The following is a 115,343-nucleotide window of genomic DNA, read 5'->3' on the forward strand; positions in this document are numbered from 1 at the left end:
CACATCCATCAACTTAAGATTCATTTTTATATAAAAGTTAAGGTTTTCTAAGTGGTTTTTCATTCCCTTTTACAGATATTTTAAAAATACGCATACCAAATAAACCCGGGGGTGGGTTTATTTTTTTAACTATGCTACCAGATGAGTCGCAGTGGTATAATTGTAAACAACACCCAAAATATCAAAGACTGTTTTTTTCTCATATCTGTGGGATTTTCGTCCGTTTCGCTGTAGGAGGTTAAACAGACGAAGGAGCACCTTTGATAATTTCGGGGTGTTTTTTTGTAATGCTTGATAAAACAGTAAAAAGTGGTCTTTAATCATGTACATTGCTTTATATTCGCTTAATTCTTTTTGCTTCTTACGCAACAAGAGTTCTCTCATTTTAAACATAGTAGAAGAACACAGGAGAATACCGATTAATTGCCCGTATAAATGACATTCTAATCGTTCTTGTTTAATAGATTTACAACGGTGGATTTGAAACCAAGATTTCCATACTTTAAATAACAGCTGTCGGGTAAAAGACTGGCGCGGTATCAGTGTGACCCGTTTCCAGCCTCTCCCCATAAGAACTGCTCGTGAGGTTTTCCCTCAAGCAGCTCACCCCATAAACTTCATCAAAAGGGTTATGAGACCTATCAAATGGCAGACACTTTCATCGGAAACTCTCTGCACTTTTCAGGGGAAGGACTTTCCAGTCCCAGTAAAGCCCCAGTACACCATAGAGATATTCGTTACTCCATCTCTGCCATCCGATGCTACGCTTTCGTCGTCGTTTCCTTCTCGTTAACAGTGTGCGAATTTTCATCTCCGTATAATCACGTACTTCACTGAAGGCTTGACTAGAGTTCCCAACCCGGAAGTAGTTCACCCATCCAGTCAGTACGGCATTGATTTGTTTTATTAAGTCTTGTGCTGGCTTCGCTCCTGCGTTTTGAATGAGTTCGCGAATTTTTGCTTTCACTGTCGTGCGAGCTTTCTTCTTCGGGATCATGAAAACGAAGAATCCATTCTTATTTCGGTTCGGTATTCGTCTCAGGNAGTTCGCGAATTTTTGCTTTCACTGTCGTGCGAGCTTTCTTCTTCGGGATCATGAAAACGAAGAATCCATTCTTATTTCGGTTCGGTATTCGTCTCAGGTCAAATCCTAAAAATCCGAAGGATTCTCCTTTTAGGACATTCACCATCTGAGTCTTCTCCAGATTCAGTTCAACTCCCAAAGGCTTTAACTGTTCCCACAGTCGTCGTAATGYCAGTTCAGCCCATCCACTTTTACTGGAGTGTCCGCTTACAGCGATAACTATATCGTCGGCAAAACGGTGATAGTTTACAGCTTCGTAATTGCCCTCAGCTGTTTTGCGTCGAATAGCATCAAATGTCCAATCCACTTCATTGAGGTAAATGTTCGCGGCTAGTGGAGAAAATGGCCCCCCTTGCGGGACACCGATCTTTCCTGTTGCCTTAATTACCTGTTTTACAAGATGCATAACCTGTGGGTCTTGGACACGTTTCGCGATTTTCTTCAATAATATGTTGTGTCGGATTGTATCAAAGTAGCGTGACAAATCAACATCAATTATTATGGTCATACGGCGCAATATACTGCGTCGTACTTCTGCCAATGCCTGATGTGGAGAGCGTTTCGGCCGAAACCCATACGAGTTTGGACAGAAATCAGCTTCAAAAATTGCTTCTAATATGAGTTTTAGCGCTCCTTGTACTACACGATCTCGTATACACGGAATTTGCAGAGTTCGCATTTTGCCGTTTGCCTTTGGGATTTCTACTTTTCGATTGGCTTGTGGTCGGTATATTCCAGCTTGCAATTCCTCTTGAATACCCGTTAAGAATGGGATAACTCCTTCTAGTTCTATATCAGCAAAACTTTTTCCATCAATGCCTGGAGCACCGTTGTTTTTCCTCGCCTGTTGATATGCTTCGTGAAGGGTTGTCATTTTGGTAATGTGGGTAAATAGCCCCCAAAACCGGTGCGTAGGTTCAGACTTCGCCTTTCGATAGATTCGTTGCCTTAGTTCCTGCAAAGTGATGGGTGTTTTTGTCATGGCACCCTTGCCTCCTTTAGTCATACGAAATGTTTACAGGTTCGGACYCTTTCCTCCCCGCGCGTTTTGCTGCACGCAGATCTCTGGTACTACGATCCGTTCCGCCACCCTGACACCTACCGTTCTCACTTCCCGATCGCGGTTATAGAGACGGTCTCCTCGATGAGGTTTCTTCATCGGGTGTCGAGGGCTTCTCCAGTTTCCACATTATCTTTCTCTCCATGTCGCCGCTGATACCCCGCCGGTGAGAACTGCCGTTCCAGACTCGTTTCGGTCAGTTCTTGTTGCTTTCGCACGTTATCGACCGTCTCAGCCACCGGAATTGCGTGTAACGAGGCTACATCTACGTTCACTGTACGTTACAACCTGGAGATTTGCCCACATGCCTTTTGCATGTGATGTCAGAGGGCTTCGCCATGTCGCTTTCACTTCATGGCGCCTCTCAGGCTACGGGAGTGGAGTCTATTCTCCCGATTGGACTTTCACCAACTAGATAATGTGTCCTTATCTGGACACGCCRATTTGCCAWCGTAAGGAGTAAAAATCGTATACTTGTTCCTTTGGTAGATATTCCAAAGGAATATTTGTAATATAAAAGTTAATTGCACTAAGCCGCTTACTGCGTTCTTTATAGGTAATTTGCTTCTTATGTTCTTTAGATGCTAAATCCTTTTGTCTACGTTTCATTTGCGTTTCAGTTAATTTATACAGAATGAGTCTTGCAGGAAGCTTTTGATACATTCCAATATAAATCTCAGGAATTTCATATGTTTCACCTGACTGTAATTGGTCAATAAATTGCTCCATATCTAATTGGATGTACTCAGAATGCTTTTTTATTGTTCCATTTTGAAAGTATTCAGGTTCTTTATTCTTCTGATATATACGTGTATTGAGTTTTAATCTTGAAATAAAATAAGCATTACACTCTTCTATAGTATGTAAGTCTTTTAAGTCGAAGTATCCTAAATCACGTATACATACATCGTTGGGTTGAAGGGACGTTAAACAAGTAGAACCATATGTTTTGACTTAACCAAATACATAAGGCCACTAAATCTTGTGCGCGGTATTTACTTTTTCGTTTAACAAATCCTACATTTCTAGCTAATTGCTCTAAAGCATCAGGTGACATATATCGTTGCAACTCTTTAGAAAACAATTCTAGTTCATCAAAAATTGATAAGTTCATATCAAAAACGCCATCCTTTCCTATGATTCTACAAAAAGAATAGCGTATTCTTTCATTTGATGGAAAGTTTGATTTGTTTTTTGACAGACTTTACAAGGAGAGAAGTCTGTCAAAAAACAAATCAAGTTAATCAATCAACTCTTCGGTCTTACCGCATAGTAATAGATTCCGTTAGGAATACACTGATATTTCGAATCTACATATTATTTGCACCAGAACCCATATTACCATTATGATCTTAATACCATTATTATTTGGTTCCGTCCTCGGTCCCAAACCCTTATTGTAGAAAGAAAACCACCGGTATTAGACCGGTGGTTCTGACTTAGAAAGCAAAGCAAGTACAACCAATACCCCATTTAGTTCCATCTTTTCCTATTACGGTATGAGTGTGTTGATGGAGAGGGTTACTGCAACTATGTAACTTGTGATCATGGGCATCGTGAGAAAGTATATTGTGGGCTAGGTTAGCGCCACCATAACCATAAACTCCCGTCGGTGCCCAATCAGGTGATGCTGGCGGCAATTCAGGTGATAAATTTTTAAATTCATCATTTCCATAAACAACCTGCCCACCCATAATGGTGAGTAATGATTCAAGGTCTTTGATTTCTTCTTCTGGCACAGTAAAGTAGTCAGAAGACAATACAGCAATATCAGCAAACTGACCTACTGCAAGGGTTCCCTTTTTACCTTCATCACCAGAGAACCACGCACTTCCTTTGGAATATAGTTCCAGGGCTACTTTTCTGTCAAGTTTATTCTTTTCATCGTATATCGAAAGACCACCAATGGTTTTTCCGGCAACCATCCAGTAAAGAGCAACCCAAGGGTTATAGCTGGAAACCCTGGTTGCATCGCTACCGGCGCCAACAGGTATATCCAGGTCTAGCATACGATAAATCGGAGGAGTACGCTTTGCAGCTTCCTTTCCGTATAAATCAACAAAGTATTCACCTTGGAAAGCCATGCGGTCTTGGATGGCAATACCGCCATTTAAAGCCTTAACACGTTCCATACTACGATCTGAGATTGTTTCTGCATGGTCAAACCACCAGCGTAGACCATTAAAAGGAATTTCTCTGTTGACTTCCTCAAAAACATTTAAGAAACGTGTTATTGACTCGTCATAAGTTGCATGTAAACGGAATGGCCAACGGTTTTCCACCAATAGAGAAATTACTTTCTTTAAGTCAGCTTCCATCACCGTAGCTAGTTCGGGCCGCGGCATTTGAAATTTTTCAAAATCGGCTGCCGAGAATACTAACATTTCTCCGGCACCATTCATTTTATACTTATCATTTCCTTGACCCGGAGAAACAATTTTTGCCCATGAAGCAAAGTCTTCATATTCATGATTTGGATTTTGCGTAAATAGATTATACGCAATACGCAAAGTTAATTGATCCTTCTCGGCTAAATGTTCAACAACTTTGTAATCATCAGGATAATTTTGGAATCCACCACCTGCATCAATGGCACTTGTGATACCTAATCTATTTAATTCGCGCATAAAATGGCGAGTCGAGTTAATCTGGTCGTCAAAATTAAGTACTGGAGCTCTCCCCAAACTTGAATAAAGAATAGAAGCGTTAGGATTAGCAATTAAAAGACCCGTTGGATTACCTCGTTTATCCCGCTCAATTAAACAGCCCGGAGGGTCTGGGGTATCTTTTGTGTATCCCAGTGCACGCAGCCCTGCACGATTTACAAGTGCTCTATCGTAAAGATGTAGCACAAAGACAGGTGTGTCTTCAGAAACAGCATTAATCTCTTCCAAAGTTGGCATCCTTCGCTCTTTAAATTGAAATTCAGACCAACCTCCAACTACTCTTACCCACTGAGGAGCAGGTGTACGTCTTGCCTGCTCTCTAAGCATTTCCAGAGCAATAGCAAGTGATGGCACACCTTCCCAGCGCAATTCCATATTATAATGAAGACCGCCACGAATAACGTGTATATGAGAGTCATTCAGGCCTGGAATAGCTCTCTTTCTTTTAAGGTCTATTTTTTTTGTTTTTTCTGTGGCACTATCAAGAAGCTCATCTCCGCCTACTGCAGTGACTAAACCATTAGTTATGGCGATAGCCGATACCTCAGGTTGAGATGGGTCAAGGGTAGTGATTTTTCCGTTATATAAGATCATATCCGGTAAATTCATGTTCACACCTCGTCTACTTCCTATTATTTTGTAACCATGGATGAAATATTTTACCGAAAATCGGCATGACTACCCATGATAGCAAGGACACTATACATACAGAAACAAAAAAAGCTGACATAATAGGATTCATATTTTTTATAATTGGTCCTATCACTTTAGGAACCAACATGCTAAGAGGCCATACACCAAGAACAGTAACAATAGACATTTTCCATTTTGGCGGTGGAACTGGCGTTTTCGGAGTAACAAACCAATAAGCCAAACTGCTTTCAGTTTTGTAAGTTGGATTAGTAGCTTGAAATTGTTCTGCCTGTTTTAACAAATCTTGACGAATATCTGATTCTTGCCAAGCACGTAGATACTCATACGTATCGAAGCGAAAAATAACAGTATACTCTCTGGATCCGTTATTGGGGACTATTAGATTTACGCCTAAATGCCCTGGGAATTTAGTAGCGGCAGCTTCAATTTCACGTCTCCATGTTTCAAACTGTTTTTCACTACCTTCTTGAATTTTCCATGTAACAATCGTTGTTACTGGATCGCTAGCATCCATCGTGTTCCCAGTATGAGATTCTCCGACAGTCACTCTTTCTTGTTTCATATTTTCCTGCTTGGAAGCGCGCCATGTACCATAGTATATGCGTATTCCACGCCTTGACCATAAGCGCCAGTGTGTTCTTTTACAATTTCCATAACAGTATCATAAGTTTCTTTGCGTGCCCAGTCACGTTGGTATTCAAGTAAAACTTGAATTGCTGTCACTGGAATTGCCCCGGCTTGTTCTACACGACGCATAGCAGCGTTATGTGCTGTCAAACTAGTACCACCTGAAGCATCATCAACTGCATAAACTTCATAGCCAGCTTTAATTGCTTCAAGCACAGGGAATGCAAGGCAAACTTCAGTCCAAAGTGCGGCAAATATCAATTTCTTTCTACCTGTTGCTTTAATTGCCTCAACAAATTTTAAATCTTCCCAAGAGTTCATTGAACTACGTTCTATAATTTCATGGTTTGGGAATATGTCAAGAATTTGTGGCCAAAAGTAACCAGAAAAGCTACGTGTTTCAACTGTAGTAAGAATAGTAGGTACATTAAAAGCTTTTGCTGATTTAGCAAGTAGTGTAACATTATTAATTAATGTTTGTCTGTCAATGCTTGCAACTCCAAAGGTCATTTGAGGCTGAAAATCGATCAAAATTAATGCACTGTTCTCTGGAGTTAACAATTCTAAATTACTCATAATAAAACACTCCTTTTTTATTATTTCAAATGATTTATTCTGAAATGATTATTTTTTCTGTTAATTTAAATTTAATCAGCGCTAAATTTATACTATCCACTTTTTTAAAGTGATTTATAGCTATTTCTTAGGAATTAATTTATGCATTTTGTTTACTAAGATCTCGCTGAGCTCCCATATAACTTCCAATTATATTTTGATAACCTGGAAGATTACTAGCAAGCAAATTGCCAAAACCTTCAACATCGTTGCGCCAATCGCGTTGTAATTCGCACGCTACGCTAAACCAGTTCATAAGTTGCACGCCACCATGTGCCATACGCGTATTGGCAGCATCTGCAACTTGTTTACTGAAAGTTCCTGAAGCATCAGTAACAGCAAATACTTCATACCCAGCTTTAATAGCGGAAAGTGCTGGGAAAGCAACGCAAACATCCGTAACTACTCCCGCGATGATAAGTTGTTTTTTTCCTGTTTCTTCAATTGCTTTTACAAAATCATCATTATCCCATGCGTTAATTTGTCCAGGTCGAGCTATTTTGGGTGCGTGAGGAAAGAGATCGACCAATTCTTGCATTAAAGGTCCGTTAGGTCCGTGTTCAAAGCTTGTTGTTAAAATAACTGGTAAATCAAAAAACTTAGCAGTGTGAGCAAGAGCTAAAACATTGTTCTTGAATTCATCAACACCATAGTCACGTACTAGTCCGGACATAAGGCCAGTTTGATGGTCCACTAAAAGAACGACAGCATCATCTTTGTTAATACGAGAATAGAGATTGGACATTATGTATTCCTCCTAAAAATTAAGTAATCGAAGAAAGTTTAAACAGTGGAATAGTATCGTAAATTTCTTCGTTTGTTACGATCAATTTATGATTAAACTGATCGTTAATATTAATTTATCCATAAACTTAGGACACGTCAATTATTTTCTAAAAAATCAGAAGAGTTATATCAGACTGATTTTTCAAAACCCTTAATCTTCTTTTATTAATCTAAAATAGGATTTTTATCTATGAACAAAGGTAGATTATTTATCTCGATTCAATGAAATTGATAGGATTCATCCGGCCCTGTTAATGATTGAGCAATGATTCGATTATAAGAGTTTTTTCGTAAACTACCACAAATAAGACCTATAGTCTTAGTCATATATTTTCTTGTTTTTTATAAAAATAACCAATTATACCATGGCACACCAAATTAGTAGAAGTAGTTTTATAATTAACTTTCAGACTATTTGATTTAATGAAGGGTTTACTATAAAAGGCCGAGGATGTAAGAATCTCTCATTAGTTTTCTTATTATTAGCTCGAGTTTTCCGAGTTATGACAAGTGGTCTATATCTATATTATTTTCTCTTCCAATTAATATATATTTTTAGCATACTATTGACTAGAAGGAGGGAGCACAGAAATGGAAGAAAAGAAAGTGACGTGGTTAGAACTCTTTTATGATTTGTTATTTGTGGCAGCAGTGACGGCTGCGACTCATGTTTTACTTCATGTTGAAGATGGGCAAATCCATGCAGAGTATTTAGTAAAGTTTGTCTTAATTTTTATTCCGATTTGGTGGGCGTGGGTAGGGCAAACCATCTTTGTTAACCGATTTGGAAAAGATTTATTTCATCAACGAATCTTTTTGATCTTGCAAATGTTTTTTGTCCTAATAATGACATCAAGCTTATCAGCTGATTTTGATCCTTATTATCTTTCTTTTTTAATTGGCTATATTGGCTTAAGGGCCGTGACTGCAATTCAATATCTTGTTGTCCAGCGTATAGAAGAGGGGGCTCGGAAAAAAGCAGCACTCTTTTTAGGAAGGTATTTTTGGATCGGAATCGTTATTTCATTATTATCTGTCTTTTTTGATTCTTGGATACGATATGTTACGTTGTATTTGGGAATTCTTATCGATATTATTGTCCCACCGCTTGGAAGAAAGTGTTTAGAAAAGGTTCCCACAAATACAGCTCATTTGTTAGAGAGATTTGGTCTATTTTCCATTATTCTCTTTGGGGAAGCTCTTATAAGCACTCTTGTGGTTATTCAACCTAAACAAGGAAATTGGAATTCAATAAGCTTTGCGATTATTTCGTTTATCCTCATTATTTCAATGTGGTGGCAATATTTCGATAACATGGAGAAGAAACTCGACAAGTCTAGACAAACTTCCGGTCAAATTATTATTTACGGTCATCTGTTTATTTTAATGTCTTTGAGTATGGTTGCAGCATGTATTAGACTATTGTTTTTACAAGAGGTCTATTATTCTTTTATTCTATATTTTGTTTTTGGTTCTGTATTGCTCTATTTCCTGTCAACCACAATTGTTTTTCATCAATACAGGTTTGAACAACACCGTTTGAAAATTTATCATCTATGTTTGTTTTTAGGGATTTTAGCAGTCCTTTTTGTTATTAATTTGATTGTAGTAGTACCAAATATTGTGATAATAGGACAATTAACTCTATTTTTCATCACCTATGCTAAATTAACAACTACTTGAAATCTCCCACTTTCACTTCGTATAGAAGAGGGGGATTCCTAAGTAAATAGTTCTATTGAACTCTAATTTATTAAGCTATCTCCACAGTCCTTGCGATTAGAAGCCTTATCGTTTCATTCTTTAAATTGATACTTGCGTTAATATCCTTATCATGGTGTGTACGACAAGAAGGACAGTCCCATTTACGTATATTTATATTTTTAATGACTTTGTTTTGATATTTAGAGTAATTATCAATTTTTAAACTGATGTATATGGGAGACCACTCAATATACATCAGTTTAAAAAAATTAAATATTTTATTTATCAAATCAATTTAATTTGCATCCGTATAGGATGCAGTGGGGGTTCTAAATCTTTGTTTGAATGTTAATCACTTCAAACGTATTCCTTCAAATGCGTTTATTACCAAGTCATGTACATAGGAATCGTTCAACTTTTCACCGGTTACTAGCAATCGATAGAAAATTGGTCCGTAAATGAGATCAATACTCAATTCAATATTGAGGTTTTCTTTCAATTCTCCTCTTTTAATCCCATTCTTCAGGAGTTGCTTTGCCTGCAGTCGACGTGGCTGGAAATATCTAGTGCGATATTCCTCTGCTAGTTTTGAATCAAATTGCCCTTCACCAACTAACTCAGTAATAATAGTCCCTTCCCGACTTAACAAAAACCTAGCTAAACTTGTGGCGTGAATTAAGATATCATTCAATGCTGAACCTGTGTCAGGTACTGGCAATCTGGCTGCGGCAGCAGAAAGAAACCCATCCATTACCACAGCAGCCTTATTTGGCCACCATTTATAAATCGTAGCTTTGCTAACTTTAGCACGATCTGCAATTTTATCGACTGTGACTGCTTTAAAGCCATTTTCCAGTAATAAATCATAGGATGCAGAAAGGATAGCTTTTTGAGTTTCAATATTACGTGGTCGACCTCTTTTACCTTGCACATTAATCATTCCTTTCAAGAACATAAACTATACGTTTAGTATACTTAATATGATCAAAAAATAAAATAGCCTATTTACAAAACTGAACGTTTAGTATATATTTTATGTAATTAATGAACTGAACGTTTAGTTTATTAGTTACCTACCTATTGTCTTGTAATGGCTATAGCTAGGTTTCAAAATTCAAAAAATTCATTATTAAAAATATCTAGAAAAGGGGAATGAAAAAGTGGCAAAATTGGACCTTTTAAAAGAAGAACGGAAAGTGGTTCAGGCTCAATTTAGTACAATGAACAATGGTATCGCAGTAGTTCTTGACAGGGCGATTCAGTAATTTTGAAATAAAAGTATGGGAGGAAATAGATATGTCTAATTTTAAAAATAAAGCAATTAATAAGGAGATTTCATCGGGTTTAATCATTCTTTTAGCAACTGCATGTGGTATCATTGTGGCTAATCTTTATTATGCCCAGCCTTTAATTGGGGTAATTAGTAATGTAATTGGGCTTTCTAATAGTAGTGCTGGATTAATTGTAACGCTAACTCAGATTGGATATGTTGTTGGCTTACTATTTCTTGTACCTTTGGGAGATATTGTTGAGAATAGAAAATTAATAATTATATTGTTATTTCTAAGTGCAGTTGCTCTAACTGCCATGGTTTTTGTAAAGAACGCAATCTTGTTGTTAGTAGCTTCATTCTTTATCGGACTGGGATCGGTCGCAGCGCAAGTGCTCGTACCTCTTGTATCATATCTTTCATCGGAAAATGCACGCGGTCGCGTAGTTGGCAATGTTATGAGTGGTCTGTTATTAGGTATTATGCTTGCACGTCCGATATCTAGTCTAGTAGCCGATATCTGGGGCTGGAATGCAATATTTGCTTTATCTGCAACTGTAATTGTTGTCTTGGCGTTAGTATTATCGAAAGTACTCCCTACTAGGAAACCAACAGCAAAAACAAATTATACCGCCTTACTTAGTTCAATGTGGCAACTACTACGAACTACTCCACTTTTACGTCGTCGCGCAATTTATCATGCTTGTGTATTTGGAACTTTCAGCTTATTCTGGACTACTGTTCCATTATTATTGTCAAGTCCTACTTTTCATTTTTCTCAAACCGCTATAGCATTATATGCACTTGTCGGAATTACAGGTGCAATAGCCGCTCCAATAGGTGGTCGTCTAGCCGATCTTGGCTGGACACGGCCCGCCACTGGGATAGCTCTCACTGTTGTTATTATTTCTTTATTACTACCACTTTTTATTCAAAGTAGCTCGCCCTTTGGAATAGCTGTTTTAGTAATTGCTGCAATTCTGTTGGACATGGGAGTATCTGCAAACCTTGTGCTTAGCCAACGTTTAATTTTCTCGTTGAGTCCAGAAATTCGTAGTCGATTAAACGGGCTATTTATGGCTATTTTCTTTTTAGGAGGTGCTGTTGGATCCTTTATTGGAGGATGGTCATATGCCTTAGGTGGATGGAATCTAGCATTATGGATAGGAATCGCTTTTCCGACCATAGCCTTGCTTTATTTTGCTACAGAGAAATAGTTCAATAATTAAATTTTAGTAGCCAGGATTCTGACTGCCTATTCAGTGGTATATTTGAGCTTTAAAGATTATTTGTGAATTGTATTGAGTTTTAGTGTTAGAACCAAATTTTTATTCTCTATTGCTGTAAGATGACAAGACTCACCATGAAGAATGTGTCTAAATTCTAATAAAAAAGAGCTTGTGTCAAAACACAAACTCTTTTGAAATAGAAATAACGCAATTGAGATATCTATATATTAACAATTGGTTTCTTACAATTCCATACTTCACATGTTGAGAAATAATAAATTTGTAGTTTAATAAAACTTAAATGAATTATTGACGTAATATTTAGACTATAATATAATTAATCTCGAATTCGAGATGATTTACAAAAAATTGGTAAAGATGAGAATTTATCTTTAAAGTTGTTTACATCCAATTTCCAATCGATTGAATTGAGAACAAGCTCTTTGTATGTATACAGCAGGAAATACATGATTCTCTACAGAAAAAGAAATACAAGGTCAAATCAAAAATAGACAACAGATTTATCCATACTTTCTGCTAATTACTTCCGAGTCTCGGGTTAATAAATCAAGCGTATCGAGTCTATATTGACAGTAGTTGGTGGAAAGATGGTCTATATTGGGGGGAGAAGAATGGCAAAAATTACTGTAGGAACCGAAAATCAAGCACCAATTGAGTTATATTATGAGGATCATGGTATAGGAAAACCAGTTGTACTAATTCATGGTTGGCCGTTAAGTGGTCGATCTTGGGAATACCAAGTTCCCGCTCTTGTTGAGGCTGGATACAGAGTCATAACATATGATCGTCGAGGCTTTGGAAAGTCATCTCAGCCGTGGGAAGGATATGAATATGATACTTTTACTTCTGATTTACATCAACTATTAGAACATTTAGATCTTCAAAATGTCACGCTTGTTGGTTTTTCTATGGGTGGAGGTGAGGTAGCTCGATACATTAGTACGTATGGAACAGACCGTATTGAAAAGGCTATTTTTGCTGGAGCAGTTCCTCCTTATTTATACAAATCAGCAGATCATCCTGATGGGGTATTTGATGATGCAGCAATTGAAGAATTCAAAAGTGGCGTGATAAATGACCGCCTTGCATTTCTTGACGAATTTACTAAGGGATTTTTCGCGGCTGGTAATCGAACAGATTTAGTTAGTGAGCCATTTCGTTTATATAATCGGGATATTGCAGCCAGTGCATCGCCTAAAGGAACGCTTGATTGTATTACCGCCTTTAGTAAGACAGATTTTAGAAAAGACTTGAAGAAGTTTAATATACCTACTCTTATTATTCACGGTGACTCTGATGCAACTGTACCTTTTGAATTAAGTGGAAAACGTACATATGATTCCATTCCTGGTAGTAAACTCGCTTTAATACAGGGTGGTCCTCATGGATTAAACGCAACTCATGCAAAAGAATTTAATGAAGCATTATTAACATTTTTAAAAGACTAATCTTTGAGGAACTACCGGAGGCGGTTCAACAGCAATATCAAGAATAATAACACGAATTTATCGATTAGGGGTTTTCCAAAAGAGTAGCGCTATACTTAATCTTTGGGAAAACCTTCTTTACAGAGGGTTTATTAGGTCTCTTAGGGGTATCGCCACACATCCATCAACTTAAGGATTTAGACTATTCTTGAAGTTAAAAGCACGTTACTATTCTCTTATGTTAATGAGAAAGGGTGACGTGCTTTTATGAATATGCATCAAACACAAGAGCTGTCTTTATTTGCCGAAGAGTTATATCGATATATGTCTCCCGCTACACTTAATCAATTAGCTATAAAAGCAGGCGGAATGAAACGAAAACGTAAGTGCCATGGGCACCATTTTTTATCTTTGTGTGTATGGTTAAATCAGCAAATCGCTACTACCTCTCTTATTCAACTTTGTAGTCAATTAGAAACTTCAACAGGAATTTTATTAAGTCCTGAGGGACTTAATCGACGGTTTAACTCTGCTTCTGTAGCCTTCTTTCAAACTGTATTTACTACACTTCTACAAGCTAAAATTGGAGGGCTAACTAAGATTTCCCATTCTCTTTCTGATTACTTTGATCGTATTCGTATCCTTGATTCTACAACCTTTCAAGTTCCAAATCGATTCGCAGCTACTTATCCTGGTGCCGGAGGATGTAGTCATAAAGCTGGTGTGAAAATTCAATTAGAGTATGACTTGTTGAGTGGAGAGTTTTCTGATGTGAAAATTGAGCCAGGAAAAAGAAGTGATCAGGCATATGGGGCGACTCGAATAGGCATGACACAAAAGAATGAACTATATATTCGTGACTTAGGATATTTTCGTTTACAAGACTTTAAGTCTATCCAAGATAAGGAAGGGTATTATTTATCACGTCTTAAATTACCAACTAAAATATATAGAAAAGAATTCGAAACAGTGGTATTTAAAACAAAACCTGCTCAATTGAGACCGGTATATATACAAATCCATTTGGAAGACATCATGAAACAATTACAACCTGGCCAAGTGTATGAATTACATGATGTATATGTAGGGAGCAAAGACAAACTACCTACTCGCATTGTGATTTATAGATGTACAGAGGAGCAAAAACAGAAGCGCCTACGTGATCGAGCCATTCGCGAAAAGAAAAAAGGGATTACATATACAGAGCGTACGAAACTTTTACAAGGAATTACGGTATATATGACAAACATTCCTACGGAATGGGTACCAAAAGAGAAAATCTATGATTTATATTCACTGCAATGGCAAATTGAGCTGTTATTTAAAATATGGAAATCCTGGTTTCAAATTCATCGTTGTAAATCTATTAAACAAGAGCGATTAGAATGCCATCTTTATGGACAACTCATTAGTATCCTATTATGTTCTTCTACTATGTTTAAAATGAGAGAACTCCTGTTACGTAAGAAACAGAAAGAGCTAAGTGAATATAAAGCGATGTACATAATTAAAGATTATTTCTTACTTTTTCATCAAGCATTACAGAAAAACACCCAAGAATTATCAAAGATTCTCCTTCGTCTGTTTAACCTCCTACAGCGAAACGGACGAAAATCTCACAGATATGAGAAAAAAACAGTCTTTGATATTTTGGGTGTTGTGTATGAGTATACCACTTCTGCTCATCAGGTAGCATAGCGAAAAATTTGAAACCCGTCAGGGTTTATTTGATGTGCCTACTTTTATGATATCTATAAAAGATAATAAAAGACTACGTGAAAAGGCCACATTTTGTATAAAATTATACCTTAAGTTGATGGATGTGGGGTATCGCCACATTGCCATCAACTTAAGAAATTAAATGTTCCCCAAAACGAAAAAAATGAACTAAATTCTCATGGACACCTATGAAAAGATGAAATTTTCGTTTTGGGGGCACTTCAAAATGTTAGCTTGATGGGCATGGGATTCCCCCCTCTTTCTTCTTTTAAAACAAGTGAATGTTTTCCTTCTTACACGCTTCACGTAAATCATCAGGCCATACAGACGATTGAACTTCACCAATATGCGCTTTACGTAAGAAGTACATGCACATTCTTGATTGCCCAATACCACCACCAAGTGTAAGTGGAAGTACGTCTTCTAAAATACCTTTATGGAAATCGTAATCACGTTTGAAATCTTCACCAGTTTTAGTTAACTGCTCATCAAGCGATTTACTATCCACACGAATTCCCATTGATGATAATTCAAATGAGGATTGCAGTACTGGATGCCAGAATAAAATATCTCCATTTAATTTCCAATCATCGTAGTCAGCGGCGCGTCCATCATGTTTTTCACCAGAGCGAAGCGCATCACCAATTCCGATAATAAAGACTGCACCGTGCTCTTTCGCAATCGCATGCTCACGATCTTTCGGTGTTAACTCTGGGTATTTATCTTCTAACTCTTGGGATGTAATAAATACGATATCTTCTGGTAAATATTTCCCAAGAAACGGATACTTTTCAAACAAATGATCTTCTAAATCTTTGAATATTCCATAAATTGTTCGTACTGTTTCTTGTAAGTAATCTACAGTACGCCATTCTTTTTGAACAATTTTTTCCCAATCCCATTGGTCAACGTAAATCGAATGCGTTGCATCAAGTTCCTCATCACGGCGAATCGCGTTCATGTTTGTATATAAACCTTCACCAGCTTCATAGCCATATTCATGTAGTGCAAATCGTTTCCATTTCGCTAGTGAATGAACAATTTCTAACTCTTCTCCTGAATGAAGCATATCAAATTCAATTGGACGTTCTACACCGTTTAAGTGATCGTTTAAACCTGATTTTTTCGTTACGAATAATGGTGCAGATACGCGGAATAGCTCAAGACGTTTTGCTAATTGATCTTCAAAAAACGTTTTAACTTCCTTAATTGCAATTTGTGTCTCTCTTACTGTCATTAATGATTGATACATGTTGATTCCCCCTAAAATGTTTGGATGTAGTGGAAAGAAGCCAACAAAAAAAGCCCTTCTTTCCCAAAAAAACTGGGACGAAAGGCTTTGGTTCCGCGGTACCACCCAAATTAGCAACAGAAGTTGCTCACTTATTCAGTACGGAGATTAGAGAGATCTCGATACTGTTCTTCTTGTAACGGCGAAGTTTCCGGCTAAGCCTACTTTTCCCTAAAGGATTTCGGTTAGCGACTCCAGGAGGTTCTTCATAACAGGCTTCGTATCAGGCTCACACCGTCCCTGACTCGCTTTGACTACATCCTACTACTACTCGTCCTTTCACAGTCGTTTTGTTGTCACATCTCTGAAACATTTTATTAATGATTATTCTATACAAAAAAATCAGAAAGTCAACAAAAAGTTTTAAAATATTTTTCAATTCTTTATTTTACGTCTTTATTGATTGTTCATATTAATTCAAAAAACTTATGAGACCTATCACTTCTTTTGTTGCTTCAATCCTAGAAATGATTCGCCAATGGTAACCATCATGTATAGGATAAGAAGTGTGATCGTCCGAAAAACAGAGTCCATTGTATTTCTCACATTTCAACTTCCTTTTCTACACCTTTTTATTTGTCATATGTAGTAATATTCTACAAGGTGGATGAGTCTATACAAGCTCTGTTACTGAAACTTCGTTTAAAGCATAAGAATACCCTTAATCTCTTCCTCCGTAATCGAAGAAAGGCTCCCCTGCCCTGGCTCAATAATTTCTGCAATTAGATTCTTCTTTTTCTCCTGAAGCTCATGCATTTTTTCTTCAATTGTACCATGTGCTACTAACTTAATAACTTGTACAGTGTTCTTTTGTCCCATTCGATACGCACGGTCTGCCGCTTGCTGTTCGGCCGCAGGATTCCACCATAAATCATAGAGTATAACCGTATCTGCTCCCGTTAAATTAAGTCCAGTACCACCTGCTTTTAAAGAGATGAGGAACAAGTCTCCTTCTCCTTCATTAAATCGATTGCATAACTCTACTCGCTCAAATGCTGGAGTATTCCCATCTAAATAAAAATAAGGTACAGCTTGACGGTTCAACTCACGTCCTATAATTGAAAGCATCTTCGTAAATTGCGAAAATATAAGAATTCTCTTACCCGTACTCCTGCACTCCTCTACAATTTCCAATAGCTGTTCAAATTTAGCTGAACTTCCTTTGTAGTCATCGACAAACAAACCTGGGTGACAACAAATTTGACGAAGTCTGGTCAAACCAGCAAGGATTCTAATCCGATTTTTATGCAATGTATCTTTGTTTAAATGCTTTAATGTTTCTTGCCTCAACTTGGCTAAATAAGCTGCATATAATTTTTTTTGTTCTGGAAGTAGTTCTGAAGACTGTAAGTGCTCAATCTTCTCTGGCAATTCTTTTAGTACATCTTCTTTCAAACGACGTAATATAAACGGTTTCACCCGTCTTGCAATATTTTCACGCCTCAAGTCTCCAAATTCTTTTCTTCCGGGTAACAACTCAGGAAATACTACGTGAAAAATGGACCAGAGTTCTCCTAAAGAATTTTCTACAGGCGTTCCCGTGAGTGCAAAACGATACTCCGCTTGAATGGTTTTAACGGCTTTTGCTGTTTGCGTCGTACTGTTTTTAAACGCTTGCGCCTCATCAAGAAATAGCGTATGAAATGGTTGTGCATATAATTTTACATCTCTTCGCAATAAAGGGTATGAAGTAATAATCACGTCAAATTTTGTAACATCCTTTAAAATTTTCCGGCGCTCTACTTGATTTCCATCAACAATGGTCGCACGTAAACTTGGAGCAAATTTCTTCAACTCGCTTAACCAGTTATAGACTAATGAGGAAGGAGATACAACTAATACAGGTAGCTTTTGCTCTCGAATTTCAGGTAAGACAGAAGCAATAAAAGCTATGCTTTGCAGTGTTTTTCCGAGTCCCATATCATCTGCTAAAATACCACCAAAACGATAATATGCGAGTGTCTTCATCCACTCAAATCCATATTTTTGATAATCTCGAAGTACTGTTATCAAGCTATTTGGCACAGTAAATTGTAGGTTTTTAGGATTTTGAATGTTCTCTATCAACTCTTGAACTGATTGATCTACGCTCAGAACATTTCCTTCCTGAAGTGCCCCCATCCATTTCACACTGCGAATTAGTGGTACACTCACTTCCTCACCTTGTAATATTTCTTTTCGAATACTCGATTCCTTTATAAACTGATTAACCTCATTAAATTCTTTACTTTCCAGCGATAACAATGAACCGTTTGCTAATCGATAATATTTACGCTTTTCTTCAATTGATGCCAGTACATTCTTAATATCTGATTCAGGAATTCCTTTCATATCAAAACGGAATGATAACCAATCCATTCGCTCTTTTCTCTCTACTCTTATGAAAGGTACACTATTTCCTCTATGAATACGTAACTTTACTGCAGTGGTCGCATAAATCTCGGTCAAACTCTTCAACTTCGGAACAACATGATATAAGAAATTATATTCCGCATCCTCATTATGCATAAAATAACCGCCCTCAGTCTTAGCAAAGGCACTCTCATTCATAATTTCTAAAATTTCTTGTTCTTTTTTCTCATCCCGATTAAGAACAGAAGGTTGCCCCTCCTCTTCTAACGGATTGATTACAACATTTCCATATTGGAATTCTAGCCCTGCCAGTAAGCGATTCTTAACCCGATCTAAAAATAACTTTGCTTTAAGAGGTGTTTTTTCAATCTGCTCTGATACAACCTCATCCATTCGAACATTTCCAAGTTTCATTAAACCTGGTACTACCTTTTCTACAAAGTGCTCCATTTTCTCAAGTGGAATATGAAATTGATTACTTTCTGAATTACGCATCATTCTCTTTAATTCAACAAGTCGATTACAATCCTCAACATTTAAAGGATATAACCGTCCTCTAAAAAGAGCATAACCATATGTATCCATTATCTGAACTTGATGTAAACCATCAATATGAAGTGTATATCCTCCATTTTCACCTTTATTGAACTCAAAGTTTATTGGTAACAACTCTTTCGAAATATGTATGCCATGAAATAATTCCCCACTACTTTCAACCGTTACAAAGGAAGTAGCTGAAAGCAATGAAAGCATCTGTTCCCATGAAGCAGGTGGAATTAAAATCATACTTTCATCTTGTTCGGGTCCCATTTGTAACGATTCTAAATACATTTTTTCATTACGATAGATTTGAATCAGTTGCTGAATGACAGCATCTGTTTCTTGTTGAAAGCTATACATGTCCGGCGTATAGGTAAAGTCACTTGAACACACGAAAGGCTCTCTTTGTTCTACTCTATTAAGAAAATCTCTAATTTTATATACAGGGTATAACTTCTCAAGCTTCACCTGCACTCCAATCAATGCCCCCTCATTTTTTGAAGCAACTGGAATACAAATAAATTCCACATCAAGTATTTTCCGTGTATCAAATCGATGCTGCTTACTTTTAGGTCGCAGCGGTTTTTCATCGAATAAATCTAACATTCCATTCGCTAATTGAATATCTCTAGACATACTATTTATTGCATCCTTTTTTGAATTAGAATCATTAGACTTTAATGATTGTCCAGTGTGTTGAAAGTTATTGATATATAATAATACAGCTGCGATATGTTGGCAGTATGAATTAAAAGAAGCTAACGAAGGACAACTGCACTTAGCAACAATATCACCATTATCAGCATTTTCTATTGTGATATGAAAATCTTCATTCCCTTTCACCGTCGCACCACAAATATTTCTCTCAACATCATAATTAGTAATATTAACTTTATTTGTTCTATAATAAGCCTCACCTCTTTTATACGAGGTTTCTCCACATAACTGTTTAATCATTGTTTTATTTAATGTAAAACTCATTATTTTGACCCTTCCCTAAAAATAGAAATTTACCATTTCAGAAGTTATATTTAAAAAACAGTAGAACAGAACCATTTCTACTGTTTCTGTTCTACTATGGAATATCTACTCTTATACAACATTTTACATGTATACACATCAATATCAAATAACAATTATTTTTTTAAAGTTATTTTTCTTTAGGTGAAGAAAAGTAATATTGAACAGTCTAAACAAAAAAAGATTGCGTCCTGACAACGCAATCTTTTTCTTATATGAGTTCTCCAACTCCTTTAATTGCTTCATACCCAAAATACATTCCAAACCCAACTAAAACAATTCCAGCAAAAATAGAAATCCATTTCATAATACGCTTATTTACAAATCTTCTTCCAAAATGAATAGAAGTTGCCATGAATAAATCCCAAATCATAATTCCAACAAATATTGTAATGCTGTATAATAACGCTTGTTCTTTGCCTACTGTACTAATTGCACTTGTCAAAACGGCTCCATAAATACCAATCCAAAATACGATATTAAGTGGATTAGAGATTGCAATAAGAAATCCTGAAACAAATGATTTCATTGGATGCTCTCTTTCTCCATTCTCTTTGTTCTCTACCTGCTTAGAAGCATCTTTTATACTTTCATAACCAAGATATAAAAGTGTAAAGAAACCAAATATCCAAATGATCAATTTCGCAACAGGTGTTGTTAAGTAGACAGAAACACCAAAGTAAATTAAGAGCATCATAATAACATCCGCTGACATTGCCCCTACTCCAACAAGCCAAGCACTTAAAAATCCATTCTTCATTCCTTTATTAATTTGAGCAACATTAATTGGTCCAACAGGTGCCGATAGAGAAATTCCAAGCAACAAATAACTAAAAATTGTGCCTATCATTTTTCATTTCACATCCTTACATATGTACTCAACAGCAATTTTTACAATTAATTATACTCTTTTTCCATTAATAAATAAACAAAAATTCAGAATTCAAACAAAAAAGAAGATGCCTGTTCTAAGCATCTCCTATTCCATCTCCATCAACCGTTTCGCCTCAAAATATAACACTTGAATAAACTTCTTTGTATTAATTCTCGTATGTCCGGGCGTTGCTAGTTCTTCCTTCGTCATTTCCGTCATACGCTTACGAACAACGGTAAAATCAAAAAATTTCGGAGCGTAACTTTCAAACTTAGGGTTCGAGAAATCAGTTAAACCAAGAGAGGCTAAATGATTTAATGATTGATAAATTGCTCGGCGTACCCTTTGTTCCGAAGCTTTTCTTTCTTTATCAATTTCTACTTCCAACGCACTTTCTCCTAATTTTTTTACTGTAATATGGTGAAAAATATCTTTCAGCGCTGGAAAACCGTATTCAAACGTTTTTTCCTTTTCTTGTCCAAATAAATATTCGAGCATACTAAGTAAATCTTTACTTCCATTCTCTCCAGCAATGCCAAGTTCTGATAATAAATAGCGCCCTGAATCCGTTATTTTTTTCTCTTCTTGTACTGGCTCGTTTCGCACTTGTGGTTGCTCCCATTGAAAGACGTTATTCAAAGATTTTTGAATATCTTGTATGGATCGTTCTAATCGAATACGCTCCATCACTTTCCGTACAACAGATACAACCTCGATTTTGTTTAATGGTTTTGTAATATAATATTCAACCCCAAGTGTATAAGCTTCCCCAATTAGTTGTTTAGACTCTACTTGAGAAATCATAATTACTTTTCCTGTAAACGAAGGCGCGATATGGCGAACAGTTTCAATTCCATCTCGGATTGGCATTAATAAATCAATAAATAAAATATCTACCTTTTTAAAATTTAGCTGATCCACCTCTATGAAAGCACCATCTTCCGCTTCTCCTACTACTTCCCCAAGATCACCATCTTCAATAATTTGTGAAAGCATAGAGCGGAATACCTCATCATCATCTACGATATAATAAAACACCTTACTCCCCCTCTCGCGTTAGGCTAAACTCTGGTAAACAAACAATAAACTTGCATCCGTTGCTGCTCTCCCTGCCTTGTAGATTTACTTCTCCCCCAAGTTCTGTAACCATCTCTTTTATATAGGAAAGGCCAATTCCAGTTGACGGTGTCCCTGTTTGATCATACTTTGACGTAAATCCTGGTTTAAATACAAGCTCTTGATATTTTGATGAAATACCAGGTCCATCATCTACTACTTCAAACATCACATTTCTTTCTCGTTTATATACCTTTATGCTAATCGTACCAGTGCTCTCAATCGCTTCAACAGCATTTGCAACTAAATTATTTAAAATCGACAATACAGTATAAACATGATATTGCCTATGCTCACCTTCTATAATGTTCGAAAATTTTATCTCTTTTCCTAATAGCTGTGCATATTTCTCATTAATCCTTACAATCATTTCTGCTAATTCATGACCTTCTATATACTCAGAAAGATTTTTATCTAAAAGAAGCTTTGACAACCCAGCAAAAATTCTTTGATTATCTTTTTTTATTTCGTGTACTTCCCCAGCAATTTTCAGCGCTTTTTTACTATGTATTTCTATGCTACTTGCATCCTTACTAGCTTGTAAATTTCGGTATAATTGATATGCTTCTTGTGTAATTAATTCTGCATTTTGAAGTGTCTTTTTTAAATGAACAGATTCCACATATAAAGTAGAAAGATGCATCAACATTTTTTCATTTTCTTTGCGAACCTGTGATTCTTTTAATTTCGTTTCATATAAAATCATCATATTCAAAAATCCAAGCGCAAAAAAACTTCGAAAAACAGCTATAATAATCAATTTATTTATTTCAGAAATAGTAATCGTTGTACCAAGTACTAAAACATGATAAAAAGCAAGTTCTGACATACTTGATATAATTTCAATCGTAATCCCAAGACACCCTATTATGAATGGTTTCTGATGAAATTTATTTACTCTACATAATGAAAAAAGACTTCCATAAACAAAATAATAAAAGAAGACAGGATACCGTAAATAAAAAGAATCTATTATATGAAAAGACCCTTGTAACGTCCAATCAAGACCCACCCGAAATCCTACTACAGATAATCCAACAAGTATACCGGCTACTGCCGATGGTATTTTCCGTAAAAACAATAGTAAAAAGAAAAAAATCGGTGTCCCAAAGCTAACACGGAATGTATCATTAAACGGGTGAAAATTCAGTTCCCCAGCAATTGGAACAACCACCATTAAAATAATTAAAAGGGACATATCTTTCTTCCACAATTGATTCCAATTCAAAGATGCCACTTCCTATTTATGAAATATGTTTATTCAAAAATCGAACAAGGAAAGCCCGCTTATCATATAAACGGGCTTTCTTTCTATATTCTTGCCTTTTCCACTGCTTTTATTTGACGATATACAGGTTGCCACATTGCCTCTTGAACAGCTTTCTTGATATCGTTATCACTTAGCTCCTCACGAGCGACTCCTTCAGCAACTGCAACTTTTGCTACTTCAATAGCAACCACCTCAGAAATATTACGCAGTTCTTCGACTTCAGGAAGGATAGGTGCTCCTGGCTGACTTGTATCTACCATGCTTGCTACCGCTTCTGCAGCCGCTGCAAACATACCATCTGTCATTACACTCGCTCGAACAACAATTGTTCCAAGACCAAGTCCCGGGAAGATAAGTGCATTATTTGATTGTCCAATTACATACGTTACACCATTATAAGTAACTGGTTCAAATGGACTTCCTGTTGCTACTAACGCTCGTCCCTCTGTCCAATGTATTAAATCTACTGGCTTCGCTTCTGCAAGTGGTGTCGGGTTAGACATTGGTAAAATAATCGGTCTATCTACATGAGAAGCCATGTCTTTAATGATCTCTTCTGTAAAGGCACCAGCTACCGTTGATGTACCAATTAAAATTGTCGGTCTTACATGTTTCACAACTTCTGCAAGTCCAATTATTTCATTTCCCTTCCACGCTTGCACTTCTAACTCTTTACGTGCGTATGGAACTTGGAAATCAAGAAGATCTGTCATATTATCTGTCAATAAACCATATCGATCAATGCACCAGAAGCGCTCATTTGCTGCTTCTTCTGACAACCCTTCGCAAACCATTGCATCTCGCACTTGATCCGCAATCCCAATTCCAGCTGTTCCAGCACCAAATACAACAACTCGGTGTTCACATAAAGGCACTCCAGAAGCTTTCACTGCTGATAGTACAGCAGCAAGTGAAACAGCACCTGTTCCTTGAATATCATCATTAAATGTACATACATGATCACGATATTTATCTAAAATTTTGCGTGCATTTCGTGAACTAAAGTCTTCCCAATGTAATAAAGCTTTCGGAAACTTGTTACATACAGCTTTTACAAATGTATCGATAAATGTATCATAAGCTTCACCAGTTATACGAGAATGACGGTTTCCGATGTAAAACGGATTATTTAATAAATCCTCTCGGTTCGTCCCTACATCTAAAATAACAGGTAGTACACGGCTAGGATCGATTCCAACTGCTGCCGTATAAACAGCCAGTTTTCCGATAGCGATATTAATACCACCAACGCCCCAGTCACCAATTCCTAATATTCCTTCACCATCTGTTACAACGACTAAATCAATGTTTTCTGCTGTTGCGCCAATATTAGAAAACGCTTCCTCAATACCAGAAGGATCATTAATTGATAAGTAAACTCCGCGTGGTTTACGGTACTCATGACTATACCTTTGAATTGCTACACCAACAGTTGGCGTGTACACAATCGGAAGCATCTCTCGTAAATGATCTGTTAGTAAGCGATAAAATAAAACTTCATTTCGATCATGTAATGCGGTTAAGTATACATTCTTTAATAGATCATCTGGCTGCGAACAAAATTGTTCATAAGCGCGGCGTGCTTGTTCATCTAATGTTAATACCGCTGGCGGTAATAAACCTTTTAATCCTAGTTCTTCTCTTTCTTCTTTCGTGAAAGCAACACCTTTATTTAAAAGGGGTGTTGCTAATACTTCTACTCCTCTTAATGTTGTTTCTAATGCGCCATTAGAGGAAACTGTAAATTTACTCATACCATCCCTACCTTTATTTATATATGCCATTTCTATATTGTAAACAAAAAAGAGGGGAATGTCCCCTCCTCTTTTAATTTTTCTTTAAAAGAGTTGCTCCCGCAATCCCCGGATGTGTCATTTCATATGGATCTAAAATTAAATCTAATTCTTCTTGTGATAATACACCATTTTTCACACAAAGCTCACGAACAGATTGTCCAGTTGCAATTGCTTCTTTCGCAACGCGAGCAGCTGCTTCATAACCAATATGAGGATTCACGGCTGTAATAACCCCTACGCTTTTCTCAACATACTCTTTCAAGCGCCCTTCATTTGCTTCAATTCCTTTCAGACAATTATCTGTAAAGGCACGGAAACCGTTATTCATAATGCTAATTGATTGAAGTAAGTTGAAGACAAGTACTGGTTCCATAACATTCAATTCTAATTGACCAGCTTCTGAAGCAAGACAAATCGTATGATCGTTACCAATTACTTGGAATGCAATTTGATTAATCACTTCTGGCATAACAGGGTTTACTTTTCCTGGCATAATAGATGAACCCGGTTGACGAGCTGGTAACATAATTTCCGCTAATCCAACACGTGGACCTGATGCCATTAAGCGAAGATCATTTGCAATCTTAGACATATTCATCATACATACTTTCAGCGCTGCTGATACTTCAGTATATGCATCTGTATTTTGCGTTGCATCCACTAAATCTTCCGCTCCAACAAGAGGTAGCTCACTAATGGAAGCTAAATGCTTAACTACTGCTTCAATATACTCTGGATCTGCATTTAATCCTGTACCAACCGCTGTCGCCCCCATGTTCACTTCATATAAATGTTGACGAGATTGCTGAATTCTTTTTATATCGCGCTCAAGCACACGAGCATACGCTTTAAATTCTTGGCCAAGGCGAATTGGTACAGCATCTTGTAAATGCGTGCGTCCCATTTTAATCACATGATCAAATTGCTTTGCTTTTAATTCAAACACATCCTGCATATAACCCATCGTTTGTAATAACTCTTCTAAAGCATTTAATGTCGCAATATGAATCGCTGTTGGGAATGCATCATTTGTTGATTGCGCCATATTCACATGGCTATTTGGACTAATATAGTGATAGTCTCCCTTTTCCATCTCTAATAATTCAAGGGCACGATTGGCAATGACTTCATTTGCATTCATGTTCATGGAAGTTCCTGCGCCACCTTGAATTGGATCGACGATAAAATGCTCGTGCCATTTTCCTTCAAGAATTTCTTGTGCAGCTTCTGCAATCGCACCGCCTTTTTTCAATTCCAATCTTCCTACATCTGTATTCGCAAGTGCAGCTGCTTTTTTAACAATCGCAAACGCTTTAATTAAACCTTCATGAATTTTATATCCCGTAATCGGAAAGTTCTCTACAGCACGCATTGTTTGAACTCCGTAATAAGCATGCATTGGTACTTCTTTTTCACCTAAAAAGTCTTTTTCAATTCGTACATTTTTTGTAATCTCCGTTAATGTTGCCATTATGACTCACTCCTCATCTATTTCTTATGCTGCTTCTGTTTGTTTGACTGTTTCTACATATTGTTTTGCTTTCTCATGATCAAATTCGCCTTCCCATTTGGACATAACAATGGCTGCTAATGCATTTCCTAACACATTGACAGACGAGCGAATCATATCTAAAATGCGGTCAATACCAGCAATTAGCGCAATACCTTCTAACGGCAATCCCATTGAACCTAATGTTGCAAGTACAACAACAAATGAAGCTCCTGGAACCCCTGCCATCCCTTTGGACGTTAGCATAAGAACGAATAGTAACGTAATCTGCTGCGTTAATGGCATGTGGACACCGTACATTTGCGCAACAAATAATGCCGCTAAAGCTTGATAAATAGCTGATCCTGTTAAGTTAAATGTATAACCTGTCGGAATAACAAAAGAGGCAACTGCCTTTGGACAACCGAACTCTTCCATCTTTTTCATTATATTTGGTAAAACAGCCTCTGAACTTGCTGTCGTGAATGAAAGTATAAGTTCTTCTTTTAAAATTTTCATTAATGTGAAAATATTTACCCCTACCATTCGCGCATTAATACCTAATACAATAACAACGAATAGTATAACAGTTACATACACAGCTAGCACTAGTTTTCCTAAAGGAAGTAGTGTCGCCACACCAAATTTTGCAACCGTAACCGCAATCAATGCAAATACGCCGAATGGTGCAAATTTCATAACTTGATTCGTGACCCAAAACATCGCTTCGAGTACACCTTCAAAGAAATTAAACACAGGCTTTCCTTTTTCACCAATTGCCGCAATCCCTAAACCGAATAACACAGAGAAGAATATAATTGGTAATAAGTCTCCTTGCGCGATTGATTCAAACACATTTTTTGGTACAATATGAACAATTGTTTCTGCAAATCCTGTTTTCTGCGTTGCATCAGCCGTCTGCTTGTATGATGAAATATCACTTTGTTTTAAGTTATTCATATCAACGCCTGTACCTGGGTGGAACACGTTAGCTGCAATTAATCCCATCAAAATCGCAATTGTTGTGATAATTTCAAAATAAAGAATTGTCTTGCCACCTAATTTTCCAAGCTTCTTCATATCACCTACACCAGCTACTGCAACAATCAATGCTGAAATAACAATCGGTACTACAATCATTTTAATTAAATGAATAAATATATCCCCAATTGGTGTGATATAAGAAATCGCTGTTTTATTGCCATAAAAGATTGCCCCTACTACAATCCCTAAAACAAGTGCGACAAAAATCTGTGTTGCCAATCCGAACTTTTTCATATCTTTCTCATCCCCTTCATGCGAACGCTTTCAATTCGTATTTATAAAAGCTTATTCACATGATATAAACGAACCTACAAAATCAGACAAAAACCTACAGGTTCGTCACAAAAGATTCGAACTTTTTTCTTAAAATGTTCATTGACACGTTCAATAGATACAGAATTAAAAATAACAATGGTAAATAATCATATTATTTTGTATAATCTAAAAGATACGTTTATTTGGAACGAATTGAAACGAAAAGGAGTGGATGTTATGAAGTATCTCACAAAAGATTTCATTATATCTGTTTCTTTTCTATTTCATTTTCTCAGCAAGGAGCAAAGGCATTCGCCTCTGCTCCTTTTTTATTGTCACCTATATAGGGGGGATTTTCATGAAACCATACAAGCGCGTTTTAATTAAATTAAGTGGAGGCGCACTTGCTGATCAAGAGGGAAACAGCTTTGGCTCCAAACGCTTAGAACATATCGCAACTGAGATTTTATCAATTGTTAATTTAGGTATTGAAGTTTCTCTAGTCGTTGGCGGAGGTAACATTTTCAGAGGTAATTTAGCTGAAGAATGGGGAATTGATCGCGTTGAAGCGGACAATATTGGGACTTTAGGTACAATTATAAATAGCTTGATGCTACGTGGTGTACTAACGAGTAAAACAGATAAAGAAGTGCGCGTCATGACATCTATCCCCTTTACAGCAGTGGCAGAAACCTATATCCGTTTACGGGCTGTGCACCATTTAGAAAAAGGGTATATCGTCATTTTTGGCGGTGGAAATGGGCAACCGTTCGTTACAACGGATTATCCAAGTGTACAACGAGCAATCGAAATGAATAGCGATGCCATCTTAGTCGCAAAGCAAGGCGTAGATGGCGTCTTTACAAGCGATCCAAAACGGAATAAAGCAGCAAAAATGTATCGACAGCTAAATTATAACGATGTCGTTCGGCACAATATACAAGTAATGGACCAGTCAGCATTACTACTTGCTCGTGACTACCATCTGCCAGCACATGTCTTTAACTTTGATGAACCTGGAGTTATGAAAAAAATATGTTTAGGGGAACATGTTGGAACATTAATTAATCATGAATTAACTGAACTGGTAGAAGAAAAATGACTTTTTCTTGAATAGAACAACTGCATGAATGACCTAAAACAGGTGCGGTACTTTTCCGCACCTTACACTTTCTAAAAAAGTAGGATCATAACAACCTAAATTCCTATTATTTTCCTCAATTCATGAAATGTACTTCAATAACCTTTATTAACATCAATGCTAAAATCAAAAATTTTTAAATACCACTATCGGCACTTCAATATTATTATTAATGAAAACTGCATCTGCATATTCCTTTGGTGCATGCTCTTCCATATACATATGGCAAGCTGCATGATATCGTTGTAAAAACATTTCCTCTGCCTTCTCTTTATTCCCAAAAGCTTTTGCTTCTCGATTTGCACCACGTTCTCTTGCGATTTCAAAATCCGTTTCTACAAATATTTTATAATCAAATAAATGTTGCAACTCTTTTTTCAATAAAAAAGTTCCATCAATTATAAATACCATATCTTTTGAAGCAAGTATGGGGTTCGATTCCATACACATATCCGTTTCTAAATCATGCGATTTCGTCTCATATCGCATACCACCATCCGGTCCTAGCGGAATCAATAACCTCTCCACAAATGCTTTATAATCATGAGCATCTTCATAATATCCTTTGGCTGACTCCTTCCCTTGTGAATATCTAACTATCCTTGGATTGTGAAAATTATCTATACTCGTCCGGACGATCTTTCTTCCCTGTAACTGCATTTCTTTTTGTAACTCATTTGCAAATGTTGTTTTCCCCGAAGCTGTTATGCCACTAACAGCGACTCTTAACGGACGGTCTAGTTTAAACCTGAACATGCGCTCTATAATCTCATGAATAGCACTTTGACGATTCAATTCAATCCCTCCTCCAACCATCTTTATTTATCCTTTAAAGAATGCTTTAACGGCCAAACACGTTTCCGAATGTGAAATTTCATAGGTCTTCTTCTTTATATGGCTTTAACCCTTACACTAATACTCCAAATGACATTATTACTTTCAACACATCAACAATAGTTGATCATACCTAGATTGAAGGTGTGATTTTCGTTATTATTCAAGGTGCTAGAACAAAAGTCAGAATGTTATTTATTTTATGTTAAAATAAACATTGAAATTATTAAGGTGCTTATTCAAGAAAAAGAAGACTTATTAAATACAGCATATTAAGAATGTAATAAGTTTTATCTTCTTAATAATTTTATGAAAAAGTGGTAGGAGGAGATATGCAAAATGGATTTACATATTACGAAAGAGTTAAATAGAGATGATAAAAACTACATTAATAATCAGCTTTATAAATATAATTTAAAGCATTTCCCAGTAGATTTAAGAGGGCGATACCAAGAAATCAACTTATTTCTTAAAGATGGACACAGCAAGGTTCGCGGGGGAATATTAGGTGAAATTTGCTGGAATTGGTTAGAGATTCATACTTTTATGATTGATGAAGACATACGTAAACTGGGATATGGAACTAAACTCTTATTAGAAATAGAAAAAATAGCTTTAGAGCAGCATTGTGACTTCATAAAAGTAGATACTTTAAGTTTCCAAGCATTAGATTTCTATAAAAAGCACGGTTATCAAGAGTTTGGTGTCTTGGGTAATGTCGGCAGAGATTATCAGCATTACTACTTAAAAAAAGATTTATAGATTGTTTCATTTTGGAAAGCTTTAATTGAAAACACCCTACACTAAAAATAAAAACGCTCAGCGTTTATTCTCTGAGCGTTTTTGAATGCTACTTACATCATACTCGCATTCCTTTTCATTTTATTATCACTATTCCTATAAATAGTAATTAAGCAGCCACGCTATCTTTTCTTTACACTTCTCCACAAATGATAAATTATTAAAGAATGATAAAGTCATTTCTTTTGAATCTTTAAAATCCTGCTCTAACGCTTGATTCATTTGTTGAATCATCGGACCACCATCTATATAGAAATCCATCTCGTCATTAATATGAAAACTACGCGAAGTGAAATTTGTTGTACCAATTACAGTTGTTTCATTGTCGATTACCATTGCTTTCCCATGGAACATTCCCTTTTTATAACCATATACAACGATTCCATTCTCAATAGACTGACGAATATAAGGATAAGCGGCTTCTTTTATAAGTGGAATATCCGGTTTGAAGGACCAAAGTATTTTAACAAAAACGCCACGCTTCCTCGCCTGAATTAAAGTATTCATAAGCTCCTTATCCCTTGGTATAAAATACGGCGATGCAATCACAATAGAATGTTTTGCTTGTTTTATTAATTCCATATACTTCGTAACAACTCTATGACCATTATAACTAGACATAGTATGTAACGTTTTTCCTTTGACATTAGATTGAGCTGTTCTCATAATTTCTTCTGAAGTATCTCGTTTCCAATCTAACGCAAACTGCTCTTCTAAATCCGTTACCCCTTCTCCTTGCAAGCGCACATGATAATCTCGCCAATACCCAAAACGCTTATCTTTCCCTAAGTACTCATTCCCGATATTAAAGCCACCACTATATCCTATTTTCCCATCTATCGTTGTAATACGGCGGTGATTACGATGATGTAGCGAATAGAAAAAGAATGGGAATTCAGGCTTTCTACTATACGTAAAATGAACGCCACTTGCTTGTAATTCCTTCTTAAGCTTTCTTTGGAATGATAAATCATTGATCCAGTCGACCGATAAATATACTTGAACTCCCTTCTCTGCTTTTTCTTTCAACAAGTTTAAAAATGAGTGACTGCTTTCATCATCAGAAATAATATAGAAAAAAGTAAAAATAGAATGTTTCGCCTCTTTTATATCAGAAAATAGCTGCTTATATAACGATTTACCTTCCACATATAATTGGAAGTCACTATAATGTGGATCATATTCTTTCAGTTGATTTTTTTCTGCCTCTATTTTCCTTCCTAGTGTTACGTCAATATGCATCCAACTAACAAGGAAAATTAATATGCTAATGATAATAGAAATGACACGTAATATCTTTTTCACCATTTTGTTTTCCTTCCGCACAAAATAATTGTCTCCAAGTAGTATTTCAATAGAGGCTATATTTTATGAACAATCATACAAAAAAAGGATGCAGCACCATACCGCATCCCTCCCTATTAAATAAAATTCCTCGCTTCATTATTACGTCCAAACTTGTAAATTGCAATTAAGAAGAAGGCTATCGCAAAGGCGAATAAGATTAAAATATTTAAATACAAATCAGAAAATGGCGCCCCTTTTCCATTGTCTTTCACTTGCACTTTCACCATCTTGTTAAGCACATGAATATCTATTGCAATGACGGTGGCATCAGCATACTTCATTGCGTTCGTTAATGTCTCCGTAACATTTTCACCAATAACCTTCCATTGGATTGGAGAAATCGCATCTAAATTCCCTTTATACACAAAAGGTATTTTTATATCATGTTTGCTCGCAAACTCATCTATGAATAATTTCATACGGTGAATTCCAATCTGCTCAGTTGGTGGTTTCATATTCTTTAGGGTAAGCCTAATACTTTCAATTCCATCTTTAGAAATATGAATCGCATTTTGGAGTAACTCCGTAGCTTTTTTTTTATCAATTTCCATTAACCTTTTCGCTGCTTCCATCTGAATAAGCGCTCCTGTCATAGAATGACCGATCTTATCGTGGATTTCTTGCGATAATCGATTTCTCTCTTCTAACTTAAATGTGTATTCAGATTGCCTTATGTATTCTTTATTTTCATTCAAGCTTTTTGTGAGCCTTTGTATATCTTTTCGCATCTGGTCGTTTTGCATTTCAAATTTCAATAATCTTTCTGTATATAACTTTGACATCATAAAGACCAGAAAACTAAATGTAGTAATTAACCCATATGTCATTTGAACACTTTCATCAATAAACATAATAGGCAGAGTCATAATGAAAAAGAGCAACCATTTTTCATCAACGTAATAAGATATGATTTCATATAAGTTCACAGGTAAAAATAAAATTAACAACGGATGAATCTGTCCTGTAAAAAGAATTGTGATGACAATCGATATACCTATTAGTATCCTCTTGTAAACATTTTTTTTTAGAATAGAAATTGTCACGTTTACACAAAGATACAAAAGTAACGCAAATATAACCCATGGTAAATTTGTAACATTCGAGTGAATGTAACTGAACACAATATACATGAAAATAATTAATTTACTCAATATCAGCCAAAACTCCATATAATTAGTCCACTTTTCCTGTTAAATAATAAATCGCAATTTGCGTACGGTGCTCAAGTCCTGTTTTACCAAGAATCGACGTAATATAGTTCGCAATCGTCCCTTCTGAAATGAAAAGCTGTTTTGAAATTTCTTTATTAGAAAACCCCTTTGCAATTAGAGCAATAATACTAAGTTCTCTTTCTGTGAAAAGAGTCTTATCTATTTTTGACTCCCCTTCTTTACTTTCTACTAAATTAGATTTAATTTTATCAAGCACCACATCTTGCATAACAGTCTGTCCGTTATACACTCCTTTTATTGCATCACGAATGCGCTCCGGGTCATTATTTTTTAATAAATAACCTTTCGCTCCATTTTTCACCGCTTCTAGAATATACTCATCATCAGCAAATGTCGTTAATATAAGCGGCTTTGTTTTTGTCTCTTCACAAATTAATTTTGTCGCTTCCACACCATTCATATTTGGCATACGAACATCTAAAAGTGCAATATCCACATCATATTTTTTGCAATAATCTAGCGCCTCTTTCCCATCACTTACCGTTTCTAACACTTCAAATTCTTCGTATGTACTTAAAATAATCTTCATGCCTTCTCTAATAAAAGAGTTATCATCAGCTATTACTATTTTTATTTTCATGCTTGTTAGTATAGGAGTTCCTCTACTAACATTCACATCCTTTCTCCATTTAACATTTCCCTATTGCTCATTATATACTTCTCTAAGTTATTTTTTTACACTTTTTTGAAGTAGTATGTTCTCTCAAAATATATTATTCTTTTTTTAAATACGTGTAGGGTAACGAAGTATTTTATACGTCTATAAAATAGAATGCATCAAAAGGAGGGGGAGAAGATTGAAGAGAAACAATTAATTGAGAAGGCACAGCAAGGAAATGAACATGCTTTTCGCATTCTCGTTGAAACATACCGCCATTATATTTTCCAAGTTATTTTTTCTATTTTGAGACATCAAGAAGATGCACAAGATATCTCACAAGAAGTGTTTGTGAAAATTTATGCCTCTCTCCCTAATTATCAATTTCGTGGATTCAAAACATGGATAGCGCGGATTGCTACTAATTACGCCATTGATTATAAGAGAAAGAAAGTAAGAGAAAAAGAAGAAGTCTCCTTATCGAAAGAAACACAGGAAAACATCAAATCCTCTCATAATATCGAGGCGTTGTTACTGACGAAAGAGCAAAAATTATTGGTTGGTCAAAAACTGAGAGAACTTCCAGAAAACTATCGTGATGTCGTCCTTGCACACTACCTAGAGGAAAAAAGTTATCAGGAAATTGCTACTCAGCAACATACTGAAGTCAAAACAATTGAAATGAAGCTTTACCGGGCAAGAAAATGGATCAAAAAACATTGGAAGGAGGAAGATTTTTTATGACGCACTTTTCAAAAAAAGTTTGGCGCAATTACACTTTAGATCTTCTATCAGATACAGAGCGTGAATCAGTTGAACAACATCTCTATGAATGTGACCATTGTTTAACACTTTATATGGAAATCATTGAAGAACAAAATGAAAATCTTCCAATGATGAATGAGGATTCATTTACAGATACGGTCATGAAGCAAATCACCTTCGAAAAAGTCGAATCTGAAGAACTAACCAGTAAAAAGCAACCAAACCGAATAAAAAGCACACTCATTCATTACATAATTGCGACTGCAGCTACGGTGATTTTTATGGCAAGTGGTTTGTTCCATTATCTTTTTTCGATGACTTCAAGTTTTGAGCATTCTTCCAAGCAGAGTGAAATGTCAATTTCAAAACAAATCTTAGAAAAAAACATATATAATTCAAAAAAAATGGATTCAAAAACAAACGGAGGTTTAAAACGTGAATAAAAACCCATTTTTAGCATTAGTTTTAGGGTTAATCCCTGGCCTTGGTCATTTATATTTAAATCGAATTGGCCGTTTTATAATATATGGTGGGGGCTCCTTATTAGCACTCTGTGCAAGCGCAGGCCTTGCCCTTGCTTCTGGGGATCATAGTCTTATTTTCCCAGGCATATTTTTATCAACAATTCTATGGATTATAAATATGATTGATCTCATTATTTCTATTATGAAACAATCGTGGAAAAGAGAGAAAGAGCAGAATCAAGAAGCCACACGAGAAAGCGAACGATTTTATATCATTCTCTTATCCATCATCCCTGGTCTTGGCCATTTTCAATTAGGTCTTATGCAGCGTGGACTTACATTGTTAATTGCTTTTACAGGGCTTGGTAGCATGATTATATTCGTTACACTCCTAACGTCTCGAGAGAGCTTTCTTATTTTTCTCGCTACCTTACCTGTTCTTTGGATTTACAACTTCTTTGATGTCGTCCAGCAACTACAGAAAAAAGAACGCGGTGAAACATTAATAGATCGTACTATTTTTGAAGACTTTGAAGAACACCGTGAACAAGGAAAAAAAAGCAAAACATTCGCTTCTATTTTAGCTATGTTTCCTGGAGCTGGTCATATGTATTTAGGCTTACAGCGCCGTGGCCTTCAGCTGATGGCTTCTTTTTTACTCTCTATTTATATGCTCGACTTACTAAGACTCTCCGCTTTCTTATTTTTAGTACCGATTATTTGGTTTTATAGCTTTTTTGATATATTACAACAAACGTCGAAATACGGAAAAGAAGAATTGCAAGATACACCAATTATCGATTATTTTATCAATCATCAAAAATGGCTTGGTATTGGATTAGTAGGATTAGGATGCTATTACTTATTGGACCACACATTACTTCCTATTTTTGACGATTATTTTGCTACTATATTCAATATTCATCTTAGCGATTTATACTATCGTTATTTCCAAACATCTATCGTTGCCCTTCTTTTAATTGGCGGGGGCTTTAAATTATTGTTAGGAAGCAAAGGGGAAAAAGGAGAGGCTAAAGAATGAGAAAATGGCGCGTAGGAACAATATCAATGGGCGTTTCAATCATTACCTTAGGTTGTTGTTTATTATTCTCAATTATAAAAGGAATACAAGTATTCGATAGCTTGACAGCTTGGTGGCCAATTATTTTCATCATACTTGGTATCGAGATTTTACTGTATGTTTCATTTTCAAAAAAAGAACAACCTATTATTAAATATGATATATTCAGCATTTTCTTTATCGGTGTATTAGGTACAATCGGAATCGCATTATACTTCTTACTATCAACTGGATTATTAGAGGAGATTCGTTATTCAATTGGGGCGAATGAACAAACGAATGATATTCCAGAAGTACAGCATAACATTCCAGATTTCATAAAGAAAATTGTTGTCGATACGAGTAATACCCCTCTTACAGTTGAAGGTGGTAATTCTGATAAAGTTCATCTATTTGGAATGTATCAGATGACAATGAAAGAAAATGAAAAAAACAAACTGAAACAAGAAGACTTCATTTCAATCAAGATGGTTGGTGAAACAATGTATGTGACGTTAAAACCACTACCTGTTACACATAAATTCTTTGCCACGCAATCACGAATGACAGCAACACTTGTCCTTCCGCAAAATAAAAATGTAGAAATCCGAGGATCAGAAAGCGAACTTTCTCTTTATCCAGGACAATTACAAAACAATTGGTCTGTCCAAGGAAAATCAAGCGTCGCTGTCCACCTTGTAAAAGATAGCGACATAACACTATTAGCAGTAACAAATCAAAAAGATTCCCACGGAAATATCCCATGGGAACATGTAGAAGAATTAAGGAAAAAGGAGAACGATCCTTCAGAAGAAAATCCAGATATAAACAAGCAGGAAGAATGGTATAAAAATACACTTAAGCTTGGTAATGGAACTCATCATTTATATATCCAAAAGACTTATAGTCTGGATGTTAACGTTCAGGAAAATTAAAACCTATAACCAAAAACCCTTCACCTGTAGTGTGAAAGGTTTTTGGTTTGTTTTTCATAATAAAAAATAATTCTTATTACTATATCGTCACTTCAAGCACTATACTCGCCAATGAATACCTATTTCTTCAAAAGATGCCCAGCTCTCCGCTAACGCTTCCTCATCATTGAATTCCATCATTTGAACCTCTTCTGCCATTAAAATAATCACATCTAAAGGTCACGCTCTCTTACGTTTTAAAATAGAGTTGAGTAACTTCATTTGCACATTTGACATTTCATATTCTTCTTGCCATTCATTTATAGCCACTTCAATGTCCATTGCTTGTCTCTCTATAAGAAATCCCCCTTGCTAACTGTTCTACCTTCAGCTTATATCACGGCCTTAATTCCCTCTAACACTAACCCAATCATAAATCCACAAACAGCACCGTTCACACGAATCCACTGTAAATCTTTGCCCACGTTATTTTCAATCATCTCAATTAAGGTTTTGTCATCTAGCTTATCAAGATTTTCTTGTACAAGCTTTCCAATTTTAGAATGATTGTTTTCAACAAGGTTTACAATTTGTTTTTGCAACCACTCTTCCATGTTTTCAACTGCTGCTGGATCTTCTTTTACTTTGTTCATTTGCGTTGTTAAGAACGGAAGAAGATACCTATCTGCAAACTCTTCATTTTTAACAAAAGCTACCGCTCTTCCCTGTGCTTGTCCTAACAATTCTTTTATTTTCTCCGTAGCATCCCAATCTGCAATCCAGCGTTCTTTCCAATTCTCTAATTCCTGTAATACCGCTTCGTTTTCCTTAACATTGATAAGTTCTTGGCGAATTTTCATTAATACAAGTTGTCTCGTACTATTATCAGGATCCTGTAAACTACTAATATTACTAATCACAAACTTCTGTAAAATACCTCCAATTTTCTCTTCATCAACAATATTCATGAAAGATTTAAGCGTAAACTGCAAGAATCCATCCACTTTTATATTTTCCATCGCTTTCATACCTAAACTTCCTAGCTGATAACGTGCTTCATCTTGAGCCGTCCACTCTTTCGCTTTAACCAACATATAATCAAGTGTTTTTTCATCGTATTCTTGCACCACTAATTGATCAATAAGCACTTGCAGTATATTTCCTGTATGAATGGTATGCAAATATGTTTTTAACTCTTTTTCAATTACAGTAGCTAACTTTTCGGTATTAATTTGAAGAATTGCTTTTTCAGCAATTGTAACAATCCCTTTTTTCACAGCATCAGATTGCAGCTCTCTTTCCGCAATCTGTAATACCATTTGTGCTAACTTCATTTCCTTCACTTTATTTGTTATACTTTCTTTCGTCAGCCACTCATTTTCCAGGGTTGAAACAAGACCTTTTGTAATCCGCTTCCTGTTTTTTGGCAATAATGCTGTATGCGGAATCGGAATTCCCATCGGATGGCGAAATAGTGCTGTAACTGCAAACCAATCGGCGAGCCCCCCAACTAAACCAGCTTCAAATCCACCTTGTATAATCTCTCCTGCTATTGTTCCTTGAAACGGGATTGTTGCGGCAAATCCTACTCCCATCACTCCAAGGGAAATACCCGCTAAATATTTTGACTGTAGTGACATTGTATATACACATCCTCTTATTTATGTAAAATGAAACTTTCTATTGTATAACAAACTTATTAAGCTCATATCGCCTAATTCTTACTTTCAAAAAAACCTATACCTATACTATAATGAACCACGTAAAAAATAACAAAGAAATTCATAATAAAAACGAGAGGCATATCCCCCTCTCGTTTTACTACTTTATCTCGCATGAACGATTAGTAAAAACCAATACGAATTAAAGTTTCACTATGATATTTCCAAAAATTCAGCAATTGGTCCGAGTACAAGTACTGGCAAGAATGTTAGTGCACCTACTATAAATATAGTACCTAGTAAAATCCCGCCAAATAACCGACCATCTGTTTTGAAGGTTCCTATAGTTTCAGGTACAACCTTTTTCCTTTTGAGTCCAACTGCGACGGCCAGCATCGTAATAACACCTAAATATCTACCAATATACATAACGATTCCCGTTGAAATATTCCAAAAAGGTGTATTATCCCTTAAACCTTCGAATCCAGATCCGTTATTGACAGCAGACGATGTGTATTCATATATAACTTGTGTTAAACCATGAAAACCAGGATTAGAAATTGCCTCCGTCCCTAGATTGGTAGAAAATGCAATTGCTGCAGCTCCAAGAATCAGTACTGGCTGAGCCACAATCGTAATCGCTATTAACTTCATTTCTTTCCCTTCTAATTTTTTGTTAAGAAACTCCGGTGTTCGCCCTACCATTAGGCCGGCTAAAAACACGGCAAACATCGCATACATAATGACATTTATAAACCCAAGTCCAATTCCTCCGAACACGGTACCTAAAAGCATGTTTACAAGTGGGACCATCCCACCGATTGGTGTTAATGTATCATGTGTTGTATTTACACCACCCGTTCCAGAAGCACTTGTAACAGTTGCATATAAAGCAGAAGATATGACGCCAAGGCGCATTTCTTTCCCTTCCATATTCCCTTGTGAACTTTCTATCCCTAATTGATTTAACAACGGGTTCCCCTTCAATTCAGATATAGCAAGCATACAAAATCCTACAATAAACAGAATGAGCATTGATACGAAAAACATTTTACCTTGTTTTCGGTTGCCAACCATTCTTCCGTATGCAAATGGAAAAGCCATTGGAATTAACATTTGTAGCATCATCTGTAACACATTACTAATCATATTGGGATTTTCAAAAGGATGAGCAGAAACTGTTCCGAAAAAGCCTCCCCCATTGTCACCAAGTTCCTTAATAGAAAGTAAAGAGGCTACTGGCCCACGAGGAATTCCTTGCATTGTTCCTTCCAATGTTTTCACAACAATTGTTGAATCCAATGTTTGCGGTGTTCCTAAGGCCACGAATATCAACGATGTCGCAAATGAAATTGGTAATAATATCCGTGTAATAGATTGTACAAAATCTACAAAGAAATTCCCTATTTTTTTTCCTGCTAATGCACGAATGAACGTAATTCCTATTGCTAATGAAGTTGCAGGTGCCGCAAACATCATAAATGTCACACCCACCATTTGAGAGAAATATGATAAACTACTTTCTCCCCCATAGTGTTGTAAATTAGCATTTGTCATAAATGTGATTGCTGTGTGAAATGCTAATGTTGGTTCCAATCCTAAGAAATGATTAGGATTTAATGGAAGAACCCCTTGTAATCGAAATATAGAATATACAACCAAGATAAAGAAACAATTTGTGATGATTAAACAAAGCATATATTGTTTCCAGCTTTGGCTGTGCCCTTTAATCCCAGCAACTTTAAATATGATTTTTTCCAGTGAACCAAATACCTTTTGAAATGCTTCCTTACACTGAAAAGCGTTGTATATATAGTCTCCCATCGGTTTTGCAACAATTACGAACAGACAAATTGTAATTAGACTTGTAAGCCAGTTCATCCTCTTTCCCCTCTCTATCCTATTACACGCAAAAATAAAACGTTAATATTTACCATCAAGAGAATAAAAAGAAAACACCAGGTTGCACCTAGTGTTTTTTTACACACACAAGTCCCCCCTCTCAAAACGCTGACGAGGTTAGCTGTCGGATTCGGACCTTGAGAGTAGCCCTACCTATAAAAGGATTCACCCCTAGTGGCAATGCACAAATTTGGTTCCCCCGCTCCTAAATGGATTAAGCGATTTTATTTGGCTGAAAAATCTAAATTGAGCTATTCTGACTGTTAATATACTCCTCTAAATGATAGTTGTAAAGAGAACTAAAGCAAAAAGATGAAATATTCACGCAATCTATAAAGAAACTAAAAAAGCAATGCATGAACAAACGCTCGTGCATTGCTTTTTTTATTTTTTCGGAAACAATAAAATCCCTGTACTAATTACAACAAAAGTGAGTAATTGCTGTACGGATAATCCAAATAACAATGGAATCTGTTCACTTATAAGTGAAATAAAAATATGAGAAATTCCTTCTATAATTAAAAAATAGCTAATATATTTTCTAGTTCCAAGCCTCGTATTTTCTTTCCATAACCATCCTGTTATGCAGAGCACAATTATAATTTCATACATAAATATAGGATGGTACAAAAATTTCGATTCATATATTTTTATACCCCACGGCACCGTTGTCCTCATACCAACGTGCTGATGAAACAAAAAATAGAAAATGATGATACTTGCGATTCCAAGAGGAAGTACATCTAGTAAAACAGAAAGTGAAAAATGAGTCGTTTTACTTTTCCATATCATATACCCACTTGCGATGAAACACCCAATTATAAGGTGCTTGATACTCCCTACTGCTAGTAATGCTTGCCATGGTGATTGAACAGCCCAACCTGGATTCAAAATTGCCGGCGCGAATTTCCACGTTAGTATGATGATAAAAAATCCATTTGTTACGGCATCCATCATTTTTTCATATGGTATGTTGTGTTTTCTCAGCTTTAATTTCATGAACATGAATCCAAGTAAACATCCTAATATTGGAGAAACCAGCTGTACTTTCACCATCCATTCCATCATCATTACGGGGAACTCCTTTACTTCTCAATTAATTGTTTAAATTTCTTTTCTAGTTGATCTGGAGACAATACTCCACGTGCTTGATCTACAATAATCCCATCTTTATCAACAAAAAACGTTGTTGGTAGTGAAACTATTTTATAATCAAGTCCAGCCACTCCATCCATATCTAATAAAACAGGAAACTTAAAGCCGAAGCGATCTGCAAATACCTTTGCTTCTTGTACTGGATCACCAATTGTTGCATTCACTGCAAAAATTTCAAGATTTTCTTTATATTGATCGTAAAGACGTACTAAGTCCGGCGCTTCCATCTCACATGGTCCACACCATGATGCCCAAAAGTTAATAATATATGGTTTTCCTTTTGCATCATTTAACGAATAAAGCTTTCCATCCAATCCTTTTAGTGTGATTTTCGGCGCTTTAAATCCCACTTGAGGTAATACTTCTTTTTCTTGTAGCGTAGCTTGTTTTGCTTTCCGCTCTTTTTCTTCTTTTTTTGTATTATAAAAGTTAACACCTGCCCATATAAGTGCACCGGCAAGTATAATAGCGATTAATTTTTTCACCTTTTTTCCTCCTAATTTCAAAATCCTGTAAACCCATCAAATAAGCGAATAAAAAATGCTGTAATTTTCGTCATTTGATTTGTATAAAGTAAAATCCCTGTCAACATCATCATTCCACCGCCAATTTTCATCATGACATTGGCATATGTAACAATCCATTTCACTTTCCCAATAAAAAATGCCATCACAAAAAATGGAACTGCAAAACCAAGTGTATAGGCGGTTATATAAAGAAGCGCTCCCTCAGGATTTGTCGCGCCAAGCATTAATACCGTAGAAAATATCGGACCAACGCACGGTGTCCATCCAGCTGCATACGTCATACCAACAAAAATAGAGCGGACATATCCAGTTGATTTACTTCTATACTGCATTTTTTTCTCTGACATGAGCCATTTCGGTTGAATGATTCCTGTCATAAATAAACCCATTAAGATAATAAAAATCCCACCAATTTGTTGAATTAGCCTTTGATTCGATGAAAATGTTATCCCAATCCAACTTACAGATAAGCCTAATGCATAAAATATAATAGAAAACCCAATCATGAAAAAAAAAGTGTGCATGATTGCCGATTTTTGCATCATACCGCGATTTTCTTTTAAATCTTGAATCGAGACACCTGTAATATAAGATAAATAAGATGGATATAGCGGCAAAGAACATGGTGATACAAATGAAAGAATCCCTGCTCCTACTACAAGCCATATCGTTAAATCTGCTGCGTTCATTATATCCCTCCTGTAACACACTACATTTAGTAGTGTTTAAGATTAAAAAAAGAGGCTATATGCACTCTCCAATAATAAGTACAAATGAAACAAGGAATAGCCCCATAGTTATATAGACCGAATTTGTATGCAACGGTATATTTAGCTTTACAGATGATGGACTTACAACTTGTTCTATTCGTAAATTAATTGCTATTTTTGCAAAAGACGCTGTTATAAACGGATTAGATGCTGTTTTTATTTTAATTAATTTTAATAATGCACTGCCTAGTTCAAATGAGGATTTCATTTGGTTCATCGCATATTTGTCCGCCAATAGTTCTTGATATGTGTGATAACGATGTAACATCCCTTTCAATATCGGAACATACATCATCCCTTCTGCCAACAACGTAAAGAGAAATAATTTCAATGGATCTCGACTCTTTTGATGATACTCCTCATGCAGTACAATCGCATCGATCTCTTCTTCGGTAAACGATTGAAACACCCCTTCTGAAATTACTATTTTGGGATGAAACAATCCAATTGTAAATGCTGTAACTTCTAATGAAGGTAACAGATACAATTGTTTTTCTTTTCGAGTGATACCAACTAGGTTCCGCTTTAATTTTTGGCTATAATAAAACTGCTTCCACATTCTTTTGCAAACAATAAATAAAGTAAATAGCAATAGCCCACCCATTACAATGCGAACCATAGATAGTTCCCCCATATGCTTTTGCAACTCAAACAGACAAAACTGTGATAGAAAAAATACTTTATTCTCAAAAAGGAATGGATATGTAACGTAGTACACTAACATCCCGAAAAAAAGAACGCTAATCATACTCGCCAACAACACAACTTTGCGTATTTGCCATTTCATCATACTAGTCCTCTTTTTTCAGCTGACTTAATTTTTCTTCTAGCTTTTTTATTAAAGACGGATCAGCTTGATCTAACTCATCTAGCATATGGTTTACGACAAGCTCTCCAAACTCTCCCATCAATTCCTGTGTCATTTTCTTTGTTTGATTGGATAAAAACTCTTCTTTCGTTTGTACAGCACGATACATGCCGCTTCTTTTTACCATTTGTTTTTGCAAGTGTCCTTTTTCTACTAATCTGTTCATGACAGTCATTACTGTATTGAAATTTACAGGAGATGCTTCACTTAACTTTTGCTGTACTTCTTTAATTGTAATACCCGGAGCATTCCAGACACTTTCCATAATCTTCGCTTCAAGTGGTCCAAAGAAGTGATTTAATCCTTGCTCATTTAACTTATAGTTTTGAGTAATCATACTATGTCTCCTTTCACACTACAAATTGTAGTACAAAATAAAAGAAAGGTCAAATATGAATAAGTGATACAATCATATTTAGCCTACAGAAAAATTGTCTTTCACTTGTGAATAATCCCATTCTACAATTTCAGATTTTTGCGGATCGATTACACTCTCAAATTGGTTCCAAAGGTTTTTTATATCCTCTTCACCATAGATGAGCCTTATACTTTCCTTGTACACTTCTTCATTTTCATACCAATGCATTTCAATCCACTTTGATTCATCTTCATTATTCTTTAAATATACAGAACAAATAAAAATATACTTCTGATATATTTCACGTGCTTTTTCTTGAATCTCAAGATACTCTTTTTCTTTGCCAAGTTGTATATGATATTGGTACACTTTTACAAACATATTTCTCCTCCTATTATAATAACTTCACTTTTCACTTAACTTCGATACATCACCTTCCTTCCCTCTATTCATTAACACTTTTTCATTTTCATATTTTGTTACAGAAGGAATGAAACTCCCCTACAGCGAACTTTACACATAACAAAAATCTATTAGGTGGTGCTTCACTATGAAGTTAGCTGTAATTGGTGGCGGTGATTTGCAAGACTCAAATCACCTTCATATAAATCAACGACTTGTTGAACTAACTTATAAAAAATCTCCAAAAGTATTGTTCATTCCAACAGCAAGTCGTGATGACGAAGATTATATAAAATCCTTTATCGAAACATTTGAAAAACAATTGCATTGTGAAGTTCATATCTTGCGTATCATAAAAGAAAACCTTGGTGAACATGAAATCGATAGCATGATTCATTCTGCTGACCTAATCTATCTTGGCGGTGGGAATTACATTCAAATGCTTGAAAAGTGGAAAGAAAATAAAATAGATGAGAAGTTAATAAACGCCTTACAACAAGGAGCATTTATTGCAGGATATAGCGCTGGCGCCATGTGTTGGTTTACAACTGGACTTCGTTCGAATTATAAAGAAATTGGTTACAGCGAGGCCCCCGGATGGAGCATCGTAAATAAAAGTTTCTGCCTACATTACAATCAGCCTGATCGAGCAATCGCGTTCCATTCATTCTTACAAAACCATAACGGGGACATAGAAGGCATTGCTTTAGAAGATAATTGTGCTTTATATATAACAGAAAGTTCCTTTGAGATTATTGGCGAACCAGAGAAAGCTTGGGAATTCTATATGAACGATGGAGAATTAATTAGACACCACTTTGATGTGACTTTGAAAAGCTATTTATGAATTATTAGTACTCTTACAAAGCAAAATATCCCCAAATATTAATACTTGGGGATATTTTGTTTACCTTCTATTTTAACTAACCAGTCGTGTAATTCGTTTCTTCTGCCATGAAAGTTTATAGTATCCGTATTGTAAAAGTAAACTTACAATAAATGCCGCTGGATATCCAATCCATATGCCTTTTATACCAAGATTTGTATGGTAAGATAAGTAATATGCAACTGGCACTTCCACAAGCCAAATAGATACAACACCGATAACAGTCGGCCATAGTACAGTTCCACTTGCTCGCATTGTGGCACCAATAATTTGCGCATGGCCGAAAATTAAATAACTCCATAGTGTAATCATGACTAAACTATGTGCAATTTCGATTGTATTGGAGCTTGTTAGGAACAACGATAGAATTTCTCTTGAGAACAAGTAAATAAAAGCAATTAATACACCGCCAATGATATAGTTCATAATAATTCCTGCCCGAACGACTTTCTGCAAGCGATCAAATTGATTCGCACCAATGGATTGTGCAGCAAAAATCGATACCGTAATCCCAAGGCTGACTGCCGGCATTTGCACATAACTTGCGACCTGGTTCACAACTCCGTACGCTGCAGTCGCATCAGAACCGAAACGATTCACGAATGCAATTACCGCAATCTCCGATAACGAAACTAAGATCATATTAATACTTGCTGGAATACCAAGACGTAGCAATAACTTTAATAAATTCCAATCCATACGAAGGTACTTTCGTACTGTCGCATCCAATTGTAACGGATGATTCTTCTTTTTTAAATATACTAACATTACAACGAACGTTATGATTGTTGATATAACAGAAGCATAAGCTGCCCCATAAACGTCAAGCTTCGGCAGTCCTAACCAACCAAAGATAAGAACAGGTAATAATATCATGTTCAATGCTGTACTAACAATTAAAAAGTAAAATGGTGTTTTTGAATCTCCTGTGCCACGCATAAATGTTGTATATGCAAAATATAAAAATAAAACTGGCATTGAAATAAATAAAATACGCGCATAATGAACACTCATATCAATAATATTTTCCGGTGTACCCATAAGGCGCATAATATCCATTGCAAATATACTTCCAACTACTGCTAAAATAACTCCTAGTATAAATGTAAAAGTAAGCGTCGTACCAACGATTGCTTTTACGCGATCTTCATTACGAGCACCAAAAGCTTGCCCGATTAAAATTGAACTACCCGATCCAATTCCAATTACAAATGAAACAAGTAGAAAAAACAATGGAAAGAATGCTGAAATAGCAGCTAAATCATTCACACCAAGCCATCTTCCTACCACTACCATACCAAACAATTGTCCAACTGATTGCAATACATTACTTAAAAGTAAAGGAACTAGAAACATCGACATAGATTTCCATATCGGTTTCCTTTCCTTCTCTTGATTTTGTGATTCTACACCTTCTTGGGTGTTATCTATAGATGGTTTCAACTTTCATTTCTCCTTTTATTAAGAGGGTACCCGGTTATATCCGCGCTCTCCATATGGTTGCAATACCTCCAACCATTTCTCTTCTAATTTTTTTAATTCCTCCTTGGCATTAAAATACCCAGTCTCTTTCTTTTCCAAAACTTCTAGTACTTCAAATTCAAAAGCATTTGAACCATATTTCTGCCAATCCTCTTGGAGTGCTCTATTTGTATAAGAACCAATATTGAGTTCAAAACGTCTTCTACTCATTGTTTTCAAATTCATCGTACTCTCAACATACATTTTATATTTTTTGTATTTGTAATACGATAAAGTGAAACTTTAATCAGTGGGGTTTTCTTCATCCCCGACTGATTATTAGTTGAACCAATCGGGCTTTTACGGGCAGTTTATCTCCCATCTAACGTCTTTGCTTTCGCCGAATTTTGAGATGGGAGTATTACTGCCCGTTAATGCGGGATAAATACTTGCTTCAATCTCTGTCTCTTTGTATAGTTGTTTTAATTCTTCTCTTCTATTCATTTCCCTTTCTCTCTTCACTCTAATTTCCCATGTCATTTGACCCAATATTGACTGCCATCGGCTGTTCGATCCAGAAAACCATACTCAATTAAATACCTTCTTAAAGTTACAAAATCCGGATATACATTTTCTAAAATTTCGTTAACTTCTTTTTCTGTATACTTCTCGCTACTATCAAACTTTTTCACTAAATGTTTTAAAATAATCAGTTTACGCTTTTGTTTCTTCGGAAATTTGGAAAGCGGCCCATCTATCCCTTCCGTAAAATGTATTTTCAACACTTCTTCATTCTCTGCCTCTGTAATATTGTAACGATCATCGACCATTGTAGCTGTTTTGTGAATAGGTAAGAATTTAGATTGTACTTTCGCTTTTTCTTCAGACAGTTCCATCAGCGCTAAAAATACTTTTGCTTGTTTCATCTTCTCCCGTAATGTAAATCGATGGTTACGAATTGTCGAAGTACTACCGCCATCCAGCTTTTTCACAACCTCTTTATCATTTAAACCCATATGAAAAAACTGAACCATCTTCTTTTGCAAATCCGTTAACCCGGTAAGTTTTTTATCAAGACTTAATAAGTACTCGAACATAGACGTATGTTCGTTTTCAATATGCAACTGCGTAAACTTCTCTGCCTCATAAAACACATTATCTTCTTGATAAATAACACCTTTAATAAACGTTTCTCCACAAGCTAAACAAATGTATTCTTCCGTATCCGATTCAAACACATATCCTTTTTTCAATTCTTCAACTGAAGCATCCCAAAACTTCTCTGAAATATCACTCATACTAAACAATCCTCCGATTAGTTTGTTTTAAATGTAAACAAATTATATTATCGTTTGTTATCTCTTCATTATCTTACCATGATTAAAATAAACATTTCAACATTTTGTTTACTCATTTTATAAACATTTTTAAAAATGTTTATCTGTAGTTTTTTATTTATAATAAAGAAATTTTATTTCTAAAACTTTTCTAAACAACTATGGAGAAGTACCTCTTGATGGAATAAAACTTTAATGATTTCTCACGAATTTAGCTTTTACAAAAAGGCCTCTTATCTTTCTTCTTTACTTTCACTAAAGCTCGGGATGGGGTGATTACTGCTCGTTAATGCGGGATACAACTTAATTTCTACGAAGTAGAAATTAGTGTGAAGAAAATTCATATAAAAGAAAAGAAGTTAATTTCAAACAAAAAAGGTGTTTTTCACATGTAAAAAACACCTTTTCAATCTGTATATATTTGTTAATAAAATGCAACTTCCGTCACCAATCTGACTTTTACCCGTTTTTCTTTACAATATCTATCAAAATCTTACTTACTTTTAAGATTTCTTGTTTATTATTTTGTTGATTCCAATTTCCCTTTAATCCACTCGAACAACCACTAATAGCTAAAACACTTACATATACCAAGCATATTCGTATAGTCTTTTTATAAATCACCCTATCATCCTTAATAAACATCGCTGATTAATCGAACTATTCATTACAAAATGTAGATACAACACGTTAGTGAAAAGAAATCATTTTGCGGTTCCTACCAAAAAAATTTACATGAATTATACGAAGATGAAATATGCAATTATGCATCTTTTTATGTTTTATCAATATATCGTGATTTAATTATTTTACACTTATAACATAGAGGTGACATACTTGAAATTCAAAGTTAAAAAAAATCCAATTCATATGATTTTATTTTTATTATTAACGACTATTTTATTTGTTCTACTTTTCATACAAGATGGTGACCCTATTTTTTTCACGTTTATAACATTAATAAATCTCTTCAACCTTTCCTCTCTATACAACTCTAATTATGAAATAACTGAATCCTCCCTTGTAGTTAAGTACGGTTTTATAAATCATACTGAAATCCCTTTTGAAAATATACGTCATGTTAAATATTCCGGAAAACAACTTGATTCAGAAAAATGGACGAGACAACGATTAGAAATTACATATGGATTATTTGATGCTTTAATAGCTTTTGTACCACAGGAAGAAGAAAAGTTTATCAGTTTGTTAACAGAAAAATGCCCCAATATGAAAGTAATAGAGCAAAAAGTTAAGTAATGATTTTACATAAAGTATTACTTATAAGAAATTACAACATGATAATTTCTTTTGTTTTAATATCGTACTCAAAAAAGAATAAGCTAAAATATATTTATATCCTCATAACGAAAAATTGATTATTTTTTCGTTATGAGGATTTTATTTTCCAACTTCCCCTGTACTATATAATGTAAAATATAGGGATTTCTAACCAAGGACAGAATATACCATTCATGAAACTTCTACCTAAATAAGATTATTTTATAGACAAAATGAAAAAAATACCGTTATAATATAAACGAAAATAAAATACGTTTACTTTTGTCTCTATCAAATTCAAGACCTAACTAAGTATTCATCTTAAAATTCAAATGAACTTTCCCCACTAATATTACTAAACACAAAAAGCTTTTATTATCTTAACTAACGAACATATGAAACTATATTTACTGGAGGGATAAACATGAAAAAAGCACTTTACATCACCATAGGTGGAGAAGGTCATGTAAATCCAACGCTAGGATTGGTGCATGATTTAGTAAAACGAGGAGAGCGTATTGTTTATTATTCATCAAATCATTTTGAAGAAAAAATCCAAAAAGTAGGTGCTCAATTCCGTCCCATTAATCAGGAGGCTCAAAGAATGCTTGCAGAAAATATGAGCCTCATGGCTTCCCAGCCCCGAGAATATTTATTACAATTTTTAAATGCAATGGAAATAATCACTGATTCCATTGCAGAGGAAATTTCTAACGAAGAGTATGATTACATGATATATGATGCACAGTCTTTGCCTGGAAAATGGATTGCCCACCAAAGCAAGTTATTATCTATTGCAACTTGGACAACATTTGCATTTTCACAAGATCCAAAAGAGAATATGTCCCTAACAGGAGCAAATGATATGGAGCGAAAAACAGAGAGTTTGGCCATGCTAAAAGCATTTTTACAATTAGAAGAAATTGCAAAACGCAAACAATATTTAGAACTCAAATACAAACTTAAGCTATCTGATAATTTTCTACTTTGTCCTGGATCAGGGAATCTAAATATTGTCTTCACTTCTTCCTATTTCCAAAGAAATAGCGATGCTTTTAAGAATGACTATATTTTTGTCGGTCCTTCCATCCCCGAAGATGAAAATCTGAACGATTTTCCAGTTGATGCATTAAAAAAAACACATGTAATTTATATTTCCATGGGAACCATAATGAACAACCAGCCTGAATTCTATCAAAAATGCTTCGCCGCATTAAAAGATTTAAATGTTCAAGTGGTACTTAGTATAGGCAAGCAATTAACTGTAGAGCAGCTAGGAGATATACCAGATAATTTTATTGTTCGTAACTATATTCCCCAATTAGGTGTACTACGTCAAACTGATGTCTTTATTAGCCATTGCGGAATGAATAGCACAAGTGAATCCCTTTACTTTGAAGTCCCTCTAGTTATGCTTCCTATTATAAATGATCAACACATGATAGCGGAACGAGTGAAAGAGCTTGGTGCAGGAGCTATATTAAATATTCAACAAATATCAGCCGAGGATATCAAACAAACAGTTAGTGAAATTTTGGGGAACCCTTTGTATAAAAACAACACAAAAAAAATTAGTCAATCATTCCGTGATGCAGGCGGTTATTCTAGAGCAGCTGATGAGATTTTCAAATTTACTCGTTCATAAAAAACAATGAAGATCTATGTTTTTCCTAAACATAGATCTTTTTTTAATCCATAATTCTTATCGTTTACCCCCTATTACCTGCATTACTTTTCATCTCATGAATGCCCTCTTCTTAACAACCCAATCAAATTGAAAACTAAAATCGTACAACAAACCGCATTTCCAATTGAATTTCATGCAAAGAGCCAAGATTCTTAAATTAGAATCTTGGCTTCCTATCATTCATTCAAATTATTCTTTTGGAGCAATCATTTTCTTTGGATCTACAATTTCATCAAACTGTTCTTCTGTTAATAATCCTGATTGTAATGCTGCTTCTTTTAAAGTTAAGCCTTCTTTATGAGCATGCTTAGCAATTTCCGCTGCATTTTCATATCCGATATGTGGATTTAATGCTGTAACAAGCATTAAGGAACGATTTACATTTTGATTAATTACTTCTTCATTTGCTTCAATACCGACTGCACATTTATCATTAAATGAAACTGTCGCATCTGCTAATAAACGAGCTGATTGTAAGAAATTATAAGCAATTACTGGCTTAAATACATTTAGCTCAAAGTTACCTTGACTCGCTGCAAATCCAATTGTTGCATCATTCCCCATAACTTGCGCTGCAACCATCGTTAATGCTTCACTTTGCGTTGGATTTATTTTACCTGGCATAATTGAGCTTCCTGGCTCATTTGCAGGAATAATAATTTCACCAAGGCCACTACGTGGGCCACTTGCAAGCCAGCGCACATCATTAGCAATTTTCATTAAATCAGCAGCTAACGCTTTTAATGCACCGTGTGCGAACACAGCCTCATCATGACTTGTTAATGCATGAAACTTATTTGGTGCTGACACAAATTGTTTACCTGTAAATTGGCTAATTTCTTCTGCCACCATTTCTCCAAACTTCGGATGAGCATTGATTCCTGTTCCAACTGCAGTACCACCAATTGCAAGCTCTTTCATATATGTATTGCTATCTACAATCATGCGCTCTGTTTTTTCGAGCATTCGATGCCAACCGCTAATTTCTTGTCCTAATGTTAAAGGCGTTGCATCTTGCAGGTGCGTACGACCAATTTTAATAATATGTTCAAAAGCAGTTACTTTTTGGTGTAATGTTTCTTTTAATTTCGTAATTGCTGGTAACACTTGATTCTCCACCGCAATTACACAAGCAACGTGAAGCGCCGTTGGGAATGTATCATTTGAACTTTGAGACATGTTTACATCATCATTTGGATGAATATGTACATCAAGCCCTTTTTCTTTTAGAATTTGATTCCCTCGGTTTGCAATTACTTCATTTACATTCATATTAGATTGTGTCCCGCTACCCGTCTGCCATACAACAAGCGGGAAATGTTCATTCCATTTTCCTGCTAGAATCTCATCAACAGCTTCTACGATCGCCTGCGTTTTTTCTTCTGATAACTTTCCTAATTTCTGATTACTAATCGCTGCACTTTTCTTTAAAATTGCAAATGCTTGTACAATTTCAAGTGGCATATGCTCTGTTCCAATTGGAAAATTCTCTTTACTACGCTGCGTTTGTGCTGCCCATAATTTATCAGCTGGAACTTTCATTTCTCCTAATGTATCTCTTTCGATTCTGTACTCCATTTTTTCATCCCCTTGAAAATAAAATACCTACGTGTTTTATTTTAACAGACTTTCATTCGAATGATAAGTATTCTCACTCGTGTGTATAAATATTTCTACTTATTTATCATATATTTAACATTTTATACAACAAAAAAATCATCCTCTACATTACGTAAAGGATGATTTTTTTGTACTATTATTATGATGCCTCTTTCCCTTTTTCAGCATCATCAACATACCAAATAAATTTCCCTGTGTATCCATAAATCACCGCTAATGCTAATGATACGAAACTCATCCACATGAATGGAATATATGATAATGTTGCCACACCTAAAATACCAGCCATAAAGATCCCGTTATCAGACCATGGAACCATACCTGAAGTTAATGTTCCACCTACTTCTGAGTTACGAGCTAATATGCGGCGATCTAACTTCAATTTATCATAGCTGTCTTGCATAATTTTTGGTGTTAAAATTAGTGATACATACATCGCACAACCAAATACGTTTGCTAGGAAAGCAACGATTAATGTGGAAAGTGTTACATTTCCTGCAGAGTTTAGTTTCTTCTCAAATTTTGATACGATTACTTTTAAAACACCTAATTTTTCAAGTAATCCTCCAAAACCTAATCCAAAAATAATAACAGCTACTGAACTAAGCATACCATTGATTCCACCGCGATTTAACAGCTTATCAATAAAGTCCACACCTGATTGAATAGAGAAACCATTATATGCTGTTCCAATTGCATCACCGAAATGCATACCTTGGAACAGAGTTGCCCAAATTGCACCGAGTAGCGCTCCCATTGCAATTGTTGGCATTGATGGTTTTTTCATTGCTAATAATGCAATAACAATAACCGCTGGAACAAGCATCCATATTTTAATATCAAATTGCTTTAATAAAGCTTCTTTTAAAAATTCTACTTTGTTTAAATCAACATTATCTCCGCCATATATCCACCCGGCAATTGTAAACATAATACCGGTAATAATATATGCTGGAACATCTAATACGAGCATAGCACGAACGTGTGCAATAACATCTACTTTCGCCATAGAAGCGGCAAGTACTGTACTATCAGAAAGTGGAGATAACTTGTCTCCAAAATAAGCTCCTGAAAGAACGGCTCCGGCAACTAATGGAAGAGGTAAACCGAGCCCTTCACCGATTGCCATCATAGCGATACCAGCTGTACCAACTGTTCCCCATGATGTCCCTGTTGCAATAGAGGTAATGGAGCAAATTATTAAGGTTGCTAATAAGAATATGCTTGGATGAATGAATTCTAATCCATAATAGATTAATGTCGGCACAACTCCGCCAGCAATCCATGTCCCAATTAATGCTCCTACAGCAACTAAAATAAGAACGGCTTCTAATCCGTTGGAAATTCCTTTCGTAATTGCATCTTGCAATTCTTGATAACGAAATCCTAATCTTAGTCCAAGCGCAATCACTAAAAACCATGAAATAAATAGCGCTAGTTGAATTGGCAGATTAAAAATCGTTTGAAAGGAAAAGACGACAGCAAGAAACAGTAATAAAAGAATGATGATTTCTGGAATCGATGGTAATCTTACACTTTTCATTTGCTTCTCTCCTTACAAGTCGATAACATGATGTATGTCGTCTTACGTATGTACTATATACAATTTGCGAAGACAAAACGTAATTTTCATATTATTTCGATTTATTTTTCCAGTATAATATATATACAACCTTTTCTATTGTAAAAGTAGATTGAGCATTTCGCAATGAAAATTATAAAAAATGTTATATTTTTATTTATGATTTACAAAACACATATTAAAAATTTAAGAAAAGAACCAATTTATACATCAATAATTAGCAATGCTACACAATTGCTGATCATAAAAAACCACAAAAACACTTCTTTTCAACATAATTACTAAACATGTTCACATTTCTAATGTGTCCAACTTACACATAATTACTAAATGAAGAGATTGCGTTTGTAGAACATAAAAAGGCTGTCTTTACTTATTAGAGCAAAGACAGCCTTTTTATTTTAATGTACAAGATCTTTTCTTTTAAAATCATACAAACTTAATATAAGGAAAAGTGCAAAGTGTACCAATAAAATTCCCACTCCTAAAAGCACACCATCATGATTCAAAATTTTCTCATGAAACTTTGTATAACCGAAGATGAAATATGGGTTAACGGATAATCCTAAGCTTCCGATAATATTCATCGCTAATAATAGACCGACACCAACACCAATTGCATTCGCTGTACTGTTCATTTTTATAGAGATATAAATCACAATCGCTGCAACAGCAAGCAAGAATAAGAACACTGCCCCATTCATTTGAAGAAGAGCCCACATCCCTTCAAATATTGATAATTCTACCTTGCCATAACTAGGGTGTTGCAGTATAAATTTTTCTCCAAGACCAAACAAATAAGAACCGCTTATTATAGAAACACTAAAATTGAATAATAGAAAGAATACAATAATAACACTTAATGCTATCAATTTACTAAAAATGACAGAAGTCCTTTTTACCCCTTGTAACAAGGGTAACTTCAATGTTCCGTCCCTATATTCATCCGTTATACTACTTGCCGCCAGTACAATAATGTATACCACTAATAAAAAACTTGATATCCCATCTAATGTAACAACACTTGCTGAAAAACCATTTAATACAATTTTAGGAACATCCGGTAGATTTAAATTGGCAGGAATATTGTCTTTAATTGTATCCATATTCGACATCATATTCTTCGTAGAAACGAATGTAATAATTACATAAAGAAGAGAAATGGCAATAAACACATACATTCTTTTTCCAGAAAACATTTTTATCAGTTCATTTCCAACCATTTTAAGCATAAACCATCGCTCCTTTTACTGTATCAAAGAATAAATGTTCTAAAGAACCTATTTCTTGGTCAAGATTCTCTCGCTTACAATCTAATAACAATTTTCCTTTATCCAAAATCAGAAATCGCGTACATACTTGTTCAAGTTCATGTAAAATATGACTTGATATAAGTAGTCCTATTTTCTCCTTCTCCGCTAGCTCTTTAATCATCGCCCTCATATCCCGTATTCCTTGTGGATCTAATCCATTTGTTGGCTCATCCAGAATTAACAAATCTGGTTTTTTTAATAAAGACATTGCAATTCCAAGACGTTGCTTCATTCCTAATGAATATTCTTTCACCTTATCTTTAGCTCGCGCTTGTAGTTGCACAAGATTGAGAACTTCCCAAATTCTTTCCTCTGATACATCATTTAAATTGGCTACTAACTTCAAATTTTTATATCCTGAAAGATTACCATGAAAGCTTGGATTTTCTACAATTGCTCCTACTTTTTTCATCGCTTGACTAAATTCACTATCAATATTGTGTCCACCAATTTTTACAGTTCCACCATCACGATGAATTAAATTTAAAATCATGCGGATTGTTGTTGTTTTGCCAGCACCATTCGGTCCAATAAAACCTACAACATCTCCTTCATAAACTTGAAAACTCATATTTTCTACAACTGGTATATTCCGAAAAGATTTACGGATTTCAGAAACTTCTAACAGTACACTTTTCTGATTCATTATTAAACCTCCTAAGTTAGCTATTTGTCCTTCATCTAATACATCATCTAATGAATTATGTTTTATTGCGCTTAGAAGTTATATTTTCTTCTTGAAACAACATCAGTTCATTGCTGCAAATCACCTGCTTCCTAATTTATACAATGAAGTTTTTTCCATTTTCAACTACATATTATCATTTAGTACTATTAATTGCAAGGTACTAATTTATATTTTTAAGTAATTTTCTGAAAATAAAAAAGCATACACCCTTTTTATTACTGAATAGATGCACGCTTATTTTCTTATGCAATTTTATTTTTATCTTAAAACTCTCTCACCCTTTATACATATTTTGTAATTCTTCTTTTTTATCCATAAATTTATCACTATTCCCTTTGGGAAACAAAACCCCTAGACCATATGAATGTTCAAATTCCAAATGAGGATATTGATTTTTTAATTCATCCCACAATTTATAAACACCGAAATTGTCCCTTTTTACTGCAATATCATGGAATAAGACAATTCCGTTCTCTGAAACTTTAGGGAACCACGTTTGATAATCATGAAGAACAGCCTCATACGTATGATATCCATCAATATGCAAAATATCTATTGTTTCATCTTCAAATGTAGCAACGGCTTCATCAAAAGTAGAGCGGAGTAACATTGATATATCAGGATAACTATTTTCACTAACTCTCTTTACTATATAAAAAACGTATTCTCCATAAGAGCCAGTGTGTTCATCACCTTGCCAAGTGTCAACTGCAAAGCATTTAGTAGATAGCCCCTCATCCTTGACTCCTTGGCAAAAACTAAAAAATGAAGCACCGAGATGAGTACCTAATTCAACTATCCTTTTCGGTTTTATAAATCGAACTAAGTCGTATGCAAAGTCCATATGCCCACTCCATGCGGAAATACCTCGAATAACATTACCAAAAACATCTAATTCATATACAGGTTTGTGAACAATCCATTCCATTTTCCGTCTCCTTAACATGTATTTGTTATTACAAAAAATTCCCTATATATGAGTCTATAGCAAACTTTTTATTATATTACTATCCGACATTATGATTTTCAAAATCCCCTTACACTTACTGCGGCAAAGCATCATACACATAAGGATCCTTCGGCTTTTCTATTTTTTCTACTTTACTTACTTTTACAAGTGGAAACAGCGTCCCTTTGTACGTCGTTTCATCTAATACCCCCGTTACTTTCACCCACGTCTCTTCTGGAAAAGTTTTCATTTCGTTTCCAGAAACAATCATCCCCCACACAGAGGCGTCTGCAATACAACATGTAATACCATAGCGTGCAACTACAATTTTATCCCCTTGGACTTCCTTATCATTATAAATAAATCCTGTGAATGTAATTTCTTTCCCTTTAAATCCAAGAACATCTTGACCAATTAAATTCATTGTTTGGATATAATTTTTATCATCCACTTGTATCTCCTTCTGCCCCATTATGCTTTTCTCCAATTCTTTCTGTGACTGTTCTGATGCAGGAAGCTTTTGAATAGGCTCTTCTTCTTGATCAATTAATAGCTCTCGCCAATCCGAACTTGCTTGTTTCTCCTGCGTTCCTTGCTTTCCTACACTTTTTGCCTGTACACTCTGATTCATTCCCCGCTTCGATGCCAGACTCCCATCAATCGTTATGTTTGAAAATAAAAAGGCACTAACTATCGGAAGAACGAAAAGAGCATATAAAAGAAACACCTTTATTCTTGATTTCGGTACTGAATGGTGACCACAACAATGACAATTATCTTCTTGTTCCCCACCATTTTTCCATACTTGCCAGCACCCAAGAAACAGTACTACTACAAAAGCTACATATGTAAACTTAGTCATTTTTGGTGCAATAAAGTGATCTATATTACCTGTTACAAGAAGTTTAAATAACAACATCGCCAATCCAATTAAAATAATACCTCGAATATAACGATGAAACGCCTTTTGTTCCTGGTTCCCCATCTTTCTTCCTCCTTATTACATCGTTAACTGAACAACAATGTACACAGACAAAATCACAATCCCGATAAAAAAGAAGACGAATTTTTTTTGAAAATACGCAAATAACATAAACGTATTTTTAAAATCAAGCATTGGACCAAATACAAGAAATGCTAAAAGTGCTTTTGGTGAAAAAATATGTCCAAAAGATGCAGCGATAAAAGCATCCGCGGCTGAACAAAGGGATAAAACGTAACCGAATCCCATCATAACAAATGGCGAAATCACTTCACTATGCGCTACTGCATCAAGAACATTCCGATCTAAAAATGTTTGAAATAAACTTGCCAGACACGCACCAATTAATAAATATTTTCCTGTATCAAAAAACTCATCAACTGTATGACTTACAACATCTTTCCAACTCTTTTTTTGCTTGTCATGGGTAGAAACTGTTGCATCCTTCAAGACGTTTTTCCCACGATAGCAATAATACATAATTATTCCAATTAGTATCGCAACAAGAACCGTTATACCAAAACGAGCATATACAACAGTGATATTTGTTTGAAATGCATAAAATGTTGATAAAAAAACAATTGGATTCATAATTGGAGCACTTACTAAAATCACAATCCCGACATGAAGAGGCAATCCTTTTTGAATCAACCTTCTGACAATAGGTATGATGACACATTCACACATCGGAAATATAATCCCTGTGAATGCTGCAGGAATCATCGCCAAGATAGGAGATTTCGGCAATACCTTTTGAATCATATCTTCCGTAACAAATACTTGAATAATAGATGAGACGATAACTCCTAGTAAAATAAACGGTACTGCTTCAAAGAAAATACTTAAAAAGATTGCGTTCACATTAAGCCATTCTTTTGGAATACTTTTTTGTAAATTTGCTAGATTTGTAAAATCTACAAAGAATAATAAGAATAGAAAGATAGCAATAAGGAACGTACCCATTAATTCTTTTGAAATTCTATTAAAAACCAAATTTCTCGCCTCCATTTTATTCATACTTAAACGTATGCTTGTCCCTTTTTTCTATGACACGATTCAAACATTTTTCTATACTCTATATCTACTCACAAATCGTAATCATTATGATTTATTGTTGCATTTCTTTTTCTTGTCGTTTAATATAAAACGTAATGGTTACGATTTACGAAGGAGGAATATACAATGAAAAGAGTACCTATTACTGTATTAAGTGGTTTTTTGGGGTCCGGAAAAACCACTTTATTAAATTATATTTTGGCAAATAAAGAAGGCTTGAAAGTAGCAGTCATTGTCAACGATATGAGCGAAGTAAATATCGACGCTACACTTGTGAAACAAGGGGGATTTTCCCGTACAGAAGAAAAGTTAGTAGAAATTCAAAACGGCTGCATTTGTTGCACACTTCGAGAAGATTTAATCATTGAAGTGAATCGTCTTGTAGAAGCGGGAGATATTGACTACATCGTCATTGAATCTTCCGGCATTAGTGAACCAATTCCCGTCGCACAAACATTTACCTATATGGACGAAGAGCTTAGCATTGATTTAACCAATAAATGTCGCCTTGATACAATGGTTACTGTAGTCGATGCAAACAGGTTTTGGGATGATTTTGCTGCTGGTGAAAGTTTACTAGATCGAAAGCAAGCAATTGATGAAACAGATACACGAGAAGTTATCGATCTACTAATTGATCAGATTGAATTTGCAAATGTTATTCTTTTGAACAAAGTCGATTTACTAGAAAAAGAAGATGTTATGGAGCTCCATCGTCTATTACAAAAATTAAATTCTGGGGCGAAAATCATTGAATCTTCATTTAGTCAAGTTCCACTAAACCAAATTTTAAATACACACTCATTTAACTATGATGAAGCTAGTCAATCAGCTGGTTGGATTCAAGAATTAAATAGTGAACACCATACACCAGAAACAGAAGAATACGGAATCGGTTCATTTGTCTACCGTCGTAAGCACCCATTTCATCCAGTACGCCTTATGAATTGGTTACAAAACTGGCCATTAGATGTAGTAAGGGCCAAGGGTTTTTTCTGGCTTGCATCTCGTAATCACATGATTGGCCTTCTCTCTCAAGCTGGTTCTTCTATCACCATTCAAGGAGCTGGCGAATGGATTGCTGTATTACCTAAAGCTGAGCAACAACAAATGATCATGGAAGAACCCGAAGTCTTAAAAAATTGGGATGAGCAGTACGGGGACCGAATAACAGAACTAGTCTTTATTGGAGTTGAAATGAACCAGCCTTCCATCGAACAATCTTTAGATGCATGTCTACTAACGGATGAAGAAATGGAGCTAGAATGGGATGATTTTGTTGATCCAATTCCCGCTTTTACCGTTGGATCATAATGCAGGGTTTACAAAATTATTAATTATAGAGTGATTTCGAAAACAAGCTGGCTTCCCCAAAAGGTTACCCAGCTTGTTTTTGTTTATAATTTAGATTTGTTAGGTTTATTTATTACATTCCCCCATATAAGAAGTACAATTGTACTGATAACTACGAAAATTCCATAACCAATCCCCGCAGCGTCACCAATTGCTTCTAATCCAAATGGTAACAGAGCCGTAGTAATTCCGATTACATAAGAAAATATCCCTGATATTTTTGCAAGTTTCTCTTTATCCCCTACAAATGTTTCTTCTTGATATCCTGCAATCAGAAATAACCGCTTTTTTATATGAATTTGGTATCCCAGAATGATTATTAACATCCCTACAAAAAAACAGATTATAAATCCACCAATCATCCAATCCCCCCTTTACAATATTTTACCATAATCATACCTATAACTTGCCTACCTTTAATATTAAAAAATTCTGTTTATTTTTAGCGTTACTCGTGATATATTACATATTGTATTCAATATTTCAATTAGGTTTTCTTCTTGAAAGGAGGATCCTGCTATGGATTCAGGAAGATTAAAAGGCATTATAATGGTTATTACCGGTGCTAGTTTATGGGGCTTATCTGGAACTGCTGCACAACAACTTTTTCAACAAGAAAATGTTTCTGCAGAATGGTTAGTAACCATTCGCTTGCTTATATCCGGAAGTATTTTGCTTGTATTCTCCTCGTTTAGCAATAAAAAAGGGGAGATATTCGGTATTTGGCAACATAAATCAGATGCTAATAAAATGATTTTATTTGGCTTATTAGGCATGCTCGCTGTACAGTACACCTACTTTGCTTCTATTAAAGAAGGAAATGCTGCTGTCGCAACATTATTACAATATTTAGCACCCATATTCATAACCATATATCTTATCTTCAAATGGAATATTCGTCCTACTAAAATCGATTTCATTTCAATTGCTCTCTCCTTAATCGGGACCTTTTTCTTACTAACAAACGGCTCTGTTAATAATTTAGCTGTTTCTACACCAGCTATCATTTGGGGAGTTTTATCTGGTTTATCACTTGCATTCTATAGCCTATATTCAAAAGAGTTATTAGAAAAATGGTCTTCAGCTGTCATCGTTGGTTGGGGGATGATTATTGGGGGGATTGGTGTAACCGTCTTACACTTTTTCTCTACGAACGAATTCATCTTATTATCTGGTATGAAATATTTACAACCAAATAATCTGTTCCTCATTGCATTCGTTGTGATTTTCGGAACATTGATTGCATTCTATTTATATTTAGACAGCATACGGTACCTTACACCGAAAGAGACTACGCTATTTGGTTGTACAGAGCCACTTGCAGCTATCATTTCTTCCATTCTCATCTTGCATGTTCCATTCCAATCGTTCCAATTACTAGGCGCTCTTTGCGTTATTGTCATGGTACTTGTACTAAGTCAAAAACCCGATGAAGGAAAACCTAAATTACGACTTGTCGATACGAAAAAACAAAACATTTAGTAAAAGGAGCTAATTGATTATGCCTATCCCTCAAAACTATACAAAACAGGAAAGAGTATCTGCTAAATCACTCGTCTTAACTCAATTACAAGATTGGATTATTGAAGGTGTTTTACAGCCTGATGAAAAAATTAATGACGGAGAACTAGCTGAAGCTTTAGGTGTAAGCAGAACACCCGTTAGAGAAGCACTACAAGTGTTAGAGCTTTCCGGACTTGTGGAAATGGTTCCAGGACAAAAAACAAAAATTTCCCCTATCAAATTAGAAGATGTACCTGTCATTTATGAAACGATTGCTGGTCTTCATACGATTGTTGGAAAGCAAGCAATTCATCAAATAAACGAAGCTGAACTTATACAGCTTTCTGAAATCAACGATGCTTTTAAGAATGCTATAGATGAAAAAAATTCAAAACAAGTATTGAACTTAGACATACAATTTCATAGTGCGATTGTATCCATTGCTAAAAATACATACATCGAGCCTTTCCTAGCGAACATTCAGCTTCATGTATTACGTCTTGAATATCTCTTTTTCCAAAACTTTATTCCTGCACGTAAATCTATTGAAGAACACAATTTAATCATTCAAGCATTAAAAGAACAAGATGCAATACAAATCGAAAAAATAATGTCGCAAAACTGGTTGCGACCAATGAAAGAAATACAAAAAATGATCTCCATGAAATAATTAAAAGAGCCGTTTACATTTTCTCCAACGTAAACGGCCCTTCATTTACAATTCTATATGACTATGCTCGAACTTCGGCATATTTCTCAATGTCACTATACTCTTTTTCTAGTTCCTCTAAGGAAAGCTCGTATAATTGTCGATCGAGAACTTTAAACACCCCTGCCCCAATTAGCTTATCAATTAACTGCCTCTTACGATTTTCAACAGCAAAACGGAGTTGACTACGCATCTTTTACAAAAACTCCTTTCTACACCAATTGAAAATGATAATCTTTTTCAATTACCACCTTGATTATAAAAGATGATTCTTTATAAGTAAAGTAATCTGATGAAATATTTACCTTACAAACTGTTTGTGGCCACATTATATATATGTATGTTTCACAAGAAGGTTTATGACACCTTTTATCATCTTTTTTCTTTCATACTTTGCAAGCTATTTCTGTATGATTAAATTCCCCTGCTACTTCCACTTGAATTGTGACATGTTCTACATGAAATCTTTCCTTCAACAAGTTCGTCGCTTCTGCTAATACCTTCTGTGTCTCCTCAACTTTCTCTATAACAAGATGACAAGTTAAAACTTAAAAATCTGATGTAACCGACCATATGTGTAGATCATGTACCTCTTTTACAGTTACAATGTTTAATAATGTATCCCTTACTTGTTCTACATTAAGGTGTTGCGACGCTCCTTCCATCAAAACATGAACTGTATCACGGGTTACCCGCCAGCCACTTATAATGACTAGTATGGACACAAGGATGCTTGCAATTGGATCAGCGGCCGTCCATCCAAATAACATAATCAAAATTGCTGCAACAATCACTCCAACTGAACCCAACAAATCCCCTAATACATGTAAAAAGGCGCTTCGCACATTTAGATTTTCTTTCACATCTCCGCCTCGCATTAAAATCCATGCTGATGTGATATTAATAAACAAACCAAGAACAGCAATGATTAACATCCCATTACTAGCAATCTCTACCGGTTCCTGAAAACGGCGAATCGCTTCGATAAAAATGTATATCGAAATAACTATTAGAACAACACCATTACACAATGCAGCTAACATTTCAATTCGCTTATATCCATATGTTTTTTCTTTCTATAGTAGGCTTTTTTTCTCCGAGCTTAAAAGCCAGTAAACTTAAAGCAAGAGATACCGCGTCACTTAGCATATGCCCTGCATCTGATAACAGCGCTAAACTATTCGTTACAAATCCGCCAATAACTTCGGCAATCATAAAACTTGTAGTTAATATGAAAGCAATCATTAGCGCTTTTTTATTTTGTGAATGACCATGATTATGTGAATGTCCCATATGAATACCCCTTTGAAATTGATTCCTGTATTCTATTATGTGACAAACCTTTCCAATTCATCCTTTCTCATTCCTTTACACACATACATCACGATTCATTCCTTTACTCATACACTCTTCGTTGTTTCTAACTCCAGTTCCTTTTTTCTCAACAAAAAACAAGACTACTTCTTTTTCTTTCTCATATCGTTTAATAATGTAAAAAAACAACAGGACTGTCCTACGTAAATAAGACAGTCCTTACATCTGTTATTTCTTCAAATCAATAATGATATCATCTAAAACAATATCTTTATTTTTCCCTTCTCGTTTAGGCACTTCAATCTTCTTCTCTTTTCCGCCACTCATTTCTACACCGCCATAGTTCTCAGGTGTGCGAATTCGCAAATTAACATGCGGAGTCACAATCAGTTTCGTTGCATTTTCATTCAGCTTTTGGAACGTTGTACTCCAGTGACTTTTATATGGCTCTGCAGCCGTACTTGTTCCTCCATTTCCTTCACCTGCATAATGATTACCTAAATCATCTTTAATTTCTAATTCAACATCCGCATCATCCCATTCCTTCCTTGTATCTTTAGAAACTTCTTGATTGTAGTAAAGAATAAATGACATAGGTGTCACTGCGATTTTTTCCATATTTACTTTTACGCCATCTTTTTCTGAACTCCCACTAATCGATTGTTCTTTACTATTCGACGCCTTTAGAGTAAGAGCGAAGTTCCAATTCCCTTTTATCTCTTCTTGCTTTTCTAGAGTTCTTATACTTCGTATATCCCATTCAATATTTACCTTATCTTCTTTACTGTTAGTAATATTACTTGCAGTAACTAAACCTACATACTTTCCTTTATCAACCTTGGAAATTTTATTCCTTCCGGATATCCCCTCCGCACCTTTTATGTTTAGAAAATCAAAAGTACTAGGATTTTCACCTAAATCCTGGTCACTTTCTATAGAATAGGTTAAAGACACTGTTTTCCCATCAAAAACCGCATCATTTATCGTAACTTTAATTCCTTTACTTTCTTTTGTCATATTTATTTCTGTAGCATGTTTCTTATACTCATAATGAAGCCCAGTTCTTCCAGCCGTATTAACTTGTGCATTATCATAAACACCCGTTCTACCATTATCTAAAAATCGAAAAATATCCCCTACTATCGGAAGACTGCCAGCGTAAGTAGGAAACCCTATCCCAAGTGTTGCGACTGATAACCCTACTAAAACGGATGCAACAGCAATCCTCTTTTTCCAGTTCCTTGTCTTTTTCTTTTTATGGATAGCTTGTTTCAAATTACGTTTCACTTTTTCCTTTTCAAACTCAGAGGCTTCTATTTCCTCAAATCCTTTTTCATCTATTTCAATATCATTTAATAACTCATAAACATCCTTCATATTACACTACCTCCTAAACTAAGATTCGTAGCATTTTTTTGTAATTTCTTTTTCCCCCTATAAATCCGATTATCTATTGCTGCCCGAGTTAAATCTAATTTTTCTCCTATCTCTTCCGTCTTTAAACCTAGAAGAAACTTCATGATAAAAATCTTTTGGTCCACAGGCTCTAATTCATGAATAAGCTTCATAAGTTCATCTCTATCTTCCATTACAATTAATTCATCTTCTGCCGATTTCCCTGTATTTAAATCCACTTCATCTGAAGTAATCTCGACTTTCTTATTTGCTTTTCTGTAGTAATCAATTGCTTTGAACTTAGCAATCGCTGCAATCCATTTTTTAAAGTCATCTGGATTCCCATGAAACTTATTCGCATTATTCCAAACTGACAGAAAAACATCATTGATACATTCCTCTATAAGCCCATCGTTTTTAAGTGGAATAAGAACCTTATGCGTTATCCCCTTTATTAATGGCAAATATGTATCGACAATAAACTCTAACGCATCTTCTTTTTGCCGCTGCAGCCTTTTTATAAAATTTTTCTCATTTGATTTCATTTCACAGTTCCCCTTATTTTGTCGTAAAAGCTTTTACACTTTATATAACGTACAAGAAAAATTTTTCTCTCATATTTCAAACATTTTTATTTCATAAAGGGAAATTCCCATCTAAAAATGAACAATCAATTCAATGGTACAATTTTCATTTTTTCTCCCCTAATTGTCTCATACAAATATTAATGCGGAAGAAAATTTTCTCAAGTCTATATTTTATTTCACATAGTATACTATTTATGTAGTTATCTTTTACCTAGCTATACATTTTACTTAATTAATCTATCATTATTTTACAATTTTAATTTAGGAGATGAGATGTATATGTGTGGAATTACAGGTTGGGTAGATTGGCAAGAAGATCTTTCAAATCAACATACAATTTTAAAAGCTATGGCGAAAAGTATCGATCATCGTGGTCCTGATGCAGAAGGTTTTTGGTTTTCGCCACGAGCAGCATTTGCACATCGCCGATTAATTGTAATTGATCCACAAGGCGGGACGCAGCCAAAAACATTCCAAGCTGGTGATTATATTTACGCCATTACATATAATGGGGAGATTTATAATTTTCGTGAGCTGAGAGAAATATTACAAAAGCGCGGTCATACATTTCAGACACATTCAGACACAGAGGTATTACTGCACGCCTATTTAGAATGGCAGGAAGATTGTGTACAACATTTAAACGGGATTTTTGCATTTGCAATATGGGATGATCAAAAACAACAGCTCTTTTTAGCTAGAGATCATTTAGGTGTAAAACCACTCTTTTATACGGAACGAAATAACAGTATTATTTTTGGATCTGAGATTAAAGCACTACTATCTCATCCATCTGTCCCTGCTGAAATTGATACAGATGGCATCAATGAAATATTTGGCCTAGGATCATTTCGAACTCCAGGATGCGGTGTATTTAAGCATATTAAAGAAGTACGTGCCGGGCATTATATAACATTCACTCGGGATAGAAAGACAGTAAAGAACTATTGGGACTTAGAAAGCAAACAACACATAGATACTCCTGAGAATACGGCTTCACATATTCTTTCCATTTTACAGGATACCGTAAAAAGACAATTAATTGCCGATGTCCCCCTCGTTTGTATGTTGTCAGGAGGATTAGACTCCAGTGGTATTACAGCTCTAGCAGGTACAGAGTTTGCGCGAAACAACAAGACTTTACACACATATTCAATTGATTTTGCCAACAGTGCCAAAGATTTTGAACTAACGTTTGCTCGCACTGGCTTGGACGCTCCTTGGGTAAAACGTGTATCGGAACATGTGGGAACAGCTCATCACGACATTATTGTAAATGCAGAAGAATTAGCAAATCATTTCTTCGTTCCGCTTCATGCAAAGGATTTACCAAGTGCTGGTGAGATGGAAACTTCACTTTATTTACTATTTCGCGAAATGAAAAAGGACGCAACTGTCGCTCTATCTGGCGAATCCGCTGATGAAGTATTTGGCGGATATCCTTGGTTCCATCAAGAGGAACTTTTATATGTAAATCAATTTCCATGGCTAACGAATTGGAAAAATACATCCTTTCTATTATTAAATGAAGTAAGACAACAGTGCAATCCCGAGAATTACATAAATAAACGATTCCAGGAAGCTGTACTTGAAGTCCCCATTCTTGAAGGGGAAAGTAAAAAAGAAGCAAAACAGCGCCAAATGTTTTATTTATTTTTAACAAGATTTCTTCCTTTCTTACTCGACCGAAAAGATCGTATGAGCATGGCAGTTGGCTTTGAAGTCCGCGTTCCATTTTGCGATTACCGTCTTGTAGAATATTTATGGAATGTACCTTTTCATATAAAAAGCATTGATAACATTGAAAAAGGAATTTTACGTAGAGCATTGCGTGGGGCATTACCTGACGATGTCCGAAACCGAAGAAAAAGTGCCTATCCAACTTCACAAGACCCACATTATTTACAAGCAGTCCGCAATTTAACGCTCGATATGTGTAGCAATAAAAACAATCCGATCTTCTCACTCGTCAATCATTCCACATTGCTTGCAATTGCTGATAGAATAAATCAAGAAATTGATGATTTTGAGGCGAGAAGTGCGATGGAATATATGCTACAAGTCAATGAATGGCTAAAAACTTATCCCATTCATATTCACTAAAAGCAAAAGGAGATGAGAACATATATGTTCTCATCTCCTTTTGTACGTATATTAATTTGCACGTTTCCTATTTTCTGTATCAATGGACCAACCAATAATAGTAGCGCAGTCCCTACCTTTCCATTCAAGTACATTCGCTAATACAGGTTCTATTTGCAAGAACTCTCCATCATGTAATGCGTTAAATAAAGATTGATCATCCTCAAACGTTTGCTTATCACAATCTAAAATTCCGTCCGTTGCCATAACAATGTGATTCATTCCTCTTTCTAAGCCTCGAACACCTGAAGTAAAGCAAGGAGTATTAGCCGCAAAAACATTTCTTCTTCCTATACATTCATAGTATTTTCGCTGATTTAGTCTTCCTTTCCCGCTCTTTGCCCGTTCAGGATGAAATAAATAAGCAAAACAATCACCAACTGATAGCCAATATAAAAACTCACCTTTTCGTAAACAAATTAAACAACCAAGTTCTTCATTCTCTTGTTCACAGTTCTCAATAAATAATTCATCAGTAAACAACGCTAATAAATACATATGTGTATGATGAAACGCTAGATGAATGGGATATGAGAATAATTCTTTTAACTTCTCTTTCCTTTCAGAAATTGCTTCTATTATATAATGGATATTTTTCGTTTTATGATGAGCATCGAAAATCATAACAAATTCAAATTCTAGTTGCGGATCCCACCAAGCTAGTACTGCATCTCCTCTTTCATACGCATCACTCTCTTGATTTCCACCATATACGCCAACTGAAAGAGGACCACATTTTTCAACATGTATTTGATCTAAATACATCTTTTCATGACTAATCCATTTAAATGTATTCACTTCTATCATCCTCTCTCTTGCTATTTGTATGCCTTTACACTAAGAGTAACTGATATTTCAATAAAAATAAACTTTTTCACTAATTTTCGTGTGAAATAGAAGGATTTAACATCTTATATAACGAATATATCGTATTATAAGATATAAAATTCAAACGGAGGTACATCCATATGAAAAATATTAATAAGAGTTGGGAAACGATTTATTATCACTTACGACATGAATATGAAGACAATCTCTCTCACCAAGCGATTCGGCTTTTGCAAATTATTTCACGAGAAAAAGCTACTACAATTGGAAAAATTGCATCCGAATTAAACTTGTCTCATAATACTTCATCTGAACATGTAAAACGTCTTATTCAAAAAGGCTTTATTATAAAAGAAAGAAATAAAAGAGATGAACGCATCGTCAATGTAGCATTAACTACAGAAGGCATTCAAGCTTTAACAAAACATACGCGATTAGATGAAGAAAAACTGAATATATTACAAGCTCACCTTTCAACAGAAGAGCAACAATTAATTCAAAAAGCATTTTCGTTATTAGCAAAGGAGGCGCAATATGCATTTCCTCGTTAAAATGATTGTCTCAGCCCTAATTATTGGTGGCGTAACTGAATTTGCTAAACATTATAGTACACTTGGCGGTTTCATAGCTGCCCTCCCGCTTATTAGTTTACTCAGCTTGTTTTGGATTTCTGTTGAAGGCGGCAACAAACAAGACTTAAGTCAATTTGCTTTAGGGGTATTATATGGATTTCCTGCATCAGCACTACTACTATTTATCGTCTATATTGGATTAAAAAATTCTTTTTCGCTAAGTACATCAGTGCTATTCGGTATAGGGATTTGGTGTATCGCATTCGCTTGTCAAAAAGTATTTCAGTCTTAGAGGAGGATTACTATGAGCAATTTTGTAGAAGTACTCGGAAAGAAAATAGAAGTTTGTATAAAGGGCACTGGTTCTCAAACAATAGTCATTCAAACAGGAATGGGCTGTTCTTTTTATGATTGGATGCCAATCGCAGAGAAGCTTGCTTTGAATTATAAAGTTGTTCTATTTCATCGCCCCGGTTATGGACAAAGTGAGCTCGGTAACGAGGCGCGTACGACACTACAAGCGACAAAAGAGCTACACGAATTATTACATGTGTTAGCTATTCGACAACCGATTATTTTAATTGGACATTCTTATGGAGGATTATGCGCGCAGCAATTTGCTATGTTGCATTCTAATCAACTAGCAGCTGTGATTCTACTTGATTCTACTTCTATGAACTTACATCGATTAGATGACCTTGATCTACCCATCTCTGATGAAACAGACTCAGATGATATGTGGCTACAAAAATATATGAATTACGCCAATATGAATTCAGACTCACTTCATGCAGAACTACACTCTACATTCGTAAATCAATATGGTCATTTATCATTATATAAGCAGAATCAGTATATAGATTTTTCTACCTCACCTTTATTATATAAAGCTACCGCTTCTGAACTTTCAGAGTGGAAAGTTTGTGCAAAAAGAATGAAACAACTGGGAGTAACATTAGAAATTCCATTGATTATCATTGGTAGAGATCCAAATTATTCTATACAGCAAATGATTCAAGGGGGCATGCCACATGAAGAAGCAACAAAGCTTGAAGTAGTGTGGCAAGAACTTATCCAAGAGCAACGATTACTTTCTAAAAACAGCCAATATATTCTCGCACCAAATGCTAGCCATGGAATTGAAAGTGACCGGCCAGATATCATAATTGATACCATTCATTCCTTACAAAAAGGTGATTTAAATGACAGTAGAAACCATAAGCCTTTCCACAATTAAATAAGTATACTAAACAACTAAGTAAAAAAAGGAAGCAGTCTTCACTGCTTCCTCTCTCATCTATTCATAATTCTCTTCGTCTTCATCAACATCATAATATGAGTTTCCATTATTCACATATATAGGTCCGTTCGCAACATCAACACGGAGTACCCATGCCCATGGTACATCTAATCGTTTATGTAATGCGCGCCAAAATGCCATTGATTTTCTTTCATACTCCTGAAATTCCTGAAGTATATCTTTATAGGAGGTGCCGTCTAACTGAATATTTGCTTCTAGCAAGCGAGAATAGGCATAGTGTTGTAATTCTAGTTCTGCTGCAACTTCCATTTCTTCTAACGTTGCCATACCAATAATGGTTCCGTCAAGTGGTGCAATTTCATATACATTCTGAATATCAATAGACCCTTCTAGATGATCTACTAACCTCTTCTCTTTCTCAAACATGTAAACAGCCTCCTTTATCACATAATTTTTTATGTTTCAAAAGGATACTTCTCTATTTCTTTTATACTTTCCTGCTTTTTTGATAAAATTTTACAAATTATTCACCGGATGACCTGTTTGTCATTCGTTCTGCTGCTATTCTTACAGCTGAAGTTAGTTGCTCTTTCTTAAAAGTTAATTTGTACATATCAGGCATTTCAAGTCCTTTCCAAAAGTGAAAATTATATTTAGAATCAAAATAGTTCATAATTAACACCATAATATTCCCATGCGTTCCTATCACAATGTTTTTTCCTTCATACTGTTTTAATATATTTTTAATACATATGACACCACGCTGTTGTGCTATATAATTTGATTCCCCATCTTCAAAAGAAAAAGTTGGATTCTCCCATACTTTTATAATTGCTTCCTCAAAATCTATTACTGATTCCTTACTTAATAGTCTCTCACGTAAGTCTTCTTCAATTTGTATTGGTAAGTCAAATTGCTTTGCAACTCCTTGAACAGTTTGAATTGCTCGTTTGTATGGACTAGAGATTACAAGATCTATTTGTTCCCCTTTTAATAAATCTGTCACGGTTTATGTATCATTCCGTCCTTTTTCAGATAATGGACGTTCTCTTTCTTCTGGTGTATATGTAGAATGGGCGTGGCGTACAAAATAAATTTGAGTCATAATATTCCTCTCTCCTTTATAAAAACATAAAAAACTAGGGTTTCAAACAAATAATCAAAATAACTTCTACAATCATTATTTTCATGCTTCCTGTTTATAATTGTAATATGATTTTTTTAGGAGTGATAAAGTGTCTCTCAATAAAAAAGACTGCAAAATTCAACTGTCAAATGAACTAAATGCTTCTAATTTCGGTCCAACATTCCCATCTCGCCCTCCTTTTACACTTCCAACTGGGCCTACTGGGAGCACTGGATCTACCGGCGACACTGGGCCCTACCGGTGGCACTGGACCTACTGGTGGCACTGGGCCTACTGGTACATTTGATACAACTACTGAAGCTTATGGTCATATTTATAGTACTATTTATAGTACTACTGCACAATCAATCGCACCTGGCGATAATATTATATTTGATTCAAACGGCTCATTAAAAAGTGTTTTTTACACACCAGGTACATCAGCTGCTACTGTAGACCCTACAGTGGGAGGTTCTTATTTGGTTATTTTTAAAGTGTTAGTTACATCACCAGCTGAAGCAACCTACGCTGTTACCGTAGGCAGTGTTGCTCAAGCCACCACTTCTTACACAGAATCCACAAATGCAACTGGGAATTTATTATTATCAGGATCTGCAGTAATTAACATACCTGGTGGTACTGCCGTTACACTGCGAAATGTGGGAACTACAAATACTTTACCAATTGTTCCTATTACAGTAATCGGTGCTCCTGCAATTAACGCTTCTATCCAATTAGTTCGATTAGATATTGGGTAATTCCTTTCAGTATTTTTCATTGCATAACAAAAGGTGCCTATAGAAAAGGCACCTTTTGTTTACATAATAAAATTATATTGTTATAACTTTTTTCTAAATTCTTCGCTCGTTACTACATCTCGAATGAAATAATCTATATTATTTTCAAGTTTTTTAAACTCTATCGAATCTAAGTCGTTAGACATAAAAACAATTTCCACCTGGTTTCCTTTTTTATCTGTTCCATAAAAGCTTTTTGTTATTACAAATGCTGTGGAACCACCTTTTTCACCTGCATATTCATATATACTATCTCCAACAGTTCCTTTAAAAATCCGTTCAATCTCATCTTGCATTGGCTTTGGAAAATCATTTCTATTATTTATTTTTCCTATTAAATTCATATAGTCTTTTGCAGTTGCACTTACTAGTCTATCAGACCAAATACGTTGAAATTCCATATCAATTTTTAATGGTATATTGTGTTTTTTCCATTCTACTTCATCTTTCATCCATTCATGTATTTGCAAAGCGCGCTTTCTATATTCATCCATGGACATTTTACGTAACACTTCTAATGATTGATCTTCAGGTATATGAAGTTCTTTTTCTACATATCCTCTCATATATAAGGAAGATGTAAATGGATAAAATAGATCATGACTATCCAACTCTAACTCTTTTAAACTTTCATTTACTCTTTCAATTCCAAGTTTCTCTAATAAGTAAGTTGTATTTACATTAGAACTAAAATGAATCATACCTCTCGCTACTTCTTCTAAAGAAATCTTCTCATTTTGTACCGTATTTCTTGCCTTTGCATCCTCTAACCATGCAGGATGTGCTCCAGCATCTGTTTTTGGCACATAATATTTTTCTAGATCTTGTAATGGAATTTGTTCTTCAGGATTTATCTTCTCCTCTGAAACTTGTTTTGCAAATTCCACTGCTACTACTATTTTCGCCATACTTGCTAACGGTAATTTTTTATTCTCATTCACAGCAGCTAGAATCTCACCATTTCTTCTAATCATTAATGAACATGTTTGATCTTTTTTATGTTCTTTTATGTAATTCAATACATAATTTGGATCCTTTTTTGAATAGTAATATTCCATGATTGCTAAAAATGCTATGATAACCGCTATAATAATAAAAATACTCCATCCTATAACCTTTAACACCTTCACTATATTGCCTCCCCTAATAAAATACCAATTATCACTATATCTATTATATCAAATATAAAAGAAGTTTTTATTTAAAGAAAAACTTTAGTAGTTTATCAATTCTATACAAATAAAATAGCCCCTATTCAAGAATAAGAGCTACTCTATTTCACACGAAGTTACCTCTCCATTTAGTAACACTACTATATCAGAATCCGTATGACTGTGTTCGTCCGTAGAACGCTGTGAGTTTGGCGGCCCAATCACAACAGATCCCTTAATAGGTGAAAGATCCTTAGCTAAATTTTCGGCATTAACACCGTAAGCAACTTGAAATACTTCCGGTGGCGTCATTCTAAGTACATCTGAACCTTCTGCTGTTTCAAATTGATCATTATTAAAGAATAGATGTAACTGTACTTCATCTGTTACTGGCGTAATCCAGTGCCACCAACCCATTGGAATAAAGACCGTTTGCCCAGCTTTTGCATGATAATTTTGCAGCTGATTCGTTTCTGGATTTAGGATAGACGTAACTGCTTCTCCTGAAACAACAACATCTAATTCCCAAGCATTTGGATGCCAATGTGGTTCTCTCATATGTCCTTTCGTCATAAAAAGATCGACAAATGCTCCGCCAATCATGGCTGGTAACTGCGTTGAAGTTACTTCATATGCTACGTTTTTATCATCTCTTTTAAAAAACACATTTTCTCGTGAGTCAAAAAAAAGATTTGGAGTTCCTGAACTTTTCTTTAAGTTTTTATTATCTGGAACATATCCTGAATTACCCATTCTATCCCTCTTTTCCACTCCAAATATTCCGTACTTAACATTGTATATCCTATGGAAAACACGAAACTACTGTGCATATTTACTATGTCGTTCCCATTATTTTTTGCATAAAGTGAAACTTTAATCAGTGGGGGTTTTTCTTCATCCCCCACTGATTATTAGTTGAACGAATCGGGCTTTTACGGGCAGTTTATCTCCCACCTAACTTCTTTGCTTTTGCTGACCTTTGAGGTGGGAGTATTACTGCCCGTTAATGCGGGATAACAAAAAAACATGCTCCCTAACGCTAGCATGTTTTGTGATGTTCTTCACATTATCTAACTAAAAAATAAACCTCTTTACTTACCGTGATGTAACATTAAATCACCAAGCTCTTCTTCAATATGATTTAACTTTGCAATCCCTTCTTTCCATTTATGGATATAACGTGATACCCCAACAACAAATAAAGCAATAATAGTAGAAAGAATAATACCATACACGATAGCTACAGTACTCATAGTTACACTTCCTTGTAATAGGTTATGACTTCATTATAATCCTTTTTCTTATGAAATGTCGGAAATTCAAGTTATTGTAACAAAATTAATTTTTCTAATTATACAAAAAAGTACTTTTTGAACGTATAGATAGAGGAGAAACCTTCTATCCGTTAAGATTTTTCCTCTATGTAAATATTATTCTACACCAACAGAAACGGTTTCCGGCAACGTACTTCCACCATCAATTACAATGTGTGTACCTGTTATGTAGCTTGATTCATCAGATGCAAGAAAACCTGCTAATTGTCCTACCTCTTCAATTTTCCCTAAACGTCCGAGTAGAACTCCTGAAGCAATTCCATCGATAACAGTATTCGGTTCATTTGGATTAGATTCATTGGCAATTTGCTCTGCCATTGGCGTCATAATATAGCCTGGACAAATTGCATTTACAGTAATGTGATGCTTAGCTACTTCACGTGCTAATGCTTTTGTAAATCCCCAAATAGCGGCCTTCGTTGTCCCATAAGCCGTTTCCCTTTCATCTGCAACTAACGTCCCTGTCACAGAAGACATATTCACAATCTTCCCATAATTCTCCTCAATCATATACGGTAGGACTGCTTTTGAAAAGTTCCATACACCATTAATATTTACTTGAAATTGAAAATCACGTATTTCATCTGACATATCTAAAAAATTATCAAGACGAATAACTCCTGCGTTATTCACTAATATATCAATCTTTCCATATTTCTCATATGCATCTTTTGCAATTTCTTTTACAGCAGCAAAATCAGTTACATCCACTTCGTAACTTGCTGCTTCAAGCCCCTTACTAACAATTTCTTTTGCTGTTTCATGAACATTTTCAGAAATATCAACAAGTAATACTTTTGCGCCAAATTCCGCAAATACGTGAGCAATCCCAGCACCATTTCCCATTGCAGCCCCAGTAACAAAAGCGACTTTTCCATCTAATTTTCCCATTTCATAACCCCCTTATGATTTTCAGAAAACTTTTCTGGCACTTTAATCATACCAAATACTATTTATTTTTTAATAAATATTGTAATTTGTTAAAAATTGTTCAAAAAGAGAAAGTTCCATCTATATACATTAAAGTGGGGGTATCAATTAATATTCATTTTAAAGAACATGGGACATGGGGATCTTACTTACCCGCAAATAGCAAGATGAATACTTCTTCCAAAACACAAAAAAAGCTGTCGTCCAAAACGACAGCCTAACAAACCATTCTCAAAATATAATTCTATTGATTTTTCTTCGCGTCTATTTTTTCCTTTGCTTGTTCTGCTTTATCCAGTACTTCTCCAACTTTTTTCTGCTTTTCTCTTGCTTCATCAACGCTATCTACAGCTTTAATTACTTTATCAATGCCTTCTTCATCAACCTTCTTTTGCTTCGCTACTCTCGCTTTTACTTTTTCTTCAATATCCGTTGCCTGCTGTAACATGTCTTCAGCATTTGATTTTACAGCCTTCTCCAGGGTGGCATCCTTTTTCTTTTGCAATACTTGATTTGCGTCATCTTTAGCTTCTAGGTATTTACCACCTTTTAATGCTGACGCACCATGATCCATCAACTTCGCAACTTCTTTAGATGTTTTTGCTTCGTCCGTAGATTTTTCTTTTTCTGCTGTTTCAAACCACATAATTGCATCACTATATTTTTTATCTTTTAATGCCGTCATACCTGTTTCAATTTGAGTATCATAGTTACTGCTACACCCAACCATCATAAGCAGTACACATAGCACAGCAAATATTTTGTATTTCATGTTGCATATCTCCCTCTCTCGCTATTCCACTTGGGTTTCTTCATTAAATGTACCATAACTAAAAAACACTTTCAAAAAAAGAAAAAACTTCATTTCCTTCGAAATGAAGTTTTTTCTAGAAATGCATTCTACATCTATGCTGATACATCCACTTGTTTTTGCACATCCATTTGTTTCATCCCTAATAAGACTACAATAAACATTCCAACAGCCGAAATGATTATTACTGTACTAGTTGGAATCATATCCAATAAAAAGCCATACAAAATAAATCCAAGAGGTATAATTCCCGTAGCAATTGTTTCAATGAGCCCAAAAACACGCCCTAAATACCTTGGGTCAGTTGTTTTTTGAATATATACTTGAAGAGGTATATTAATTGAAATACTCGTCATTCCACAAAGAAACGTAACAAGTATATAGTACATAAAGCTTACCGTCCCAGGAATTGTAACTAATAACGGAAACGTAGTACATAAATACAAACCTGCTAATACAGATAAACTAATCCGAACCGAGCGAAACGGATTATTCATTTCCTTACGAACAGATAAAATAATTGACGCGACTAACATTCCTACTGCCGACGCCCCTTCCACAACACCAAGTTGCTGAGATAATAAATGTAAGTTTTGAACGATAATATACGGAAGTGCAACAAAAAATGCACTACCAAAGAAGTTAATCCAAACAAAAACTTTTAATACCCTATACATATCATGCTGTCTTTTCACATATAAGAACCCTTCTTTTATACTCGATAAAAAATGATCTTTCTTCTGTTCTGATTGTACTTTATACAAATCAAATACAATAAATAACTGTAGGATTACCGCTAAGAAAAATGTAATACCATTTAAAAGAAAAAAGAATTCCATTGAAAAAAAGCCATACACCATTCCACCAATCATTGGTGCTAAAATATTGGAAAGTGATGTCGCTGTTTGATTTAAAGAACTAGCTTGTTGAATACGCGTACTGTCAACTAAAGTTGGAATAGAAGCTGTAAAAGAAATAGAGTAGAAACTTGCACATATCGATAACAGTGCTGCAGATACATAGATGAATAGAAGTGACATGCCAAATAAAGTAGAAAGTAAGAACATCGTTAACATGATAAGACTACTTAGTAAGTCTGCACCAATAACAAGCCAACGTCTGTTTACTTTGTCTGCCATAGCCCCTGCAACTGGCCCGAATACCATTCTTGGAATTGAGCCGCAAATAAGTGTAATCGCAAATCCCATACCTGATCCGGTTGTTTTTAGTACATATAACCCCATCGCAAACGTATAAATCCCTGCGCCTAATAAAGAAGTGGTTTTCCCAATCATCATCAAAAAGATATTTCTCACTGCAATTTTTATTCGTGAATCATTTGGACTTATACTTACGTCCCCCATTATGTCACTCTCCCCTAAAAAGTTTAATTGTGTTAAACTCATTATATAACCAACTTTCAAAATTTTACAACAAAAGGTTTAATTATATTTAACTTTTTTTATGATAAAGGAGCAATCACATGGCTACTCTTGGTGAAAAAATTAAGACCTTGCGAAAAGAAAAGCACCTTACCCAGACAGAATTAGCTGGTACAGAGTTAACGAAAAGTATGCTAAGTCAAATCGAAAATGGAAAAGCAACACCTTCCATGAAAACATTACATTATCTTGCTGGTAAGCTTGGATGTGAGGCAAGTTTTTTATTGGAAGAAGACAATGAGGAAATAACAGAACTCATTCAAAAAATGGAGCATGCTATACAGTCCCACCAATTCGAAGAAGTATATCAAACGCTATTGCCTATCGTTCAAGAAGAACTACCACCAACCTTAAGCACAGCACATTTATATAAACAATTTGTAAGGGTTGCAATTCATATGAGAGATTATGACGTACATTCCTATATAGAAAAAGCCATATTCATTTTTCAAAAATATACCTTCTATCGTGAAAGTACACAAACAAGTTTAATGCTCTGTCATGTATTATTTGCCCAAAAAAAGTATGAGAAATGCCTACAACTCATTTCATCTATTCAAAAAGACTACGAAACAAAGCAATTGGAAATGGATCTTATTATACAAATAGAACTTTTCTTAAGCGAAGCAATTATTTTACTCGCCTATGGTAATTATGAAGAATGCGAAAATATTATCTTACAAGCACTGGAATTTTCAAAAAAACATCAAGTGTATTATAAAACGGACGAATTTTATCGAATTCTCTCTTATCAAAAAGTAATAGTGGCTGATAAGAAAAAATATTTATACTATGTAGAAAAATCAGAGCAATTCGCTGTTTTTATAGAGGATACCTTAGCCGCTGCTAACATAGATATATTAAAAACTTATTACTATAATACAATAACAAAAGAGTATACTTTAGCCTTACAACACCTAAAGGTATTTAGAGAAAAGCTTCAAAACGAACCCAATTTTAAAGAAGATGGACTTTATTACCTTGAAAAGGGAAAAGCCTTATATGGCCTTGGACAATATAAAGAAGCGTTAGAAGAATTACAACAAGCAACAATCCCAGATTATATGTTTCACCCGCTAGATCAAGCATGGATTATAACTGGAGGTGCTTATCGTGCCCTTTGCTATATGCAACTACAAAATAAACAACAAGCGCTTCATGAGGCAACGGAAGCCTTTCATGCTATACAAGAATTCCCTGATTCAACGTTTACCACTTTTATTAAAGAAACATTACAAATAATACAAAAATTTTAAATCTACACCAAACTGGTATATTACTCCTCCCTTCAAGCAAAAATAATAAAGATGGGAGGAATGTAAAGATGAACGTTCAACGCGCAAAAGAAATTTCCGAGTCATCAGAACAAGCACATGTCAGTTTTCAAGGTATGCCCGTTATGATCCAGCATGTTGATGAAAACAATGAGACCGCACGCATATACGATGCAACGAACCCTGATCGTGAATTAACAGTTCCAGTTAATAGCCTAGAGGAAATATAAGAAATCCCACTTCAATTTCATTTGAAGTGGGATTTTTTTATTTTTGTTTTATTACTTGCCCGCCAATAGTAGGAGGATAAAACCTAATCAATTTTCAAAATAAAAAAATACTCCTTTATTATTTTTACACTCTAAAATCTATCAGTTATCGTTTCTTTTTTTGAAAAACAAAAAAACAGTAAGTAGCATCAATATGCCGCCAATGAGATAGAAGATTGTTGTCCCTATACTCCCGGTTGCAGGAATCACCCATTCACTCTTATTTTTTGTATGGATGTTATTGATGTTAAATGAACTTCAATAGGGTCTCTTAAAAGCATATATCCTTCTGGCGCTTGAATTTCTTTCAATGTATAGTAACCGATTAGCAATTGATCTGAAATTGCCTTACCATTTTCATCTGTTGTTACTATACCAAACCCTTTTAATAGCTTTCTTTTTCTATCTTCTGTATTCTTCACAAAACCACCTTCTTATTTATCCCGTATTAACGAACAATAAAAGCTAACTATCAATTATAAAGTAAACTACCTTCACTTTATAATTATTATTAAATCAAATTAATTATATATACTTATCTGGTATATTTCTACCATAAATCTACTTTTTTATTATATTAATATCATTTTTTCTAATTTCAGACAAAGCCTCTGTTTATTTATGAAATTGTGAAATTTCACATTCAAAATACAGTTTTTAAGATTATTTCATAAAGTAGAACTTTGATTACCAGGATTTATTTCATGAATTTTCAAAAATTTTATGATAAAATACCATTCATACATATACTTGGAGGGATTGTATGAACAACTCTAAACAATATAGTAAGCCCTATTACGCAGTGATATTCACTTCTCAGCTTTCAAAAGATACCACTGATTATAACGATGTGGCAGAAGAAATGGAAAAGCTCGCTAAACAGCAACCAGGATTTATAGATGTTGAAAGCGTACGAGATGCATCAGGATTAGGCATTACAATTTCATATTGGGAGTCACTTGAGGCAATTAAACATTGGAGAGAAAATGCAGCACATACAGCAGCAAGAAAAAGAGGCCGCGAACAATGGTATGAAAGCTTTCATATGAAAATATGTGTTGTAGAAAGAAAATATAATTTTCAGAGGAAAGGTTTATAATCCATGAAGAACAAAGTAGCTCTAATTGTTGTTCACGAAGTATACAGCGTAAATGAGCATATGCAGGATGTAATCTCCAGGTTTTCTTCATCACAGATCGATGTCTTCTGCCCGAATCTTTTACAGCTAGATGCTCCTTTTCATTATAATGAGGAACAAAAAGCGTATTCCCACTTTATGAAAAACATTGGATTTCAGTGTGGTAGAGAACAAATTGAAGAAATGGTGACAATGCTTTCAAAAGATTACGCGTATATAGGACTCATCGGATTCAGCATTGGCGCAACGATTGCATGGCTATGCAGTAACAATCTCAAAGTTAATTTTGTTATTGGCTGCTACGGATCCCGTATACGAGATTATTTACAAATTACCCCTACATGCCCTACCCTTTTGATTTTTCCAGAATCGGAAACGAGTTTTTCAGTATCTTCTCTTATTACAGAACTACAAAATCACTACAGTCTACTACTACAAATTGAGCAGCTTCCTGGTGAACATGGATATTTAAATTCATATACTACAAAATATAACGACCAATCTACTAAACGAGCGTATAATAGAATAGACTCATTTCTTCTAGAGAACCTGCTGGAAATCATGTATTAGAGGAGTTTTTATATGTCATTCACATTCATTTTTCTTACTTTCGTTCTGTTTCTTGTAATCTTAACATTAACTCTCATTTTTATAAACGGTTTAACTTTCTTCAAAACGGTACGACTTTTTTATAAACAGTATAACTTTGTTTTAAATCAACACCAAAGCGGAATGAAAAGATACAATGCGTACGCGAGAACCATCCAGATTGCGAAAGATACGATTTGCTGTGATGAAAGTATCGGGAAAATACTAGAGGAGTAATACAGAATAATCAAATAAACATGGAAGGAAGAAAAGCCTACATTCAACTTTTCTTCCTTCTATGTTTATCTTTATGAGACTGCATTGTTACGGAGTCACAAGGTGTGTAATAGATTTGCGGCGTTGCTTTATTAACAAGCATTGTAAAAGTAATCAAACCAATAATGAAGAAAATAAACAATGTAAACAAGATAAAACCTATTGTTAAAAGAATCATAACACCACCCCTATTTTTCATTCATGATATTACACTTTTCGATATAATATGAGAGGAATCCTTGTTATAAGAACAATCGTAACAAAATAATCACAATCACTCCCGTTAACACCGTTCCTAGTAAACTACGTGTATAGATGGCAACAAGGAATGTCGGTATTGCCGCAATCAAATAATCCCATTGCATCTTTTCATGCATAAATAACACTTGTGCAAGAAGTGCCGCCAATATAGCAATTGGTATATAACTTAACCATTTTAATCCCCAATCTGGAATTTGTATTTTACTAAATACAATGAGAGGTAATAGACGCGGAATTAAAGTAACTACACCTGCTCCAATTAGAAGTAATAACACATCTAACCTTACTTCCATTTCTCAATCACCACCCCAATTGTTGCTGCTACAAGTGTTGCTATAATAACTGCTACGCTGGCTGGTACAAAAAAGTGTGTACCGTATGCAATAACAATCGCTACAATAGCAACGCTTAAATGAATTGCCAATTTCGGATGACTGCTTATTAATTGAAGAACAAACAATCCAATAAACATAGCAGGTAATGCATAATCCATACCGTATGTATGGGGATCTGGTATCCACTCTCCAAAAATACCACCGATGACATTTGCAATAATCCAGTTTAAATATCCTGTTACATTTAAACCGAGCATCCACCTCTCACTTAAATATTGTTGTTTCGAAGCTTGCTGCACTGCAAGACCAAATGTCTCATCTGTAATTTGTGAACCGATAATCATATTTTTCAAAAAAGGAACTTTCGTTAAATAAGGTGCAAGCGCAGCACTCATTAACAAATGACGTAAATTCACAAAAAATACAGTAAAAATAATTGTAGAAGTAGGTGCCCCGGCGGCGAACATACCAGCCAGTATAAATTGTGAGGAACCTGCATAAATCAAAGTAGACATAAGAGCAATTTCCGCCAATGAAAATCCAGCTGTTTTTTCAATTACACCGGCGGCAATACCGATACTTAAATAACCGAGAACAGTCGGCAAACAGTCTTTTATACCTTGCCTAAATGTATCGTCAGCTTGTATCGTTACCCGTGCCTCAGCCCTATCCATTAATCTTCCTCCTTTTCTTGCACAAACCGTTTCCCCGTTACAACATGAACCAAGTCTGTATTCCCACGCCATAGTGCGTCTAACTTATCAGGACCGAACTCTTGTGTAATTTCTTCGACCATAATGTCATGCCGGACATATTCTGTTGCGACAAGAACTAGTGCCGGATCGTACGTTGTTACAGCCCATGAGGTACTATTATCTGAAAAGTTAGCAATCAGCACTTCTTTCCCGTCTCGTGCAACCACGGTTAAATGCCCACCCATCCGCTCTTTCACAACATCTGGCGTCATATAATTATGATGAAACGTCGTGCCAATATTCGTATGAGGCGCACCAAAAAGAATAGAGAATATATGTACACCTTCTCGCTCTTTGCTTTGAATAAGCGCCTCCAGCTCAATCACTTGCTGTTCCCACACAGAAATCCATAGTTCTTCTTCAGCTCTTTCAATAATATTACGAATTTCTTTCAAAATGCGTTCATCAGTGCGAATATGAGAGATTACATCTACTTGGCGTTCTTGCTCTAAACAATTTAACTTTTGATCAAGGAAATCAAATGATTTTTCAAAATCCTTTCTCATTCGGTTCACTAATTCAGTTGCAGACACTGGAACATATTTAACTGGTTCTGAAGGTACTAAATGTACTGCCCCCTTATCCATCAATTTACCTAATACTTCATAAATCATGGACCGTGGTACACCAGTTTGTTTACTTATTTCATAACCGGTTGCTGGATAATGCTTTAATAAACCAATATATGCTTTGCACTCATATTGAGAAAAACCTAATTTCTGTAGTTCCTTCATGACTTCATCCATTGCAATCCCTCACTTCACTATGAATCCATTATTTATATTTATTGAACAGCCCGTACTTCAAAACGACGATTTTGCTTTCCCTTGCTTTTCACTTTATCGATAACAAGAGAGCCAATTTCATTTGTATTTTTAACATGTGTCCCTCCGCATGCTTGCTCATCGATATCTTGAATCGTTACAATGCGAATTTCTTGGATAGTAGGTGGTAGAAGATTGATTGCTGTTTTAATCATTCCTGCGGCTTTTTCTGCTTCTTCGCGGCTTATCATTTTAGTGGAAATTTCTTTGTCTTTCTGGATCAATTGATTCGTCTCTGCTTCAATTTCAGCAACTTGTTCACTCGTTAGCTCCTGTAATTCGTTAAAGTCAATACGTGCCTTATCAGGATAGATTTGATTCCCTGTACATAATGCACCGTATTTTTCATATACTACTGCACCAATAAGATGTAGCAATGAATGGTGACGCATTAAGTTATGACGACGTTCCCAATCAATTTCTAACTGAACCGGCCCAACCTTGAGACGCGCTCCATCTTTCACATAGTGAACAATTTCTCCTTGTTCTTTCTTTACTTTTACAACTTCAAACGTATACTCACCTTGTGTAATTACACCTGTATCACACTCTTGTCCTCCGCCAGTTGGATAAAAAATCGTTTCCTTCACAAATACTCTATCCCCATCAACTTTCGTTACCTTTGTTTGGCAGCTTTTCCTGTACGCATCCTGCAAAAACAATGCTTCTGTCATGTTCCCACCCCTTTAGTAGTTATTGTTATACCTACTAATATAAAAAGAAAAATATGGATAGTCAATAAAATTCCGAATTTTAATTTAATTACCAAAAAACTATCTTTTGGATAGAGATGAAAAATTTATTTAATATTGATAAAAAACAAAGAGTCATACTACCTCTGAATGGGAGTATAACTCTTTTGAGTTGTTTAATTATCGCTAATTAAACTCGAATCTGTAAAAGATTTGTTAGTTTGGATAATGTATTGTCATACTTAATCGAGTTAATGTTTCTCCAGAATTATAATATATGTGAGGCCTATCAGCCCTAAACCTGATTGAATCACCACTTTTTAATTTATATTGAGATTCACTGACTTGAATCGTTACTTCTCCATCAAAAACAGTAATAAATTCCTCAGCTCCCTCTCTATGAGAATTAGAACTTAACCTCCCTTCTTTTTCAATTTCAACAGAGTAAACTTCAAAGCGCCTATCTTCTTGGAAGGGAAAAGAAGGATATACTCTATACCTTCCATTGTCTTCAGATAATACCTGAATTTCATTTCTTAACACAACTTTCGTATCAGGCTGCGGATTATTGATGAGGGAAGTAAAGGAAATCTTTAAGCCATTTGCTATTTTCCAAATTGTTGTAAGGGTTGGACTTGACTCTCCCCTTTCGATTTGTCCTATCATCGTTTTGCTTACTCCACTTAATTGAGAGACCTTTTCCAAACTTAATTTTTCCTTCTCTCTAATCGCTTTTAAATTTCTTGCAAGAATAAGATGAATTTCCTCCATAAACTCACTCCTATACCATTTACAATATAACGACCATTATGTATAATAAAAAGCACAACGTTATATTGTTCATTTTGGACATTATAACATACATTATGAAAAGGAGGTTCAAAAATGCCTTTGTTTTCATTTTTGTTATTTGTTTTTATTACTAGTTTTACTCCAGGTCCCAACAATATCATGGCAATGACGTTTGCGAATAACCATGGATTGAAAAAAACAATTACATTTTGTTTAGGAGTAGGTGTCGGATTTTTTGTTATTACATTATTGTGTAGTTTTTTTAACATCATACTTACAAGTGCTATGCCAGTAATTGAATTTCCTTTGACCGTTTTTGGTGTAGGTTATATGTTATATTTAGCTTTTAAAATATTTACCAGTAAAGATAATGACGATGGTAATGATAAAGGGAATAGAAACTTTTTCTTAATAGGTATCTTGTTACAATTTATTAATCCAAAAGGTATTCTTTTTGGAATTACAGTAGTAGCAACCTTCATTCTTCCCTATTACAATTCATATTTCAGCTATCTTCTTTTTTCATTATTTTTAGGAATGGTTGGTGTAATGAGTACATTTAGTTGGAGTCTATTTGGTTCGATTTTTCAAAAACTCTTATTACAATACAGAAAACAGTTTAATATCATTATGGCAGTTTTATTGGTATACAGTGCTTTTTCAATTATCATAAAATAAATATGTAAAAAAAATGTTTTTTTAAAAGAAAGAAGTGACTCTATTTGGTCGTTAATTGCGGTCTATTGAGTCACCTTTTCCACATTATCACAAATCTACACCTTCTTCTAGGAGAGAGCAATTCATTCCTTTCTCTATAAAAAATAAGCCTGTAATAGAGAGACTTTCTTTCACTCTATTACAGGCTATGACATAAAACATTTCAATCATATACAGTAGCGCTAAATCCGTAAAGCGTTTACCGGATTAAAAATACCAGTTCCACTTTTTTTGTATTCTTTCAAAGCATTTTGTAAAGTTAATGCCAATGGGGAAGGAAGACACTCTAATGAAAACCATCCAATTTCATCAATCGCATGTTTTTCCAGATTTTCCGCTCTTCCATTTTTTACTTTTGCAATATAGGTTGGACATATCCAATGTGCATCCTCTTCACTTAAAATATGATTCGTTACACATAATAACGATATAATTTCAATCTCTAATCCTACTTCTTCTTGAATTTCCCTCACTACTGTGTCTTCTACCGTTTCCATCCATTCTACTTTTCCACCAGGTAAACTCCAGTGTCCTTTTTCCGGTGCTTTTTTCCGTAGCACCAGAAGTAATTCATTTCGTTCATTTAAAATAAACGCTCCAACTCCAACACGCGGATGTAATTGTTGCTTCATAGGAATTTCCCTCCTTAACTTGCATCCTTCTATTTCTACTTTTTTAATTTTAACATGAAAATAAAAAGAGTAATTTTCTATTAGCTTCTTAAAAACCCATAGAAAATTACTTCCTTTATTTCATAGACATCATTTGTTCTCTTCTATCCATTTTGTTATGCTGATCCAAATATTGTTTACATACATTCACAAAAGACGGTAATGTCCTTATTTGTTCAATATCAGAGCTTTCAATAAAACCAGTCATTTGCTTCGTCATTTCATTCATACTAGTAAGAAGTTCTTCCTTTTCATATTTCAATTTCTCATTTTCCGCACGAAGATTTTGAATTTCTTGCTGCACGTCTTGTTTAGAATTTTCCTTTGCACGCCCAGCTGCCATACTAGAAAGCTTATATATCCCCTCCATAAATTGATATAGTTCTTGTTTTTCTCCTTGTACACCGATTGTTTCAAAATTATCGACAATCCCTGATAACATAGTAACTAAATTGGTTTCTGTATTTTCAAGATGAGTTACTATTTCCTTTGTATCATTCCGATTTTCATCAACATCATTTTCTAATCCATGTTTTCTCTTACGCCCAGGCTTCCCTTTTTTTATATTTTCAAATGGTAATTCTTGTTTTTTTAATTTATAATACGTATTCTGCAATTGACTTTCCGTTTTCGGAAACAATTGTAAGTTCTCTTTACTAATCGCCTCCGAAGTATCCGCAATATTTAAATCATAGCGCTGACAAAACTGATACGTAGCATATAATAATTCCAATTCTGATTTTAACCACATAATTTGCGATTGTACATATGCTAATATCCCGCCCATTTTTTCAATATCTCTTTGAAAGGCTACCATTTTATTATATAAATCCATTAACTCATCATATGTTACATGGAATTGCTTCTCTATTTTTCTACATTCTTCTTGTACTTTCCGAAGGTTCCTTATTTCATTTGCTATATTTTTCAAAAGACTTAGTACATGAATTGCCGTTTGTTGATACATGGTATTCCCGCCCTTCTCACCATTTTGCAATTTTTATATTCTCCCTGTCTTTTGTAAAAATAAAAAATATTATAAAAATATTTTACAATATTTCTAAATTATCCGTCAAATCAACTTAAATTGACACATTCTATTTTTATATTAAGATTAGTTTATAGAAATACGAGGGGGATCTATATGGAACATAACATTTTAAAAGTCATTGCACTAGCAGAAAAGTTAAAATATGAAATGAGACACAGTTGGCTCTCAAACGGGCGTCAGGAAAGTGTTGCCGAACATACTTGGCGTATGTCACTCATGGCTATTTTGGTTCAACCGTATTTAGATAAAAACGTAAATATGGAAAAACTATTAAAGATGGTTATTATTCATGATCTTGTAGAAGCAGAGGCTGGTGATATTCCCGCTTTTGATACAATGAATAGTGAAGAATTACAACTAAAAAAACAAGAAAATGAACAAAAAGCAATTTTAAACATTAAACATACACTAGACGGTTCTCTCGGAGAAGAGTTGTATGATTTATGGATGGAATTTGAAGCAAAAGAAACATACGAGGCGAAAGTAGCAAATGCTCTCGATAAACTGGAAGTAAAAATTCAGCATAACGAAGCTGACATTGATACATGGCTTCCAATTGAACATAAAATGACATTCCAAGTTGCGAAACATACAGACTTTGACTCTTTCTTATCAAAATTACAAAAGATTATTGAACAAGAAGGCGAAAAAAAATTAATTGCTGCCGGCATTGATGTCGAGGCATGCAAACAGTAACAGTTCATCCACGATGAGCTGTTTTTTCATACTTTTGTATGAGATACCTCCACTCTTTTTATCGATTTCATTTAGAAATATAAAGAATACAATTATAAATAAGAACTACATTTTAATTACTAGGAGGATTATTTATGATTAAAGGATTATACGAAGCACATCTCCCCGTTCATAATCTAGAAGTATCCATACCATTCTATGAATCATTGGGATTAAAACTATATAAAAGATATGAAGATACTGCCTTCTTTTGGATTGTAAAAGAACAAAGTTGGCTCGGGCTTTGGGAAGGAGAAGAATATAAAACTCCATATCATCCCTCTCTTCGGCATCTTGCTTTTCAAGTAGACTTCGAGTTTCTTTACACATCTGTTCAGTGGCTTCAAGACAGAAATATTGAACCGGTTCCATTTGGTAATCGAAATACGATTGAACCTTTTGTTCGCCCTAATCAAGGAAATGCTTCTGTCTATTTTAAAGATCCAGACCATAATAGTATTGAGTTTATTAGTTTCCTTAAAGTTCCTGATAAACTAAAACATATTACAAAGAAACTTTCTTTAGAAGAATGGAATAAGCTTTCACAATCCCATTTACGAAAGGAAAGCTAATTCCTTATGCCATCACATTCTCTTACATATCGTCAACTTCTCAAACATAACAGTGAATTTAAGAAACTATTTTATGCCCAAACATTAAGTGTGCTCGGAGATTGGTTTCACACTATCGCATTGTTAACATTCGTCTATAGTGCCACTCAATCTCCATTCATGCTTGCATTAACCTTTATGAGCAAAAGTGTACCGCAACTTCTTCTCAGCCCTTTTATTGGTGCAATTGTAGATCGCTTTTCGAAAAAGAAAATTATGATTTTGGCTGATGTTTTACGAGGAGTCATTGTTCTTACATATTTGTTAGTATTCTACAAAATTGAAATTATTTTTATCGCTAATATACTACTAGCCATCCTTTCTTCCCTATTTAGTCCTGCAAAACAAGCATCTATAAAGAGCATTGTAAAACAAGATCATTTAGTAACTGCAAACTCTCTTTCTGGTACAATGGATGGTTTTATGGCTATCATGGGTGCTTCACTGGGTGGTATGACTGCTCAAATGATGAATGTGGAAGCCGCTTTTTTCATCAATAGTGTTTCTTTCTTCATTTCGGCATTACTCATTTATAAAACAAAAATTCTTTCTTATGAAGCTGCTAAAACGAAAAAAGCATTTTTCACCGATATGAAAGAAGGCTTTACATATATTTTAAATCAAAAAATTATCCTTACTTTAATCCTTATCGGTATTTCATGGGGCATTATTGGCGGTGCTTACCAACTGCTTTTAACAATATATGCAGAAAGCATCTTTCACGTAGGAAATAATGGCATAGGTATACTATATGCTGTTCAAGGTGCAGGTCTTATGATTGGTAGTCTATTTGTAAACCACTATATTAGTTCAAACGAAAATAGAATGAAGAAAGCATTTGGCTTGGCTTATTTGTGGCAAGGGATTTTCTTTCTCTGCTTCGTTCTATCCGATCAACTTATTATCGGCATAATTACATTACTAGGAATGAGAATTGCTGGAGGAATTATTATTCCCCTCGATACAACCTTATTACAAACCTATACGAAAGAAAGTATGGTTGGCAAAGTTTTTTCGTTTCATTATTCTATTTACGGATCCCTTATGCAACTCTCTATGTTTATTACAGGATGGCTTTTAGAAACGGTTTCTCCTCAAACGATTGGTAGCTTTTTAGCCATATGTTGTATTTTCGTTAGTCTTATATGGATTTTTCTCTTTTATAGTGGAAAACTCAATGAACCAAAAAAGGTAGCATGAGGATATATATGCTATCTTTTTTGGTTGCTCTATGTCGAAAAACGTATTAAAAAAGCGAATTTCTTTTATTTACGTACTAATTATTTAGAATGTACAATTATTTTAGATTAATAAACGAGGAGGTTTTATGATGTCCAATCAACAATTTACCATTTCTGCCGAACAACAAAAGTTAATTTCAAATGCAATCCGTATTCAAATTCTTCACATTTTAAAAGAGGAAGTTCTCACCGCAAAACAAGTAGCGACTAAACTTAACAAATCCCCTGGCAGCATTCATTATCACGTGCAGTTACTATATGATGGCGGTCTTCTGGAATTAGTGGAAACGAAAGAAAAACGTGGCATTGTTGAAAAATACTACAAAGCAAAAGCGGTTCATTTTATCACTGAAACAGAGAACTTAACTGATTCCAATCCATCTAGTCATATTCAGTCCCACCTATTTTTAAACGAGGAAGAATTCCAGCAGCTCTCCTGGGAAATTACACAAGTTTTATTACGCTGGGAGAATAAAACAGCACGTCATACAAAAACGGAACAAGAATATGCCATCTCCGTTCGCCTTCAAAAAATAATAGAAGAAAGGTGAATAGATCTATCATGAAAACAAAATTATTATTATTGTCCGGAACTGGTATTTCTCGTTTAGGTGATTTCATGTATATCATCGCTCTCACCACGATGGTATTAAAAAATACGAATTCACCAGCAGCTGTGGCTGGATTAGCGTTAGTATCTTCACTTGCTACCGTCTGTACAAAATTTTGGTCTGGCAGCATCGTCGATCGACTCAATAAACGTTCCATTATGATTGTTACCGATATCATTCGAGCTATTTTCATTTGTTGTATTCCATTTTTCCATTCCATTTGGCCCATTTATCTTTTTATCTTCCTTACTCGCATTGCAGCATCATTCTTTGACCCTGCCTCCCTTACTTATCGAACGATGCTTATTCCTTGTGAGGAACGGGCACAATTTAACGCTTGGAATAATTTTTTTGCAACAGGAGCCGTTTTAGTAGGTCCTGCTCTTGCAGGATCACTTATGTTTGTCTATTCACCACAGATTGTAATTTATTGTAATAGCATTTCTTTTCTTATTTCAGCATTATTGATTTATTTTCTTCCAAACATCACATTACAAGGAGAACCCTCCCTCAAACAGACAAATTCTTTTTTACATACATTACAGGATGATTGGAGACAAATCTTTTTATTTGCAAAAACGAAAATATACATTATCCTGATTTTTTCCTTATTCCAAATGACTCTGCTTCTTTCTATGGCTCTTGATTCACAAGAAGGGGTTTTCATAATGAAAGTACTTCATCAATCGGAAACAGCCTATAGCATGCTTGTTAGTATAACTGGCCTTGCATATGTTTTAGGTTCATTTCTTGTCTCTCTCGTTGTAAACCGAATACCAATCCAATACAGCATAAGCATTGGTACAATTTTAACAGCAGTCGGTTATATTATTTTTGCTGTTTCCCATTCATTCCTAGTTGCAGCCAGTGGATTTATTATACTTGGCATTTTTTCATCATTTGCAAATACGGGATTTTTGACGTTCTATCAAAATAACATTCCGCTTGAAATGATGGGACGAATCGATAGTGCCTTCGACTCTATAAAAAACTTAATTCAAATTTTCTTTATCATAATAATCGGGGTATTAGCAGAATTTATTTCTATTCGGTATACCATAATTGGTAGTGCATTACTGATTTTCTTTTTCTCCTGTATGCTAGGAATATGTGTGATGCTTCCTTCCCGTAACAAACATTATGTGACCACAGAATCTTCATTGCATTATTAGAAAATTTTTTTATAGAACGATAGTGAACAAAATAAGAAAAACGGCTTTACATAAGCCGCTTTTCTTACAAAATATACTTCATCAAAAGAAGTCCTTGCGTTACTACAACAAAAATTGCAACACCAATCACAAACTTTTTTTCAAAATCGTTATATTTCCCTTTATTTATTCCTCGTTCTTTCAATAACAACATCATTTCGTGTAACTCTTCCCAATGTTCCTTACTACCTAATCTGATATATGTTCTCTTTACCCTAATCCCATATACATTTATCTCTTCTTCCTTCTGTGATATCTCATCAATAGAACCTAGCTGAATCTCATGCTCATTAACCTGCTTATAATAACAATCCAATCCTTTTAATAACAACCTTTTATTTGTTAAGACAACATAGTAATAACCTTTTCGTTCTTTTTGTATAAGGCCCGTAGACTCTAACATTTTCAAATGATTTGAAACCGTTGATTTTGTAAGACTATACCGCTCTGTTAATTGCTGTGTACAAAAAGATTGAAAGGATAAATCTCTTAACATTTTTAACCTCGTTTCATCTGATATCGCTTGTAGAATTCTTAAAAGATCCTTTGGTACTTCATCTGAATACAACGATGCAATTTCCACCTCATAATATACTTTTATATGAGTAGAAATAAGATTATCAATTAATAAATGCGGTGCCCAAAAGTTGATGGATATAATGTAACTGCTGATAAATCCTCATAACGATATTGCCAAGTACGAGCTTTTAAAAATGTTATCTCCTTATCATCAATTAAAAACCTTGGATGTAAAGTTTTAGAAAGTGACAACGGATTTCGTTTGATTGTTTCTTTTACATCATGTACAGATCGCTCAAGCCATGGCTCAACGCGGAACAGCTCGCGTGCAAAATAACGCTGATGATATCCTAATAAAAAATCACAAACTATTTCTTTTTCTAAATTTGGAAACATTCTCTGAAATATTTTCATAAAAAAACAAACCTGCTAATGCAGATTTGTTCATACTTTATCTTCTATTGAAACCTTTTTCACTCAAAAATCCCTTCATATGTAGTCGCTTCTCTTTTGACATGAAAGCACTCATTGAGCCCGTCCATGTCACATCCTTTTGATTCGTCAGTCTTCCTTTATAGTATTCATTAGTCATTCCATCATACTCTTCTAATAATTCATCATACTTATTCTCATCATATACATTTTCATGTAAGATCGCTTCCACTGGCAATCGCGGTTTCACTGCGTGATTTTCATCTGGTACTCCAACTGTCATGCCAAACACTGGATACACTTTATCTGGTAAATGCAGCAACTCACTTACTTGTTCTGGATTATTTCGAATCCCACCAATATAACAAATGCCATATCCGAGTGATTCTGCAGCGAGCGCTAAATTTTGTGCAAACAGTGATGCATCTACTGTAGCTACAATAAAATCCTCTGCTGTATCATGCTTAATCTCTGTTCCATGTTTCTCACAAGCTATTTCTAAACGCTTTAAATCTGCACAGCAAACAAAAAATGCCGCGCAATCTTTCACATGACGATTACCCGATAACTCTGCTAATTGTGCTTTTAACGTTTCATCTGTAATATACATAACTGAATATGCCTGAACAAAATGTGATGATGCTGCGTGCTGAGCTGCTTGTACCATTCTTTCAGCTATATTCTTTGGAATTGATTCTTGTTTATACTTTCGAACTGATGTATGTTGCTCCATTTTATGTATCATCTCATTCATAGTAAAACCTCCTTTTTTCTTATTACTGAAAAATTAACATATCTTTTTCATATATCACAACATTTATGCCCATCTAAAAAATTTTATATAATATTCTCTTTTTTCACCTCATTCAAAACATCTCCTTCAGAACTATACGAAAAAAGAGGACGAATTATTAATAATTCGTCCTCTTACATTCTTGAGAAAATCAATCATTTAAGCTGTTTTTAACACTCTAACACCCTTAACAATATTCCAAATGAAGTAATAGATCCCTACAACTGCAAAAGTTACATATGTTGCAATCATTCCAATTCCAACACTTGCTGATTCTCCAAAACTTAAACCGAATACACCCGAAAGTGCCAGACCACCAATTAAAATTGCATATGGGAAAATATGTGTCCACAAAGCTTTTTTCGCATGATATTTCACATCATCTTCTGCAATAAAATAAACGATGATTGGGAGCAGAAACGGTGCGAAAAAAATACTAAAGTAACAAAGAGAAGATAAAATATTATTGCCTTTCATACGATTCACCTCTAAAGTTTCGTTGTTTTTGTTACTTTTATTATGTCATGCAACTCCTTTAGAAACTATCGCTTTACCTTTCAACAAGATGACATATTTGTAAGATTAGTCACTACATTCGATTCATTAGCCAATATTGTGTAATCGCAAAATATTCCCGCACATTAGACTGAATGGTAATTGCCTTTGGTGTTTTTGCAGAAAGACCATCTACCTTTAACCCTTGTTTTTCAGCAATTCTTTTGGCCCGGAACATATGAAAGTCATTCGTAACAATAATTCCCTTTTTCTTATTCACTGGAATAAGAGACTTTGAGAATTTAATATTTTCATCTGTATTTGTAGAACGATCTTCCATTATAATTCTTTCTTCTGCGATCCGTTGTTTCACTAATCCGTTTTTCATTGCCAAAGCCTCCGAAATGTCTTCACCTTTTCCTTTACCACCAGACACAATTACAATCGTTTTCTCGTGTGTTTTTAAATACTCTGCTGCTTTATCAATACGATATTGCAAAGAATAGGAAGGCTCTGATCCTTTCACCTTTGCCCCTAAAAGAATCATGTATTCTGCATCATCTGGCGCTTTCATATGACCATGCTTATAAATGCTATATTGTAAAATCCCTATATAACTTACTATAAACATCATCAAAACCAAACTATATTTGATAATCTTTTTCTTCTTTAACATTTACATATACTCCTATTTTTTTCTATTTTCCCATCATAATATCCCTCTCATTATTTGTATAGCTTTTATTTCCAAGATACCCTAAATTACCCTTGAAAAGTAATATTTACAACAAATAAGGGAATAGTGAATAAGGTATACACAATTTGTAATGGGAACTCTGCATTAAGGGGTGTAATCATTGATTATTTTTTTATGTACAGTAACGTTCTTTTTTTTATTGTTTCTTATAGCGACTAAACTATTAGGAAAATCAGCATTAGCACAGCTTACACCACACGATTTTGGAGCTATCATATTTTTATCCTATTTAGCTTTCGGAGCTATCAAAATAGATAATTCATGGCAAGCCATTATGGGCATGATTGTGATTACATGTCTCCACCTTTTCATTACAAAACTTAGTTTACTAAACAAACTCAATCGTTTTATTCTCGGTCATCCGACGCTGCTCATAAAACATGGAAATATTCTATTCGAGAACTTAAAGGAAAGTAGATATCCGATTGCAGAGTTACTTTCTAACCTAAGAGTAGCTGGATATCCAAATGTAAGTGAAATCGAATATGCCATTTTAGAAGCAAATGGGGCAATTAGTATTTTACCCAAAAGGGAACTTGCCCCTCTTACTCCGAAAGATATACATATGGATGTTGAATATGCAGGGTTACCTATTGTAGTCATTGTTGATGAACAGATTCAATACGATAATTTAAAGCTTATCCATAAAAATGAAAATTGGCTACGAAAAGAATTAAAAGCAAAGGGATTTGAAAACATAAAAAACATTGCATTTGCTTCTGTTCAAGAGACAGATGGTTCTTTTACGATAAGCTTAAAAAATAAGAAATCCCCTTAAATATTTAAGGGGATTTCTATCACACTACACGTTCTTCTATTTTTCGTACTGGTACAGGATGAGAAACATGATTCATTCCAAATACGATAATTGCTGTTAATAATTCAGCAACAGGCATGACAAGCCAAATTCCATTCACACCAAGTAACTTTGGCATAATCCATAACAGCGGAATAATAAATACTAAACCACGACTCAAAATAATAAAGACTGATTTTCTCGTTTGTCTTACAGATTGGAAATATTCACCATAAACAATGTTATATCCTAAAAATACATATTGTATAAAGAAGAGGCTAATTCCCGTTACAGTTAATTGAATTAATTCTGTTGATTGAACATCAAATAAACCAATAATATATTTCCCAAAGAATAAACCGATCACAATTGCCGCACATCCTAAGACAATCGCTATTTTCACTGCGAAATGTAATCCTTCCCTTAATCTTTCAGATAAATTCGCACCATAATGAAAACTTGCGATGGGCTGTAGTGCTGCTCCAACACCAAAAAATAATAGTAATGTCATTGAGTGTATACTATTTACCATCGCATAAGACGCCACGCCTAATTCTCCTGCATATTGAATAAAGGCTATGTTAAAACCAATTGTTACAATCGCTACTGTTATTTCTGTCGTAAAGCTTGGAAAACCAATTACCATAATTTGTTTAACAGTTTCCCATTCAAAATGAAATTTCGTCCATTTTAAAATACTACTTTTTCTAAAGAAATGGCTTAATAAAACGAGAAAACCAATTGCAGCTGATAGGATAGTCGCTGCCGCTGCCCCTGTTACACCCCAGCCAAATATAAAGATAAAAATATAGTCAAATACGATATTTAATAACGCTGTTACAACAAGACCTGCCATTGCTAAATTCGGATTACCATCATTCCGAATAAATGTGCTTAAAATATTTTCTAAAACGTATATCATGCCAAATGTTAATAGTACATACAAATAATCTAAAGCATACGGTAAAATAACATCATTTGCTCCAAATAGATAAGCTAAATCTTCTATTCTCCATAAACAAACGACCATTAAAATACCTACAATTATGACTGCTACTGTCATCGATTGTGTAAAAATAGATCTCGCTCGCTCTATTTTATTTTCTCCTAAGGCAATAGAGTATAATGTTGCTCCTCCCATTCCAATCCATAATGAAATGGAGAAAAAGATAGAAAAAGCTGGAATAGCGACGTTCACTCCTGCTAAACCGTTTGCTCCTACACCACGACTAATCATCACAGCATCAATTACAATATTCACCGACATTAATACCATTCCAAGAACTGCTGGTATCAAATAGGATATAAATAAACTTTTTATTGGTTTTTCTCTTAATTTCTCAGTTGTTTCCATAACAAAATGCTCCTTTTCAATTCTCTGTTCACATTTTAAACCTTCAAGTTACTTTAAGGTCAAGTAAGAATTGAAAATACATTTTTTCATATCTCATTTACTTTCTTTTAACTACTGGAATTTGTATCTCCGTTACTTGCTCTTCTGGATTCTCTGTAACAGACCAATCAATTAAAGCAAGCTCAATTGCATCTCCTGACACTTCAAATCCTTTTTTCTCAATATTCATTAACAGTTCCTTGTAAGTTCCGTCCGTTTCTTCATACGGTCCATGGTGGTAAGAACAAGCAAACACTCCCTCTTTAATTTCATCTGAGGTAGTAATTTGAAATGGCATATCATCAAGAAGAATAAATACACTGTTATACTCCTGAAATTCATTTTGAAGTAATCCCTCTTTTGACACTGTTACACCAAGATCTCCTGAAAATAAACTATCATCTATTTGCTTCATATTTTTTTGGAGTGAATGTATATAATACTCAAACATATCATCTGTAACATTTGGTGCAATAGCTAGTGCCGTAATTTTTCTCTTTGGTAATTTTTTAAATATTACATGATTCGCTTTTGATCCAGTAGCTTCTTTCATCAAGTCGATTTTGTGCTTCATTTTGGCTAATACATATTCGATTTTCCTTTGCTTTTTTACCATCATCTCTTGTTGTTTTTCAAGTAAATTTAAAGCATAGGATGGATTTCTTTCATCAATATACTGCTTTATTTCTTTTAACGAAATATTTAATTGACGTAAAAACTTAATTGTATCCAAAAGTGAAAATTGATCTATTGTGTAATATCGATAATTTGTTTGCGGGTCGACAATTGACGGATGAAAAATCCCTTTTTCATCATAATATCGTAATGTTGACTCTGCGATATTATGCATTTTTGCCATCTCTCCGATGGTAAAACGTTGATTGAATAACATATTTTTTCATTTCCTTTCAATTTCATTCATCTCATAAATGAAATCAACATTGTTTCTTTTATTCTTCATTATATAACCATATAATCGGTATCCCAAATAAAAATGGATTCCAAGGTTCTTTTCTTTGGAATCCATTTTTATTTCGACAAGAAATTATAATTTTCTCTAGTTCCGTCTTATTTAACTCTTTATCCATCCAATCTTAGATTAATACTCACCAGATATCAAAAAAAAAACAATCCAATTTATGTTGAATTTAAATTAGACTTTAATAATTTTTCTTTAAGTTGATTCTACTACTTATTCCTACATGAAAGCAGTCTTTTTAAACTTCAATTACGATAGGAAGAATCATTGGCTTTCTTTTTGTATGTGAGTATATAAATTGACCTAGTGTTTCTTTTATCTCTCTTTTAAGAACACTCCATTGGTGAATATTTGTTTTTTGTAAATTGTTAATGGTTATTACAACTAATTGATTAATTTTATTCAAGAAATCTTCCGAATCGCGAACATATACAAATCCACGAGAAATCGTGTCTGGACCAGAAATAATTTTCCCTTCTGTTTTACTAAGAGTGATAACTACAACAAGCATACCATCCTCAGAAAGTTGTTTGCGATCACGCAAAATAATGTTTCCAACATCACCAATACCCAATCCATCTACATATATATTCCCTGCAGGTATTCGTCTAGACTGACAAGCAATTTGGTTGCTTATATCGACAACATCGCCATTACTAATAATATAAATATTATCTTTCTTAACACCAACGGACTCCGCTAATAAACTATGATGATGTAACATTCTAAATTCGCCATGAATAGGAATGAAATATTTAGGTTTCATTAAAGTGAGCATTAATTTTAATTCTTCTTGATATGCATGTCCGGAAACATGCATTCCAGTGGAACTTCCCGAGCCATAAATAACATTAGCTCCTAATAGAAATAAATTATCTATAATCCGTGAAACGTTACGTTCATTTCCTGGTATAGGAGTTGCAGCTATAATGACAGTATCTTCAGGCAGGATATCTACCTGTCGATAGTTTCCACTAGCTAAACGAGATAGCGCAGCCATAGGTTCACCTTGACTACCAGTGCAAAGAATAGTTACTCTTTCTGGATCCATTCGATTAATTTCATTGGCTTCAATTAACATTCCTTCAGGGATATTCAAATAACCTTGTTCTAGGGCAACAGATACTACATTTACCATACTTCTCCCAAGCAGGGCAAGCTTTCTATTCGTTTTTAAAGCTGCATCTACCACTTGTTGTACACGGTTAACATTTGAAGCAAAGGTCGAGATGACAACTTTTCTATGAGCTTTAATAAACGCTTCTTCAATACGCTCGCCTACAGATCGTTCTGATGGAGTAAATCCAGGACGTTCCGCATTCGTACTTTCAGAGAGCAGAGCTAAAACGCCACCACTTCCGATTTTAGCCATTTTATGAATATCCGGATATTGATTATTTACAGGAGTCAAATCAAATTTGAAGTCGCCTGTATGTACTACAGTACCTTCTGGTGTATGAAAAGCAATACCAAGGCAGTCGGGAATACTGTGGTTCGTTTTAAAAAAAGTCAGATCTATTGAGCCAAATTCAATTGCTGATTCAGAATCAATAACAAACAATTGCGTTAGATTTTCAAGTCCGTGTTCTTTTAATTTAATTCCAATTAAACCTAGCGTTAATCTTGTTGCATAAATTGGTACATTCAATTGTTTTAATAGATATGGGATACCTCCAATATGATCTTCGTGTCCATGTGTAACAACTAACCCTCGAATTTTATCCTTATTTTCTTGCAAGTATGTAATGTCAGGGATAATCAAATCAATTCCTAATAAGCTTTCATCTGGAAACTTAGAACCGCAATCAATTATCACAATATCGTTCGAATATTGGATTGCATACATATTTTTACCTATTTCATTTACGCCACCTAAAGCAAAAATAGATAGTGTATTTTCTACTGTGCTCAAAAGTAATATCCTCCTTTTTAAAACACGCAAGTATATCCGAAGAAATACGGCATTTTTCTTTTATGATGAACCCATCTAACTAGATGTCATTTAAATTTTATTATCTGTTATAAGGAGATTATCCATACCTATCAAGCAGAGGCCAATTTGAAATAAAGAAACTTTTTCTGGAGACTAATTGTATACAAAATAAAGTGAAAGCTTCTCATCAGTGAGGTTGGACGTGCAGTTATCCCCCCACCTATTTCTGAATTTTGTAAGGTGTGGTTCTTACTCCCCCCATGCAAACAGCAAAATGAAAGCTATTTCCTCAATGAAAATCTGCTAATTTAACATTGATTTTTTATGGAATTTATTATATATTAATTACAGGTTCAAATTACAAGTTCAAAAGAACTTGTATAAAGACCTCTTGTTTAATGTGTTTTACATATCATTGCATTAAGCAAATTCCGAGAAATCGTATAATAAAAACAAAGATGAAAAGGGGAGATGAGATGGAATTTTTCTTTCAAATTGCGTTAATTTTACTAAGCACGAAAATCGCTGGTGACATTAGTGTCAGATTAGGGCAACCTTCTGTACTCGGAAAATTGATCGTCGGTATTGTAATCGGTCCGGCTGTATTAGGTTGGGTCAACAATTCAGATTTACTCACTCAGCTAAGTCAGGTAGGGGTTATTCTCCTTATGTTTATGGCTGGTCTAGAAACAGATTTAAAAGAACTGAATGAAAATCGTAATTCATCCTTAGCAGTTGCTATGGGAGGTATTATTCTTCCATTTGCAGGTGGTTATGTTTCAGGACTTATTATGGGCATGGAACAAGCAAATGCAGTCTTTTTAGGATTACTTCTATGTGCAACGAGTGTTAGTATCTCTGTACAAACACTTCGTGACTTAGGAAAGATGAAGACACGTGAAAGTACCACGATGCTAGGTGCTGCTGTATTTGATGATATTCTTGTCGTTATTTTACTTGCATTTGCTATGAGTTTCTTAGGTTCAGCTGATGTAAGCTTAACTATGATCATCTTGAAAAAAGTTGTCTTCTTCGCATCTATTATCTTAATTGGTTGGAAAGGTGTTCCAATGATTATGCGTTGGTTATCACCACTGCGCGTATCAGAGTCTATTATTAGTGCTGCTCTTATCATTTGTTTCGCTTTTGCATATTTCGGTGAGATTTTAGGAATCGCAGGAATTATCGGTGCATTCGCTGCTGGTATTGCAATTTCCCAAACAGATTATAAGCATGAAGTAGAAAAGAAAGTGGAACCAATCGCTTATGCAATGTTTGTCCCAATTTTCTTTGTAAGTATTGGAATGAATATTACATTTGCAGGTATCGGGGATAAAATTTGGTTTATCTTAGCTTTAACAGTAATTGCTGTCTTAACAAAACTAATTGGTTGTGGCTTCGGAGCACGAATGACTGGATTTGACTTACAATCCTCTACAATCATTGGATCTGGAATGGTTTCACGCGGTGAAGTCGCGCTTATCATCGCGGGGCAAGGACTTACTTCTGGACTATTAGCACAAGATTACTTTACAGCAATCGTTATCGTTGTTATTTTAACAACAATGATTACACCACCAATGTTAAAATACTCTTTCGGTGTAAAAGATAAGCAATTAAAACTAGGTAAATAGTAACTATATAAAGTACTAGTTTCATAATATTCAAAAACGAGATTACTATCTTATGAAGATAATAATCTCGTTTTTTTATTCATAAAGGAACTAGGAAAATGTCTCTAAAAAGGCGAATGAAACATATATGTACCATATAAATACTTTTGGAGGTGTTTCATGGATCGCAAAGATATTTTTTTAGAGCAACTCCTTGCATGTCATAATGAAAACAATTGGTTTGTCTCACTACAGAGTGCACTTGATGGTCTTACTGAAGAACAAGCTTCTTGGAAAGATACAGATGCGACAAATTCTATTTGGGAAATCGTTAATCATTTGATTTTCTGGAACGATCGCATTCTAAAGCGATTTTACGGTTTTGCTGCTCAAGAACAAATTAAAAATAATGATGATACGTTTCAAAATATAAGAAATTTAGATTGGCATGCTACAGTTGCACAAATTGATACGATTATGGAAAAGTGGCAAACGGCCCTACATAATTGCGATGAAACAAAGCTCGCTCTCTCTCAGTCAGCAGAAACTGAAGAAACATGGACATCTGTTTTACTAAACTTCACAATTCATAACGCTTATCATATTGGACAAGTTATCTCTATTCGCAAACAACAAGGAAGTTGGGAGAGAGAACATGGCGTTCATTAACAAACTTATACATAAAAAAGCGAGCTGATATCCTTTGGCTCGCTTTTTCACCCTTTTATTAAATACGTTCCATCGCAGTTTTCAATGTCCCAACAATAAAAGCAATTTCCTCACTCGAGATAACAAGAGGTGGTGCCAATGTTAAAATATTATTATAGCCTGCTGTCGTCATTCCGTTACGACCAATGATTAATCCTTTTTCCTTACAAGCGTTCACTACACTTGCAATTTTGTCATTATCAATTGGTTCTTTTGTTCCTTTATCATTTACCATCTCAATGCCAACCAGTAAGCCTTTTCCTCTAATATCTCCAACAAGTGGATGATCTCCAATTTCTTCTTTTAATTGTTCTAATAAGAGTGATCCCATTTGTGCAGAACGTTCGATTAAATTTTCATTTTCCATAATTTCTAAATTTTTAAGCGCTAATGCACAAGCTGCCGGATTTCCACCAAACGTGTTAATATGACGGAAAAAATCATATTCCCCTGTTCCTTTAAATGCTTCATAAATTTCTTTCTTTACTGCTGTTGCTGATAATGGTAAATATGCACTTGTTATCCCTTTCGCCATCGTAATAATATCAGGCTTCACATCGTAATTCATAAAACCAAACGCTTTCCCCGTACGACCAAAACCGCAAATTACTTCGTCACTAATTAGCAATGCACCATGCTTTTTGCATGTCTCATGAACAGCTTTCATATAATCTTGCGGTGGCATCAAAATACCTCCGCCTGTAATAATTGGCTCCATAATAAATGCAGCTATCGTTTCACTTAATTCCCACGCCATAACACGGTCAATTTCTTTCACACATTCTATATCATAAATATTTTGCGACTCGATCTCTGGCATTCGGTAACAATCTGGCGGCGCTACATGTAAAAATCCTGACGCAAATGGCTCATATTGATACCTCCGCTGTGCTTGTCCTGTCGCTGCCATCGTCGCCATCGTATTTCCATGATAACCACGATAACGTGACATAAATTTATAACGGTGGGCTTCTCCCTTATATGCGTAATATTGACGAGCGATTTTAAATGCTGTTTCATTCGCTTCTGATCCACTATTAGAGAAGAAAATAACATATTCTCCTCCAAGCCATTCATTTAACTTTTCAGCAAGCTGAATTGCAGGTTCATGAGATTGTGACATTGGAAAGTATGATAATTTTTGCAGTTGTTCATACGCTGCCTCAGCAAGCTCTTTTCTTCCATATCCACTATTCACACACCAAAGTCCACTCATTCCATCTAAGTACCGTTTTCCTTCTATGTCTTCTACCCAGCATCCCTCGGCTTTTGCCCCAACCATTGTACTATTTGGACTAAAGGGACGCATTCCATGCCACACATACTTTTCATCCTTTGCTAATAATGCATCTGTTTGTTTCGTCTTCATCATACATTCCACCTTCCATAACAACTTATATTCCTCCAAGCTGCGCTGGCACCATGATGATTTAAAACTTCTTCCTGCTTATTTTCATTCCACATGAATGAAACAAATCCTACCAAATAATGCGTAATATTTTAAAAGCAAATTACAAACTAAAAAAAGCCCTCCAATTAATTGGAAAGCCCTAATCTTTTAATGTGTTGAAACGTCACTAACACCATGACCTGTGTTAGATTTAACAAGGATTTCATCAAATTTCGCTACATCTTCTTTCTTACTTGAAAAGATTGTCCCTAAATATGCCGCTAAGAATCCAAGTGGAATCGAAATAATTCCAGGTGTTGTATAAGGGAATAACGCTTCTCCAACAAAAATCGCTTTCCCAGCTTCAGGGTTCCAAACATTTGGACTTAAGGCAACTAACACGATTGCTGAAACTAAACCAACAACCATACCGCAAATTGCGCCAGTCGTATTAAAACGCTTCCAATAAATTGTAAACAAAATAACTGGTAAATTGGCGCTTGCCGCAACCGCAAACGCTAATGAGACTAAGAAAGCAACATTTAATGTTTGCGCAAATAACGCTAATATAATAGATAATACTGCCACACCAATTGAAGCATAGCGTGCCATTGATACTTGTTCTTTTTCTGTTGACTTGCCTTTCCGGATAATCTCATTATAAAAGTCATGTGCAAATGCTGAAGCAGCTGTTAAAACAAGGCCAGCTACAACCGCTAAAATTGTAGCAAATGCAATTGCTGAAACAAAGGCAAACAGGAAATCTCCTCCAAGTGCTTTCGCTAATAAAGGTGCTGCCATGTTACCAGCTGGATTGGCCTGGATAATTGCTGCATTCCCTACAAACGCAGCTGCACCAAAACCTAAGAAAATTGTCATAATATAAAACGCACCAATTAACCAAGTTGCATATACAACAGATTGGCGTGCTGTTTTTGCATCCCGAACAGTAAAAAAACGAACTAGAATATGAGGTAATCCTGCTGTCCCAAGAACAAGACCTAGATTTAAAGAAATCGTATCTAATCCATCTTTGTATTTCACACCTGGATTCAAAAATGCTTCCTTAAGCGGTGTTGCAGTTTTCATCTGTGCAAACATTTCTGTTATGCTAAAATTAAATTTTGCAAATACAATAACTGAAATAATAAACGTACCCGCCATCAGTAAAACAGCCTTTACAATTTGCACCCAGCTTGTTGCTGTCATACCTCCGAAAATCACATATACCGTCATTAACGTGCCAACAATTAAAACAGATGTCGTATATTCAATTCCTAATAATAATTTAATAAGTGCTCCTGCTCCCACTAGTTGTGCAATCATATAGAAAATGGAAATCGTCATCGTATTTAAAGCGGCAATCCCGCGTACCTTCCTTGCGTCAAAACGTGCGGCGATCATATCTGCTAATGTATACTTCCCTAAATTTCTAAGTGGTTCCGCAACAAGATATAATACAACTAAATACGCAACAAGAAAACCAACGCTATAAAAGAAACCGTCAAATCCAGTTAACGCTACTGCACCAGCAATTCCAAGGAATGAAGCAGCCGACATATAATCTCCCGCAATGGCCAGACCATTTTGCCAACCAGTTAATCCCCCTCCTGCTGTATAAAACTCGCTCGCATTTTTTGTCTTTTTCGACGCAAAATATGTAATAACGAGTGTTCCTAGCACAATAATTAAAAAGAGTGCAAACGCTGTTGTGTTCAAATTTATCGCCTCCCCTTTTGCATATCTTGAAGGATTTTCTCTGAAGCCTTATCAAATGACTCTGCTTTTTTGCTATACATCATACATAAAACCCAAGTCATAACAAATTGTGCAAATGCAAAAACCCACGCCCATGTTACATCACCAAATGCTGCTTTATTTAATACCTTCGAATAAGAAGTCAAAATCGGCAATGCAATAAAAAAGCTAAAAAAGAAAATACTCATAGGGATAATAAATTTCCGCTTTTTTTCTAATAATGACTGAAATTCCACTGACTGAACGACTTCTGTGTAATTTATCTCGCTTTGTAACCTGCGTGCTGAACTGTCTCGTTTCATTTGTCCTCTCCCCCTCCTAAATTTTCCGAAACAAATTCCCTCTTACGACCTTACAAAACACTAAATTTTATAAATATTCAGAAACTTACATTTATTTTAGACAATCTCTGTGTCTCTGCAAAGATTTTTCGATAGACAATTTTCGGCATATTCCCCTAATTTTTTAATATACTTTTTCAAAATAAAAGTAGTGCTTATCGCACCACTTCCTTTCCTTCATCTTTTTCTAAGTTACGTGCCGTCTCACTTACTTCAACATCTTTTCCATTTTTATACGTACCAAATAAAAAATCATACACCGGGTTCGAAACACCGAACCAATAATTTTCATTTTTGTAATGGTGCAAAATATGTTGTTTTTTTAACCATCTCCCAAAACGAGTAAACGGACGGATTGGTTTATGCGCTATATAATGTTTCCATTCATATACAAGTAACATCACGATCATCCCAAGTCCAAATGAAAATGTAATTGTTATATTACTTGTTGTACCATACAAAATGAATAAATAGAACGCAAACCCTGGCATGCTATACCAAACAGGTAAAAATAATAATTTCAAATCATCTGGATATACATGATGATCGTAATGCAATCTTTTCAATATCTTTAGTAAAAATGGATTTTTTGGTGGTTTAATATGAAATAAAAAACGATGTGTAACATATTCATTGATTGTATAAAAAATGATACCCGCTAGACAAGATACGATCGCCATCCATGTGAATAATTGCATTTTCAAAATAATGATAAAAAGCACCAATACTCCCACCATAATGACAATATCATGTTGCAAAAAGAATTCCTTTATTACCCTTTTCATTCATTATGCCCCCTTCTAAAAAAAGCCGTAACACATCGTTACGACCTCTTCTTTTTATCTATATTATTCTATTCACATTACAAATTTGCTTGCTGTTCCATTGTAGAAAAAAATTTTTTCGAACCAAATATATTTTGCTTGGGAATAATGTGTTCAACCGCAAAGACAGTTACGTCTCCTCTTTGGACTTCTCCAATAATTAATCCAAATATTTCATGATTTACAGCAAATGTTGGTTGCTTTGTTTGCAGCAATCGCTCAGCAGTATGAAGAACAGCCTCATATAAAGGATCTCTGTCAATAACTTCTTTTCTGATTTTTGGTGCCAATGTAATAATAATTTCTTTTCCATTAACGGTGGTTCGATACATAGAAATCTCCCCTTCAATCTTATGTGAACAACTGTAAAGCTTTATACGCAAAATGGATCGAATACCCAACTAAAACGATGCCAGCTCCCGCTGTAATATAACCGAGCGCTTTCGGCTTAAGCAATGTTCGTCCAAAATGAACAGAAAAAGCTATATTTAAATTCCACAAAATAATGCCAACGATAATGCAAAGACTATACAAAAAGGCTTCTTGTTTTGTCACCTTCGTAAGCAATGAACTAAGTGTACTCCCGTATACACCAAACCAAAAGACAAGATTTAACGGATTAGATACCGCAATTAAAAATCCCGCCATAAAGGATTGCCGCAGTCCACCTACCTCTTCTTGTTTATATTCCATATTCGAGTGTAAAATTCCTTGTTTCACACTTTGAAACCCCAAATAAAACAATAGGAAAAATCCCATACAATACATAAATGCTTGGACATATGTATACATAAACACTGAAGATAACCCAAAATAAATAAGGAGCATAAATAGAATATCTGCACTCATTCCTCCTACTCCTACAATCCAAGCATGCCAAAAACCACGTTCAATCCCTCGTTTTAACATTTCAATATTAATTGGTCCCACCGGTGCAGCTAATGAAATACCTAGTACAATTTGCTGTATAATTGCTCCAATCATCGCTCTATCCTTTCCATACCTTTTACTATTAACTAATGAGAAAACTTTAAAAAAAAGACTAGCTTTTATAAAAGTGAACTGTACCCCGAATCATGGGCACTAAAAAAGTCCATGATTCAGGGGGATGTTTTTGCACCCATTTCCTTGTTATAACGGAAACAATGATAAAAGTGAGGTACGGGCTGATTTTCTAGTTTTCATATTTTTCTCCTCTTATTCGCTTAGCATACATTGAATTCTAATTTAAGAAGTTAAATTCCTTTTGTATACTATACTCAACACACGTTATTGATATAAACCTCGCTCTCAAAAAGTAGCTTACATGTAAGCTCAACAAAACAAAAGTATGTCCTTTTATAAATTAATTAATTAAAATAATACAATAAATACTAGTTTAAAATGCATAAAAATAGCATAAAAGCATCTCTTTTTATGCATTTTATTTTTCTATTAAGTTGAGAATTTTGTGTCGCTAGACATCCCCCCTTAGAAGCTTGTTCCCTGTTCATGTATATTTCTTTTGTATTATTTATTGAACGTGAATTTGTTATCTATTGTAGTTTTATATTCAAATTTGTATCATGCAAATCTATTTGTTTAAATTGATATTTTTCTAATCAAAAATCCGATTGGTAATGTTTCCACTTAAATAAGTTTTGCTTTTCCAGACTGGTTACGTCCTTTTTAAATACTAGAATCAGATTACTTGCAAAAAGTTTCTTTTTTGCACTAAAACCAGCATTATCATGTTAACTTATCTATAGAAAAAATTAAAATAAACTTAATCCACGTTAAAAGGACCTGCTATCAGTTGCAGGTCCTTTTCAAATAAGAAAGAAATTTGGAGATCACGTATTCATTCAATACAAAAACTTCTAACATAAATCAATAGTTACTACAATTTTTCGTACTAATGTCCTAACTAATGTGATTCCACTTAATTCTTTTATAAATAACTTCTCTCATTTATTTCATTGTATACTATCCTTTGAAAGCGCTTGTACAATTATTGAGTAATCTTAAATGGTTGGCCATGTAAAAATGTTGTTTCCCCGTTCTTTAGGGTAAGCTTCATAACCGCAACATAAGTATCTGGGGTATATACAGCGGTAATTGGTGTTTTAAATTCAGCGATTCCTGTCCATACGCCAGAATCCTGAATAGTTATATATCTTTGAAGTGAAGTTTCTGCATCCCCCAAGTCATGAATTCTAAAAATTTTCATCACAGCACTTTCCCCAGGCTCAAGTCCAAATGACATTCTAAATTCTTCACCTTGTTTCAAATCACCTACACGAGTGATATCTGGTGAGTAGTTTGCATTGTGATGGACATGTTGCCAAGATTTAAGTCCCCATTCATCATTGAACGGATCAGAGTAAGCCGCAGCAGCTTGTGTAGTTGGTTTAATCATTTCAACAGCTGTGAAACCGCCAAGTGTTAACGCTCCGATAATTGCTACTTTTCCTAATTTCATAATATGTTTTTCCTCCAATATAAATTTAGTAGTTAGATCAATTCCATAATAAGTACAGTTTGCACAATGAAAAAGATTATTTGGTCAATTCAATTATACATGGAAATAATAACAATTAAAGTGTTTTTATTACAAATTTTTATTCTTTACGTAAAAAAAGAAATTTATCCCATTTCTTAATTTTTAATAGATTCTTTGTTATGGGGTTGTACCATATCTTGTTGTCGAGCGCTTTTAAACTTTATCCTTTATTTATAAAGAAATTGGAATAAATATACAAATACTCCTGTAGAATCTTCTTTTAATTCTACTTTTTTAATCAAATTTTGTGTTGTAGGACCGAAATTACCATTGGCAGTAGCATCATCTAATCCTTCTTCATATTGAATCGCGTACATTAACGCCTTTTGAACATCACGAGAGTAATGACCATCACAAGGCATGTAGAAGAAACCAGCACGGTTGATATATTTGTTGTTTAACCATTGTTGAATACTTCGAACTTTTGAGCTACCTCCAGTGATTAATACATAAGCGTCCATGGTTAAGAGTGCTTTAAATAATTTTGGATTTACAGCACCATCTGCTGTACAGCCTAAATCTTTCTGCATAGAAGTAATTGCAGACTGTGTACCTGGCCCATACGTTCCTGTAATCCCACCTGGTCCATATCCTTTACAATATAAAGCAGCTTGAATAATTTTTACAATATTTGCATTCGTATTAGATGTTGTGCTAATTGGACATTTTTTTGCAACTGTTTGTAATGTAGTAGGGCCAAAACTAGTAGATGTATTTGTAATCCCAATTTCTAATTGTAATGCTTATGTTAAAGCACCCATGGTTGACCAACCTGTTTTCCCATTTTCTTCGATTGCAGTATAACCTGCTTTACCTTTATACGTGCTATTTACCCATTGTTGAGCTTTTAAGACCATTTGATCCATAACTAAGACCTCTTCCCATTATTTTTTAATACACTTAGATATACTTAAGTAAGTTTTGATTCTAAATAATTTTTTTGTCCTTCTGGTAATAAATTTACTGCTAAATTTGGTATAAAAAGTCCCCTTTTTTCTCAGTATTTTGTCGATACCTTAGCATGTTATTCTTCAAAAAAGAGCGATATTTTAATACATCACTCTTTTTGATTTTCTAACTTCAGTTACGTAATAGATTCTTCTATTTTTTGATATTTACTGTAAAAAATTTTTAGGCCTTTACTTTTTAAAAAATTATCTCTTAATCTTTAAGGATTATCTTAAAAATATAACTGAACATGTTGAAGCATCTAATTGTAAAATTCAATATAAATTTACAATTAGATAAAAATTCCCCTGTTTTTTTCACATAATTCCTAAAGAAATTGCAATTAACCAAAATGCATTTTTCTTCTTCTTATAATATTTGTCTCTGTTCATTAATAATTTGTCGTAAATATAATCGTCATTACATTTTTTGTTACTCAAATACTTCGCAACAATGATATTACGTTGCTCTTCATCTAAAACATACTGCAGTACTTTTTCAATCTGTTCAAACTTCATGCGGTTAAACCTCTCCAACTCACCAATTCTAGAAAATAAAATAACCCCTTCTTTTTTTTGTTCAGCCGCATTTTCAAAATATATCTTTAACGCACGATATTCTTTTAAAATATTAATTACTTCCTTTTGAACTTTCTTTTCTGTTTCCTTATCAATTGTTGGTAATAAAGATAATTGTTTCAAAAAGAATTCCCCCTTGTATTGGATAGAAAAAGATTTAAAAAATGAAGAACTGACTAAAAAATCTCAAACACCTATATCAAAATAAACAAGAGCAATGTCCATAGGACATTGCTCCTAAATAATTATTTAACTTCTATATAAGATGAGCTTGCCGTAATATAAAATGTCATATTTTTGCTATTATGAACTTTATATTGTTTTGAGCCATTTACCATAATTTCAGCATCTATAATAAAACATTCCCCAGCATTTACAACACCAGCGACATCTTTATCTTCCCAAGAAGGCGAGCTATAGAAGCGTAAATTATCTACCTTAGAAATAATGCGGTGTCCTACAATTGATGAATCCACATTATTCCTTGTATCAAGCCTAATATAAGATGGATCATATTTTATCCATTGATTATCTCCAAGGTTTAACCATCCATCTTCTTCACTCCATACAGCATAAGATTCTGGTTTGTTTATCTGACGAATTACCTGATAACTTGTTCCAGGCCCTTTTCGTAAATTAACATTAAATCCTTCTACATATACAACATCATGAATAGAAGACACATTTATTTCTAATGATTCAATAGAATAAAATTTATCACTAGAATAATTGTATGCACGATTTACATCGGAACGGAATTGAGATTCAGAAACACCATGACTTTGCAAGTAGGATAATGGATCTTCATGTGTTGTACCCCCAAGGTTTCTACGGACATCATCATGTGTCCATAATCCTTTTTCTACAGATATTCCCTTATCATGTAAAATTTTTGCAAGTAGCTTCACATATTTATCATAGGATCGCTTGAATTTATCATAATCAGCAGTTTCACAAAGCTCTACGTGTACAAAGCGGCTATTTGCATTTGGACCTGCACCATATGCAATGTAATTTTTATCTGCAATTTGAATTGTTTCATTCCAATCTACTGCATAATGTACAAAAGCTGAACGCCATGTACGAGTTTCATATTTTTGAATATTAATAGCTGGCGCTTCCAGTGTTGCAGTACTATGTGCAACTACTCCTTCATATGCGCCTACGCCATTTCGATAAGGAATTTTCGGTAAGTTCTCTATAATAAGATCTCTATCAGCAAATGCACCTGTAGAAAAACTCACTAAGAATATAAATGTCATAAATACAACTGTAAATAGATATAATACTTTTTTCATAAATTATCTATCCCCTTTCGTACCCAAAATTTGTTTGATTTCAGATACATCTTTAGATAGAGCACCAAAAGCTTCAGCTTGTTTAGTAATAACAACTTGATTTTCTGTGATTGTCTGCTGATATTTATCTTCCCGTTCTTTATTCTCTTGACGAGTTGATTCTAATAATTCTTTACTCTCTTTCCTTGTTGAAAATAGCAGCCAAACAAATAAGGCGCCAAAAGCACCTTGTGATAACACTGTATTAAAAACTTGCTCTTCCATTATCTTCATCTCCTTTTCAATAATAAAAATAGAAGCATTCATATGCTTCTATTTTTAAAAGTGTAATTTTGTTAGATTTTTAAAGTACATGTCTCTAATTATTTGTACTTTTCATAAGAATATTTTCTAATTAAATTTCAAGTAATTTGATCTGCTTTTTTCTTCAGTTAGTACTTTTAACAAATAATTGCTTTAAACTATATAAATCTAGATTCTTTATTCCGAAAAATACAACAACTACTTTTACCTACTAATAGTATACCAACAATAAATCAACTGCATTGTGTTATAAATGTGGCAGGGGTGTGGCATCATTCTATCTTACAACCCTTTCTTCTAATATTTTCAGGAGAAATAGATTAACTGATTTCTTTCTTAAACTTCTTCTTACAATCCCAAATTAACTTCTATATTCACTCATGTTTTTTTGAACATTCACGCAATATCATTAGTCTTTTCAATATACTTCTTCACTTCTAGTCAATTAATAGAGAATTTTTTTCTCCCTCTAATATGCTATACTCACTATCTTATATTCTCTTTATTTGAGATAAGCCATCATTATAAATAGAAATGAAAAAGAGGAAGCAATCTGCTTCCCCTCCTTACTTATCGGTAAATCTTAAAGCTATCTGTTTTATTGTATTTAGCTGCTCCACCAGCAGATAATTTTCCGTATACACGATAGTCACCCGGAAAATTATCTGTGATGTTGAATGATCTTGTTACATTATTTGCAAAGCTACCTAATAAAGTATCAGTTGTAGACCATTCTCCGTTAACAAGACGTTGTAAGTAAATTGTATAGCTCCATGTGTAACCCGGTGCATTGTTCACTTGTGTGAAATCTACTGTTGTAGCTCCAGAACTGTAATAACTCGCATCCGTCTAACCGCTTACCTGTGAAGTATAACCATTATAACCACCATGAATATAACATGCCAGTTTGTTTCCTCCTCAAAGATTTTTAGCGGTAAACATTAAAAGCATCTGTATAGTTTGTGCTACCGCCATATACACCTTTAACACGATATAGACCAGGTAAATTATCCGTAATATTGAATGATCTTGTTACATTGTTTTTAAAGCTACCAGATGCTGTGTCAGTAGTATTCCATGTACCATTTGCATTACGCTGTAAATAAATTGTATAATATACTGTCGCACCCGGAACATTGTTCACTTGAGTAAAATCTACTGACGTAGCACCAGAACCATAAGAATTTGCATCTGTCCAACCACTTACTGTAGATGTACTTCCAGATGTGTTATAAACATAACTTGCCATGTTATTTCCTCCTCAAATTTTGTTTGTTTTATCTTTTGTTTTTAGAAGGTGTTGTATTGTCCCTCTAGTAATCATAGTATCGTTAATTCCGCTATAAAAGCTCCTCAAAAAAATCTTCTTTTTATCAGAATTTTATTATTCTATACTTTTCTCGGCTATTCATAAAACCATATATTGATTCATAAAAATAATAGGAGTATTTCATCTTGTGTTTACTTCTATTTGATAATAAAAAAAACCGCTACTACTTAAGTAACAGTTCACATATTATATAGGATTGAAATTATTTTATTAAAATTGCTTACCTTTCCTTACTAACTACTTTAAGTAAACCAAGTACTGAAATTATCGTATCTAATTAGCACCTGAAAAATTTTCCTATCTCGATCTATTTAGCCAAAATCCTAAAGAATTCTCTCGCTTGTAAATGTGCAGAACCAAGTCCAATGAAAGCCGGAGATGAATTTCAGTTTGGTGTAACCAAAAGGTTTTATTATACTGTATTTGTACAGATTGCTCTTTGAAAACTAACAATAAATTTATAGCACTGACTCACTTATGTGTCATTGAAAGAGCTTGATCATCCCACCGCTTCATGTTACTGCTCACTCTTCTAATATGATCATAGCTATAATTTAACAATTCAGCTATTTGTTTTAAATTCATTCCTTTTACATCTCGATAATACATAATACGCTTTTCTAAATCAGTCATTTTCTCCATCACCAATCTACCTTGATCCATTACCGTTTGTTTTTCCTTTACTAGCTCAGTTAGTACATGCATTTTATCAGCAATTTTATTATTTCTAATTAGTATTTCATCTAAACCTAATGGTAC

The 115,343-nt window shown here is 34.7% G+C and carries 110 protein-coding genes, 13 pseudogenes, 1 riboswitch and 1 other annotated feature (1 of these 125 running past the window's edge); of the genes and pseudogenes, 37 read left to right on the top strand and 86 right to left on the bottom strand.

From position 1 onward, the window contains the following. Nucleotides 1-129: 129 nt before the first annotated feature. The 3 pseudogenes from AZF08_RS16965 to AZF08_RS16985 form a co-directional block, all read right to left on the bottom strand. Nucleotides 130-516 (bottom strand): annotated as a pseudogene (locus AZF08_RS16965) (IS4 family transposase); the annotation flags it as partial. Nucleotides 517-658: 142 nt separating this feature from the next. Beyond that, nucleotides 659-2,066 (bottom strand): annotated as a pseudogene (gene ltrA / locus AZF08_RS16975) (group II intron reverse transcriptase/maturase). 522 nt (nt 2,067-2,588) lie between these two features. Continuing rightward, nucleotides 2,589-3,258: pseudogene (locus tag AZF08_RS16985) on the bottom strand (transposase); the annotation flags it as partial. A gap of 84 nt (nt 3,259-3,342) precedes the next feature. On the opposite strand from AZF08_RS16985, the pseudogene AZF08_RS32390 reads away from it, so the two are divergent. After that, nucleotides 3,343-3,417, top strand: a pseudogene (locus tag AZF08_RS32390) (IS6 family transposase); the annotation flags it as partial. A 166-nt stretch (nt 3,418-3,583) separates the two neighbouring features. Here the strand turns inward: AZF08_RS32390 and AZF08_RS16995 are convergent. The 5 genes and pseudogenes from AZF08_RS16995 to AZF08_RS32020 form a co-directional block, all read right to left on the bottom strand. Next, on the bottom strand, nt 3,584-5,419 hold the full coding sequence (locus AZF08_RS16995) for an amidohydrolase (protein ID WP_033673978.1): 1,836 nt from the start codon (nt 5,417-5,419) through the stop codon (nt 3,584-3,586). Between the two features lie 13 nt (nt 5,420-5,432). Further along, a complete protein-coding gene (locus AZF08_RS17000) occupies nt 5,433-6,026 on the bottom strand; it encodes an antibiotic biosynthesis monooxygenase (RefSeq protein ID WP_033673979.1) in 594 nt (197 codons plus the stop codon). Further along, entirely contained in the window at nt 6,023-6,667 is a 645-nt protein-coding gene (locus AZF08_RS17005) for a hydrolase (protein ID WP_033673980.1), read from the bottom strand. The genes AZF08_RS17000 and AZF08_RS17005 overlap by 4 nt, the downstream gene beginning before the upstream one ends. Before the next feature lie 139 nt (nt 6,668-6,806). Next, nucleotides 6,807-7,451 carry an isochorismate family cysteine hydrolase YcaC gene (gene ycaC, locus AZF08_RS17010; protein ID WP_033673981.1) on the bottom strand — a complete coding sequence of 215 codons (645 nt, stop codon included), beginning with the start codon at nt 7,449-7,451 and terminating at the stop codon, nt 6,807-6,809. Nucleotides 7,452-7,714: 263 nt separating this feature from the next. Beyond that, nucleotides 7,715-7,819: pseudogene (locus AZF08_RS32020) on the bottom strand (NADPH-dependent FMN reductase); the annotation flags it as partial. A gap of 264 nt (nt 7,820-8,083) precedes the next feature. Between AZF08_RS32020 and AZF08_RS17015 the strand changes: the two are divergent. Next, nucleotides 8,084-9,175: a low temperature requirement protein A gene (locus AZF08_RS17015; RefSeq protein WP_033673982.1), complete on the top strand. Its 1,092-nt coding sequence runs from the start codon at nt 8,084-8,086 to the stop codon at nt 9,173-9,175. A 70-nt stretch (nt 9,176-9,245) separates the two neighbouring features. On the opposite strand, the pseudogene AZF08_RS28875 reads toward AZF08_RS17015, so the two are convergent. Together AZF08_RS28875 and AZF08_RS17020 are read right to left on the bottom strand one after the other, a co-directional pair. After that, nucleotides 9,246-9,398: pseudogene (locus tag AZF08_RS28875) on the bottom strand (zinc ribbon domain-containing protein); the annotation flags it as partial. 150 nt (nt 9,399-9,548) lie between these two features. Then, nucleotides 9,549-10,127 carry a TetR/AcrR family transcriptional regulator gene (locus AZF08_RS17020; protein ID WP_033673983.1) on the bottom strand — a complete coding sequence of 193 codons (579 nt, stop codon included), beginning with the start codon at nt 10,125-10,127 and terminating at the stop codon, nt 9,549-9,551. A gap of 365 nt (nt 10,128-10,492) precedes the next feature. Here AZF08_RS17020 and AZF08_RS17025 point away from each other — a divergent pair, with 365 nt between their 5' ends. From AZF08_RS17025 to AZF08_RS17035, 3 genes are all read left to right on the top strand, one after another. Continuing rightward, complete coding sequence (locus AZF08_RS17025; protein WP_033673984.1) at nt 10,493-11,683, top strand: MFS transporter; 1,191 nt, start codon at nt 10,493-10,495, stop codon at nt 11,681-11,683. Nucleotides 11,684-12,327: 644 nt separating this feature from the next. Beyond that, nucleotides 12,328-13,164, top strand: a complete 837-nt coding sequence (locus AZF08_RS17030; protein WP_033673985.1) for an alpha/beta fold hydrolase — start codon at nt 12,328-12,330, stop codon at nt 13,162-13,164. 246 nt (nt 13,165-13,410) lie between these two features. Then, nucleotides 13,411-14,841 (top strand): IS4 family transposase, encoded by a 1,431-nt coding sequence (locus tag AZF08_RS17035; RefSeq protein WP_082793724.1) that lies wholly within the window; start codon nt 13,411-13,413, stop codon nt 14,839-14,841. Nucleotides 14,842-15,130: 289 nt separating this feature from the next. Here AZF08_RS17035 and asnA read toward each other — a convergent pair whose 3' ends face one another. From asnA to AZF08_RS17075, 8 genes are all read right to left on the bottom strand, one after another. Continuing rightward, a complete protein-coding gene (asnA, locus tag AZF08_RS17040; protein WP_033673987.1) occupies nt 15,131-16,114 on the bottom strand; it encodes an aspartate--ammonia ligase in 984 nt (327 codons plus the stop codon). Nucleotides 16,115-16,184: 70 nt separating this feature from the next. Beyond that, nucleotides 16,185-16,445: a binding site (T-box leader), on the bottom strand. A 350-nt stretch (nt 16,446-16,795) separates the two neighbouring features. After that, complete coding sequence (locus AZF08_RS17045; RefSeq protein ID WP_033673988.1) at nt 16,796-20,026, bottom strand: DEAD/DEAH box helicase; 3,231 nt, start codon at nt 20,024-20,026, stop codon at nt 16,796-16,798. 250 nt (nt 20,027-20,276) lie between these two features. After that, nucleotides 20,277-20,915 (bottom strand): LysE family translocator, encoded by a 639-nt coding sequence (locus AZF08_RS17050; protein ID WP_033673989.1) that lies wholly within the window; start codon nt 20,913-20,915, stop codon nt 20,277-20,279. A gap of 129 nt (nt 20,916-21,044) precedes the next feature. Further along, on the bottom strand, nt 21,045-21,977 hold the full coding sequence (locus tag AZF08_RS17055) for a response regulator (protein ID WP_033673990.1): 933 nt from the start codon (nt 21,975-21,977) through the stop codon (nt 21,045-21,047). A gap of 1 nt (nt 21,978) precedes the next feature. Then, entirely contained in the window at nt 21,979-23,292 is a 1,314-nt protein-coding gene (locus AZF08_RS17060; protein ID WP_082246034.1) for an ATP-binding protein, read from the bottom strand. Nucleotides 23,293-23,366: 74 nt separating this feature from the next. Continuing rightward, nucleotides 23,367-25,100: an oxaloacetate-decarboxylating malate dehydrogenase gene (gene malS, locus AZF08_RS17065; RefSeq protein ID WP_153019552.1), complete on the bottom strand. Its 1,734-nt coding sequence runs from the start codon at nt 25,098-25,100 to the stop codon at nt 23,367-23,369. 52 nt (nt 25,101-25,152) lie between these two features. Then, a complete protein-coding gene (aspA, locus tag AZF08_RS17070) occupies nt 25,153-26,592 on the bottom strand; it encodes an aspartate ammonia-lyase (protein ID WP_033673994.1) in 1,440 nt (479 codons plus the stop codon). 24 nt (nt 26,593-26,616) lie between these two features. Continuing rightward, nucleotides 26,617-27,888, bottom strand: a complete 1,272-nt coding sequence (locus AZF08_RS17075; RefSeq protein WP_033673995.1) for a cation:dicarboxylate symporter family transporter — start codon at nt 27,886-27,888, stop codon at nt 26,617-26,619. A gap of 379 nt (nt 27,889-28,267) precedes the next feature. Between AZF08_RS17075 and pyrH the strand changes: the two genes are divergently transcribed. Continuing rightward, nucleotides 28,268-29,011 carry a UMP kinase gene (gene pyrH, locus AZF08_RS17080; RefSeq protein ID WP_033673996.1) on the top strand — a complete coding sequence of 248 codons (744 nt, stop codon included), beginning with the start codon at nt 28,268-28,270 and terminating at the stop codon, nt 29,009-29,011. Between the two features lie 165 nt (nt 29,012-29,176). Here the strand turns inward: pyrH and AZF08_RS17085 are convergent, their stop codons facing one another. Continuing rightward, nucleotides 29,177-29,845, bottom strand: coding sequence for a nucleoside/nucleotide kinase family protein (locus AZF08_RS17085; RefSeq protein ID WP_033674148.1), 669 nt, complete (start codon nt 29,843-29,845; stop codon nt 29,177-29,179). A 378-nt stretch (nt 29,846-30,223) separates the two neighbouring features. Between AZF08_RS17085 and AZF08_RS17090 the strand changes: the two genes are divergently transcribed. Further along, entirely contained in the window at nt 30,224-30,646 is a 423-nt protein-coding gene (locus AZF08_RS17090; RefSeq protein ID WP_033673998.1) for a GNAT family N-acetyltransferase, read from the top strand. A gap of 135 nt (nt 30,647-30,781) precedes the next feature. Here AZF08_RS17090 and AZF08_RS17095 read toward each other — a convergent pair whose 3' ends face one another. The 3 genes and pseudogenes from AZF08_RS17095 to AZF08_RS17105 form a co-directional block, all read right to left on the bottom strand. Next, nucleotides 30,782-31,993: a phospholipase D-like domain-containing protein gene (locus tag AZF08_RS17095; protein ID WP_033673999.1), complete on the bottom strand. Its 1,212-nt coding sequence runs from the start codon at nt 31,991-31,993 to the stop codon at nt 30,782-30,784. 197 nt (nt 31,994-32,190) lie between these two features. After that, nucleotides 32,191-33,201: pseudogene (locus AZF08_RS17100) on the bottom strand (sensor histidine kinase); the annotation flags it as partial. Nucleotides 33,202-33,205: 4 nt separating this feature from the next. Beyond that, nucleotides 33,206-33,844 carry a response regulator transcription factor gene (locus AZF08_RS17105; RefSeq protein WP_051725707.1) on the bottom strand — a complete coding sequence of 213 codons (639 nt, stop codon included), beginning with the start codon at nt 33,842-33,844 and terminating at the stop codon, nt 33,206-33,208. A 192-nt stretch (nt 33,845-34,036) separates the two neighbouring features. On the opposite strand from AZF08_RS17105, the gene AZF08_RS17110 reads away from it, so the two are divergent. The 4 genes from AZF08_RS17110 to AZF08_RS17125 are packed head-to-tail and all read left to right on the top strand — an operon-like array spanning nt 34,037 to nt 37,086. Further along, the gene (locus AZF08_RS17110; protein WP_082246036.1) at nt 34,037-34,606 is read left to right on the top strand and encodes an RNA polymerase sigma factor; all 570 of its coding nucleotides are present in this window, start codon (nt 34,037-34,039) and stop codon (nt 34,604-34,606) included. Next, nucleotides 34,603-35,070, top strand: coding sequence for a hypothetical protein (locus tag AZF08_RS17115; RefSeq protein ID WP_033674001.1), 468 nt, complete (start codon nt 34,603-34,605; stop codon nt 35,068-35,070). Before AZF08_RS17110 ends, AZF08_RS17115 begins: the two co-directional genes overlap by 4 nt. After that, the gene (locus AZF08_RS17120; RefSeq protein WP_033674003.1) at nt 35,063-36,133 is read left to right on the top strand and encodes a hypothetical protein; all 1,071 of its coding nucleotides are present in this window, start codon (nt 35,063-35,065) and stop codon (nt 36,131-36,133) included. The genes AZF08_RS17115 and AZF08_RS17120 overlap by 8 nt, the downstream gene beginning before the upstream one ends. Next, entirely contained in the window at nt 36,130-37,086 is a 957-nt protein-coding gene (locus tag AZF08_RS17125) for a hypothetical protein (protein ID WP_033674004.1), read from the top strand. The genes AZF08_RS17120 and AZF08_RS17125 overlap by 4 nt, the downstream gene beginning before the upstream one ends. Before the next feature lie 371 nt (nt 37,087-37,457). Here the strand turns inward: AZF08_RS17125 and AZF08_RS17130 are convergent, their stop codons facing one another. The 8 genes from AZF08_RS17130 to AZF08_RS17165 all read right to left on the bottom strand — a co-directional run bounded on the left by AZF08_RS17130 (nt 37,458) and on the right by AZF08_RS17165 (nt 44,687). Beyond that, nucleotides 37,458-38,705: a DUF445 domain-containing protein gene (locus tag AZF08_RS17130; RefSeq protein WP_033674005.1), complete on the bottom strand. Its 1,248-nt coding sequence runs from the start codon at nt 38,703-38,705 to the stop codon at nt 37,458-37,460. A 234-nt stretch (nt 38,706-38,939) separates the two neighbouring features. Then, nucleotides 38,940-40,607 carry a potassium-transporting ATPase subunit KdpA gene (gene kdpA, locus AZF08_RS17135; protein WP_033674006.1) on the bottom strand — a complete coding sequence of 556 codons (1,668 nt, stop codon included), beginning with the start codon at nt 40,605-40,607 and terminating at the stop codon, nt 38,940-38,942. Nucleotides 40,608-40,718: 111 nt separating this feature from the next. Then, nucleotides 40,719-40,859, bottom strand: a riboswitch (cyclic di-AMP (ydaO/yuaA leader). A 153-nt stretch (nt 40,860-41,012) separates the two neighbouring features. After that, nucleotides 41,013-41,696: a prolipoprotein diacylglyceryl transferase family protein gene (locus AZF08_RS17140; protein WP_033674153.1), complete on the bottom strand. Its 684-nt coding sequence runs from the start codon at nt 41,694-41,696 to the stop codon at nt 41,013-41,015. A gap of 17 nt (nt 41,697-41,713) precedes the next feature. Further along, on the bottom strand, nt 41,714-42,268 hold the full coding sequence (locus tag AZF08_RS17145; RefSeq protein WP_033674007.1) for a TlpA family protein disulfide reductase: 555 nt from the start codon (nt 42,266-42,268) through the stop codon (nt 41,714-41,716). A gap of 17 nt (nt 42,269-42,285) precedes the next feature. Further along, the gene (locus AZF08_RS17150; protein ID WP_033674008.1) at nt 42,286-42,999 is read right to left on the bottom strand and encodes a cytochrome c biogenesis CcdA family protein; all 714 of its coding nucleotides are present in this window, start codon (nt 42,997-42,999) and stop codon (nt 42,286-42,288) included. 55 nt (nt 43,000-43,054) lie between these two features. Further along, nucleotides 43,055-43,867, bottom strand: a complete 813-nt coding sequence (locus AZF08_RS17155; RefSeq protein ID WP_033674154.1) for a M56 family metallopeptidase — start codon at nt 43,865-43,867, stop codon at nt 43,055-43,057. A 4-nt stretch (nt 43,868-43,871) separates the two neighbouring features. Further along, nucleotides 43,872-44,285: a BlaI/MecI/CopY family transcriptional regulator gene (locus tag AZF08_RS17160; RefSeq protein ID WP_033674009.1), complete on the bottom strand. Its 414-nt coding sequence runs from the start codon at nt 44,283-44,285 to the stop codon at nt 43,872-43,874. A gap of 78 nt (nt 44,286-44,363) precedes the next feature. Continuing rightward, entirely contained in the window at nt 44,364-44,687 is a 324-nt protein-coding gene (locus AZF08_RS17165) for a hypothetical protein (protein ID WP_033674010.1), read from the bottom strand. Nucleotides 44,688-44,856: 169 nt separating this feature from the next. Between AZF08_RS17165 and AZF08_RS17170 the strand changes: the two genes are divergently transcribed. Further along, nucleotides 44,857-45,555: a peptidase E gene (locus AZF08_RS17170; RefSeq protein WP_033674011.1), complete on the top strand. Its 699-nt coding sequence runs from the start codon at nt 44,857-44,859 to the stop codon at nt 45,553-45,555. A 72-nt stretch (nt 45,556-45,627) separates the two neighbouring features. Here the strand turns inward: AZF08_RS17170 and AZF08_RS17175 are convergent, their stop codons facing one another. The 3 genes and pseudogenes from AZF08_RS17175 to AZF08_RS17185 form a co-directional block, all read right to left on the bottom strand. Further along, a complete protein-coding gene (locus AZF08_RS17175; RefSeq protein ID WP_033674012.1) occupies nt 45,628-47,037 on the bottom strand; it encodes an MATE family efflux transporter in 1,410 nt (469 codons plus the stop codon). Between the two features lie 18 nt (nt 47,038-47,055). Further along, nucleotides 47,056-47,381 (bottom strand): annotated as a pseudogene (locus tag AZF08_RS17180) (GIY-YIG nuclease family protein). Nucleotides 47,382-47,591: 210 nt separating this feature from the next. Further along, nucleotides 47,592-48,353, bottom strand: coding sequence for a DUF2087 domain-containing protein (locus AZF08_RS17185; RefSeq protein ID WP_033674013.1), 762 nt, complete (start codon nt 48,351-48,353; stop codon nt 47,592-47,594). 867 nt (nt 48,354-49,220) lie between these two features. On the opposite strand from AZF08_RS17185, the gene AZF08_RS17190 reads away from it, so the two are divergent. Further along, the gene (locus AZF08_RS17190; RefSeq protein ID WP_082246037.1) at nt 49,221-49,649 is read left to right on the top strand and encodes a PH domain-containing protein; all 429 of its coding nucleotides are present in this window, start codon (nt 49,221-49,223) and stop codon (nt 49,647-49,649) included. A gap of 445 nt (nt 49,650-50,094) precedes the next feature. After that, nucleotides 50,095-51,315: a macrolide family glycosyltransferase gene (locus AZF08_RS17195; protein WP_033674015.1), complete on the top strand. Its 1,221-nt coding sequence runs from the start codon at nt 50,095-50,097 to the stop codon at nt 51,313-51,315. Nucleotides 51,316-51,546: 231 nt separating this feature from the next. On the opposite strand, the gene fumC is transcribed toward AZF08_RS17195, so the two are convergent. The 7 genes from fumC to AZF08_RS17230 form a co-directional block, all read right to left on the bottom strand. Beyond that, nucleotides 51,547-52,935, bottom strand: coding sequence for a class II fumarate hydratase (fumC, locus tag AZF08_RS17200; RefSeq protein ID WP_033674016.1), 1,389 nt, complete (start codon nt 52,933-52,935; stop codon nt 51,547-51,549). Between the two features lie 181 nt (nt 52,936-53,116). Next, on the bottom strand, nt 53,117-54,520 hold the full coding sequence (gene nhaC / locus AZF08_RS17205; RefSeq protein WP_033674017.1) for a Na+/H+ antiporter NhaC: 1,404 nt from the start codon (nt 54,518-54,520) through the stop codon (nt 53,117-53,119). A 440-nt stretch (nt 54,521-54,960) separates the two neighbouring features. Continuing rightward, nucleotides 54,961-55,791 carry an ABC transporter permease subunit gene (locus AZF08_RS17210; RefSeq protein ID WP_033674019.1) on the bottom strand — a complete coding sequence of 277 codons (831 nt, stop codon included), beginning with the start codon at nt 55,789-55,791 and terminating at the stop codon, nt 54,961-54,963. Further along, entirely contained in the window at nt 55,784-56,518 is a 735-nt protein-coding gene (locus AZF08_RS17215; protein ID WP_033674020.1) for an ABC transporter ATP-binding protein, read from the bottom strand. The genes AZF08_RS17210 and AZF08_RS17215 overlap by 8 nt, the downstream gene beginning before the upstream one ends. Before the next feature lie 316 nt (nt 56,519-56,834). Then, nucleotides 56,835-57,488 carry a class I SAM-dependent methyltransferase gene (locus AZF08_RS17220; RefSeq protein WP_033674021.1) on the bottom strand — a complete coding sequence of 218 codons (654 nt, stop codon included), beginning with the start codon at nt 57,486-57,488 and terminating at the stop codon, nt 56,835-56,837. Nucleotides 57,489-57,603: 115 nt separating this feature from the next. Continuing rightward, complete coding sequence (locus tag AZF08_RS17225) at nt 57,604-58,494, bottom strand: TIGR03943 family putative permease subunit (RefSeq protein ID WP_033674022.1); 891 nt, start codon at nt 58,492-58,494, stop codon at nt 57,604-57,606. A 15-nt stretch (nt 58,495-58,509) separates the two neighbouring features. Next, nucleotides 58,510-59,499: a permease gene (locus AZF08_RS17230; protein ID WP_082246043.1), complete on the bottom strand. Its 990-nt coding sequence runs from the start codon at nt 59,497-59,499 to the stop codon at nt 58,510-58,512. Between the two features lie 174 nt (nt 59,500-59,673). On the opposite strand from AZF08_RS17230, the gene AZF08_RS17235 reads away from it, so the two are divergent. Further along, a complete protein-coding gene (locus AZF08_RS17235; protein WP_033674024.1) occupies nt 59,674-60,861 on the top strand; it encodes a GTP-binding protein in 1,188 nt (395 codons plus the stop codon). 83 nt (nt 60,862-60,944) lie between these two features. Here AZF08_RS17235 and AZF08_RS17240 read toward each other — a convergent pair whose 3' ends face one another. Then, nucleotides 60,945-61,262: a DUF3784 domain-containing protein gene (locus AZF08_RS17240; RefSeq protein WP_033674025.1), complete on the bottom strand. Its 318-nt coding sequence runs from the start codon at nt 61,260-61,262 to the stop codon at nt 60,945-60,947. 157 nt (nt 61,263-61,419) lie between these two features. On the opposite strand from AZF08_RS17240, the gene AZF08_RS17245 reads away from it, so the two are divergent. Together AZF08_RS17245 and AZF08_RS17250 are read left to right on the top strand one after the other, a co-directional pair. Next, on the top strand, nt 61,420-62,382 hold the full coding sequence (locus AZF08_RS17245; protein WP_033674027.1) for a DMT family transporter: 963 nt from the start codon (nt 61,420-61,422) through the stop codon (nt 62,380-62,382). 19 nt (nt 62,383-62,401) lie between these two features. Continuing rightward, nucleotides 62,402-63,073 carry a GntR family transcriptional regulator gene (locus tag AZF08_RS17250; protein ID WP_033674028.1) on the top strand — a complete coding sequence of 224 codons (672 nt, stop codon included), beginning with the start codon at nt 62,402-62,404 and terminating at the stop codon, nt 63,071-63,073. 61 nt (nt 63,074-63,134) lie between these two features. On the opposite strand, the gene fbpA is transcribed toward AZF08_RS17250, so the two are convergent. The 5 genes and pseudogenes from fbpA to AZF08_RS17275 form a co-directional block, all read right to left on the bottom strand. Continuing rightward, nucleotides 63,135-63,305 (bottom strand): Fur-regulated basic protein FbpA, encoded by a 171-nt coding sequence (gene fbpA / locus AZF08_RS17255; RefSeq protein ID WP_033674030.1) that lies wholly within the window; start codon nt 63,303-63,305, stop codon nt 63,135-63,137. 193 nt (nt 63,306-63,498) lie between these two features. After that, a pseudogene (locus AZF08_RS17260) lies at nt 63,499-64,405 on the bottom strand (cation diffusion facilitator family transporter). Between the two features lie 75 nt (nt 64,406-64,480). Further along, nucleotides 64,481-64,615, bottom strand: a complete 135-nt coding sequence (locus tag AZF08_RS31810) for a hypothetical protein (RefSeq protein ID WP_265182900.1) — start codon at nt 64,613-64,615, stop codon at nt 64,481-64,483. A 39-nt stretch (nt 64,616-64,654) separates the two neighbouring features. Next, nucleotides 64,655-65,803: a DUF4179 domain-containing protein gene (locus AZF08_RS17270; protein WP_033674032.1), complete on the bottom strand. Its 1,149-nt coding sequence runs from the start codon at nt 65,801-65,803 to the stop codon at nt 64,655-64,657. Then, complete coding sequence (locus AZF08_RS17275; protein ID WP_033674033.1) at nt 65,800-66,366, bottom strand: sigma-70 family RNA polymerase sigma factor; 567 nt, start codon at nt 66,364-66,366, stop codon at nt 65,800-65,802. Before AZF08_RS17275 ends, AZF08_RS17270 begins: the two co-directional genes overlap by 4 nt. Nucleotides 66,367-66,687: 321 nt before the next feature. Here AZF08_RS17275 and asnB point away from each other — a divergent pair, with 321 nt between their 5' ends. Continuing rightward, a complete protein-coding gene (asnB, locus tag AZF08_RS17280; RefSeq protein WP_033674034.1) occupies nt 66,688-68,511 on the top strand; it encodes an asparagine synthase (glutamine-hydrolyzing) in 1,824 nt (607 codons plus the stop codon). 51 nt (nt 68,512-68,562) lie between these two features. On the opposite strand, the gene AZF08_RS17285 is transcribed toward asnB, so the two are convergent. Continuing rightward, the gene (locus tag AZF08_RS17285; protein ID WP_033674036.1) at nt 68,563-69,357 is read right to left on the bottom strand and encodes a protein phosphatase 2C domain-containing protein; all 795 of its coding nucleotides are present in this window, start codon (nt 69,355-69,357) and stop codon (nt 68,563-68,565) included. Nucleotides 69,358-69,518: 161 nt separating this feature from the next. On the opposite strand from AZF08_RS17285, the gene AZF08_RS17290 reads away from it, so the two are divergent. The 3 genes from AZF08_RS17290 to AZF08_RS17300 are packed head-to-tail and all read left to right on the top strand — an operon-like array spanning nt 69,519 to nt 71,187. Then, a complete protein-coding gene (locus AZF08_RS17290) occupies nt 69,519-69,929 on the top strand; it encodes a MarR family winged helix-turn-helix transcriptional regulator (RefSeq protein WP_033674037.1) in 411 nt (136 codons plus the stop codon). Further along, nucleotides 69,913-70,242, top strand: coding sequence for a DUF3147 family protein (locus tag AZF08_RS17295; RefSeq protein ID WP_033674039.1), 330 nt, complete (start codon nt 69,913-69,915; stop codon nt 70,240-70,242). The genes AZF08_RS17290 and AZF08_RS17295 overlap by 17 nt, the downstream gene beginning before the upstream one ends. Before the next feature lie 12 nt (nt 70,243-70,254). Next, on the top strand, nt 70,255-71,187 hold the full coding sequence (locus AZF08_RS17300; RefSeq protein WP_033674040.1) for an alpha/beta hydrolase: 933 nt from the start codon (nt 70,255-70,257) through the stop codon (nt 71,185-71,187). Between the two features lie 60 nt (nt 71,188-71,247). On the opposite strand, the gene AZF08_RS17305 is transcribed toward AZF08_RS17300, so the two are convergent. After that, entirely contained in the window at nt 71,248-71,637 is a 390-nt protein-coding gene (locus AZF08_RS17305; RefSeq protein ID WP_033674043.1) for a hypothetical protein, read from the bottom strand. A gap of 97 nt (nt 71,638-71,734) precedes the next feature. Continuing rightward, nucleotides 71,735-72,316: pseudogene (locus AZF08_RS17310) on the bottom strand (histidine phosphatase family protein). A gap of 130 nt (nt 72,317-72,446) precedes the next feature. Here AZF08_RS17310 and AZF08_RS32205 point away from each other — a divergent pair. Beyond that, nucleotides 72,447-72,527: pseudogene (locus AZF08_RS32205) on the top strand (hypothetical protein); the annotation flags it as partial. Continuing rightward, nucleotides 72,496-73,095 carry a hypothetical protein gene (locus AZF08_RS30810; protein ID WP_033674044.1) on the top strand — a complete coding sequence of 200 codons (600 nt, stop codon included), beginning with the start codon at nt 72,496-72,498 and terminating at the stop codon, nt 73,093-73,095. The pseudogene AZF08_RS32205 and the gene AZF08_RS30810, both read left to right, overlap by 32 nt. An 80-nt stretch (nt 73,096-73,175) precedes the next feature. Here AZF08_RS30810 and AZF08_RS17320 read toward each other — a convergent pair whose 3' ends face one another. The 6 genes from AZF08_RS17320 to AZF08_RS17345 form a co-directional block, all read right to left on the bottom strand. Then, on the bottom strand, nt 73,176-74,264 hold the full coding sequence (locus AZF08_RS17320) for a serine hydrolase (RefSeq protein WP_033674045.1): 1,089 nt from the start codon (nt 74,262-74,264) through the stop codon (nt 73,176-73,178). A gap of 138 nt (nt 74,265-74,402) precedes the next feature. Next, a complete protein-coding gene (locus AZF08_RS17325) occupies nt 74,403-75,038 on the bottom strand; it encodes a cupin domain-containing protein (RefSeq protein WP_033674046.1) in 636 nt (211 codons plus the stop codon). 338 nt (nt 75,039-75,376) lie between these two features. Then, nucleotides 75,377-75,538 carry a hypothetical protein gene (locus tag AZF08_RS17330; protein ID WP_033674047.1) on the bottom strand — a complete coding sequence of 54 codons (162 nt, stop codon included), beginning with the start codon at nt 75,536-75,538 and terminating at the stop codon, nt 75,377-75,379. A gap of 177 nt (nt 75,539-75,715) precedes the next feature. Continuing rightward, entirely contained in the window at nt 75,716-76,510 is a 795-nt protein-coding gene (ucpA, locus tag AZF08_RS17335) for an SDR family oxidoreductase UcpA (RefSeq protein WP_033674048.1), read from the bottom strand. 283 nt (nt 76,511-76,793) lie between these two features. After that, the gene (locus AZF08_RS17340; protein ID WP_033674050.1) at nt 76,794-77,321 is read right to left on the bottom strand and encodes a DUF4398 domain-containing protein; all 528 of its coding nucleotides are present in this window, start codon (nt 77,319-77,321) and stop codon (nt 76,794-76,796) included. A 134-nt stretch (nt 77,322-77,455) separates the two neighbouring features. Continuing rightward, a complete protein-coding gene (locus AZF08_RS17345) occupies nt 77,456-78,724 on the bottom strand; it encodes an MFS transporter (RefSeq protein WP_033674051.1) in 1,269 nt (422 codons plus the stop codon). Nucleotides 78,725-78,843: 119 nt separating this feature from the next. Here AZF08_RS17345 and AZF08_RS17350 point away from each other — a divergent pair, with 119 nt between their 5' ends. Both AZF08_RS17350 and AZF08_RS17355 read left to right on the top strand, forming a co-directional pair. After that, entirely contained in the window at nt 78,844-80,058 is a 1,215-nt protein-coding gene (locus tag AZF08_RS17350; protein ID WP_033674052.1) for a helix-turn-helix transcriptional regulator, read from the top strand. Between the two features lie 68 nt (nt 80,059-80,126). Then, a complete protein-coding gene (locus tag AZF08_RS17355; RefSeq protein ID WP_033674053.1) occupies nt 80,127-80,306 on the top strand; it encodes an H-type small acid-soluble spore protein in 180 nt (59 codons plus the stop codon). Between the two features lie 141 nt (nt 80,307-80,447). Here the strand turns inward: AZF08_RS17355 and AZF08_RS17360 are convergent. Continuing rightward, nucleotides 80,448-80,716, bottom strand: a pseudogene (locus AZF08_RS17360) (SpaA isopeptide-forming pilin-related protein); the annotation flags it as partial. 392 nt (nt 80,717-81,108) lie between these two features. On the opposite strand from AZF08_RS17360, the gene AZF08_RS17365 reads away from it, so the two are divergent. From AZF08_RS17365 to AZF08_RS30520, 3 genes are read left to right on the top strand one after another with little or no spacing between them, the layout of a single operon-like run. Continuing rightward, on the top strand, nt 81,109-81,444 hold the full coding sequence (locus AZF08_RS17365; protein ID WP_033674055.1) for an antibiotic biosynthesis monooxygenase family protein: 336 nt from the start codon (nt 81,109-81,111) through the stop codon (nt 81,442-81,444). Nucleotides 81,445-81,447: 3 nt separating this feature from the next. Then, nucleotides 81,448-82,053: a dienelactone hydrolase family protein gene (locus AZF08_RS17370; RefSeq protein WP_033674056.1), complete on the top strand. Its 606-nt coding sequence runs from the start codon at nt 81,448-81,450 to the stop codon at nt 82,051-82,053. 12 nt (nt 82,054-82,065) lie between these two features. Beyond that, the gene (locus AZF08_RS30520; protein WP_033674057.1) at nt 82,066-82,308 is read left to right on the top strand and encodes a hypothetical protein; all 243 of its coding nucleotides are present in this window, start codon (nt 82,066-82,068) and stop codon (nt 82,306-82,308) included. Nucleotides 82,309-82,351: 43 nt separating this feature from the next. Here the strand turns inward: AZF08_RS30520 and AZF08_RS17380 are convergent, their stop codons facing one another. The 6 genes from AZF08_RS17380 to AZF08_RS17405 form a co-directional block, all read right to left on the bottom strand. Further along, the gene (locus AZF08_RS17380) at nt 82,352-82,525 is read right to left on the bottom strand and encodes a DUF3951 domain-containing protein (protein ID WP_063177327.1); all 174 of its coding nucleotides are present in this window, start codon (nt 82,523-82,525) and stop codon (nt 82,352-82,354) included. A 64-nt stretch (nt 82,526-82,589) separates the two neighbouring features. After that, nucleotides 82,590-82,901, bottom strand: a complete 312-nt coding sequence (locus AZF08_RS17385; RefSeq protein ID WP_033674058.1) for an AzlD domain-containing protein — start codon at nt 82,899-82,901, stop codon at nt 82,590-82,592. Then, nucleotides 82,892-83,617, bottom strand: a complete 726-nt coding sequence (locus tag AZF08_RS17390) for an AzlC family ABC transporter permease (RefSeq protein ID WP_033674059.1) — start codon at nt 83,615-83,617, stop codon at nt 82,892-82,894. The genes AZF08_RS17385 and AZF08_RS17390 overlap by 10 nt, the downstream gene beginning before the upstream one ends. Continuing rightward, nucleotides 83,617-84,444: a TrmB family transcriptional regulator gene (locus AZF08_RS17395; protein WP_033674060.1), complete on the bottom strand. Its 828-nt coding sequence runs from the start codon at nt 84,442-84,444 to the stop codon at nt 83,617-83,619. Before AZF08_RS17395 ends, AZF08_RS17390 begins: the two co-directional genes overlap by 1 nt. Before the next feature lie 38 nt (nt 84,445-84,482). Beyond that, nucleotides 84,483-85,196, bottom strand: a complete 714-nt coding sequence (locus AZF08_RS17400; protein WP_033674061.1) for an alanyl-tRNA editing protein — start codon at nt 85,194-85,196, stop codon at nt 84,483-84,485. Nucleotides 85,197-85,430: 234 nt separating this feature from the next. Beyond that, nucleotides 85,431-85,985, bottom strand: a complete 555-nt coding sequence (locus tag AZF08_RS17405) for a helix-turn-helix domain-containing protein (RefSeq protein ID WP_033674062.1) — start codon at nt 85,983-85,985, stop codon at nt 85,431-85,433. 114 nt (nt 85,986-86,099) lie between these two features. Here AZF08_RS17405 and AZF08_RS17410 point away from each other — a divergent pair, with 114 nt between their 5' ends. Beyond that, nucleotides 86,100-86,684, top strand: coding sequence for a LysE family transporter (locus AZF08_RS17410; RefSeq protein WP_033674063.1), 585 nt, complete (start codon nt 86,100-86,102; stop codon nt 86,682-86,684). Nucleotides 86,685-86,905: 221 nt separating this feature from the next. On the opposite strand, the gene AZF08_RS17415 is transcribed toward AZF08_RS17410, so the two are convergent. Both AZF08_RS17415 and AZF08_RS17420 read right to left on the bottom strand, forming a co-directional pair. After that, nucleotides 86,906-87,355, bottom strand: a complete 450-nt coding sequence (locus AZF08_RS17415; protein WP_051725695.1) for an NUDIX domain-containing protein — start codon at nt 87,353-87,355, stop codon at nt 86,906-86,908. A 115-nt stretch (nt 87,356-87,470) separates the two neighbouring features. Continuing rightward, the gene (locus tag AZF08_RS17420) at nt 87,471-88,361 is read right to left on the bottom strand and encodes a DNA-binding domain-containing protein (RefSeq protein ID WP_033674158.1); all 891 of its coding nucleotides are present in this window, start codon (nt 88,359-88,361) and stop codon (nt 87,471-87,473) included. Nucleotides 88,362-88,538: 177 nt separating this feature from the next. Between AZF08_RS17420 and AZF08_RS17425 the strand changes: the two genes are divergently transcribed. The 5 genes from AZF08_RS17425 to AZF08_RS17445 all read left to right on the top strand — a co-directional run bounded on the left by AZF08_RS17425 (nt 88,539) and on the right by AZF08_RS17445 (nt 92,815). Next, nucleotides 88,539-89,141: an HD domain-containing protein gene (locus tag AZF08_RS17425; RefSeq protein ID WP_033674064.1), complete on the top strand. Its 603-nt coding sequence runs from the start codon at nt 88,539-88,541 to the stop codon at nt 89,139-89,141. 134 nt (nt 89,142-89,275) lie between these two features. Further along, the gene (locus tag AZF08_RS17430) at nt 89,276-89,752 is read left to right on the top strand and encodes a VOC family protein (protein ID WP_033674065.1); all 477 of its coding nucleotides are present in this window, start codon (nt 89,276-89,278) and stop codon (nt 89,750-89,752) included. Between the two features lie 6 nt (nt 89,753-89,758). Continuing rightward, the gene (locus AZF08_RS17435; protein WP_033674066.1) at nt 89,759-90,991 is read left to right on the top strand and encodes an MFS transporter; all 1,233 of its coding nucleotides are present in this window, start codon (nt 89,759-89,761) and stop codon (nt 90,989-90,991) included. A 130-nt stretch (nt 90,992-91,121) separates the two neighbouring features. Beyond that, nucleotides 91,122-91,583: an ArsR/SmtB family transcription factor gene (locus AZF08_RS17440; RefSeq protein WP_033674067.1), complete on the top strand. Its 462-nt coding sequence runs from the start codon at nt 91,122-91,124 to the stop codon at nt 91,581-91,583. A gap of 11 nt (nt 91,584-91,594) precedes the next feature. Next, nucleotides 91,595-92,815 (top strand): MFS transporter, encoded by a 1,221-nt coding sequence (locus AZF08_RS17445; RefSeq protein ID WP_033674068.1) that lies wholly within the window; start codon nt 91,595-91,597, stop codon nt 92,813-92,815. 64 nt (nt 92,816-92,879) lie between these two features. Here the strand turns inward: AZF08_RS17445 and AZF08_RS31360 are convergent, their stop codons facing one another. From AZF08_RS31360 to AZF08_RS17465, 5 genes are all read right to left on the bottom strand, one after another. After that, nucleotides 92,880-93,422 carry an ArsR/SmtB family transcription factor gene (locus AZF08_RS31360; protein ID WP_235190033.1) on the bottom strand — a complete coding sequence of 181 codons (543 nt, stop codon included), beginning with the start codon at nt 93,420-93,422 and terminating at the stop codon, nt 92,880-92,882. Between the two features lie 56 nt (nt 93,423-93,478). Then, nucleotides 93,479-93,787 (bottom strand): hypothetical protein, encoded by a 309-nt coding sequence (locus tag AZF08_RS31365; protein ID WP_235190034.1) that lies wholly within the window; start codon nt 93,785-93,787, stop codon nt 93,479-93,481. Between the two features lie 37 nt (nt 93,788-93,824). Continuing rightward, entirely contained in the window at nt 93,825-94,559 is a 735-nt protein-coding gene (nfsA, locus tag AZF08_RS17455; protein WP_033674069.1) for an oxygen-insensitive NADPH nitroreductase, read from the bottom strand. Between the two features lie 198 nt (nt 94,560-94,757). After that, nucleotides 94,758-95,075: a DUF4870 domain-containing protein gene (locus tag AZF08_RS17460; protein ID WP_033674070.1), complete on the bottom strand. Its 318-nt coding sequence runs from the start codon at nt 95,073-95,075 to the stop codon at nt 94,758-94,760. Nucleotides 95,076-95,187: 112 nt separating this feature from the next. Continuing rightward, nucleotides 95,188-95,769: a YdcF family protein gene (locus AZF08_RS17465; RefSeq protein ID WP_033674071.1), complete on the bottom strand. Its 582-nt coding sequence runs from the start codon at nt 95,767-95,769 to the stop codon at nt 95,188-95,190. A gap of 181 nt (nt 95,770-95,950) precedes the next feature. Here AZF08_RS17465 and AZF08_RS17470 point away from each other — a divergent pair, with 181 nt between their 5' ends. Beyond that, nucleotides 95,951-96,628 (top strand): DUF421 domain-containing protein, encoded by a 678-nt coding sequence (locus AZF08_RS17470; protein ID WP_033674072.1) that lies wholly within the window; start codon nt 95,951-95,953, stop codon nt 96,626-96,628. A gap of 19 nt (nt 96,629-96,647) precedes the next feature. On the opposite strand, the gene AZF08_RS17475 is transcribed toward AZF08_RS17470, so the two are convergent. The 3 genes from AZF08_RS17475 to AZF08_RS17485 all read right to left on the bottom strand — a co-directional run bounded on the left by AZF08_RS17475 (nt 96,648) and on the right by AZF08_RS17485 (nt 100,930). Next, nucleotides 96,648-98,000, bottom strand: coding sequence for an MATE family efflux transporter (locus tag AZF08_RS17475; protein ID WP_033674073.1), 1,353 nt, complete (start codon nt 97,998-98,000; stop codon nt 96,648-96,650). Nucleotides 98,001-98,097: 97 nt separating this feature from the next. Further along, on the bottom strand, nt 98,098-98,931 hold the full coding sequence (locus AZF08_RS17480; RefSeq protein ID WP_033674074.1) for a MerR family transcriptional regulator: 834 nt from the start codon (nt 98,929-98,931) through the stop codon (nt 98,098-98,100). A 325-nt stretch (nt 98,932-99,256) separates the two neighbouring features. Next, the gene (locus tag AZF08_RS17485) at nt 99,257-100,930 is read right to left on the bottom strand and encodes a ribonuclease J (protein ID WP_033674075.1); all 1,674 of its coding nucleotides are present in this window, start codon (nt 100,928-100,930) and stop codon (nt 99,257-99,259) included. A 497-nt stretch (nt 100,931-101,427) separates the two neighbouring features. Between AZF08_RS17485 and AZF08_RS17490 the strand changes: the two genes are divergently transcribed. Further along, nucleotides 101,428-102,585 carry a cation:proton antiporter gene (locus AZF08_RS17490; RefSeq protein WP_033674076.1) on the top strand — a complete coding sequence of 386 codons (1,158 nt, stop codon included), beginning with the start codon at nt 101,428-101,430 and terminating at the stop codon, nt 102,583-102,585. 159 nt (nt 102,586-102,744) lie between these two features. After that, entirely contained in the window at nt 102,745-103,233 is a 489-nt protein-coding gene (locus tag AZF08_RS17495) for a DinB family protein (protein ID WP_033674077.1), read from the top strand. Between the two features lie 58 nt (nt 103,234-103,291). Here AZF08_RS17495 and AZF08_RS17500 read toward each other — a convergent pair whose 3' ends face one another. The 14 genes and pseudogenes from AZF08_RS17500 to AZF08_RS17565 form a co-directional block, all read right to left on the bottom strand. Continuing rightward, nucleotides 103,292-104,641 (bottom strand): aspartate aminotransferase family protein, encoded by a 1,350-nt coding sequence (locus AZF08_RS17500; protein WP_033674078.1) that lies wholly within the window; start codon nt 104,639-104,641, stop codon nt 103,292-103,294. Nucleotides 104,642-104,830: 189 nt separating this feature from the next. Then, nucleotides 104,831-106,381: a solute symporter family protein gene (locus AZF08_RS17505; RefSeq protein WP_033674079.1), complete on the bottom strand. Its 1,551-nt coding sequence runs from the start codon at nt 106,379-106,381 to the stop codon at nt 104,831-104,833. Nucleotides 106,382-106,383: 2 nt separating this feature from the next. After that, complete coding sequence (locus tag AZF08_RS17510) at nt 106,384-106,722, bottom strand: DUF485 domain-containing protein (protein ID WP_033674080.1); 339 nt, start codon at nt 106,720-106,722, stop codon at nt 106,384-106,386. A 194-nt stretch (nt 106,723-106,916) separates the two neighbouring features. Beyond that, complete coding sequence (locus AZF08_RS17515; protein ID WP_033674082.1) at nt 106,917-107,546, bottom strand: sterol desaturase family protein; 630 nt, start codon at nt 107,544-107,546, stop codon at nt 106,917-106,919. Between the two features lie 77 nt (nt 107,547-107,623). Further along, complete coding sequence (locus AZF08_RS17520) at nt 107,624-107,917, bottom strand: hypothetical protein (protein WP_033674083.1); 294 nt, start codon at nt 107,915-107,917, stop codon at nt 107,624-107,626. A 19-nt stretch (nt 107,918-107,936) separates the two neighbouring features. Continuing rightward, nucleotides 107,937-108,569: a LysE family transporter gene (locus tag AZF08_RS17525; RefSeq protein WP_033674084.1), complete on the bottom strand. Its 633-nt coding sequence runs from the start codon at nt 108,567-108,569 to the stop codon at nt 107,937-107,939. 1,006 nt (nt 108,570-109,575) lie between these two features. Further along, nucleotides 109,576-110,046: a DUF5065 family protein gene (locus tag AZF08_RS17530; RefSeq protein ID WP_033674085.1), complete on the bottom strand. Its 471-nt coding sequence runs from the start codon at nt 110,044-110,046 to the stop codon at nt 109,576-109,578. A 263-nt stretch (nt 110,047-110,309) separates the two neighbouring features. Further along, nucleotides 110,310-110,993, bottom strand: a pseudogene (locus AZF08_RS28895) (peptidoglycan-binding domain-containing protein); the annotation flags it as partial. A gap of 399 nt (nt 110,994-111,392) precedes the next feature. After that, the gene (locus tag AZF08_RS17540) at nt 111,393-111,776 is read right to left on the bottom strand and encodes an ArpU family transcriptional regulator (protein WP_033674086.1); all 384 of its coding nucleotides are present in this window, start codon (nt 111,774-111,776) and stop codon (nt 111,393-111,395) included. Nucleotides 111,777-111,898: 122 nt separating this feature from the next. Further along, on the bottom strand, nt 111,899-112,951 hold the full coding sequence (locus AZF08_RS17545) for an N-acetylmuramoyl-L-alanine amidase (protein ID WP_033674087.1): 1,053 nt from the start codon (nt 112,949-112,951) through the stop codon (nt 111,899-111,901). 3 nt (nt 112,952-112,954) lie between these two features. Beyond that, nucleotides 112,955-113,215: a BhlA/UviB family holin-like peptide gene (locus AZF08_RS17550; RefSeq protein WP_033674088.1), complete on the bottom strand. Its 261-nt coding sequence runs from the start codon at nt 113,213-113,215 to the stop codon at nt 112,955-112,957. 609 nt (nt 113,216-113,824) lie between these two features. Beyond that, nucleotides 113,825-114,052 (bottom strand): hypothetical protein, encoded by a 228-nt coding sequence (locus tag AZF08_RS17555; protein WP_051725699.1) that lies wholly within the window; start codon nt 114,050-114,052, stop codon nt 113,825-113,827. A 130-nt stretch (nt 114,053-114,182) separates the two neighbouring features. Then, nucleotides 114,183-114,503, bottom strand: coding sequence for a hypothetical protein (locus tag AZF08_RS17560; protein ID WP_051725701.1), 321 nt, complete (start codon nt 114,501-114,503; stop codon nt 114,183-114,185). A 552-nt stretch (nt 114,504-115,055) separates the two neighbouring features. Continuing rightward, nucleotides 115,056-115,343, bottom strand: partial view of a sigma factor-like helix-turn-helix DNA-binding protein gene (locus tag AZF08_RS17565; RefSeq protein WP_033674089.1) — the 3' portion only. It continues 168 nt past the right edge of the window; 288 of the gene's 456 nt are visible here — the last part of the coding sequence; its start codon lies off the right edge, out of view — the gene reads right to left on this strand; the stop codon is at nt 115,056-115,058.

This window comes from Bacillus gaemokensis (assembly GCF_001590835.1).
Taxonomy (GTDB): Bacteria; Bacillota; Bacilli; order Bacillales; family Bacillaceae_G; genus Bacillus_A; species Bacillus_A gaemokensis.

What these genes read in the sequence shown, in the direction of transcription:
- AZF08_RS16995 (WP_033673978.1), bottom strand. Translation starts at nt 5,419, where the DNA reads ATGAATTTACCGGATATGATCTTATATAACGGAAAAATCACTACCCTT.
- AZF08_RS17000 (WP_033673979.1), bottom strand. Translation starts at nt 6,026, where the DNA reads ATGAAACAAGAAAGAGTGACTGTCGGAGAATCTCATACTGGGAACACG.
- AZF08_RS17005 (WP_033673980.1), bottom strand. Translation starts at nt 6,667, where the DNA reads ATGAGTAATTTAGAATTGTTAACTCCAGAGAACAGTGCATTAATTTTG.
- ycaC (WP_033673981.1), bottom strand. Translation starts at nt 7,451, where the DNA reads ATGTCCAATCTCTATTCTCGTATTAACAAAGATGATGCTGTCGTTCTT.
- AZF08_RS17015 (WP_033673982.1), top strand. Translation starts at nt 8,084, where the DNA reads ATGGAAGAAAAGAAAGTGACGTGGTTAGAACTCTTTTATGATTTGTTA.
- AZF08_RS17025 (WP_033673984.1), top strand. Translation starts at nt 10,493, where the DNA reads ATGTCTAATTTTAAAAATAAAGCAATTAATAAGGAGATTTCATCGGGT.
- AZF08_RS17030 (WP_033673985.1), top strand. Translation starts at nt 12,328, where the DNA reads ATGGCAAAAATTACTGTAGGAACCGAAAATCAAGCACCAATTGAGTTA.
- AZF08_RS17035 (WP_082793724.1), top strand. Translation starts at nt 13,411, where the DNA reads ATGAATATGCATCAAACACAAGAGCTGTCTTTATTTGCCGAAGAGTTA.
- asnA (WP_033673987.1), bottom strand. Translation starts at nt 16,114, where the DNA reads ATGTATCAATCATTAATGACAGTAAGAGAGACACAAATTGCAATTAAG.
- AZF08_RS17045 (WP_033673988.1), bottom strand. Translation starts at nt 20,026, where the DNA reads ATGAGTTTTACATTAAATAAAACAATGATTAAACAGTTATGTGGAGAA.
- AZF08_RS17050 (WP_033673989.1), bottom strand. Translation starts at nt 20,915, where the DNA reads ATGATAGGCACAATTTTTAGTTATTTGTTGCTTGGAATTTCTCTATCG.
- aspA (WP_033673994.1), bottom strand. Translation starts at nt 26,592, where the DNA reads ATGGCAACATTAACGGAGATTACAAAAAATGTACGAATTGAAAAAGAC.
- AZF08_RS17075 (WP_033673995.1), bottom strand. Translation starts at nt 27,888, where the DNA reads ATGAAAAAGTTCGGATTGGCAACACAGATTTTTGTCGCACTTGTTTTA.
- pyrH (WP_033673996.1), top strand. Translation starts at nt 28,268, where the DNA reads ATGAAACCATACAAGCGCGTTTTAATTAAATTAAGTGGAGGCGCACTT.
- AZF08_RS17090 (WP_033673998.1), top strand. Translation starts at nt 30,224, where the DNA reads ATGGATTTACATATTACGAAAGAGTTAAATAGAGATGATAAAAACTAC.
- AZF08_RS17095 (WP_033673999.1), bottom strand. Translation starts at nt 31,993, where the DNA reads ATGGTGAAAAAGATATTACGTGTCATTTCTATTATCATTAGCATATTA.
- AZF08_RS17105 (WP_051725707.1), bottom strand. Translation starts at nt 33,844, where the DNA reads ATGAAAATAAAAATAGTAATAGCTGATGATAACTCTTTTATTAGAGAA.
- AZF08_RS17110 (WP_082246036.1), top strand. Translation starts at nt 34,037, where the DNA reads ATGCATCAAAAGGAGGGGGAGAAGATTGAAGAGAAACAATTAATTGAG.
- AZF08_RS17115 (WP_033674001.1), top strand. Translation starts at nt 34,603, where the DNA reads ATGACGCACTTTTCAAAAAAAGTTTGGCGCAATTACACTTTAGATCTT.
- AZF08_RS17125 (WP_033674004.1), top strand. Translation starts at nt 36,130, where the DNA reads ATGAGAAAATGGCGCGTAGGAACAATATCAATGGGCGTTTCAATCATT.
- AZF08_RS17130 (WP_033674005.1), bottom strand. Translation starts at nt 38,705, where the DNA reads ATGTCACTACAGTCAAAATATTTAGCGGGTATTTCCCTTGGAGTGATG.
- kdpA (WP_033674006.1), bottom strand. Translation starts at nt 40,607, where the DNA reads ATGAACTGGCTTACAAGTCTAATTACAATTTGTCTGTTCGTAATTGTT.
- AZF08_RS17140 (WP_033674153.1), bottom strand. Translation starts at nt 41,696, where the DNA reads ATGATGGAATGGATGGTGAAAGTACAGCTGGTTTCTCCAATATTAGGA.
- AZF08_RS17150 (WP_033674008.1), bottom strand. Translation starts at nt 42,999, where the DNA reads ATGAACGCAGCAGATTTAACGATATGGCTTGTAGTAGGAGCAGGGATT.
- AZF08_RS17155 (WP_033674154.1), bottom strand. Translation starts at nt 43,867, where the DNA reads ATGAAATGGCAAATACGCAAAGTTGTGTTGTTGGCGAGTATGATTAGC.
- AZF08_RS17160 (WP_033674009.1), bottom strand. Translation starts at nt 44,285, where the DNA reads ATGATTACTCAAAACTATAAGTTAAATGAGCAAGGATTAAATCACTTC.
- AZF08_RS17165 (WP_033674010.1), bottom strand. Translation starts at nt 44,687, where the DNA reads ATGTTTGTAAAAGTGTACCAATATCATATACAACTTGGCAAAGAAAAA.
- AZF08_RS17170 (WP_033674011.1), top strand. Translation starts at nt 44,857, where the DNA reads ATGAAGTTAGCTGTAATTGGTGGCGGTGATTTGCAAGACTCAAATCAC.
- AZF08_RS17185 (WP_033674013.1), bottom strand. Translation starts at nt 48,353, where the DNA reads ATGAGTGATATTTCAGAGAAGTTTTGGGATGCTTCAGTTGAAGAATTG.
- AZF08_RS17195 (WP_033674015.1), top strand. Translation starts at nt 50,095, where the DNA reads ATGAAAAAAGCACTTTACATCACCATAGGTGGAGAAGGTCATGTAAAT.
- fumC (WP_033674016.1), bottom strand. Translation starts at nt 52,935, where the DNA reads ATGGAGTACAGAATCGAAAGAGATACATTAGGAGAAATGAAAGTTCCA.
- nhaC (WP_033674017.1), bottom strand. Translation starts at nt 54,520, where the DNA reads ATGAAAAGTGTAAGATTACCATCGATTCCAGAAATCATCATTCTTTTA.
- AZF08_RS17210 (WP_033674019.1), bottom strand. Translation starts at nt 55,791, where the DNA reads ATGCTTAAAATGGTTGGAAATGAACTGATAAAAATGTTTTCTGGAAAA.
- AZF08_RS17215 (WP_033674020.1), bottom strand. Translation starts at nt 56,518, where the DNA reads ATGAATCAGAAAAGTGTACTGTTAGAAGTTTCTGAAATCCGTAAATCT.
- AZF08_RS17220 (WP_033674021.1), bottom strand. Translation starts at nt 57,488, where the DNA reads ATGGAATGGATTGTTCACAAACCTGTATATGAATTAGATGTTTTTGGT.
- AZF08_RS17225 (WP_033674022.1), bottom strand. Translation starts at nt 58,494, where the DNA reads ATGGGGAACCAGGAACAAAAGGCGTTTCATCGTTATATTCGAGGTATT.
- AZF08_RS17230 (WP_082246043.1), bottom strand. Translation starts at nt 59,499, where the DNA reads ATGGAGGCGAGAAATTTGGTTTTTAATAGAATTTCAAAAGAATTAATG.
- AZF08_RS17235 (WP_033674024.1), top strand. Translation starts at nt 59,674, where the DNA reads ATGAAAAGAGTACCTATTACTGTATTAAGTGGTTTTTTGGGGTCCGGA.
- AZF08_RS17240 (WP_033674025.1), bottom strand. Translation starts at nt 61,262, where the DNA reads ATGATTGGTGGATTTATAATCTGTTTTTTTGTAGGGATGTTAATAATC.
- AZF08_RS17245 (WP_033674027.1), top strand. Translation starts at nt 61,420, where the DNA reads ATGGATTCAGGAAGATTAAAAGGCATTATAATGGTTATTACCGGTGCT.
- AZF08_RS17250 (WP_033674028.1), top strand. Translation starts at nt 62,402, where the DNA reads ATGCCTATCCCTCAAAACTATACAAAACAGGAAAGAGTATCTGCTAAA.
- fbpA (WP_033674030.1), bottom strand. Translation starts at nt 63,305, where the DNA reads ATGCGTAGTCAACTCCGTTTTGCTGTTGAAAATCGTAAGAGGCAGTTA.
- AZF08_RS17270 (WP_033674032.1), bottom strand. Translation starts at nt 65,803, where the DNA reads ATGAAGGATGTTTATGAGTTATTAAATGATATTGAAATAGATGAAAAA.
- AZF08_RS17275 (WP_033674033.1), bottom strand. Translation starts at nt 66,366, where the DNA reads ATGAAATCAAATGAGAAAAATTTTATAAAAAGGCTGCAGCGGCAAAAA.
- asnB (WP_033674034.1), top strand. Translation starts at nt 66,688, where the DNA reads ATGTGTGGAATTACAGGTTGGGTAGATTGGCAAGAAGATCTTTCAAAT.
- AZF08_RS17285 (WP_033674036.1), bottom strand. Translation starts at nt 69,357, where the DNA reads ATGATAGAAGTGAATACATTTAAATGGATTAGTCATGAAAAGATGTAT.
- AZF08_RS17290 (WP_033674037.1), top strand. Translation starts at nt 69,519, where the DNA reads ATGAAAAATATTAATAAGAGTTGGGAAACGATTTATTATCACTTACGA.
- AZF08_RS17295 (WP_033674039.1), top strand. Translation starts at nt 69,913, where the DNA reads ATGCATTTCCTCGTTAAAATGATTGTCTCAGCCCTAATTATTGGTGGC.
- AZF08_RS17300 (WP_033674040.1), top strand. Translation starts at nt 70,255, where the DNA reads ATGAGCAATTTTGTAGAAGTACTCGGAAAGAAAATAGAAGTTTGTATA.
- AZF08_RS17305 (WP_033674043.1), bottom strand. Translation starts at nt 71,637, where the DNA reads ATGTTTGAGAAAGAGAAGAGGTTAGTAGATCATCTAGAAGGGTCTATT.
- AZF08_RS30810 (WP_033674044.1), top strand. Translation starts at nt 72,496, where the DNA reads ATGCTTCTAATTTCGGTCCAACATTCCCATCTCGCCCTCCTTTTACAC.
- AZF08_RS17325 (WP_033674046.1), bottom strand. Translation starts at nt 75,038, where the DNA reads ATGGGTAATTCAGGATATGTTCCAGATAATAAAAACTTAAAGAAAAGT.
- AZF08_RS17330 (WP_033674047.1), bottom strand. Translation starts at nt 75,538, where the DNA reads ATGAGTACTGTAGCTATCGTGTATGGTATTATTCTTTCTACTATTATT.
- ucpA (WP_033674048.1), bottom strand. Translation starts at nt 76,510, where the DNA reads ATGGGAAAATTAGATGGAAAAGTCGCTTTTGTTACTGGGGCTGCAATG.
- AZF08_RS17340 (WP_033674050.1), bottom strand. Translation starts at nt 77,321, where the DNA reads ATGAAATACAAAATATTTGCTGTGCTATGTGTACTGCTTATGATGGTT.
- AZF08_RS17345 (WP_033674051.1), bottom strand. Translation starts at nt 78,724, where the DNA reads ATGGGGGACGTAAGTATAAGTCCAAATGATTCACGAATAAAAATTGCA.
- AZF08_RS17350 (WP_033674052.1), top strand. Translation starts at nt 78,844, where the DNA reads ATGGCTACTCTTGGTGAAAAAATTAAGACCTTGCGAAAAGAAAAGCAC.
- AZF08_RS17355 (WP_033674053.1), top strand. Translation starts at nt 80,127, where the DNA reads ATGAACGTTCAACGCGCAAAAGAAATTTCCGAGTCATCAGAACAAGCA.
- AZF08_RS17365 (WP_033674055.1), top strand. Translation starts at nt 81,109, where the DNA reads ATGAACAACTCTAAACAATATAGTAAGCCCTATTACGCAGTGATATTC.
- AZF08_RS17370 (WP_033674056.1), top strand. Translation starts at nt 81,448, where the DNA reads ATGAAGAACAAAGTAGCTCTAATTGTTGTTCACGAAGTATACAGCGTA.
- AZF08_RS30520 (WP_033674057.1), top strand. Translation starts at nt 82,066, where the DNA reads ATGTCATTCACATTCATTTTTCTTACTTTCGTTCTGTTTCTTGTAATC.
- AZF08_RS17380 (WP_063177327.1), bottom strand. Translation starts at nt 82,525, where the DNA reads ATGATTCTTTTAACAATAGGTTTTATCTTGTTTACATTGTTTATTTTC.
- AZF08_RS17385 (WP_033674058.1), bottom strand. Translation starts at nt 82,901, where the DNA reads ATGGAAGTAAGGTTAGATGTGTTATTACTTCTAATTGGAGCAGGTGTA.
- AZF08_RS17390 (WP_033674059.1), bottom strand. Translation starts at nt 83,617, where the DNA reads ATGGATAGGGCTGAGGCACGGGTAACGATACAAGCTGACGATACATTT.
- AZF08_RS17395 (WP_033674060.1), bottom strand. Translation starts at nt 84,444, where the DNA reads ATGGATGAAGTCATGAAGGAACTACAGAAATTAGGTTTTTCTCAATAT.
- AZF08_RS17400 (WP_033674061.1), bottom strand. Translation starts at nt 85,196, where the DNA reads ATGACAGAAGCATTGTTTTTGCAGGATGCGTACAGGAAAAGCTGCCAA.
- AZF08_RS17405 (WP_033674062.1), bottom strand. Translation starts at nt 85,985, where the DNA reads ATGGAGGAAATTCATCTTATTCTTGCAAGAAATTTAAAAGCGATTAGA.
- AZF08_RS17410 (WP_033674063.1), top strand. Translation starts at nt 86,100, where the DNA reads ATGCCTTTGTTTTCATTTTTGTTATTTGTTTTTATTACTAGTTTTACT.
- AZF08_RS17415 (WP_051725695.1), bottom strand. Translation starts at nt 87,355, where the DNA reads ATGAAGCAACAATTACATCCGCGTGTTGGAGTTGGAGCGTTTATTTTA.
- AZF08_RS17420 (WP_033674158.1), bottom strand. Translation starts at nt 88,361, where the DNA reads ATGTATCAACAAACGGCAATTCATGTACTAAGTCTTTTGAAAAATATA.
- AZF08_RS17425 (WP_033674064.1), top strand. Translation starts at nt 88,539, where the DNA reads ATGGAACATAACATTTTAAAAGTCATTGCACTAGCAGAAAAGTTAAAA.
- AZF08_RS17430 (WP_033674065.1), top strand. Translation starts at nt 89,276, where the DNA reads ATGATTAAAGGATTATACGAAGCACATCTCCCCGTTCATAATCTAGAA.
- AZF08_RS17435 (WP_033674066.1), top strand. Translation starts at nt 89,759, where the DNA reads ATGCCATCACATTCTCTTACATATCGTCAACTTCTCAAACATAACAGT.
- AZF08_RS17440 (WP_033674067.1), top strand. Translation starts at nt 91,122, where the DNA reads ATGTCCAATCAACAATTTACCATTTCTGCCGAACAACAAAAGTTAATT.
- AZF08_RS17445 (WP_033674068.1), top strand. Translation starts at nt 91,595, where the DNA reads ATGAAAACAAAATTATTATTATTGTCCGGAACTGGTATTTCTCGTTTA.
- AZF08_RS31365 (WP_235190034.1), bottom strand. Translation starts at nt 93,787, where the DNA reads ATGAAAATATTTCAGAGAATGTTTCCAAATTTAGAAAAAGAAATAGTT.
- nfsA (WP_033674069.1), bottom strand. Translation starts at nt 94,559, where the DNA reads ATGAATGAGATGATACATAAAATGGAGCAACATACATCAGTTCGAAAG.
- AZF08_RS17460 (WP_033674070.1), bottom strand. Translation starts at nt 95,075, where the DNA reads ATGAAAGGCAATAATATTTTATCTTCTCTTTGTTACTTTAGTATTTTT.
- AZF08_RS17465 (WP_033674071.1), bottom strand. Translation starts at nt 95,769, where the DNA reads ATGTTAAAGAAGAAAAAGATTATCAAATATAGTTTGGTTTTGATGATG.
- AZF08_RS17475 (WP_033674073.1), bottom strand. Translation starts at nt 98,000, where the DNA reads ATGGAAACAACTGAGAAATTAAGAGAAAAACCAATAAAAAGTTTATTT.
- AZF08_RS17480 (WP_033674074.1), bottom strand. Translation starts at nt 98,931, where the DNA reads ATGTTATTCAATCAACGTTTTACCATCGGAGAGATGGCAAAAATGCAT.
- AZF08_RS17490 (WP_033674076.1), top strand. Translation starts at nt 101,428, where the DNA reads ATGGAATTTTTCTTTCAAATTGCGTTAATTTTACTAAGCACGAAAATC.
- AZF08_RS17495 (WP_033674077.1), top strand. Translation starts at nt 102,745, where the DNA reads ATGGATCGCAAAGATATTTTTTTAGAGCAACTCCTTGCATGTCATAAT.
- AZF08_RS17500 (WP_033674078.1), bottom strand. Translation starts at nt 104,641, where the DNA reads ATGAAGACGAAACAAACAGATGCATTATTAGCAAAGGATGAAAAGTAT.
- AZF08_RS17510 (WP_033674080.1), bottom strand. Translation starts at nt 106,722, where the DNA reads ATGAAACGAGACAGTTCAGCACGCAGGTTACAAAGCGAGATAAATTAC.
- AZF08_RS17515 (WP_033674082.1), bottom strand. Translation starts at nt 107,546, where the DNA reads ATGAAAAGGGTAATAAAGGAATTCTTTTTGCAACATGATATTGTCATT.
- AZF08_RS17520 (WP_033674083.1), bottom strand. Translation starts at nt 107,917, where the DNA reads ATGTATCGAACCACCGTTAATGGAAAAGAAATTATTATTACATTGGCA.
- AZF08_RS17525 (WP_033674084.1), bottom strand. Translation starts at nt 108,569, where the DNA reads ATGATTGGAGCAATTATACAGCAAATTGTACTAGGTATTTCATTAGCT.
- AZF08_RS17530 (WP_033674085.1), bottom strand. Translation starts at nt 110,046, where the DNA reads ATGAAATTAGGAAAAGTAGCAATTATCGGAGCGTTAACACTTGGCGGT.
- AZF08_RS17545 (WP_033674087.1), bottom strand. Translation starts at nt 112,951, where the DNA reads ATGAAAAAAGTATTATATCTATTTACAGTTGTATTTATGACATTTATA.
- AZF08_RS17550 (WP_033674088.1), bottom strand. Translation starts at nt 113,215, where the DNA reads ATGGAAGAGCAAGTTTTTAATACAGTGTTATCACAAGGTGCTTTTGGC.
- AZF08_RS17560 (WP_051725701.1), bottom strand. Translation starts at nt 114,503, where the DNA reads ATGGCAAGTTATGTTTATAACACATCTGGAAGTACATCTACAGTAAGT.